Below are 111,549 nucleotides of genomic sequence, written 5' to 3' on the forward strand. Positions count from 1 at the left end.
AAAGAAGGGGTTCATCAGGTCGTTGATCACGACACCGACCATGTTGGACGACTGGCGCCGCAGCTCTCCGGCGCGGCGGTTGTAGACGTAGCCGAGCTGCGCTGCCGCTGCACGCACGCGCTCCGATGTCTCGGCCGGAATCAGGGGGCTGCCCTTGAGCACCAGCGACACCGTTGATTTGGAGACCTGGGCCGCAGCCGCCACGTCAAGGATGGTCACGGCGCGCACGGAAGGGGGCTTGTTCATCATGGTTCGGTGTTTTCCCTGGGTCGGCGCGATTGTGCTTGATCTTCTTTTGGAACGTTCCAATAATCAATTAGAACGTTCCAATAGAAATTATCAATACATGGAGGGAGATCATGAGCGAGGTCGGTTGGGGATTGATAGGGGCCAGCACCATTGCTGCCGATCACATGATCGGTGCCATCCGCGCGCAGCGCGGGCACACGGTGGCGGCGGTCGCCAGCCGCAGTGCAAAGCGCGCGGCGCAGTTTGCTGCCGGGCAGGGCATTGCCCGCGCCTACGACTCGGTGCCCGCCCTGCTGGCCGACCCGTCAGTCCAGGTGGTCTACGTCAGCTCCGACAACGAACTGCGCCACGCCCAGGTCCTTGCTGCGGCAGCGGCCGGCAAGCATGTTCTGTGCGAGAAGCCATTGGCGCTGACCGTGGAGCATGCGCTGGACATGGTGAGGGCATGCCGGGCCGCAGGCGTGGTGCTGGGCACCAACCACCACCTGCGCAACGCGGCAACGCACCGCAGGATGCGCGAGCTGGTGCGCGATGGCGCCGTGGGCCAGCCGCTGTTTGCGCGCGTCTTCCACGCCATCGAACTGCCGCCCTCTGTGCAGGGCTGGCGGCTGGAGCGGCCCGAGGCCGGTGGCGTGATCCTCGACATCGGCGTGCATGACGTGGATGCACTGCGCTTCATCCTGGGGGCTGAGCCGGTGGAGGCGGTGGCGCTGGAGCAGCAAGGACCGCTGTCTCGCAACGGCGTGGCGGACGGCGTGATGGCCGTGCTGCGGCTGGACAACGGCGTGCTGGCGCAACTGCATGCGGCATTCACCGTGGCGCATGCGGGAACCGGCATCGAGATCCATGGCACCTCGGGCTCGCTCATCGGGCGCGATGTGATGACGCAGCGGCCGGGCGGCGAGGTGCTGCTGCGCAATGGGGCCGGCGAGCAGGCCATTGCCGTGGAGCACCACGGTCTCTACGCGCATGGGGTGGCCGCGTTCTGCGCCGCGCTGCGTGGCGAAGGCCTGCCTGCCGCCACCGGCGAGGACGGCGTGCGCTCGCTGGCGGCGGCGGTGGCCATGGCCCAGGCCTGCCGCACGGGCCGGGCCGTGCCCATAGCCAATCCCCTGGCACGGGAACGGGGGGCAGCCGCATGAGCAAGCACATCACCGCCGCACAGGCTGCAGCCTTGCTGCGCGACGGCGACATCGTCAGCGTGAGCTCGTCCAGCGGGCTGGGCTGCCCCGACAAGGTGCTGGCCGCCATTGGCGAGCGCTTCGAACGCGAGGGTGCTCCGCGCAACCTGACCACGCTGCACCCGATTGCGGCCGGCGATATGTACGGCATCAAGGGAATGGACCATCTGGCCCGGCCCGGGCTGCTGTCGCGTGTCCTGGCCGGCTCGTATCCCAGCGGCCCGTCCTCGCTGCCCATGCCTGCGATCTGGCGCATGGTGGTGGACAACCAGATCCAGGCCTACAACATCCCCAGCGGCATCCTGTTCGATATGCACCGCGAGGCGGCTGCGCGGCGCCCGGGCGTGCTGACCCAGGCGGGCATGGGCACCTTTGTCGATCCCGCACAGCAGGGCTGCGCGATGAACGAGCCGGCCAGCCGCCATCCGGTAGTGCGCCTGCAGCATTTCGACGGGCGCGACTGGCTGTTCTTTCCCGCTGTGGCGCCCGACGTGACCGTCCTGCGCGCCACCACGGCCGATGAGCGCGGCAACCTGGGCTATGAGCACGAAGGCGCGCTGCTGGGTGCGCTGGAGCAGGCGATGGCCGCACGCAACAACGGCGGCATCGTCATCGCCCAGGTCAAGCGCATCGTCAGGGCCGGCCACCTGAGGCCGCACGATGTCCACGTCCCCTGCCATCTGGTGGACCATGTGGTGGTCGATGCCGATCAGTGGCAGACCACGCAGACGGTGTATGACCCGGCCATCAGCGGAGAGGTTGCGCAACCGCTGTCCGGCTTCGAGCCCCAGGCCTGGGGGCCCGAGAAGGTGATTGCGCGCCGCGCCGCCATGGAACTGGCGCACGGGCATGCCGCCAACCTGGGCTTTGGCATTGCGGCCAATGTGCCGCGCATCCTGCTCGAGGAGGGCCTGCATGGCGAGGTGACCTGGGTGATAGAGCAGGGCGCCGTCGGCGGCATGCCGCTGCTGGGCTTTGCCTTTGGCTGCGCGGCCAATGCCGATGCCATCGTGGCCTCGCCCCAGCAGTTCACCTATTTCCAGGGCGGGGGCTTCGATGTGACGCTGCTGTCCTTCCTGCAGGTGGATGGCGATGGCAGCGTCAATGTCTCGCGGCTGGGGGCCAGGCCCTATCTGACGGCCGGCTGCGGCGGCTTTGTGGATATCACGGCCCATGCGCGGCGCATCGTCTTCTGCGGACTTTTCACGGCCGGCGCCAGGCTGCGCGTGGGAGACGGGCGGCTGGACATCCTCGAGGAGGGCGGCACGCGCAAGTTCGTCGGCACGGCCGAGCACATCAGCTTCAGCGGCCTGGTCGGGCGCCAGCGCGGGCAGCGGGTGCGCTATGTGACCGAGCGCTGCGTCATCGACCTCGAAGACCAGGGCCTGGTCGTGCGCGAGATCGCGCCCGGCGTGGACCTGCAGCGCGATGTGCTGGAGCAGGCCGGCATGGCGCTGCAGGTGGCGCCCGACCTGCGGCGTATGGATGAGTGCCTGTTCCACGATGCGCCCTTTGGCCTGGCCCTGCAGGCCCGGGAGGTCCGCCGTGGCTGAGACCCTGGTTCAACTGGTGCGCCAGGGCCCCGTGGCCCAGGTCACGATAGACCGGCCCGCACGGCTGAACGCGCTGACCCCCTGCATGCTCGACGCACTGGAGCACATGGCGCGCGAGATCGAGGCCGATGGCGCCATCCGTGCCGTGGTGCTGACCGGCCGTGGCGACAGGGCCTTTTGCGCGGGCGCCGACATCCATGCCTGGGCCGCGCTGCAGCCGCTGGACATGTGGCGGCAGTGGGTGCGCCGTGGCCACCAGGTGTTCGACCGGTGGGCGCGGCTGCGCCAGCCCGTGATTGCGGCGCTCAACGGCCATGCGTTCGGCGGCGGGCTGGAGCTGGCCATCACCAGCGATGTGCGCATCGCCGTCGATACGGCCCAGTTCGCGCTGCCAGAGGCATCGATCGCCACCTGTCCCGGCTGGTCCGGCTCGCAGCGGCTGGTGCGGCTGATCGGCCCCGGCCACGCGAAGTACCTGGCCCTGGGCGGCGTGCGGCTGTCCGCCGATCAGGCGCTGGCCTGCGGGCTGGTGCATGAACGGGTGCCGGCCAGCGAACTGGGCCTGCGCGCTGCTGCGTTGGCCCACGACATGGCAGGCCAGGCGCCCGTGGCACTGCAGCTGACCAAGCAACTGATCAATGCCGCCGCCGGCGAAGACGCTCCCGCCGCACTGGAAGCCATGGCCGCAGCCCTGGCCGCGAGCACGGCCGATGCAGCCGAAGGCCTGCTCAGCTTCAAGGAAAAGCGCGTGCCGCGCTACCTGGGCCGCTGAATCTGCGCCGACCTGCCGACCTGCCGACCTGCCGACCTGCCGACCTGCCGATTCGCCGTTCCGCCCTTGCCCCCTGAACCACCCAAGGAGACCGCCACCATGACTGCCGCGAACCCGCCTCCAGCCCATGCAACTGCAGTGAATGCAGGGGCCACGGCCGGCCTCATCCACAGGCCCCCGTTCCATGGCCGGCTGCTCATCGATGGCGCCTGGGCCGATGCGGCCGACGGCGCGACGCTGGAACGCCGCTCCCCGGCCCACGGCACCGTGGCCAGCATCCATGCGCGGGCCGGCCGGGCCGATGCCGCGCGTGCCATTGCCGCAGCACGCCGCGCTGCGGACCACGGGCCCTGGCCCCGCATGAAGGGTGCGCAGCGCGCCAGCGTGCTGCGTGCCGTGGCCGAACGCCTGCTGGACCGCAGGCAGGAATTGGCGCGTATGGAGACGCTGGAGACCGGCAAGCCGCTGGCCCAGTCGCTGGACGAGGTGGGCGCGGCAGCCGACCTGTGGCACTACGCCGCCGCACTGGCGCGCAACCTGCATGGCGACAGCTATGACACGCTGGGCGAGCAGACGCTGGGTGTGGTGCTGCGCGAGCCGCTGGGCGTGGTCGGCATCGTCACGCCCTGGAACTTTCCCCTGCTCATCGTCAGCCAGAAGCTGCCCTTTGCGCTGGCCGCCGGCTGCACGGCCGTGGTCAAGCCGGCCGAGGAAACATCGGCCACCACGCTGATGCTGGGCGAGATCCTCATGAACGCCGGCCTGCCGCCCGGTGCCGTCAACATCCTGCCAGGCGGCGGTGGCGCTGTCGGCGAGGTCCTGGCCGCGCACCCGGACATCGACATGCTGTCCTTCACGGGCTCCACGGAAACAGGCCGGAAGGTGGCCGCAGCTTCGGCGCAGACGCTCAAGAAGCTGTCCCTGGAGCTGGGCGGCAAGAATCCCCAGATCGTCTTTGCCGACTGCGACTTCGAGGCGGCCGTCGATGCCACGGTGCTGGGCATGCACTTCAATGCCGGCCAGTGCTGCAACAGCGGCAGCCGCGTGCTGGTGCAGGCGGCCATCGCCGAGCGCTTCGTGGTCGCCGTGGCCGAGCGCGCTCGGCAGGTGCGCGTGGGCGATCCGCTGGACCAGGGCGTGCAGGTGGGCGCCATCACCACGCAGCGCCAGCTGGACGCCATCCTCACCCACATCGAGGCCGCGCGCCAGGCCGGCGCCCGCGTGGTGCTGGGCGGCGGCCGCATGGCGCGCCCGGGCCTGTATGTGGAGCCCACGGTGCTGGCCGGCGTGACGCCGGACATGGCCATTGCCAGGCAGGAGGTCTTCGGGCCCGTGCTCGCGGTGCTGGTCTTCGAGGACCTGGACGATGCCATCGACCTGGCCAACGCCACGCTCTACGGCCTGTCGGCCGCCGTCTGGAGCCGTGACTTCAGCACCTGCCTGGCGGCGGCGCGGCGCATCAAGGCCGGCACGGTATGGGTCAATACCTTCCTCGAAGGCCATGCCGAGCTGCCTTTCGGCGGCTACCGCCAAAGCGGCCTGGGCCGAGAGCTGGGCCGCCGTGCCGCCGAGGACTACACCCAGGCCAAGACCCTGCACATGCACCTGGGGGCGCGCAGCCACTGGTATCTGCCCATCCACGAAGGAGACACGGCATGAAGCGGCCACTGACTGCCATGGCGCTGGCCATGGCCCTTGCCACACCGCCGGCCGCCATGGCCGGGCAGAGCGTCGAGGTCCTGCACTGGTGGACCGCTGGCGGCGAGGCCGCCGCGCTGAACCTGCTCAAGAGCGGGCTGGAAAAGCAGGGCGTGCGCTGGAACGACATGCCCGTGGCCGGTGGCGGCGGCGAGGCGGCCATGACGGCGGTGCGCGCCCGCGTGACCTCGGGCAACCCGCCCACGGCGGTGCAGATGCTGGGCTTCGACATCCTGGACTGGGGCGGCCAGGGCGTGGTCGCCGACCTGGATGCCCTGGCCGCGCGCGAGGGCTGGGACAAGAGCGTGCCGCAGGAGGTGCAGAAATTCTCGCGCTACCAGGGCCGCTGGATCGCGGCGCCGGTCAACATCCATTCGACCAACTGGCTGTGGGCCAACCGGCAGGTGCTGGCCCAGGCGGGCGTGACGGCCGAGCCAGCGAGCTTTGACGAATTCATCGCGGCGGCGCGCAAGGTGCGCCAGGCCGGTTTCATCGCCATCGCCCATGGCGGCCAGCCCTGGCAGGAGGCCATCGTGTTCGACAGCGTGGCCCTGTCCACGGGCGGCGCCGACTACTACCGCAAGGCCTTCATCGAGCGCGATCCGGCCACCATCCGGTCGGCGACCACGCGCAAGGTATTCCAGCGCATGGCGCAGATCCGCAGCCTGGTGGACAAGGATTTTTCGGGGCGCGACTGGAACGTGGCCTCGGGCATGGTCATCGCCGGCAAGGCGGGCTTCCAGATCATGGGCGACTGGGCCAAGGGCGAGTTCCTCAACGCCGGCAAGCAGCCCGGCAAGGACTTTGCCTGCTACCGCTTCCCGGGCACCCAGGGCATGGTGGCCTTCAGTACCGACCAGTTCGTGATGTTCAGGCTGTCCGACGCGGGCAAGGCGGCCGCTCAGCGCAAGCTGGCGGCCGCCATCATGGAGCCGGCCTTTCAGTCGGCGTTCAATGTCGTCAAGGGTGCGGCGCCTGCGCGCCTGGACGTGGCGGATACGGCCTTCGACGAATGCGGCAAAAAGGCCATCCGCGACGTGGCCGAGGCCGATGGCCGGCGCAGCATGCTGGGCTCCATTGCGCTGGGCCATGCGACGGCCGCATCGGCCAAGAACGCCATCTATGACGTGGTCACGCGCCACTTCAACGGCCAGATCGACGATGCCAGGGCCGTGACCGAGCTGGCCTCGGCCCTGGCCGACTGATGGAGGACCCTGCCATGAAGGCCGGCTGGCTCCCCAGGCTGCTGCTCAGCCCCAGCGTGCTGCTCACGCTGGTGTGCGTGTACGGATGCATTCTGTTCACGGTCTATCTGTCGTTCACGGCATCGACCCTGCTGCCGCGCCATGAATGGGCCGGCACCGCTGCCTACACGCGGCTGCTGGGGCTGGAGAACTGGAAGATCTCGGCGAACAACCTCGCGGTGTTCGCCAGCCTCTACATCGCCATTGCCATGGCGCTGGGCCTGGTATTGGCCATCCTGATCGACCAGAAGATCCGCGCCGAGGCCGTGCTGCGCTCCATCTTCCTGTACCCCATGGCCCTGTCCTTCATCGTCACGGGAACGGCGTGGAAATGGCTGCTCGACCCCGGCGTGGGCCTGGAAAAATCCATGCACCTGCTGGGCTGGCAGGGTTTTGCGTTCGGCTGGATCAAGGACGGCGACATGGCCATCTACTGCGTGGTCATCGCCGCCGTGTGGCAGACCAGCGGCTTTGCCATGGCCCTGTTCCTGGCGGGCCTGCGCGGGGTGGACTCCGAGCAGATCCATGCGGCGCGGCTCGATGGCGCGCGCACCTGGCAGGTCTACTGGCGCATCGTCCTGCCGCAATTGGGGCCGGTTTTCGTATCGGCCTTCGTGATCCTGGCGCACATGGCCATCAAGTCCTATGACCTGGTGATTGCGCTGACCAATGGCGGGCCCGGCCGCTCGACCTGGCTGCCCTCGGTGTTCATGTACCAGTACTCGTTCACCCGCAACGAGATGGCCGTGGGCGCGGCCAGCTCGGTGCTGATGCTGCTGGCCGTGGGCGCCATCGTCCTGCCCTATCTCTGGGGCGCCATGCGCAGCGCAGGAGGTCGCCATGACTGAGCTGCGCACACCCTGGTCCGTGACACGGCGGCTTCAGCCCTGGCGCGTGCTGCTGTATGCGGCGCTGGTCCTGCTGGCGGCGGTCTTCCTGCTGCCGGTCTATGTGATGCTGGCCAATTCGTTCAAGCCGCTCGACGAGATCCGCAGCGGCCACCTGCTGGCGCTGCCCGGCCAGTGGACGCTGGCGCCCTGGCGCAGCGCCTGGAGCACGGCGCAGATCGGCGTGCAGGCCACGGGGCTGCGGCCGTTCTTCCTCAATTCCTTCCTGGTGGCCGTGCCATCCGTGCTGCTGTCCACGGCCCTGGGCGCGCTCAACGGCTGCATCCTGACCCAGTTCCGTTTCCGGGGGGCGGACCTGCTGTTCGGCGCCATCTTGCTGTCGGTCTTCATTCCATTCCAGATCGTGCTGATCCCCATGGCCAAGATGCTGGGGGCGCTGGGCCTGGCGGGCAGCCTCAAGGGCCTGGTCTTCGTCAACACGGTGTACGGCATAGGCTTCACCACGCTGTTCTTTCGCAACTACTACGCGGCCTTCCCGGCCGAGCTGGTGCGCTCGGCGCGCATGGATGGCGCGGGGTTCTTCGGGCTGCTGTGGCGCGTGCTGCTGCCCAACAGCCTGCCCATCGTCGTGGTGGCCGCGATATGGCAGTTCACCAGCATCTGGAACGAGTTCCTGTTCGGCGCCTCGTTCAGCGATTTCAGCTCCTACCCGCTGACCGTGGCGCTGAACAACCTGGTCAACAGCAGCACCGGCGTCAAGGAATACAACGTCCACTTCGCGGGGGCGTTCATTGCGGCCTTGCCGACGCTGGCCGTGTACCTGGTGTCGGGCCGGTTCTTCGTGCGCGGGCTGATGGCCGGCGCCGTCAAAGGCTGATGCCCAGCATCTTGCAGTGAGGCATTCCATGGCATTCCTTGATCTCGACCGCATCCACAAGCGCTTCGGCGCGGCCAGCATCCTGCAGGACATCAGCATTGCCGTGCAGGAGGGCGAATTCCTGGTCCTCGTCGGCCCGTCGGGCTGTGGCAAGAGCACGCTGATGAACATCATCGCGGGCCTGGAGCCGCCCAGCGGCGGCCGTCTGGCGCTGGGCGGCCGCGACATCACCCACGCGGCGCCGGCCGAGCGCGACATCTCCATGGTGTTCCAGTCGTATGCGCTGTACCCCAACATGACCGTGGCGGGCAACATCGGCTTTCCGCTGGAGATGCGCAAGGTGGACAAGTCGCGGCGCCTTGCGCGGGTGCAGGATGTGTCCAGGCTGCTGCAGATAGAGCACCTGCTGGGGCGCAAGCCGCGCCAGCTGTCGGGCGGCCAGCGCCAGCGCGTGGCCATAGGGCGGGCGCTGGCGCGCGAGCCGCAGCTCTACCTGTTCGACGAGCCGCTGTCCAACCTCGATGCCCAGCTGCGCGTGGACATGCGCGCCGAGATCAAGAAGCTGCATCAGCGCCTGGGCGCCACCATCATCTATGTCACGCACGACCAGATCGAGGCCATGACCCTGGCCACGCGCATCGCCGTCATGAAGGGCGGGGTGCTGCAGCAGCTGGGCACGCCGCAGCAGGTCTACAACCGGCCGGCCAACACCTTTGTGGCGGGCTTCATGGGGTCGCCGCGCATGAACCTGCTGCCTGCGCGCGTGGGTGAGTGGGCGGGTGAGGGGCAGGGCGGTCCCGTCCTCGATATCGGCGGCCAATCCCTGCCCCTGCCGCAGCCGCTGGCCACCGCGCTGCAGGGCCATGCGGGCCGCGAAGTCATTGCCGGCATACGTGCCGAGGCCGTGGGCCTGGCGCCCGAAGGCGTGCCGGCCGCCCCCGGCCAGGGCCTGGCCGAGGCCCGCGTCGAACTGCTGGAGCCCACCGGATCGGACACGCTGGCCCTGCTGGAGCTCGGTGGCCATGCGTTCACCGCGCGGCTGCCGCCCGATGCGCCGTTGCGCGCCGGGGACAGGGCACGCCTGCTGATCGACCTGTCTCGGCTGGTCTGCTTCGATGCCGCCACCCAGGCGCTGATCGCATGACCGCCATGGCGCACAACGGGCTGGACTGCGATGTGCTCATCATCGGCTCGGGCGTGGGCGGCTCGGCCGTGGCCCTGCAACTGGCGGGCAGCGGTGCGAACGTATGGGTGCTGGAGCGCGGCCCGGTGCTGCCGCGCGAGGCGCAGAACTGGGACATCGAGGCCGTCTTCGCCGAAAGACGCTACCAGACCGACGAGGTCTGGTACGCCAGCGGGCGGGCGTTTCGGCCCGGCATGTTCTATTTCGTGGGCGGGCACACCAAGTTCTACGGCACGGCCATGCTGCGCTTTCGGCAGCGCGATTTCGAGGCGGTGGAGCATGAGGAGGGCATCTCGCCCGCCTGGCCGCTGCGCTATGCCGATCTCGAACCCTGGTATGCCCTGGCCGAGCAGCTGTTCGGCGTGCGTGGCCAGGGCGGCACCGACCCCACGGAGCCGCCGCGCAGCACGGCCTATGCCCATCCCCCGGTGCCGCACGAGCCGCTGCTTTCGCGCATCGAGCAGCGCTTGCGTGCCCAGGGCCTGCGGCCGTTTCCCATGCCCTGCGCCATCGACCTGGGACCGGGCGGGCACTGCCGGCGCTGCGCCAATTGCGACGCTGTGCCCTGCATGGTGGGGGCCAAGGGCGATGCCGAAACCTGCCTGCTGCGGCCTGCGCTGGCGCACCGCAATGTGCGGCTGCATACCGGCGTGCGCGTTCAGCGCCTGCTCACCGATGCGGGCGGGCGGCGCGTCGTCGCGGCGGAGGTGGTGGACCGCGGCGTGGCGCGCCGCATCACGGCGGGGCTGTTCGTGCTCAGTGCCGGCGCCATCAACTCGGCGGCCCTGCTGCTGCGCTCGGCCAACGCGCGGCATCCGCGCGGTCTGGCCAATGGCAGCGACGTGGTGGGTCGCCACTACATGACGCACAACACCACGGCCCTGATGGCATGGCACCCGTTCAGGCGCAACCGCACGCGCTTTCCCAAGACGCTGGCACTGCACGACTTCTATTTTGGCGACGGCGCGGGCGGCCCGCCGCTGGGCAGCCTGCAACTGCTGGGAAAGATCCGCGAGCCCATGCTGCGTGCCGCCCTGCCGGGCAGCCCGAGGTGGCTGCGCAGCGCGCTGGCCGAGCGCAGTGTGGACTGGTACGCGCAAAGCGAGGACCTGCCCCACCCCAGCAGCCGCGTCACGTTGCGCGCAGACGGAGCCATCGACCTGCACTGGCACCGCACCAACCTGCGCGCCCACCAGCGTTGGGTGGCGCGCTGCGCCCAGATACTGCGCGGCACCGGCTACCCGCTGGTGCTGTCGCGCGGCTTCGGCACCGAGGTGATGTCGCACCAGTGCGGAACGGTGCGCCTTGGGAGTGATCCGGCCACCTCGGCGCTGGACCCGCAGTGCAAGGCCTGGGAGCTGGACAACCTGTATGTGGTCGATGCGGGATTCTTCCCGTCCTCGGCCGCAGTCAACCCCGCGCTGACCGTGGCTGCCCAGGCCCTGCGCGTGGGCAGTCACCTGCGTCACCACCTTCAGGAGCTGCTGCCATGAATCCGCAATCGACGGCACGGCGCCCCGTGGCCCTGGTCACCGGCGGCAGCCAGGGCATAGGCGCCGCCATTGCGCTGCAACTGGCGCACGACGGCTTTGACGTGGCCATCACCACGCTGCAGGACGATGGTGCCAGTGACGGCGCCAGCGTCGCGCAGATCCAGGCCTGCGGCGCGCGTGCGCTGCGTGTGCGCGGCGACCTGGCCGACGTGCACGACCACGCTCGTGTGCTCGATGCGGTCTGCACCTGGGGCGGTGTGCCGTCCTGCCTGGTCAACAACGCAGGCATGGGATCGCCGCGCCGCGGCGATCTGCTGGACATCCGCGCCGAGGACTTCGACCGGGTGATGGCCACCAACCTGCGCGGCAGCTTCTTTTTCACGCAGGCCGTGGCGCAGCGCATGCTGGCTGCGCCTTCGGGCGCTGCGCGGTCCATCGTCACCGTGTCCTCGGTCAGCGGCGAGATGGCGTCGGTGGAGCGCGGCGAGTATTGCCTGTCCAAGGCCGGCCTGGGCATGCTGACGCGCCTGTTCGCGCTGCGCCTGGCGGCGCACGGCATTGGCGTGTTCGAGCTGCGCCCCGGCATCGTCCGCACGGCCATGACGGCGGGTGCTGCCGATCGGTACGACGGCCTGATCGCTGCGGGCCTTGTGCCCATGGGCCGCTGGGGCCGGCCCGAGGACGTGGCGCAGGCCGCCAGCGCGCTGGCAAGCGGCAGGCTGGCGTTTGCGACGGGGTCGGTGCTGCATGTGGATGGCGCGCTCTCCATCGCGCGGCTGTGAGGAGGATGACCATGGACAGCTATGACTACATCATCACGGGCGCGGGCTCGGCCGGCTGCGTGCTGGCCAACCGGCTGAGCGCCGACCCCTCGGTGCGCGTGCTGCTGCTGGAGGCCGGGGGCTGGGACTCGCATCTTCTGTACCACTGGCCTGCGGGCTTTGCGCGCATGACCCGGGGCCGGGGCTCCTGGGGATGGCAGACCGTGCCGCAGCGGCATCTGAACCAGCGCGTGCTGCGCTACACGCAGGCCAAGGTCATCGGTGGCGGTTCGACCATCAACGCCCAGCTGTACACGCGCGGCGCGCCGGCAGACTATGACGACTGGGAGCGCCTGGGCGGCGCCACGGGCTGGTCCTGGCGCGACGTGCTGCCGTACTTCAAGCGTTCGGAGAACAACCAGCGCTTTGCCAACGAGTACCACGGCTACGGCGGCCCGCTGGGCGTGTCCTGCCCCGTCAGCCCGCTGCCCATCTGCGAGGCCTTCTTCCAGGCCGGCCAGGAAATGGGCATGCCCTTCAACCCCGACTTCAACGGTGCCGCGCAGCAGGGCCTGGGCTACTACCAGCTCACGCAGTGGAATGCGCGCCGTGCGTCGGCCGCCACGGGCTTCATCGATCCGGTGCGCATGCGCCGCCCCAATCTGACCGTCCAGCTGCAGACCCAGGCGCTGCGCGTGCTGGTGCAGGGCCGGCGCGCGGTTGGCGTGGAGGCGGTCTCGGGCACCAGCCGCACGCCTTTCAGCGTGCACGCCAGCCGCGAAGTCATCGTCTGCTCGGGCGCCATAGGCTCGCCCAGGCTGCTGATGCACTCCGGCATAGGCCCTGCCGACCATCTGCGCAGCGTGGGGCTGGCGCCTGTGCATGACCTCCCTGGTGTCGGCTCCAACCTGCAGGACCACCTGGACCTGTTCGTGATCGCCGAATGCACGGGCGACCATACCTACGACAAATACCAGCGCCCTTGGCACGCGGCCTGGGCGGGCCTGCAGTACCTGCTGCTCAAGAAAGGGCCGGCCGCCTCCAGCCTCTTCGAGACCGGGGGCTTCTGGTATGCCGACCCCGATGCGCTCGCGCGCTCGCCCGACATCCAGTTCCATCTGGGGCTGGGCTCGGGCCTAGAAGCCGGAATGACCGGGCTGGAGAACGCGGGCGTGACGCTGAACACGGCCTACCTGCGCCCCCGCTCGCGCGGCACGGTCCGGCTCGCGGATGCAGACCCGGCGTCGGCGCCATTGATCGATCCCAACTACTGGGCCGACCCCCATGACCGGGCCATGTCCATCAAGGGCCTGCGCCTTGCGCGCAAGCTGCTGTGCCAGCCAGCGCTGCGGCGCTACGTGCACGGCGAGGTATTGCCGGGCGGACATCGGGACAGCGATGCCGAACTGTCTGACTACGCCTGCGCCCATGCCAAGACCGACCACCATCCCGTGGGCACCTGCCGCATGGGCCCCGAGCACGACCCGTACAGCGTGGTGACGCCGCAACTGCAGCTCATCGGCATGGAGGGGCTGCGCGTGGCCGATGCGTCCGTGATGCCCTTCATCCCCTCGTGCAACACCAACGCTCCCACCATCATGGTGGCCGAGAAGGCTGCCGACCACATCCTCGGCCAACGGGCTTGAGGCAGGAGACCCCCATGCAGATCCTCCTTCCCCGAGGCGACGGCCGTCTCGTGCCACTGGCCATGAAGGCCAGTCCCATCGCTCCCGCGGGCCCGGCCCCTGCCTTCAACCGCAGCGTCTATGCAGCGGCCCATGTGGTGATCGACCCGTTGGCAACCACGCATCCCTGGGATGGCCCGCCTGCCATCGACTGGGAGGCAACGCTGGCCTTCCGCGAGCATCTGTACCGCCTGGGCTTCAAGGTCGCCGAAGCCATGGACACGGCCCAGCGCGGCATGGGCCTGGACTGGCCATCGTCACGCGAACTCATCCAGCGCAGCGCGCGCCATGCGCGGGCAGTGGGCGGCCAGCTGGCCTGCGGCGCGGGCACCGACCAGCTGGCGGCGCAACCCGGGGTCACGCTGGCACAGGTCGAGGGGGCCTACCGCGAGCAGATGGATGTGGTGCAGGCCGAAGGCTGCCCCGTGGTCCTCATGGCCAGCCGCGCCCTGGTCCAGGCCGCGCGCGGCCCGCAGGACTATCTGCAACTCTATGACCGGCTGCTGGACGCTGCCGACCAGCCCGTGGTGCTGCACTGGCTGGGCGAGATGTTCGACCCTGCGCTGCGCGGCTACTGGGGAAGTACGGACCTGGCGCAGGCCCTCGATACCGTCGCCGCGCTGATCGCAGCGAAGGCGCCCAAGGTCGAAGGCATCAAGGTATCGCTGCTCGATGCGCAATGGGAGAGGGCGCTGCGCCGCAGGCTGCCTGCGGGCGTGAAGATGTACACGGGTGACGATTTCCACTACGCCGAACTCATGGCCGGCGATGGGACGGCAGCCGGTGAGGGCGGCCACTCCCACGGCCTGCTGGGCATCTTCGACCCCATCGCCCCGGTGGCGGCCGTGGCGCTGGCCGAACTGGCCCAGGGCCGCAGCGGACGCTTCCGGGAACTGCTGGATCCCACGGTGGCGCTGTCGCGCGAGCTTTTTTGCGCGCCTACGCGGCATTACAAGGCAGGCATCGTGTTCCTGGCCTGGCTCAATGGCCACCAGAAGCACTTCTCCATGGCCGGCGGAATGCAGTCTGCACGCGGGGCCGCGCACTTTGCCAAGGTGTTCGAGCTGGCCGACGCCTGCGGTGCGCTGGCCGACCCGGAGCGGGCCAGCGCGCGCATGAAAAGCTATCTGTCGGTGGCCTGTGGCGTGGAGGCTTGAAGCAGGATTGCCCGGATCTTGCCCCGTCTTCCCCAGGCCGGCAGCTCACACCGCACTCACTCCACGCTCACACCAGGCTCACACCAGGCTCAGGGATTCATCGCATCCTGGCTGCAGCATCGGCTGCAGCCCGAGTATCAGATCAAGGTTCTGCACCGCCGCGCCGGCGGCGCCCTTGCCCAGGTTGTCGAACACGGCGGTCAGCAGTACCTGCTGCTCCTGCGGCTGTCCGAACACCGCCAGCCGCATCCGGTTGCTGCCATTGAGCGCGCGCGGATCGAGCCGCTGCGCATCGGCGTCCTCCTCCAGGGGTTGCAGCTCGATGCAGGGCTGGCCCTGGTACCGCGCATGCAGGGCAGTGTGCAGGCTGCGGGCGGTCACACCAGCGGGCAGCAGCCGCAGATGCAGGGCGATGGTCAGCACGATGCCTTGCCGGTAGTGGCCATAGGCCGGCACGAACACCGGCGCATGGGCCAGGCCGGCATGCTGCTGGATCTCGGGTACGTGCTTGTGGTGCAGACCCAGGCCATAGACCTGCAGGGGCACGGCAGTGGCGGCGGCAGCGCCCTCATGGTCCAGCAGCCCTGCGCGGCCCCGTCCCGAGTAGCCCGATACCGCGTGAATGGCCAGCGGGTAGTCGGGGGGCAGCAGGCCCGCGTCGATCAAGGGCCTGAGCAGTGCCAGAGCACCTGTCGGATAGCAGCCGGGATTGCTGACGCGCCGGGCATGGGCGATGCGTTCAGCCTGGCCTGCCTCCAGTTCCGGCAGGCCATAGACCCAGCCCGGCGCGGTGCGATGCGCAGAACTCGCATCGATCACGCGCACGCCGGGCCGGCGCACCAGCGCCACCGCCTCGCGCGCAGCCTCGTCCGGCAGGCACAGCAAGGCGATGTCGCAGTCGTTGAGCGCCTCGGCGCGGTGCGCCGTGCTTTTGCGCTGGTCGGCCGGCAGTTGCAGCAGGCGCAGGTCGGTCCGATCCGCCAGCCATTCGCGCACCTGCAGGCCGGTGGTGCCCTGGTCGCCATCGATGAAAACAAGAGAGGTCATGGGTTGCTCCGATTGGGTGTGGAGCGCATGGTGCAGCGCCTGCCGCATGCAGGCCAGTTGAATCTGACAAACTACGGATTCATGATTCCTGAATTGCTGGCAACCTGGGACACCGCACCATGCGCGAAATCAATCTGGACCGTCTGCGCACCCTGCTGACGGTGGCCGACCTGGGCTCGTTCGCCGCCGCCGCCAAGGTGCTGCACCTGGCGCCGCCCACGGTGACGCTGCATGTGGCGCAGCTCGAAGAGCGTCTGGGAACACGTCTATTGCACCGCGCACCAGCCGGCGTCACCGCCACATCGGCGGGCAGCCTGCTGATAGACAAGGCGCGCCAGCTCCTGGCCGAGGCCGACGATCTCCTGCAGACCGTGCAGCGCCAGATCGCCACGCGCGGGGGCCGCGTGCGCCTGGGCGCCTCCACCGGCGCACTCGCGCACCTCTTGCCCCAGGCACTGGAAACCCTGGCCGCCCGGCATCCCGAGATCGACGTGCAAGTGGCGGTGATGACCAGCGAGGAAGCCCTGGCGCGCCTGGCGGCCGGCAGCCTGGACATCGGCATCGTTGCCTTGCCGCAGCCCGTGCTGCGCGGGCTGCAGGTGCAGGCCTGGCGCCAGGACCCGGTGCTGGCCTTCATCCCGGCCGCCTGGAAGCCGCCGCGGCACATCACGCCCGCCTGGCTTGCGGCCCGCCCCCTGATCGCCAACGACCGTGGCACCCGGCTGTCGCGCCAGACCGCCGAATGGTTTGCCGCAGGCGGCGCCCGGCCGCAGGCACGCATCGAGCTGAACTACAACGACGCAATGAAGAGCCTGGTGGCAGCGGGCTACGGCGCCGCGCTGCTGCCCCACGAGGCCGGCGCACCGCAGCCTGACCCCCGCATCACCACGCGACCCCTGCGGCCAGCACTGTCAAGGGCGTTGGGCATCGCGCATCGCAAAAGGCCGGATGACGACGCGACGACGGTGACGATTGAGGTTTTGATGGGGATGCGGGGGCGTTGACTTTGCTGATTGATGCCTGATTGACAGCAGGAATCCATAGAGCCGATGAGCGGACTGGAATAAACCTCGGCTTCATCCCAGTCCGTTTCGGTGTCTTGTTGATGCGATGGCACCATCACCGGCTTGACACTACGCTGGAATGAAAACGCCTATCGCGTCAACATTTGTGCCGGAACGACCAAAGAATCCACCCGCTGCTTCAGCAGGAATGGGGCCGAAGGGTTTCCCTCCGTCGCCTCCGTAGGGGCCGTAGGACTTCTTGTTGGTGGTAATGGTCAGGGAATCAATTCGACTTCCGCTTCGCCCTTGTATCGTAACGATGTGCTCGTTGCTGCCAAACTCGATCACAGTTTCTTCGCCGCCACCGCCACCATGGCGTGCACCAGTGAGTTGTGTTCCGTCTGTCAGAAGCCATGTGGTTTGGATGGCATCGACTCTGGCTCCATGCCTGATCGAAATCCTCACAATTCGAACCACTTGGGTCAGATCATCGGAAAATTCGTCTCCACCCTGACCGCCGACTTGTTGACTTTTCTTGTAAGGCATATAAATCTCCGTTGTCAATCGCCCTTGGTTTTTTGGCTTCTACGGGGCGATGTTCATAGAAGCATAAGGCTCGAAAGCCAGAAGCTGGATTCAATGATTGGCCGAATGGCGACAATGGTCGTAGTGCGCTTCCAATGCAAATGAGGTGCGGGCGACAAGAGCACGCTCTGACGTTCATTGACCAAACGATCCCTCAGAAATGCGCGAAGTCAACACGATTTGATTTCTGGATCTCAATAGCGGTACATCCAGTTTTTCGCCCTGTCATTGCGATCGCCATGGCAATATTTGCCACTGCCATCATCAGAGGTCTTCAGGCCATTCATTGCTGGCGTTTCATTCTGTCACATTGAATAAGCGGCGTCCATCGGAAGTTGTCAATTCAATCATTGGATTGAGAATGGCTTCTTCTTTTCAATGGTGGTGGTGCATTCTGATCGCATCAAATAGCTGCTGTACACACATTGCTGCCATTGCTCTCATTGCACCCATTGCACCCATTGCAGCAATTGATGCCGGTGTGCGGTGGCAGTCTCGATAAAGCCGACAAGTTCGGACCACAGATGAGCAACCGCAAAGAGGCAAGTCCGCCATCGCGGCTCATGCACAGGCGCTGCCGACCCGAACCGGGCCTTCACCAGGTGCACCAAAGCAGGCCGCAGTGTCCAGGCTCCAGGCTCCCCGACATGATGGAAGTGCCGGGTTTCTTCAGACAGCCAGCGAGTCGGCAGGGGGCTTCGACCTGATATCAGGGACCTGCAGTTTTGCCGCTTGACCTTCAACTCAAGTTGAAGCTTAAGCTCCTTATCCTCTCATCACACAAGATGCTGCAAGGATCGATATGCAAACCATTTTGGGCGCCAATGGCCAGATCGCTGTGGAGCTGGCGCGCGAGCTCCACCGCAACTACACGCAAAACCTGCGCCTGGTCAGCCGCAAGCCGCGCAAGGTGAACGATACGGACGAGCTGGTGTCCGCCGACCTGATGAATTCCGCGCAAACCCTGGAGGCCGTGCGTGGCAGCGAGGTCGTGTACTTCACCGCTGGCCTGCCACCAGACACCGAGTTATGGGAGGGGCAATTTCCTGCCATGCTGCGCAACGCGCTCGATGCCACGCGGGCAGCGGGGGCCAAGTTTGTCTACTTCGACAACACCTACATGTACCCGCAAACCGCGCAGCGGCAGACCGAGGAAACCGCCTTTGCCCCGGTGGGCCGCAAGGGGCGCGTGCGCGCCTTGATGGCCGAGATGGTGCTGGCCGAGATGCAGCGCGGCGATATCCCCGTCGCCATTGCCCGCGCGCCAGAGTTCTACGGCCCCGGCAAAACCCAAAGCATCACCAACACCCTGGTGATCGGCCCGCTCAAGGCGGGCCAGAAGGCCAAAGTGCCGGTGCGTGACGACAAGCTGCGCACCCTGATCTGGACGCCCGATGCAAGCCGCGCCATGGCAGCCATTGGCAATGCGCAAGATGCGTATGGCCAGACCTGGCATCTGCCTTGCTGGGACGAGCGGCTGACCTATCAGGCCTTTGTGAACCTGGCGGCTGCAACCTTTGGGGTTGAGCCGCGCTACAAGGTACTGAGCCACCTGGCCATGGTGCTTGCTGGCTGGGTCTCCAAGCCCGTGCGCGAACTGCGTGAACTGCTGCCACGCTACGCGCACGACAATGTGTTTGATTCGTCCAAGTTCAAGCGCCGCTTTCCCGACTTTGCTGTCACCAGCTACGCACAGGGCCTCAAGCACATCGCGCAGGAGTCATCATGAGTACGCCACGTATCTTGCATGTCGTCACCAATGTCGCTCATTACGACGACCCTGCGCACGCCACAGGGCTGTGGCTGTCGGAGCTGACCCATGCCTGGGATGTGTTTGCTGCGCAAGGGTATCTGCAGCAACTGGTGAGCCCGCTGGGTGGCGCCGTACCGCTGGAGCCGCGCGCACTCCAATGGCCGCACTTCGATGCTTCGGCCAAAGCCTGGCTCGATGATCCCGCGCGCATGGCCCTGCTGGCGAACACTGCGGCACCTGCCGATATCGATGCGAACGATTTCGATGCCATCTACTTCACCGGAGGGCATGCGGTGATGTGGGATTTTCCCGATAGTGCGGGGCTGCAGCGCATCACACGCAGCATCTGGGAGCGAAGTGGCATCGTTGCATCGGTTTGCCACGGCTACTGCGGCCTGCTCAATACGCAGCTCAGCGACGGCTCTTTGCTGGTCGCGGGCAAACGGGTCACGGGTTTTTCATGGACGGAAGAAATCCTGGCCGGAGTGGCCCGGTCCATGCCCTACAACGCCGAGCAGGAGATGAAGATGCGCGGTGCGCGCTATCAGAAAGCCTTGCTGCCTTTTATGTCGTATGTGGTGGCCGATGGCCGCCTCATCACCGGGCAAAACCCGGGGTCGGCCAAAGCGACTGCAAAGCAGGTGGTGCAGGCTTTGGCAACGCGCTAGGGCCGCGTTCCAAACTGGTGCAGGCCTATGCCGCGCTTGCCCGCTTCTTGTGTCCGGTGCGCATGAGCTTGCTCATTTTTTCTTCGGCCGCTGCTTCAGAGGCCAGGGATTCGGATTGCTGGGCCAGTACATGGGAGAGCACGCGGCGTGCGTTGTCATGGCAATCCATGTTGTCTGGCCGCGCTTCAATATCGGACAACAAAGCCTGCAACTGCTTTTTGCTGGTTTGCAGCTTTTTCTCCATGGCCTTGATATCGGCAATTTTTTGGCGCAGCGCGCCTACGACGGCCTCATGGTCCCAGCCTTGCAGGCCGGGCGGCAAGAGTGCACGGATTTCATCCAGGCTGAAGCCCACCCCTTGCGCAATCGCAATCAGCTCCAGCATCTGCACCATCTCAGGCGGATAGCTGCGGTAGCCATTCGCGCCACGCTCAGCCGCTTGCAGCAGGCCGCTTTGCTCATAAAAACGAATGCGTGATGTGGACAGGCCTGTGCGTTTGCTCAGTTCGCCAATGTTCATACGTGACCTCGGCAGGGATGCCTTGACCTTCAATAAGACTTGAAGCTTATCGCATTCGCAAGCCCTTCGCTCCAGCGGCAATTTGCGGCGAGCGCAACGTGCAAGCGAGGCAACCTGACGCAGCTCGGTCAGCCGCTGACCAGCCTGCACGCCTGCTTTGACTGCCGTGGCTACCGTATCTGCCGGGTGTCATGGCCCCGTGGAAGCCGCCGCTTGCGCAATAGACCCCTGCGCGCGAACTGTATGGATGGACAGTAGAATTTCGGGCTCGATAGTTTCCACAAGGGAAGGGTCTGGACATGTCCGCAGAACTCGAACAAGAAGTCGTCTCAATCTTCGAAGACCGCCTTTGGCATCACAACGGCTGGGAGGCCCGCGTCATCAAGAATGAAGACGACGATGGCTGGGCCGTTGCCATGACCCAGGACGGCCAGGCGGAGCCAAGCCTGGTCGGCCCGTGGACCATGGGCCGCGACAAGAAAAATCCCAAGCCGCTGGACGTTTCCGCCTTCAACACGCTCGTGAAGACGGCGCACGAGGTGATGCGCCGGCATGAGCAGCATCTGGCAGCGCAGTTGCACAAGGATGTGCAGATCGTGGTGGGCGGGTCACGCGTGACCGTCTCTCTGGATATCGAGCCCGATGAAGACAATCCCAGCGCCACGCTCACCGCCACTGCCGCCGACGGCAGCGAGCTGGCCAAGGTGGGAGTCAGGCCGGACCATCAGCTCACCCGGACGTCTGCGCAAGCGTGGGCAGAGGCAGGCTACCCCCGTCCCAGCGAGGACTGAGCCGCGGGCAAGGCCGGGGAATCAGGGGGCTGTTTCACAGCTGCCTTCCAAGGCGGATATGCGGCTTTGCGGCTTTGCCACACGCTCTAGATGTGCAGCATGGCCAGCCCGCCCACGCCAAGGCCCAGCGCTGCCACGCCGAGCATGGCGTATTCCAGCCATTTCTTCTTGGTCAGCAGCGCGATGGCTGCAAGGGCAATGGCGACCTGCAGCGCGGTGGTGGCCTGCGCCCAGCGGTGATGCAGGTGCATCTGCATCTCTGACTTCTCGTCCCATTGCCGGGCCTCTGCTTCCAGGCGGTCGGCATCGCGCTTGATGTCGTCCTTTTCCTTTTCGTAGCGCTCCACCTTGGCCTGGTAGGCCGCCCGCCTGTCCTCCGTGGTCGCCAGATCACGCGCGAACTCGGACAGCGATTGCTTGGTGCTCTTGGCCTGGAAGAAGGCCCACTGGTTGGCCGCTTCGGTCTTCTTGATGGCTGCGTCGTTCTTGTACAGCCCGGCATTGGCCTGGGTGGCGCCGCCCATGTACGCGAAGATGGCGCCCACCGTGGCGATGACTGCCGTGCACATGGCGATCTGGTTGGTCAGGCTGCCGCCGCCGATGCCGTGGTGGGCGGTTTGGCCATGCTCGCCCTGGGCAGCATGTTCGAGTTCGTGATCGTGTGGGCCGTGGACGTGAAAGCCGCCGGAAGACATAGGTGCCAATTCCTTGATGCAATGGGGTGGCGCATTATGGGGCCGGCCTGGCGGCAATCCAGGGCTCCAGAATGTGCGGGGCGCATGGCCTGCTTGGAGGTCAGCGCCTTGGCTGACGGCCTGCAGATGGGGGAGTGGGATCAGGCGGCAGTCGCGCGGTGCGGCAGCGCTGCGAGCAGTATTTGACCTCGTCCCAATCACGTGCCCATTTTTTGCGCCATGTGAACGCAAGACCGCAGCACGCACACAGCTTGGAGGGCAGGTGGGGCTTCTTGTGCATGGCGCGGGCGTTCCTGCAGTTCAGCGCGTCAGCGTGGCCAGGGCGCGCCGGGCCAGCGCCCGTCCGCTGAGCCAGGCGCCTTCGACGCCTGCGCCGCACATCCAGTCGCCGCACAGGCCCAGGCCCGCAGGCGCGTCCCACCAGCAGCGGTTGACCAGGTGGGGTGCCGGCAGCGCATAGCGCCAGCGGTGGGCAGTGACGCGCAGGCCGCCTGGCAGAGAGTCGGACAGAGAGCCGGCCAGGGCCTCGAATGCCTGCAGCAGTTGCCCGGCCACGGATTCAGCGTCCGACTCGATGTGATCCTGGCTCCACCGTGCACTGGCATGCAGTACCCAGGTCTGCTGCCCTTGTTGCCCTTGCCGTCCTGGCTTGGCGCTGTCGCGTGCCACCCAGCACAGCGGGCCATCCGTGATTTCTGCCGCATCCCAGTCCAGCGGCAGGGGGGCGTCGGTGCGCAGCATGGCCACCCAGCAAGGCTGCATGCGTGCGCTGGCGGCCAGTGCCGCAGCATAGGGCGAGACCGGCTCCAGCAAGGCTGCCGCCTGCGGTGCAGGCACTGCCAGCACCAGGGCGCAGTATTCCGGCCCCATCTGCCCTTGTTCGGCACAGTGCACTGTCCAGCGGGCAGGCCCGTGCTGCAAATGCTGCACCGTGGCCTGCAGGTGCAGCCGTACGCCATGCCCCTGCTGTCCAAGCCGCTGGACAAGAAATGCTGCGGGAGAGGTCATGCGCGGCACGCCCACCCAGCGGTCGGGGCCTGCCTCTGCGGGCACCGCGTCTGTGCCCTGCAGGCGCACTGCGCGCGGACGCCAGGCGGCGACAACGCCGTGCTGCTCCCACTGGCGCACCTCCTGCACAAACTCCGGGTCCTGGGCTGCAAACGATGGGGCGCCGTGATCGCACTGCCACGCACCCTGCGGATCCTGCGCGCGCCGTGTGCTCATGCGCCCGGATGGGCCTCGGCTTTTCTCGAAGATATCCACGCGGCAGCCAGCCTCGGCCAGCAACTGTGCGCAGGCCAAACCCGCCATTCCTGCGCCGATCACCGCGACGGGGGGCAGGCTGTTCACAAGGCCTCCTGGCTGCGCGCTTCCTGGTTGCGCTCATGGCTGACCCAGATCAGCGCGCCGGTATCGACGCCCAGTTCCGCGGCCTTGGCGACGATGGATTGCAGGGTCTGCGGGGGCAGTTTCGGCTCCCTGGCCAGTATCCAGCAGTACTGCGTGTCCGGCCCGAGGACCAGCGCCCAGCGGTAGTCAGGGTCCAGGGCGGCCACATGGTAGCCGCCGTAGAACGGGCCGAAGAAGGAGACCTTGAGCGAAGCCGTGTCCGGCTTGCCCGTGAACAGGGCCTTGCCGACGGCGCGCTGCCACTGGCCCCGGGGCACGGAAAACCCCCGGTTCACCACCTTCACGCTGCCGTCTGCCTGCGGCGTGTACTCGGCGGTCACATCGGTCATGCCCCGCTCGAAACCATGGTCCAGCCGTGCCAGTTCATACCACAGGCCCTGGTAGCGCTGCAGGTCGAACGGTGAGACGGGCGTGACCGAGCCTGGCGGGCGCATGCTGGCGCAACCGCTGGCCAGCAGGCCGGCGCCAAGGGTCGCTGCCAGCAGGGTGCGCCGCCTGGCCATGAAGACGGGGCGGGGGGCGGGAAAGTTCATGCGTATGTCCTTGATGTTCTTGTCGTCTGCCGCCATCGGGCGACCAGCGGTTGCAGATCCCTGAGATGGCGCACCGGCGTGATGCCCGCGACAGGGCTGGAATAGAGCGCCGGGCATGCTCCACCGGCCCACAACTCGATGGCCGGCGGCAGGTGGCTGCGCAGCTCGCCCAGGCAAGCCTGCGCCATCGCTCCGTTGTGCGCGCTGCTGAAGCTCAGCCCCACGATGTCGGCGCGATGCGCCCGCGCGGCCTGTGCCACGTCGCCGATGGGCGTCTGGGTGCCCAGCGATACGCAGTTGCAGCCTTCCAGGGCCAGCAGGGCTTCGACCATGAGCAGCCCAAGTCCATGCATCTCCTGCGGCAGCGTGGTCAGCAACACCTTGGGCGCGGGCGGCGGGGAAGGCGGGACGAGCGAGGCGATCGCCTGCCTCAAGACGCCGGTGAGCACCTCGGTGTACAGGTGCTCTTCGAACACTTCAAAACGCCCCTGTGCCCAGAATTCGCCGACCGCCGTGGTCAGCGGGGCCACGAGCGTGGTCACGAAACCGGCCAGGCCCATGCGCGACTGGGCCAGGCTCAGGCAATGCCTGAGCTGGGCGGGATCATGTGCGGCAATGGCGTTGAGCATGGGTGCGAAGCGTTCAGAGTCTGCTGCATTCTCTGAATTTGTCCTGGACAAATCCATGGCTGGCGAGGTGTCGGCGCGGGCCAGCAGCGCCTGCAGGCCGTCCAGGTCCACCCCCATCAGCTTGCTGGGGCGCAGCCCCGTATCCATGAGCCGCCGGATCAGGGTCAGTTGTCGAACCTGGTCTGCCGGGTAGCGGCGATCGCCTGCCGAATCCCGTTCAGGCCTTGGAAAGCCGTAGCGTCTTTCCCAGACACGCAGGGTGTCCTTGGCAAGTCCGGTCTCGCGTTCGACGGCCGAGATGGGCAGCCCGGGGCCAGGCGCCAAAGGCAGGGGGTCAGAAAGTGGCGTCATTGATCTGAAGGGAACAAAACGTCCGGCCATGGCCGGGATGTTTTGAGGGATTTTCTGAATTGTCTAGGACAAAAATATGTTTTGTCCAATATATTACATAGAGAAACAAAGCGCGGGCCCGCTGGCCGCCACCCGGCAGGCCGCTGGCGCGATTGCTTTGTAGATCCCGGCCAGGAGATGACTGCCCCAGGCGCAGGCGAGGCTTGACATCGTGATCGCCGCGCCCGTGTGCAGTCTTTCCGGCCACGCAGTCCGTACCGATGATCATCATGAATTTGTCCAACTGGCCACTGGCCCGCCGTCTCGCAGCTGCCTTCGCATGCGTCATCGCCATTTTTCTTCTTGTCATCGCGCTGGCCGTGAGCAGCCAGGCCCGGCTCAAGGAGGCCCAGCAATGGAACGAGCACACCTTCAAGGTGATGTCCCAGGGACAGCGCATGCTCACGGGCATGGTCAACATGGAGACGGCCTCGCGGGGCTATCTCCTGTCGGGCGACTCCCGTTTTCTGGCCCCCTGGGATGAAGGACTCAAGGAGTTCGAGGCCTCCTGGCAGGAGGCCGTACGCCTGACCGAGGACAACCCCGCACAGCAGCGCCGGCTCGACGGAATCCGGCTGCGCCACCGTGAATTCGTGCAGGCGGTGCAGCCGCTGCAGGCGCTGCGGCGGCAAGTTCAGGATGGCACGGCGACGGTCGAGGATCTGGTTCGCGAGTTCTCCCTGGGGCGCGAGAAGGCGGCCATGGATGGGCTGCGCGCACTGCAGGCGGACCTGGTGCGGGAGGAGGAGGGGCTCATGGCCGAGCGCCTGACGCGCACCGAGTCGCTGGCGGCAATGACGCTGGCGTTCGAGCTGGGGGGCGCGCTGGTGGCCGTCGTGCTGGCCGCCTTGCTGGGCACCTGGGTCACGCGCTCCATCACCGGCCCCATCGGCCGGGCCATCCAGGTGGCACGCGCGGTGGCCTGCGGGGATCTGACGCAGCGGGTGGAGGCCACCACCCACGATGAAGTGGGGACCCTGCTGCGCAGCCTCGGCGAGATGAGTGATGCGCTATCGCAGGTCGTGGCCGTCGTGCGCAGCGGCAGCGAATCCGTGGCAAGTGCAAGCACGCAGATTGCCCAGGGCAACACCGACCTGTCCTCGCGAACCGAGAGCCAGGCCAGCGCGCTTGAACAGACGGCGGCCTCCATGGAGCAGCTCGGAGCGACCGTGACCCAGAACGCGGATGGCGCGGGCAAGGCCAACGCGCTCGCGCAGCAGGCCAGCGGCGTGGCCGGGCAGGCGGGCGAGGTGGTCACCCAGGTCGTGGACACGATGAAGGGCATCAGTGAAAGTTCGCGCCGCATCGCCGACATCATCAACGTCATTGACGGCATCGCGTTCCAGACCAACATCCTGGCGCTGAACGCTGCGGTGGAGGCTGCGCGTGCCGGTGAACAGGGCCGCGGCTTCGCTGTGGTGGCCTCCGAGGTCCGCAGCCTGGCCGGCCGCAGCGCGGCGGCGGCCAAGGAGATCAAGGCCCTGATCTCCGACAGCGTCGAGCGGGTCGAGCAGGGCTCTGTGCTGGCCGACCGCGCGGGGGGCACCATGGCTGAAGTGGTGATGAGCATACGCAGCGTCACCGACCTCATGGGCGAGATCAGCGCGGCTTCTGCCGAACAACGCAGCGGCGTGGCACAAGTGGGTGAGGCGGTCACGCAGATGGACCAGGCGACGCAGCAAAACGCGGCCCTGGTGGAGGAAATGGCGGCGGCAGCCACGAGCCTGCGCCAGCAGGCGCATGACCTTGTGCAGTCCGTGAGCGTTTTTCGCCTGGGGCCCCAGACGCAGGGTTGAGGCAGGGATGGCGCAGGGTGTGATGCACCTGGTGAAGACGCGGTGCGGGACTTTGGGAGAGCGGGCCTCTCTACAGGCGCCGGAGCATCAGCCGCTGCTGCCGTCCTGCCCGGGCACCGGCCGGCGTTCAAACAGTTGCGCCATGGCCCGGGAGGGCCGGAGCCCGCAGATCGCGCCATCCGGTTTTCCGAACGGAGCCTGCATTTCATTGTTCGGATTTCCGTTCCACCTTATGCATAAAAGTAAGGTCGATATAGGCGAATCAAGCAGTTAGCGCGTGGCGCAGGTGCCGGATGCGGCTGGCACGGTCTGTGCACTGTCAGGCGCAGGCCACGTGCGTCGTGGTTGTGTGTGCAGGGAGACAAGCCCGTCTTCGCAATGGCATCCGGCAGAGGCCCGGGGGCTGCGGCGGACCGGGCTCGCTTGCAAGACCGAAATACGTCCAACGAAAAAATCCGCATGAAATTCAATCGCTTGACCACCATGGTGCTCGTGGCCATGGTCCTCGGCGTGCTGGTGGGCTATGCCTGCAACAGCTACGCGCCCACGCCCGAGGCCGCCAAGGAAATCGCCAGCTACTTCGGCATCCTCACCGATGTCTTCCTGCGCATGATCAAGATGATCATCGCGCCCCTGGTGTTCGCCACCCTGGTGTCGGGCCTGGCCAACATGGGCGACGCCAAGGCCGTGGGCCGCATCGGCGGCCGCGCGCTGGGCTGGTTCATCGTGGCCTCGTTCTGCTCGCTGGCCATCGGCCTGATCTATGCGAACGTGCTGCAGCCCGGCCATGGCCTGAGCGTGGCCCTGCCGTCGTCGGCCGAAGGGCTGAACCTCAAGACCTCGGCGCTGAACCTCAAGGACTTCATCGCCCACGTGTTCCCCAAGAACATCTTCGAGGCCATGGCGACCAACGAGGTGCTGCAGATCCTGGTGTTCGCGCTGTTCTTCGGCATTGCGCTGGGCAACCTGCACAACCAGGCCGCGCGTTCCATGGTGGGCCTGATGGACGAAGTGGTCCACATCATGCTCAAGGTCACCGACTACGTGATGCGCTTCGCCCCCGTGGGCGTGTTCGGCGCCGTGGCCGGCACCATCACCATCCATGGCCTGGGCATGCTGTCGGTGTTCGGCAAGTTCATGCTGTGCTTCTACCTGGCCCTGGCCACGCTGTGGGTGCTGCTGATCGTGGCCGGCTACGTCGTGCTGGGCCGTGACATCTTCCGCCTGCTGAACCTGATCCGCGGCCCGCTGCTGGTGGGCTTTTCCACGGCCAGCAGCGAATCGACCTATCCCAAGCTGATGGAGCAGCTGGAGAAGTTCGGCATCAAGCCGCGCATCATCGGCTTCGTGCTGCCGCTGGGCTACTCGTTCAATCTCGATGGCTCCATGGTCTACACCACCTTCCTGGCCATCTTCATCGCCCAGGCCTACGGCATCGACATGACGCTGACGGCCCAGATCACCATGCTGCTGGTGCTGATGGTCTCCAGCAAGGGCATTGCCGGCGTGCCGCGCGCCTCGCTGGTGGTGGTGGCCGCCGTGCTGCCCATGTTCGGCCTGCCCGAGGCCGGCATCCTGCTGATCCTGGGCATCGACCATTTCCTGGACATGGGCCGCACGCTGACCAATGTGCTGGGCAATGCCATTGCCACGGCCGTGGTGGCCAAGTGGGAAGGCGCGGTCGATCCGAATGCCACCACGGACGACGACGAGTCGCTGCTGCCCATGGAGCACTCCCAGGAAGGGCGGCCCGCTGTCTCGGCCTGAGGCCCAGGCGGCGCTGGGGGGCACTGATAACATTGGTGCCTTCACCATGCCCGCCCGCCGCCCCCTGCGCCAGCTCATCCTGCTTTTGCTGTGGCTTGCCCTGAGCGGGCTGAGCGGCTGGGGTGCGTACCTGATGGCGCAGCGGCTGGGCATCGCCGATCTGCGTGCCACGGGCATGCACCGGCTGGAGTTGTACGGCGCCAGCCTGCAGCGCGAGATCGGCAAGTACGCCTTCCTGCCCGACGTGCTGGCACTGGAAGGCAATGTGCAAAGGCTGCTGGCCGAGCCCGGCGACGAGCAGCTCACCAACCGCGTCAACGCCTACCTGGAGCAGCTCAACGACCGCGCGGGCACGCTGACAGCCTACCTGGTCGATGCGCGCGGCCACGTCGTGGCATCCAGCAACTGGCGGCGCTCCGACAGCTACCTGGGCGAGGACCTGAGCTTTCGCCCCTACTACCGCACGGCCATGGCCACGGGCAGCGCGCGCTTCTTCGGCATTGGCACCACGCGCGGCGAGCCCGGCTACTACCTGGCCTCCACCCTGGGCGACGACACCCACACGCTGGGCGTGGCCGTGGTCAAGGTCAGCCTGGACCAGCTGGAGCAATCGTGGTCCACGGTGGAGGCGCCCGTGCTGGTGGGCGACGAGAACGGCGTCGTCATCCTGGGCACGGTCTCCGACTGGAAATTCACCACCTTGCGCACGCTGGACGAGGGCACGCGCGCCGCCTTCGACCACACGCGCCAGTACAACCGCCGCGCGCTGGAGCCGCTGGGCCTGCAGGTGCTGCGCGACCTGGGCCAGGGCGCGCGCCTGGTGCGCATTGCCCGCCATGGCGAGGAATCGCCAGGCTCGGTCTACCCGGTCAGCGGCCGCTTCCTGGCCCAGTCGCGCCAGCTGCCGGGCACGCCCTGGACGATCACCGTGCTCTCGCACCTGGAGCAGGTCGACCAGCTGGCCCAGAGCCGCGCGCTGGCCGCGGCCGTGGGCGCGGCCTTTGTGCTGCTGCTGGCCATGATGGTCAACGAGCGCCGCCGCCACCTGCGCGACCGGCTGGCCGCGCGCGAGGCGCTGCAGGCCGCGCACGACGAGCTCGAGCGCAAGGTGGAGCAGCGCACGGCCGACCTGTCGGCCGCCAACGAGGCGCTGCAGGCCGAGGTGGCCGAGCGCACCCACGCCGAGGCCACGCTGCGCGCCGCCCAGGACGAACTGGTGCAGGCCGGCAAGCTGGCCGTGATAGGCCAGCTGTCCACGGGCGTGGCCCATGAACTCAACCAGCCGCTGACGGCGCTGCGCACCCTGGCCGGCAACAGCCAGCGCTTTCTGGAGCGCGGCGATACCGAAACCACGCGCGTGAACCTGGAGCGCATGGCGCAGCTGGCCGACCGCATGGGCCGCATCACCGGCCAGCTGCGCAACTTTGCGCGCAAGTCCAGCGGCGCCAGCCAGGCCGTGCCGCTGGCGCGTGCCCTGGACAATGCGCTGGCCGTGCTGGAGTCGCGCGTGGCCGAGACCGGCGCCCGCATCCTGCGCGATGACGGCGTGCCCGAGGCCGTGGCCTGGTGCGACCGCAACCGCATCGAGCAGGTGCTGATCAACCTGATCAACAACTCCCTGGACGCCATGCGCGGCCAGCCCGCGCCCTGCCTGGAGCTGGCCTGCGCCGTGGCCGATGGCCGCGCCCAGGTCACCGTGCGCGACCACGGGCCGGGCCTGAGCGAAGCGGCGCAGGCCCATCTGTTCCAGCCGTTTTTCACCACCAAGGAAGAGGGCGTGGGCCTGGGCCTGGGGCTGGCGCTGTCGGCCGGCATCGTGCGTGAATGCGGCGGCACGCTGACGGGCAGCAACCATCCGGGCGGCGGCGCCGTCTTCACGCTGAGCCTGGCCCTGGCTCCCTCCACACCCTCTGCCGACACACCATGACCGACGCCCTCAAAGTCCTGATCATCGAGGATGACCCCGACATCGTGCTCGGCTGCGAGCAGGCGCTGCAGCTCGAAGGCATCGCCTGTGAAAGCGTGGGCAGCGCCGAGCAGGCGCGCCGGCGCCTGTCGCGCGACTTCGCGGGCATCGTGGTCAGCGACATCCGGCTGCCGCGCATGGACGGCATGGCCTTCCTGCGCGAGCTGGTGGCCATGGATGCCGAGCTGCCCGTGGTGCTGATCACCGGCCACGGCGACATCTCCATGGCCGTGCAGGCCATGAAGGACGGTGCCCAGGACTTCATCCAGAAACCCTTCGCCCCCGAAACCCTGGTCGGCGCCGTGCGCCGCGCCCTGGAGCGCCGCCGCCTGGTGCTGGAGGTGCGCGCGCTGCGCCAGCAACTGCAGCAGCGCGACAGCCTGGAGCACCGGCTGATAGGGCGCGCGCCCAACATGCGCCAGCTGCGCCAGATGCTCACGGGGCTGGCGCAAAGCGCGGCCGATGTGCTGATCCAGGGCGAGACCGGCACGGGCAAGGAACTGGTGGCGCGCTGCCTGCACGAAGCCAGCGCGCGGCGCGATGGCAATTTCGTGGCCGTCAACTGCGGCGGCCTGCCCGACACGCTGTTCGACAGCGAAATGTTCGGCAGCGAGGCCGGCGCCTATACCGGCGCGGGCAAGAAGCGCATCGGCAAGCTGGAGCACGCCAGCGGCGGCACGCTGTTCCTGGACGAGATCGAGAGCATGCCCGTGCCCATGCAGATCAAGCTGCTGCGCGTGCTGCAGGAACGCGTGCTGGAGCGCCTGGGCTCCAATACCCTGATCCCCATCGACTGCCGTGTGATCGCGGCCACCAAGGTGGATTTGCTCGAACTCAGCAGGCAGGGCCTGTTCCGCGCCGACCTCTACTACCGCCTGAACGTGGCCACCGTCTCGTTGCCGCCGCTGCGCGAGCGGCGCGAGGACGTGCCGCTGCTGTTCGAGCATTTCGCGCTGCAGGGCGCGGCGCGCCACCAGCGGCCCGTGCCCGAGCTGACCACCGCGCGCGTGCAGCAGTTGCTGGGCTATGACTGGCCCGGCAACGTGCGCGAGCTGCGCAACGTGGCCGAGCGCACGGTGCTGGGCATCGAGGCCGGCTCGCCCCCCTTCGGCCAGCCGGCCGGCACCACCGCGCAGGACACCGCGCCCCGGCCGCTGTCCGCCACCGTCGAGGCCTTCGAGCGCGCCCTCATCGCCGACGCCCTGCGCCGCCACGGCGGCAGCCTGGCACGCACGGCCGAAGCCCTGGGCAGCCCCAAGACCACGCTGCACGACAAGATCCGCAAGTACGGGCTGGATGGGTAGGCACCCTCAACCCTGCTCCCCGAACTCCACGCTTTCGCGCGTCCAGTGCCGTGCCTGCTCGCTCAGGCTCAGTCCCAGGCCGGGGCGGGTGGGCACGAGCATGCGGCCATTGGCGATTTCCAGGCGTTCGTTGAACAGCGGCTCCAGCCAGTCGAAGTGTTCCACCCAGGGCTCGTTGGCGCAGGTGGCGGCCAGGTGCACGTGCAGCTCCATGGCGAAGTGGGGCGCCAGGCTCAGGTGGGCCAGTTCGGCCTGGGCCGCGATCTGCAGGAAGGGCGTGATGCCGCCCACGCGCGGCGCGTCGGGCATGAGGAAGTCGGCGCTGCGGTGGCGTATGAGATCGCCGTGCTCGGCGGCGCTGGTCAGCATCTCGCCGGTGGCGATCGGCGTGTCGAAGCGCGCGGCCAGCGCGGCATGGCCTTCGTGGTCGTAGGCGTCCAGCGGCTCCTCGATCCAGACCAGGTTGAATTCCTCGAAGACACGGCACATGCGCTGGGCCGTGGGGCGGTCCCATTGCTGGTTGGCATCGACCATGATGGGCGCGTCATCGCCCAGGTGGGCGCGCATGGCCTCCACGCGCCGTATGTCCAGCGCGCAGTCGGGCTGGCCCACCTTGAGCTTGATGCCGCCAATGCCGCGCTCCAGCGAGGCGCTGGCGTTGCGCTTGAGCTCATCGAGCGGCGTGTGCAGAAAGCCGCCCGAGGTGTTGTAGCAGCGCACGGATTCGCGCTGCGAGCCCAGCAGCTTGGACAGCGACAGGCCCGCGCGGCGCGCCTTGATGTCGTACAGCGCCACGTCGACGGCCGCGATGGCCTGCACGGCCAGCCCGCTGCGGCCCACGGAGGCGCCGGCCCAGCACATGCGCGTCCACAGCCGTGCGATGTCGCTGGGGTCTTCGCCCAGCAGGGTGGGCGCGATCTCGCTGGCATGGGCGAACTGGCCGGGGCCGCCTGCGCGCTTGGCGTAGCTCAGGCCCAGGCCCCGGTGGCCGTCGCGGGTCTGGATCTCGGCGAACAGCATGGCTACCTCGGTCATGGGCTTTTGGCGGCCCGTGAGCACCTTGGCATCGCTGATGGGCCGGGCCAGGGGGAGGTAGCAGGACGACAGGCGTATCCACTGGATGCGGTCCTGGCTGGTGGTTTCGGAGAGCGCGGAAGAGGTCATGGCTGCGGGAGTGCGGTGGTTGGAAAAAGGACAGGGGCAGGCATCAGTCGATGCTGATCTTTCCGGCCTCGATGACCGACTTCCAGCGCGCGTATTCCTGGCGCTGGAACTCGGCGAACTGCTGGGGCGTGCCGGCCACCATCTCGTAGCCGATGGAGACGAACTGCTCGCGCACCCGGGGATCGTTGAGCGCCTCGACAAAGGCCGCATGCGCCTTGTCGCGCAGCGCAGGCGGCAGGCCCTTGGGCGCGACGATGGCCTGCCAGGAGGCGACCTCCACGTTCTTCACCCCGGCCTCGGCCAGCGTGGGCAGGTCCGGCAGCACGGGCGAGCGGCGCGGGCTGGTCACGGCCAGGGCGCGCATCTTGCCGGCCCGGATGTGCTGGATCACGGCATTGATGTTCTGGAACGAGGCATCGACCTGGCCGCCGATCAGGTCGGCATGGGCGGGCGCGCCACCCTTGTAGGGGATGTGCACGCCCTGGGTGCCCGTTTGCTGCCAGAACAGTTCGGCCGTCAGGTGGTCGCTGGAGCCGTGGCCGGCCGAGGCAAAGCTCATCTTGCCCGGATGGGCCTTGAGGTGGGCGACCACGTCGGCCACGCTGTTGTGCCGCGAGGCGGCAGGCACGACCAGCACGTTGGGCGACTGCACGGCCACGGTGATCAGGTCGAAGTCCTTGAGCGCGTCGTAGGGCAGGTTCTTGATCAGGTGGGGCACGATGACCAGCGGGCCCAGCGAGGTGACGAGAAAGGTCTGCCCGTCCGCCGCCGCGCGCTGCACGAAGGCTGCGCCGATGGTGCCCGTGGCGCCGGCCTTGTTTTCCACCACGAAGGACTGCCTGAGCTTGTCGCCCAGCCTGGGCGCCACGGCGCGCGCGACCTGGTCGGTGGAGCCGCCGGCGGGGAAGGGCACGACCAGGGTGACCGGCCTGTCGGGCCAGGCCTGGGCCGACGCAGAAAAGGCAGCGAGTGCGGCCAGGGCCAGCGCCATGGCACGAAGAATGTGATTCATCTTGTCTCCTGATTTGTGAATGACATCGTTGTCATTTCCGGGGAAATGAAAAAGCGCCGATGCCATTTTGTAGATGCAAGGATTTGCGCTTTCAGCAAAATGATATCGTTGTCATTTTGGCTGTCAATCACGATTTCTGCGATGCAGGGCAGGCTTGGCGCCCGTGCGTGGAGGGCGGTCTGCTATCTTCAGGCCCGTCCCCGATACCAGCCCGCGATCGCGCTTGCCCATGAACACACCCACACCACCCAGGCCCGCCACGCTGCACGACGTGGCCGAGGCGGCCGGCGTCTCGCTGATCACGGCCTCGCGCGCACTGGGCAATCCTTCCATCGTTTCGGAGAAGACGCGCGAGCGCGTGCGCCAGGCCGTGGAGGCCACGGGCTACATCCCCAACCTGCTGGCCGGCGGGCTCAAGTCCCGCCGCAGCCGCATGGTGGCCGGCGTGGTGCCCGCGCTGTCGGTGTCGCAGTTCCTGCCCACGGTGCAGTCATTGACGGCCACGCTGGCGCAGGAGGGCTATCAGCTGCTGCTGGGCCAGACCTTCTACGACGAGCAGCGCGAGGAGGAGGTGCTCAACGCCATGATCGGGCGCCAGCCCGACGGCATTGTGATGATGGGCCTGGTGCAGTCCGGCAAGGCGCGCGAGCGGCTGCGCAGGACCGGCATTCCCGTGGTGGAAACCTGGGACTTCAGCGACCGGCCGCTGGACATGGTGGTGGGCTTTTCCCACCTGAAGGTGGGCAGCGCGCTGGCCGGCTATTTCCTTTCGCGCGGCCTGCAGCGCGTGGGCATGGCCACGGGCAGCGACCACCGGGCCCAGCAGCGGCGCGAGGGCTTTCTTGCAGCCTGGGGCCGCGAGGTGCCCACGGTCACCGTGTCCGCGCCCGGCAGCCTGGAGCTGGGCCGGCAGGCGCTGGGCCAGTTGCTGGCGCAGCAGCCTGATCTGCAGGCCGTGGTCTGCAGCTCGGACATGCTGGCCCACGGCATTTTGGTGGAAGCCCAGGCGCGCGGCCTGCGCGTGCCCGTGGATCTGGCCGTCTCGGGCTTCGGCAATGCCGATTTCGCGGCCCATCTGCTGCCGTCGCTGACCACCGTGCATGTGGACGGGCCGGGCATAGGCCGCCTGGCCGCCGAACTCGTGCTGGCACGCTGCAAGGGCCACAGTGCCGGGCGCTCGGCGTTCGACCTGGGGTTCGAGCTGATCGAGCGGGATTCGACCCGCCGAGCTTAGAGGGTCAGCACACGGCAGCTGCCTGGCGCTCGGTCGCCAGCCCGAACAGGCTGCCCAGCGCGTGCTGGATTTCATCAGGCGCCAGCTGCCTGGTCTCGGTGCCGCTGGCCGTGATGGTCTTGAGCGCGTCGCCCACCAGGATCATGCGGCCGGCCGGCTGGTGCAGCACCACCACCCGCTTTTGCACGAAGATGGCGTCCGGGTGCGTGGAGTTCAGGTAGTTGGCAGGGGCGAAATCCACCCATTCCTGGGGCGACAGGTTGAAGGCGTACTGGTTGGCCCATTCACCGTCCACGCGGGCCTGCAGCAGGTACTCGCCCTGGTCGTCCAGGCTCAGGCGGAAGGTGTCGCCGTCCTGGCGGACCTCGGTGTCCAGCACGTCCAGGGCCATGGGGGCGCGTATGCCGTAGCTGCCAAAGCCCAGGTCGCACAGCCAGCGCCGTCCCTCGACCTCGGCCACCAGGGCCATGTGGGTGCGGGGGCGGCGTGCCGGATAGAACATGGGCCGCGCCGCCACAAAGCGGTAGGCAATGCCCAGGGCCTGCAGCGCCATGGCGAACAGGCCGTTCACCTCGTAGCAGTAGCCGCCCCGGGCGCCGCCGAGGATCTTGCCCGCAATGTCTTCGGGCACCAGAGAGACGATCTTGCCGGCCTGCACGTCCAGGTTCTCGAAAGGCACGGAAAAAAGCTGCTGGCGCATCAGCGCATGCAGGGTGGCGGCATCTGCCTGGGCGGAGTCCCCGGCACTGAAGCCGATGCGGCGGAAATAGGCCTGGAGATCGAAATTGCTGGCTTGCATGGGTTTCCTCGGGTTGCTTGATGGCTGCAACGATAAATCCGGGCAGCCAATGCCTGTATAAGCAGAATCCAAGAAAACTGACCTGTACAGATTGGCATGCCCACCAACAACGAACCCTTGCCCCACTACCGCCGCATTGCCCAGGCCCTGCGCCAGACGCTGGCCTGCGGCGCACTGCGCCCCGGCGACAGGCTGATCTCCGCCCGCAGCCTGGCCGAGCGCGAACAGGTCAGCCTGCCCACCGCATTGGAGGCACTGCGCTGCCTGGAGGCCGAGGGCCTGATCGTCGCGCGTCCGCGCTCGGGCTACTTTGTGCGGCAGGCAACCGGCGGCGCGGCGCTGCAGGCATCCCGCCCGTCGTCGCGCCCCGTGCCCGTGACCCTGTCGGCCCTGGCGCGCTCGCTGTTCAGCAGTCCCGACACGCGCCTGATCCCGCTGGGTGCGGCATTGCCCGATCCGGCCTGGCTGCCCACGGCCCGGCTGCAGCGCGCGCTGCAGACCGCCGGGCGCCGCCTGGACGCGCACGGGCAGACCTACAGCATGCCGCCGGGCCGCGCCGACCTGCGCGGCCAGATCGCGGCCCGGGCTGCGCAATGGGGTGCGCGCTTCGGCCCCGACGACCTGGTCCTGACGGCAGGCGCGACCCAGGCCGTGCGGCTGGCCCTGCGCGCCGTGTGCAAGCCCGGCGATGTCGTGGCCGTAGAGCGGCCCGCCTATTTCGGCAGCCTGCTGCTGCTGGAGGACCTGGGCCTGAAGGCGTTGGAGATTGCCACCGATCCCCGCGAAGGCCTGCTGCTGGAGCCGCTGGCCGAGGCCATTGCCCGCCACCGGCCGGCTGCCGTGCTGGCATCGCCCACCGTGCAGAACCCGCTGGGCGCCAGCATGCCGGTGGAGCGCAAGCAGGCCCTGCTGGCGCTGCTGGAGCGGGCAGGCATTCCCTTGATCGAAGACGATGTCTATGGCGACCTTGCAGGCGACGGACAGCGCCCGCCGGCCTGCAAGGCCTTCGACGGCAGCGGCAACGTGCTGTATTGCGGCTCGGTGTCCAAGACCCTGGCGCCGGGCTGGCGCGTGGGCTGGATTGCGGCGGGTCGCTTCCATGCCCAGGTGCTGCAGGTGCGCCTGGCGGGCGACTGGGCCGGTGCGCCGCTGCTGGAGGCCGCCGTGAGCGAGGTGCTGGCCAGCGGCGACTACGACCGGCACCTGCGCCGTCTCAAGTCCCGCGTGCAGGCCGGGGTGCAGGCCGTCACGGCCAGGGTCGAGGCCAGCTTTCCGCCCGGCACCCGCGTCTCGGCCCCGCGCGCGGGCTTTCTGCTGTGGGTGGAACTGCCGCGCCAGGTCAATGCACTGGAGGTGCACCGCCGCGCGCTGGAGCTGGGCATTGGCGTCAGCCCCGGCCCGCTGTTCTCATCGCGCTCGGACCTGCCCAACCACCTGCGCCTGAACTGCGCCAACGAGCCCACGCCGCGCCTGCTGGGGGCCGTGGGGCAGGTGGGGGAGATATGCCGGGGTTTGGTCGAGGGTGCTGCTGCGCGGCAGGGGGCACAGGTCGGCCAGCCTACTTCTTCTCGCGCGGCACGCGCCCCATGAGGAAGAACTCGGGATTGGGCTGCATGCCGGCAAAGCTGGCCATGCGGTTGGACAGGCCGAAGAAGGCGGTGATCGCGGCGATGTCCCAGATGTCCTCGTCGTCGAAGCCATGGGCGTGCAGCGCCTCGAAGTCGGCCTCGCAGATTTCATGGCTGCGTTCGCAGACCTTCATGGCGAAGTCCAGCATGGCGCGCTGGCGGGCGCTGATGTCGGCCTTGCGGTAGTTGACCGCCACCTGGTCGGCCACGTAGGGCTGCTTTTCGTAGATGCGCAGGATGGCGCCGTGGGCCACCACGCAGTACAGGCACTGGTTGGCCGCGCTGGTGGTGGTGACGATCATCTCGCGCTCGCCCTTGGTCAGGCTGCCTTCTTCCTTGAGCATGAGGGCATCGTGGTAGGCGAAGAAGGCACGCCACTCGGCAGGGCGGCGCGCAAAGGCCAGGAAGACGTTGGGGATGAAACCGGCCTTTTCCTGCACTTCAAGGATGCGGGTGCGGATGTCCTCGGGCAGGCTGGACAGTTCGGGCTGGGGGTAGCGGGCGGTGGCCATGTGTCTTGTCTCCTGGGTGTGGTGGTTGTCGTTGCGGTCCATGTTCGCATGGCCTGCGCTGCGCGGGGTGAACGCGCATGACAGCCTGCCTGCCGCCGAGGTTGCAGATTGCGCCCGGGCTCAGGCGGGCGCCATCTCCGGCTCAGGCCGTTGTGCAAACCAGTCGCCCAGAAAGCCGGTGAGCGCGCGGATCCGGGCCGACATCTCGCTGCGCGTGGCGTGCACCAGGTAGATGTCGGCCGCAGGCAGCTGCCATTGGGGCAGGACCTCACGCAGGGCGCCTGCGGCCAGCGGCGCGGCCACGTCCCACAGCGAGCGCTGCAGGATGCCGTGGCCGTCCAGTGCCCAGGTCAGGGCTGCAGCGCCATCGTTGGTGCTCATCACGCCGTTGACCTTGATGTTGTGCTCGCTCAGGCCCTGGCGCGTGCGGCGGCTCAGGCGCCAGCTGCCATAGGTTTCGTCGCTCTCGCGGATCACGATGCAGCGGTGGGCCTGCAGGTCCGCAGGCTGGCGTGGCTCGCCATGGGCGTTGAGGTAGGAGGGCGCGGCGCACAGCACGCGGCGGTTGGGCAGCAGCAGGCGGGCGGTGAGGCCGGAGTCGGGCAGGGCGCCAAAGCGCACCACGGCGTCAAAGCCCTGCTCGACCAGGTTGACGGGCCTGTCCGTCAGGTGCAGCTGCACTTGCACCTCGGGATAGGCGCGCGCAAAGGCCGACAGCGCGGGCGCCAGCCGCTGGCGGCCAAAGCCCAGCGTGCAGGCGATGGACAGCGGGCCGCGCGCCGTGGCGCGCGTGCCCGAGATGCTGCGCTCCAGCGCCTCCAGGTCGGCCAGGATGCGCGCACCGTCCAGCAGGTAGGCTTCGCCCTCGGGCGTCAGGTGGATGCGCCGTGTCGTGCGCTGCAGCAGGCGCACGCCCAGGCGCCGCTCCAGCAAGGACAGGCGGCGGCTGACGGCGGGCGGCGTCACGCCCATCTGCTGGGCCGCAGCGGCCAGGCTGCCTTCGCGGATCAGCAGCGAGAAGAAACGCAGGTCGGAAAAGCCGTCCATGGTGGATGCGGTGGATGGTTGATTCGTAAATTGAACTGATGGATCAATGCAATATTTTGCTATTTATGCAGCCTGGTTTACTGATTAGCATGGCAGGCTGACAGTCATGAACAACGTAGAAGGAATCTCCGGGATGCACACAGATCCATGGATGCCGGGCCTGCGCCAGCAGCGCATCACGGTCGATGACGGGGTGGAGATCAACGCCTGGGTGGGCGGCCAGGGGCCGGCCCTGCTGCTGGTGCACGGCCACCCGCAGACCAGCGCCATCTGGCACCGCGTCGCGCCCCGGCTGGCGCAGCAGTTCACCGTGGTGCTGGCCGACCTGCGCGGCTATGGCGACTCCTCGCGCCCCGCCGGCGACCCCGAGCATGTGAACTACAGCAAGCGCACCATGGCCCGCGACCTGCTGCGGCTGATGGCGCGGCTGGGCCATGAGCATTTCAGCGTGCTGGCGCATGACCGGGGCGCGCGCGTGGCGCACCGGCTGGCCATGGACTATCCCGCCAGCGTGCAGCGCCTGGTGCTGCTGGACATTGCGCCCACGCTGGCCATGTACGAGCAGACCGGCGAGGCCTTTGCGCGCGCCTACTGGCACTGGTTCTTCCTGATCCAGCCCGCGCCGCTGCCCGAGCGCCTGATCGAGGCCGACCCCGCCGCCTATGTGCGCGAGATCATGGGCCGGCGCAGCGCCGGCCTGGCGCCCTTCGATCCCCGGGCGCTGGCCGAGTACCAGCGCTGCCTGGCGCTGCCGGGCAGCGCGCACGGCATGTGCGAGGACTACCGCGCCTCGGCCGGCATCGACCTGAATCATGACCGCGAGGACCGCCGGCTGGGGCGCAGGCTGTCCATGCCGCTGCTGGTGCTCTGGGGCGAGGAGGGCGTGGTGCACCGCTGCTTCGATCCGCTGCGCGAGTGGCAGCTCGTGGCCGACGATGTGCGCGGCTGGCCGCTGGCCTGCGGGCACTACATTGCCGAGGAGGCGCCCGATGCACTGCTGGACGCGGCCCTGCCATTTCTGTTGCAGGCCGGGTGAGTGCGGTCATTGCTGGCTTTCGGGACTGCATTCAGGCAAGCCGACAAAAAAGGGCAAAGAGGGCAAAGGTGCATTCGCACCATATCTGGGGAGACATAGCGTTCTCCATGGATTCAATTGGTATGCCAATCGTGTCCGGAAAAGGTAAGCAATTGAAAAAACCGCATGCCTGCTGCCCGCATGCAATGCCCAGGTCCCAATCCTTGAAAGCCGCTGGAGACAAGGCCTGGCAAGGGCTGGGCAACGCCTTGCGCCCATAGGGAACCACCGCACAAGGTGCAGGCGGGCCAATGCGCGGCCCATTGCCGATGCATGGTGAAACGCCGAACTGATACAGTCGCGCGGCCCGCCCGAGGGGGAGGGTCTTATTCATCACGGGATATTCACAATGAGCAACAAGAAAACCGCAGTGGCTGCTGCCGTGGCATTGGCCGTCGTGGCCTATGGAGGAACCACCTGGTATACGGGCCAAAGGGCCGAGTCCGGCTACAAGGATGCCGTGGCCGAATTGCGCAAGGTGCTGGGCGAGAAGGCCGTCGTGACCGACGAATACCACAAGGGATTCCTGTCGTCCCAGGCCAAGCTGGTGCTGCAGTGGCCTGCGGCTGGCGAGGCCGATGCGCCCGCCGCTGCAGACGCCGGCGCAGAAGCCGCCCCCAAGCCCGTGCGCCTGGTGGTGGACACCACGGTGCGCCACGGCCCGCTGGCCGGTGGCCGCCTGGCGGCAGCGGTGTCGGAGACGCGCTTTGCGCTCGACGGCCTGGACGAAAAGAGCCGCCAGACCCTGGCCAAGGCTGTCGCTCCCACGCTGACCAGCGTGCACCACTTCACGGGCGGCCAGGATGTGCGCCTGCTGCTGCCTGCAGGCGAGATGGGCGACAACGAAGTCACCATGCGCTGGCAGGAAATGGTGCTGGACACGGCCCTGGGCGGTGGCAGCGTCAAGGGCACCTGGCGCTGGCCCGAGGTGGCCCTGCTGGGCCTGCCCAGCCGCGACAAGTCCATGGGCGTGGAAGAGGAAGAGGGCGAGGAGGAGGAGGAATCCGACAACGACGAGGCCATCGCCGCCCAGCCGGCCGCAGCGCCGGTGGAGCGCACCAGCATCGTGCTCACGGGCCTGGAAAGCAGCTTCGAGAACAAGGTCATCGACGGCCTGTGGGGCCTGGGCCCCGGCAAGGCCAGCGTGCGCATCGCCCGCTTCGGCATGAGCAGCACGCCCGCCGAAGGCGGCGAGGCCAAGACGCTGCTGGACCTCAAGAACGTGGACGGCAGCTCGGTCATCGAGTCCGACAAGACCACGCTGGGCATGACCACCCAGGTCAAGGGCACGGGCCGTATCGGCCCCATCGATTTCGAGTCCGTGGGCTACGAGGAAAAGATCCAGCGCCTGGACATCGAGGCGCTGCGCGGCTTCCAGCGCGTCATGGTCGAGGGCTATCGCAAGGAGGGCCTGGCCAAGGCACTGGAATCGCTGGAAGAGCAGGGCATGGGCGTGCTGATGCAGAACGCCCCGCGCCTGGTGGCGGCCCTGCCGGCCTACTCCATGAAGCTGCAGGCCACCTACCAGGGCCAGACCGGCCACCTGGAGTACGGCGCCGAAGTGCAAAGCGCGCCCACGCAGGAGCAGGTCGCCCAGGCCGGCTGGATGCCGGCGCTGCTCAAGACCTCGGCACTGCAGGCCAATGCCAGCCTGCCCAAGGCCTGGCTGGAGCCGCTGATCAAGGCATCGGGCAAGCCCGATGTCTCGGCCGAGGATGTGGAAGGCATGCTGGGCATGGCCCAGGCCACGGGCTATGCCCGCCTGGAAGGCGACAAGCTGGTCAGCGCGCTCAAGATGCAGGCCGGCCAGGTCACGCTCAACGGCAAGCCCATCGCCCTGCCCATGGGCGCGCTGCAGTAAGCGGCCTTCCACCTTCCGGGCGTCGCCCCGGAAGGGGTTCTCAGGGATGCCACTGGCTGGCGCGCACCACAGGGGCCTGTGTGCTGGCGCTGCCCGCCAGCGCATAGGACAGCTGGTTGGCCGCCGCCACCACCGTCTGCGCCATGGCTTCCAGCCGGGCCTCGGGCAGGCGCGATGCCGGCCCCGAGATGCACACCGATCCCATCAGCCGCCAGTGCATGCCGAACACCGGCGCCGACACCGTGGCCACGCCCTGTTCGCGCTCGCCGATGGACCAGTGGTAGCCGCGCTGGCGGATCTGTTCGTACACCGGCCCTGGCTCGCCTGAAAACGCCAGGATCACGCGCCCTGGCGAGCCCTGGTCCAGCGGCAGCCCCTCGCCCATGCGCGCATGGTGGCGCAGGGCCTGCGGCCCTTCCACGCGCACGAGGCAGGTGCGCACATTGCCTTCGCGCACATAGAAGGCCGCGCTCTCGCCGCTGGCCTGCGTGAGCGCGCGCAGCGCGGGCTCCAGCACGTTCTGCACATCGAAGCCCGCCTGGTAGCGCGCACCCAGCCAGCCAGCGGCCGGGCCCAGGCGCCAGTCCCCATCGTCCCTTTGCACCATGAAGCCCGACTGCGCCAGCGTGCGCGCCAGCCGCAGCACCGTGGTCTTGTGCAGCGCGCAGCGCCGGCTCAGTTCCGCCAGGGACAGGTGCGACTCCCCGAGGGCGAAGGCGCCAAGCAGCTGCAAGGCACGCGTGACGGCGATGACGCCGCCGTCCTTGGCCGCGCTGGCCTTGTCATCGGGTGGCTGCGCCGGGGAAGGGGTGCTGGGGGGCTTGTTCATGGTGCAAGGCATGCAATTGGTTGCGCTGTATGAAACGGCATTGTATGGGTTGAAACGTTTTCATAAAGTTCGTCCCACGCACCGCAGCCATGCGGGCGTTGGACACAACAAACGGAGACAAACCGCCATGCCGATTCCCTCGCTTTCGCGTTGCCTCAACGCACGCCTTCTTGCCGTCCTGGTCGGCGTTGCCGCCATCGTGCCCATGGGCGCTGCCCAGGCCCAGGACGCCTATCCCCGCAAGCCCATCCGCCTGGTCGTGCCGTTTCCGCCCGGTGGCGGCACGGACATGATCGCGCGCACCGTGGCCCAGCGGCTGGCGGACCACAACAAGTGGACCGTGGTGGTGGACAACCGGCCCGGCGCCGGCGGCAACCTGGGCGTGGACGCCGTGGCCAAGGCCGCGCCGGACGGCCATACCCTGGTCATGGGCCAGACCAGCAACCTGGCCATCAACCCCTCGCTGTACGCCAGGCTGCCCTATGACCCGCTGAAGGATCTGGTGCCCGTGGCGCTGGTGGCTTCCGCGCCCATCGTCATGGCCGCGCCGGCCAACTCGCCCTACAAGACCTTTGCCGACCTGGTCAAGGCCGCCAAGGCCAAGCCCGACGGCCTCACGCTGGGCTACCCGGGCAACGGCACGGTGGCGCACCTGGCCGGCGAACTGGCCGAGAACGCGGCCGGCATCAAGCTGCGCCATGTGCCCTACAAGGGCGCAGCACAGGCCATGACCGACCTGGTGGGCGGGCAGATCGATTTCTACATGTCCGCCGTGCCCACGCTGCTGGGCCAGGTGCGCAACGGCAAGCTGCGCGCAGTGATGGTCACCTCGCTCAAGCGCTCCGCCCAGCTGCCGCAGACGCCCACGCTGGCCGAGTCCGGCTACCAGGATTTCGAGGCCGTCACCTGGTTCGGGGTGCTGGCGCCGGCCGGGACGCCCCAGGCCATCGTGCAGCAGCTGAACAAGGCCATCAACGATGCGCTGCTGGTGCCCGAGGTGGCCGAGAAGCTGCGCTCCGAAGGCGGCGAGGTGCTGGGCGGCTCGTCCGAGAAGTTCGCCGCGCTGCTGCGCGCCGAGGTGCCGCGCTGGGCACGCATCGTCAAGGACTCGGGCGCCAGCCTGGACTGAGCCCGGGGCAGGGGCGCCAGCCCTTTCGCTTCCTTCTCGCTCCCACCTCCCTTCCTTTCCTCCATCGAGATCTCGCCATGGACTGCGACAGCCTTGCCGTGCCCGTCCGTTTCTCGCAGGGCAGCGCCCGGCCCCGTGCCGTGCTGCCCCCGGATGCCTGCGACTGCCATGTGCATGTCTATGACGGCCGCTACCCGGCAACCCCGGGCGCGCGGCTGCTGCCGCCCGACGCCTCGGCCGGCGACTACCGCGCGCTGCAGCGGCGCCTGGGCACCTCGCGCTGCGTGCTGGTCACGCCGTCCACCTACGGCAGCGACAACCGCTGCATGTTGGACGGGCTGGCCGCCCTCGGCCCGCAGGCGCGGGGCGTGGCCGTGATCGATGGCAGCGAAAGCGATGACCAGCTGCAGCGCCTGCACGGCCTGGGCGTGCGCGGCGTGCGGCTGAACCTGTCGCTGGGCGTGACGGGCACGGCCGAGCTGCTGGTGCCGCTGGCCCGCCGCATCGCGCCGCTGGGCTGGCATCTGCAACTGCTGATGGCGCCGGACCTGCTGGCGTCGCTGGCCGGCGTGCTGCGGCAATTGCCGGTGCCGCTGGTGTTCGACCACTTCGGCCGCATTGCCCCCGAGCAGGCGGGGCGCCATGCGGGCCATGCGCTGCTGCTGGAGCTGCTGGAGGGCGGCAGGGCCTGGGTCAAGTTGTCCGGCGGCTACATCGTCAGCGCGCTGCAGTCGGTCGAAGACCCGGCGCTGGACGCCCTGGCCGCCAGCTATCTGCGCTGCGCGCCCGAGCGTGTGCTCTGGGGCAGCGACTGGCCGCATGTCAGCGCCTCGGCAGGCATGCAGCCCCTGCCTGATGACGCCCGCCAGATCGACCGCCTGGCCGACTGGACCGCCCATGCCGGCGGTGCCGCCACGCTGCGGCGCGTGCTGGTGGACAACCCCCGGGCGCTGTACGGCTTCGAGACCGCAGCGCCGCCATTGCATTGCACACAAGCAGGAGACAAACCATGAACACCTTCCATCCCACGCGCCGCACCCTGCTGGCCGCAGGGGGCGCCGCCCTGCTGGGGCCGCTGTGCAGCGCCGCCGTCCACGCGCAGCCCGCATGGCCGGCAGGCAAGCTCATCACCTGGGTCGTGCCCTATCCGCCCGGCGGCAGCACCGATGTGCTGGGCCGCCAGGTGGCACTGCACCTGGGCAAGGCCCTGGGCAGCACCGTGATCGTGGACAACCGCGCGGGCGCCACGGGCACCATCGGCGCGGCCTACGTGGCCAAGGCGGCGCCGGACGGCCACACGCTGCTGGGCACCTCCATCGGTCCGCAGGCGATCGCGCCCCACCTCATGGGCAAGCTGCCCTATGACCCGATTGCGGGCTTCGAGCCCGTCATCACCATAGGCACCATTCCCCATTTGCTGGTGGTGGGCGCGGCCCAGCCCTTCCAGTCGGTGGCCGATCTGCTGGCCGCCGCCAAGGCGCAGCCGGGCCAGCTGGCCTTTGCCTCGGGCGGCAGCGGAACCATCTTGCAGATGCAGGGCGAGCTGCTGCAAAGAAAGGGCGGCGTGCGCTTCATCCATGCGCCCTACAAGGGCGACACGCCCGCGCTGCAGGACACGCTGGCGGGGCAGGTGCAGTTCATGTTCGCCCCCGTGGCCGCCGCGCTGCCCCATGTGCAGGGCGGCAAGCTGCGCGCGCTGGCCGTGACCTCGGCGGCGCGCCTGAAGGCCCTGCCTGACGTGCCCACCATGGCCGAGGCCGGCATCGGCGACTTCGTGGTCGAGCAGTGGCAGGCCGTCTTTGCGCCGGCCAGGACGCCGGCCGCCATCGTGCAGCGGCTGAACCAGGAGATCGGCCAGGCGCTCAGGGACCCGGCCGTCGTGGCACTGGCCGAGCGGCTGGGCGTGACCCTGGTCGGCGGCACGCCACGGCAATTGGGCGAGCTGCAGAAATCCGACTCCGCCAAGTGGGCCCAACTCATCCGCGAGGCCGGTATCAAGGCCGACTGACGCGCGCACATCTTTCTGTTTTCCTTCACCTCATCTCACTGGACCATCATGAGCCAACTCCCAGAAATCATCCGTGACATAGAGCGCGTGGACGCCCAAGTCGTGCAGCGCGCAGCCGGCTTTCAGGCCGCCATCCTGGCCGACGTGGCGGGCCGCCGCGGCACCATGCATTCGCGCGTGGCGCCCGTGCACCAGGGCATGAAAGTGGCCGGCCCGGCCTTCACCGTCGAGGTGCGTCCCGGCGACAACCTCATGATCCACGCCGCCATCGCGCTGGCCCGGCCCGGCGACGTGCTGGTCATCGACGGCAAGGGCGACCAGACCGCCGCGCTGATGGGCACGCTGATGCTCAGCGCCTGCAAGAAGCTGGGCCTGGCCGGCGTCATCGTGGACGGCGCCATCCGCGACCGCCTGGAGCTGCTGGAGCTGGACTTCCCCGTGTTCAGCGCAGGCTTCAATCCCGCAGGCCCGACCAAGTTCGTGCCGGGCCGCATCAACCACGCCATCTGCGCTGGTGGCACGACGGTTCACCCGGGCGACCTGGTGGTGGGCGATGCCGATGGCGTGGTCGTCATCGAGCGCGCCAAGGCACCCGCCATGCTGGAGCTGGCCGTGAAGAAGGTGGCCGACGAGGCCGCCCGCATCGAGGCCATTGCGCGCGGCGACACGGCATCGAAGTGGCTGCCCGCGGCCCTGCGCGCGGCCGGCGTGCTCAAGGAAGGGGAATCGCTGTGAGCACCATCATCGTCACCGGCGCCGATCTGGCGCCACAGGCCCTGGACCTGCTGGCCCGGCACGACATCGTCTATGCGGGCAAGACGCCCACCGAAGAGGACCTGGTCGCGCTGTGCCGCGCCCATGATCCCGTGGCCATCATCGTGCGCTACGGCAAGGTGGGCGCGGCCGTGATGGACGCGGCGCCCTCGCTGCGCGTGATCTCCAAGCACGGCAGCGGCACGGACACCATCGACAAGGCGGCCGCCGCCGAACGCGGCATTGCCGTGGTGGCTGCGGCTGGCGCCAACGCGGCGGCCGTGGCCGAGCAGGCACTCGCGCTGCTGCTGGCCTGCGCCAAGTCGGTGGTGGCGCTGGATGCCCGCATGCACGCAGGCCACTGGGACAAGGCCACGCACAAGAGCCTGGAGCTGGGCGGGCGCACCGTGGGCCTGGTGGGGCTGGGCGCCATCGGGCTGCGCTTTGCGCGCATGGCCGATGCGCTGGGCATGCGCGTGATCGGCTTCGATCCCTTCGCAAAGAACCTGCCCGCCTACGTGCAGCCCGTGGACCTGGAAACCATCTGGCGCGAGTCCGACGCGATTTCGCTGCACTGCCCGCTGACCGAGGAAAACCGGGGCATGCTCGGCGCCTCCACGCTGGCGGCCTGCAGGCGCGGTGTGATCGTGGTCAACACCGCACGCGGCGGCCTGATCGACGAGGCCGCGCTGCTGGCCGCCGTGCGCTCGGGCCAGGTGGCGGCCGCAGGGCTGGACAGCTTTGCGGTGGAGCCCATGGTGGCCGGCCACCCGTTCCAGGGCGAAAGGAACTTCGTGCTCAGCCCCCATATCGGCGGCGTGACCGGCGATGCCTACGTGAACATGGGCGTGGGCGCGGCCCGCAATGTGCTGGAGGTGCTGGCCCGCGTGCCTGCGGTGGCCGGCGCCTGAGCCAGGGCAGGGGCGCCGTGTGCGCCCTTGGCCCATGCATGTGCATGCATGTGATTTGAGGAGACAAGCGATGTCGAGGAATTTCCAAGAGGTCCGCCGCCTGGCCTTGCGCGGCGGCCTGCTGGCCGCCGTGGGGCTGGCCGTGCTGGGCGCCCAGCCCGCGCTGGCGCAGAAGGACTATCCGGCCAAGCCCGTGCGGCTGGTCGTGGGCTTTGCGGCGGGCGGCCCCACCGACGTGGTGGCGCGCGCCTTTGCCGACCATGCGGGCAAGGCGCTGGGCCAGCCCTTCGTGGTGGACAACAAGCCCGGGGCCAACACCATACTGGCCGCGCAGGCCGTGGCTGGCGCGCCGGCCGATGGCTATACGCTGCTGTTCGGCGCCACCAACCACAGCATGATCCCGGCGCTGTACCAGGGCCGCGTGAAGTTCGAGGTGGTGCGCTCGTTCCGGCCGCTGTGCACGGTGGCCAGCAGCCCCACGGTGCTGGTCGTGGGGCCGGGCATGCCGGCGCGCAACCTGCAGGATTACATGGACCAGGCACGCAGCCGGCCCGGCAGCGTCACGGCCGGCACGGCGGGCATGGGCAGTTCGGGCCATTTCGCCACCGAGATGTTTGCGCGGGCCAAGGGCCTGAAGCTCAACCACGTGCCCTACAAGGGCGCGGCGCCCGTGGTCACGGATCTCATGGGCGGCCAGCTCGACAGCTCCTTCGCCACGCTGGGCTCGGTGCTGCCCCAGGTGCGCAGCGGCAAGCTCACGGCGCTGGCCGTGGCTTCGCCCAGACGCGCGTCCCTGCTGCCCCAGGTGCCCACCTTTGCCGAAGCGGGTGGCGGCGACTACTCGGCCGATGTCTGGTACGGCGTGCTCGCGCCGGCCGGCATTCCCGACGGCGCGGCCCAGGCGCTGGAGCGCGTGGCCGTGGAGTTTGCCAAGAGTGCATCGGCCGCGGACAAGCTGCACGGCCTGGGCATGGATGCCGAGTCCAGCTGCGGCAGCGCCTTCGCGCAGCGCGTGGCCAGCGAAGCGGCCTCCTATGCGCAGATCGCCCGCGAACTGAACCTGAAGGCGGATTGATTCGGCCGCCGCCCCCTCTAAAAAATGTGGAGACAAGCCATGAAATTCCTTGCCAGAACCCTGATCGCGGCCTGCGCCCTGGCCGCCGCCGTGGCCCAGGCCGCCTTTCCCGAGCGTCCCATCACCCTGGTCGTGCCCTATGCGCCCGGCGGCGGCGCCGACGCGGCCGCGCGCCTGCTGGCCACGCGCATGGGCGCGCGGCTGGGCACCAGCATCATCGTGGACAACCGGCCCGGCGCCAGCGGCACCATTGGCGCCAGCCAGGTGGCCAAGGCGCGCGCCGACGGGTACACGGTGCTCTACGACGCCACGCCGTTTTCCATCAACCCGCATCTGTTTGCCAAGCTGCCCTATGCGCGCAGCGCGCTGCAGCCGCTGTCGCTGGTGCTGCTCATGCCCAATGTGGTCGTGGTCAAGGCCGACTCGCCCGTGCGCAGCGTGGCCGACCTGGCGGCCAGGGCCAAGGCGCAGCCGGGCAAGATCAACTTCGCCTCGGGCGGCAGCGGCACGGTGCAGCGCCTGGCGGCCGAGCTGTTCCGCCAGCGGCTGGAGCTGGACATGGTCCATGTGCCCTACAAGAGCGGCGGGCCGGCCATTGCCGATGTGATGGGCGGGCAGGTGGACTTCATGTTCGGCACCATGGCGGCCACCTATCCGCTGGTCACGGGCGGCAAGCTGCGCGCCCTGGCCGTGGCGGCGCCCCAGCGCTCGGCGCGCCTGCCCGATGTGCCCACCGTGTCCGAGACCGTGATTCCCGGCTACGAGGCCTATGAGTGGAACGGCATCTTCCTGCCCACGGGCACGCCCGAGCCCGTGGCCGCGCGCCTGCACCAGGCGCTGTCCGAGGTGCTGCAGGAAGCCGAGGTGCGCCAGCGCCTGAGCGACCTGGGCGCCCAGCCCATGGCATCGACGCCGGCCGAGTTCGCCGCCTTCCTCCAGAAGGAAGACGCCAAGTGGGGCGAGGTGGTGCGCAAGGGCGCCATCGTGCTGGACTGAGCGCATGGGCATGACCGACATCGCCATGGCCGTGCCGCACTCGGCCGGCACGAGCAGGCCTGCGCGCACGCTGCCGCCCCTGGCTTGCGACAGCCACATGCACATCTTCGATGCGCGCTTTGCGCCGTCGCCGCACTGGCCGCGCACGCCTCCGCAGGCCGACGTGGCCATGTACCGTCAACTGCAGCAGCGCCTGGGCACCTCGCGCGCCGTGGTGGTCACGCCCTCGACCTATGGCACGGACAACGCCTGCACGCTGGATGCGCTGGAGCGCCTGGGCGATGATGCGCGCGGCGTGGCCGTGGTCGCCCACGATGTGGCCGATGCCGAGCTGGACCGGCTGGCCGCGCACCGTGTCTGCGGGCTGCGCGTGAACTTTGTCTCGCCGCAGTCCTGGGGCGAGACCACGGCCCACATGCTGGTCACGCTGGCGCACCGGGTCGCACGGCTGGGTTGGCATGTGCAGGTCTTCATGCAGCCCGAACAGCTGGTGGCGCTGGAGCCCGTGCTGGGCGCGCTGCCCGTGCCCCTGGTCGTGGACCACCTGGGTCGCATCGACCCGGCCGCGGGCATGCAGGGCGTGGAGGGCGCGGCCCATGCCGCGCTGCGCCGGCTGCTCGATGGCGGCAATACCTGGGTCAAGCTCTCCGGCGCCTATATGCGTTCATCGGTGGGCGGCCCCTCCTATGCCGACACGCTGCCGCTGGGCCGCGACCTGGTGCGCGCCGCACCCGAGCGCCTGGTCTGGGGCAGCGACTGGCCGCACACCACCGAGGCGCCGGGCTCCGTCGACGATGCCGATCTGGTCGATCTGCTGCAGGCCTGGGCGGGCACGGACGAGGCCATGGACCGCATCCTGGTCGACAATCCAGCGCGCCTGTACGGTTTCAGCGCCATCCCCTGAAATCCCGAGAAAGACAAGCACCATGTTCCTGCTGCAAGCCCCCCAGGTCTGCGAACTCGAATCGTTCACCGCCATGCCCGACGCCCTGCGCCGCCCCGAGCGCAGCGACTGGGCCGATGCCAACCGGGGCGGCGCCGTCACCGACTCCTTCCTCGAGGGGCCGGTGTTCGACGGCGCCGGCAACCTGTACGTGGCCGACATTCCCTGGGGCCGCGTCTTCCGCATCGATCCGCAAGGCGCCTGGACCCTGGTGGCCGAGTACGACGGCGAGCCCAACGGCATGAAGTTCCTTGACGAGCGCACGCTGCTGATCACCGACTACAAGAACGGCCTGATGTGCCTGGAGGTGGCCACGGGGCGCGTCAGCCCCTATCTGCAGCGGCGCAACAGCGAGCGCTTCAAGGGCGTGAACGATCTGGTCTTCGATGCCGAAGGCAACCTCTACTTCACCGACCAGGGCCAGAGCGGCCTGCACGATCCCAGCGGCCGCCTGTACCGCCTGCGGCCGGACGGCCGGCTGGACCTGCTGCTGGCCAACGTGCCCAGCCCCAACGGCGTGGCGCTGTCGCCCGATGGCCGCGTGCTCTACCTGGCCGTGACGCGCGGCAACTGCGTCTGGCGCGTGCCCCTGCTGCCCGATGGCAGCGTGGCCAAGGTGGGGCAGTTCTTCACCTCCTACGGCCCCAGCGGTCCCGATGGGCTGGCCGTGGATGACCAGGGCCGGCTGCTGGTGGCCAACCCGGGCCTGGGCCTGGTGTGGGTGCTCAACCATCGGGCCGAGCCCGTGCAGGTGCTGCGTGGCGTGCCGGGAAGCTCGCTCACCAACCTGGCCTTTGGCGGCGCGGACCGCCGCACGCTGTATGTGACGGACTCCACGCACGGGCGCATTCTGCGTGCCCGGCTGGAGGCGCCGGGGCTGGCGCTGCACGGCTTGAGCAAGGGCTGAGGCGGCCGTCGCGACCTTCTCAGCCGTCTCGGCAGTCTCAGTCGTCGCAACCGTTCCTCAGGGCCTGGCCGGCATGTCCAGGATCTCCCGGGCTTCCTGCAGCAGGCCTATCCACAGCTGCTCCTGCTGTATGCCGGCCTTGAGCACCAGATGCTGCAGCCGCCGCTCGCGCGTGGGCGGCTTGTCCAGGAAGTCGCGCTGCTCCAGGCGCTGGTAGACGTCCAGCTGCGCCTGGTGCAGTGCCAGCAGCCGTTGCACTTCGTCCTGCAGTCCGCAGGGTCCCACCACCGCCTCGGCACGCAGGCGCACCATCCATTCCTCGCGCAGCGGCTTGGGGTCTTCCTGCTCGGCCACCCAGCGCTTGAGCTCCTTGCGGCCCGTGGGCAGGATGCGGTACTGGCGCTTGCGGCCCCGGCCGGATTCGGCGGGCAGGGCCTCGATCCATTGCGCCTCCTCCAGTCGTGCGAGTTCGCGGTAGATCTGCTGGTGCGTGGCGTTCCAGAAGTAGCCGATGGAGCGGTCGAAGCGCTCGGCAAGTTCCGAGCCCGAGCAGGGGTGCTCGACCAAGGCGGTGAGAAGGGCGTGTGGCAGGGACATCGGCAACAAAGGGACTGGCGCTGGGCGCCATCTTACGGGCCTGCATGGAGGCGCGGCCAAGCGCTGCAGTCATTTCTGCAATTTTTTGCGCAACCAGTTGCATAAATAAAGGAGGCTGACTACATTCATGCAATCAGTTGCATAAAAAAGCGAGACAGGCATGACCCACTACCCCCACCTGAATGCCGAACTGGACCTGGGCTTCACCACGCTCAGAAACCGCGTGCTCATGGGCTCCATGCACGTGGGCCTGGAAGAGGCGCCCAACGGCTTCGAGCGCATGGCCGCCTTCTACGCCGAGCGCGCGCGCGGCGAGGTGGGCTTGATCGTCACGGGCGGCATCGCCCCCAATGAGCGCGGCCGGCCCATGAAGGGCGGCGCCATGATGGTCAACGAACACGAGGCGGACCAGCACCGCATCGTCACGCAGGCCGTCCATGCCGAGGGCGGCAAGATCGCCATGCAGATCCTGCACTTCGGCCGCTACGCCTACCAGCCCGGGCTGGTGGCGCCCAGCGCGCTGCAGGCGCCCATCAACCCCTTCGTGCCGCATGCGCTGACGGGCGACGAGGTGGAGCAGACCATCGAGGACTTCGTGCGCTGCGCAGCCCTGGCCCGGCATGCGGGCTACGACGGCGTGGAGATCATGGGCTCCGAGGGCTATCTGATCAACGAGTTCATCGCCGCACGCACCAACCACCGCGATGACGAATGGGGCGGCAGCTACGCGGGCCGCATGCGCTTTGCGGTGGAGATCGTGCGGCGCACGCGCCAGCGTGTGGGGCGGGACTTCATCATCATCTACCGCCTGTCCATGCTGGACCTGGTGGAGGGCGGCTCCACGCTGGAGGAAGTGATCGCGCTGGCCCAGGCCATCGAGGCCGCGGGCGCCACGCTGCTGAACACGGGCATAGGCTGGCACGAGGCGCGCATCCCCACCATCGCCACCAAGGTGCCGCGCGCCGCCTATGCCTGGGTCACGCAGCGCGTGATGGGGCAGGTGGGCATCCCGCTGATCACCTCCAACCGCATCAACACGCCCGAAGTGGCCGAGCGCCTGCTGGCCGAGGGCTATGCCGACATGGTCTCCATGGCCCGGCCGCTGCTGGCCGATGGCGACTTCGTGCGCAAGGCGCGCCAGGGCCGTGCCGACGAGATCAACACCTGCATTGCCTGCAACCAGGCCTGCCTGGACCATACCTTTGGCGGCAAGATCACCTCCTGCCTGGTCAACCCGCGCGCCTGCCACGAGACCGAGCTGGTGATTGCGCCCGCGCCCGCCGCCAAGCGCATCGCTGTGGTGGGTGCCGGCCCGGCGGGCCTGAGCTTTGCCGTCACCGCCGCGCAGCGCGGCCATGCGGTGACGCTGTTCGATGCGGCCAGCGAGATCGGCGGGCAGTTCAACATTGCCAAGAAGGTGCCTGGCAAGGAGGAGTTCCACGAGACGCTGCGCTACTTCCGCCGCCAGCTGGAGCTGGGCGGCGTGGCGCTGCGACTGGGCCACCGCGTGGAGGCAGCCCAGCTCATCGAGGGCGGCTATGACGAGATCGTGCTGGCCACGGGCATACGGCCGCGCGTTCCCGCCATCGACGGCGTGGACCATCCCAAGGTGCTCGGCTACCTGGACGTGCTGCAGGGCGACAGGCCCGTGGGCGAGCGCGTGGCCATCATCGGCGCGGGCGGCATCGGCTTCGATGTGGCCGAGTACCTGACCCATGCCGGCGACAGCGGCGCCGTGGCGCCCCGCAAGTTCTATGCGGAGTGGGGCATAGACACGGACTACGCCCAGGCCGGCGGCCTGGCGCAGCCGCAGGCCCAGCCCTCGCCGCGCCGCGTGCACCTGCTGCAGCGCAAGTCCACCAAGGTGGGCGACCAACTGGGCAAGACCACGGGCTGGATACACCGCACCTCGCTGAAGGCACGCAGCGTGGCCATGGGCTCGGGCGTGGCCTATGAGCGCATCGACGACGCCGGGCTGCACATCACCGTGGACGGCCAGCCGCAACTGCTGGAGGTGGACAACGTCGTGCTCTGCGCGGGCCAGGAGCCGCAGCGCGAGCTGCATGCGGCCCTGAGCGCGGCGGGCTGCAGCGTGCACCTGATCGGCGGCGCCGACGTGGCGGCCGAACTCGACGCCAAGCGCGCCATCGTGCAAGGCACCACGCTGGCGGCCAGCCTTTGAGGGCGCCGCCCGATTCCGTTTTCCACCTCAACCACCAGGAGACAAGCATGTCCCAGCCCCCGAAGAACGCCCATCCCGCAGTCGCCCGCTCCCTGGAGCTGTGGCATCGCATGGTTGCCGCCAGCGACCTGGGCGAGCTGCACACCATCGTCCATCCCGATGCGGTGTTCCGCTCGCCCATGGCCAACACGCCCTATGCCTCGGCAGCCGCGCTGATGCTGGCGCTGTCCACCGTGGTCCAGGTCTTCGAGAACTTCACCTACCACCGCCAGATGGCCAGCGATGACGGCCTGGACGTGGTGCTGGAGTTCAGCGCCAGCGTGGGTGGCAAGAACCTCAAGGGAATCGACTTCATCCGCTTCGACGAGCAGGGGCTGATCCGGGAATTCGAGGTCATGGTGCGCCCCATGAGCGGCCTGCAGGCCCTGGGCACGGAGATGGGCAAGCGGCTGGGCGACAAGCTTCCCGCCTTCAAGGCCGTGGCCTGAGGGCAGGGCGTGCCATGAAAAACGCCCCCGAAGTTTCGGGGGCGTTTTGCCGTGGGCGTCAGCCGGTCAGAGCGTGCCGGCCTTCTGGCGGGCGATGGCATCGGCCACGCCCTTGCCGTAGGCCGGGTCGGCCTGGGTGCAGTGCGCTATGTGCTTTTGCACGATGTGCTCGGACACACCGGCGATGTTGCGCGCCGTGTTCTCGAACAGGCGCTGCTGCGCATCGGGCGTGAGCAGGCGGAACAGGTCGCCGGGCTGGGTGAAGTAGTCGGCATCGTCCTCGCGGTAGTTCCAGCGGTCGGCCGCGCCGTTGAGGGCCAGCGGCGGCTCGGCGAAGGCCGGCTGCTCCTGCCACTCGCCCTTGGTGTTGGGCTCGTAGGCGATGGTGCCGCCGTAGTTGCCGTCCACGCGCATGGCGCCGTCCCGGTGGTAGGCGTGGTAGGGGCAGCGCGGCGCGTTCACGGGGATCTGGTGGTGGTTCACGCCCAGGCGGTAGCGCGCGGCATCGCCATACGAGAACAGGCGCGACTGCAGCATGCGGTCGGGCGAGGGGCCGATGCCCGGCACCAGGTTGGCCGGCGTGAACGAGGCCTGCTCCACATCGGCGTGGTAGTTGCGCGGGTTGCGGTTGAGCTCCATCACGCCCACTTCGATCAGCGGGTAGTCCTTCTTGCTCCAGACCTTGGTCAGGTCGAAGGGGTGGAAGCGGTAGGTCTCGGCTTCATGCTCGGGCATGATCTGCACGCACAGCTTCCAGCGCGGGAACTCGCCGCGGTCGATGGCCTCGAGCAGGTCGCGCTGGCTGCTTTCACGGTCGGAGGCGACGACGGAGGCCGCCTCGGAATCGGTGAAGTTCTCGATGCCCTGCTGGCAGACCCAGTGGAACTTGACCCAGTGGCGCTCGTTGCTGGCGTTGATGAAGCTGTAGGTATGCGAGCCGAAGCCATGCATGTGGCGGTAGCCGCGCGGAATGCCCCGGTCGCTCATGACGATGGTGATCTGGTGCAGCGCCTCGGGCAGGCCGGTCCAGAAGTCCCAGTTGTTCTCGGGCGAGCGCAGGTTGGTGTAGGGGTCGCGCTTGACGGCCTTGTTCAGGTCCGGGAACTTGAGCGGGTCGCGGAAGAAGAACACCGGCGTGTTGTTGCCCACCAGGTCCCAGTTGCCTTCCTCGGTATAGAGCTTGACGGCGAAGCCGCGGATATCGCGCTCGGCGTCGGCCGCGCCGCGCTCGCCGGCCACGGTGGAAAAGCGCGCGAACACTTCGGTCTGCTTGCCGATGTCGGAGAACACCTTGGCGCGGGTGTAGCGCGTGATGTCACCCGTCACGGTGAAGGTGCCGAAGGCGCCCGAGCCCTTGGCGTGCATGCGGCGCTCGGGAATCACTTCGCGGTTGAAGTGGGCCATTTTTTCCAGATGCCACAGGTCCTGCAGCAGCATCGGGCCACGCGGGCCGGCCGTGAGCGAGTCCTGGTTGTTGGCAACCGGGGCACCTGCGGCGGTGGTGAGCTTGTGGGTCATGGTCTCTCCTTGATCGAGGGGTGGTAGCGGCGCCGGCTTGCACGCAGGCAGCGCGGCGCTTGGAAAATCAATAGCTGCGTGCTATCGAATTGCTTTTATTGTTGTTTCGTTCTATGGATGCGGCAAGGCTTTGGCGATTGGCAAATCTCAACTGCGCCATAGCCAAAAAATTTCACCGCACCCCGCCTGCGTCGTGCCGGGCATGCTTTTTGCCAAGGCATTGTGTTGCGCGGGCGGATACGGCCCGTGTAGGCCGTCGCCCTGTCAGCCAGAGACCAGCTTGTGGACCAGATCGGCGGCCGTGGAGGCGCCGTACTTGCGCATCAGCCGTGCGCGGTAGATCTCCACCGTGCGGTGGCTGATGGCCAGGGCACGGCCGATTTCCTTGGAGGTCAGGCCTTCCAGCAGGCGGGCGGCCACCTCGCGCTCGCGCCCCGTGAGTTCGGCCTTGACGGGGCGCTGGGCGCTGAGGTCCTCGAAGCTCCAGATGCCCGAGGCATGCGGGTCGCTGCGGTCCAGCGTGCGGCCCGTGACATGGCACCAGAACGTTTCGCCGTTGGCGCGCTTCATGATGCGGTTGTCCGAATAAAAGCCCCTTGCATTGAGAATGGGCGCGATGCGCGCGCCCAGCCGCTCATACTCGTCGGCGCTGGGGTAGAGGATCTGGAAGGTCTGGCCGATCAGCACCTCGCGCGAGGCCTCGAACATCTCGCAGACCTGGCGATTGCAGTCGATCATGGTGCGGTTGCGCGAGATCACGAGACCGACGGGGGCGGCCTCGAACGCCAGCCTGTAATCTATATCCATGGGCAAATCTTTACGAAAAACTACCTATGCAAGTACGTAGTATCGTAGCGCATCCAATCTGAAGGAGACATGTGTGAAAAAGCTCTACCCCTCTGCGGAGCAGGCGCTCCAGGGCGTCGTGGCCGACGGGCAATTGCTGGCTGTGGGAGGCTTCGGCCTGTGCGGCATTCCCGAGGCCCTGATCGACGCGCTGCGTGACAGCGGCGTCAAGGGCCTGACGGTGATTTCCAACAACGCGGGCGTGGACGGCTTCGGCCTGGGCAAGCTGCTGGAGACGCGCCAGATCAAGAAGATGATCTCGTCGTATGTGGGCGAGAACAAGGAGTTCGAGCGCCAGTACCTGGCCGGCGAGCTGGAGCTGGAATTCACGCCCCAGGGCACGCTGGCCGAGAAGCTGCGCGCAGGCGGCGCCGGCATTCCCGCCTTCTTCACCAAGACCGGCGTGGGCACCATGGTGGCCGAGGGCAAGGAGCTGCGCGAGTTCGACGGCGAGACCTATGTGATGGAGCGCTCGCTCGTGCCCGATGTCTCCCTGGTCAAGGCCCACCGTGCCGACAAGAGCGGCAACCTGCAGTTCCGCCTGACGGCGCGCAACTTCAACCCTGCCGCCGCCACGGCCGGCAAGGTCTGCATCGTGGAAGTGGAGGAGGTGGTCGAGGTCGGCGAGATCGCACCGGACGACATCCACCTGCCCGGCATCTACGTGCACCGCATCGTGCACAACCCGAACCCCGAAAAGCGCATCGAAAAGCGCACCATCACAGAAAAACAAGGAGCCTGACCATGCCGTGGACCCAAGACCAGATGGCCGCCCGCGCGGCCCAAGAACTCGAAGACGGCTTCTACGTCAACCTGGGCATCGGCATTCCCACCCTGGTGGCCAACCACACGGGTGACAAGGAAGTGTGGCTGCAGTCCGAGAACGGCATGCTGGGCATCGGCCCCTTCCCGACCGAGGATGCCGTGGACGCCGACCTGATCAACGCCGGCAAGCAGACCGTGACGACGATTGCCGGCTCGTCCATCTTCGGCAGCGACCAGTCGTTCGCCATGATCCGCGGCGGCAAGATCAACCTGTCCATCCTGGGCGCCATGCAGGTGTCCGAGAAGGGCGACCTGGCCAACTGGATGATCCCCGGCAAGATGGTCAAGGGCATGGGCGGCGCCATGGACCTGGTGGCGGGCGTCAAGCGCGTCATCGTGCTCATGGAGCATGTGGCAAAGAAGAAGGACGGCACGACCGACCTCAAAATTCTTCCCGCCTGCACTCTGCCTTTGACCGGCGTGGGCGTGGTGGACCGTATCATCACCGACCTGGGAGTGATGGACGTGACGCCGCAGGGCCTGAAGCTCGTGGAACTGGCCCCCGAAGTGAGCTTCGAGGACATCCAGTCCAAGACCGGCGTGACGCTGATTCGCTGATGTTGCTGTGCAGTGCCTGCCTGGTGCAGGCCTGCGCGACGAGAGCCCGCCTTGCGCGGGCTCTTTTGCTTATATTTCAGATTTCGAGCCAATGGGAGCCTCTATGACGGATGTCGCGGCCGTGCGCAATCCACCGACAGCGCAGGGATGGAAGGACGAGGGCGTGCATTTCCTGCGCGCCGTCACCGACATGGCCGAGCATTGCAACGTGGTGACCGGCGAGCCCATCTTCAACGACAAGGGTGTCAAGCTCGTGGACAAGGGCGCGCGCATCGACAGCAACATGTACGAGCGCCTGGTCAAGCACAAGCTGCGCGACCCCATCGACAAGCACCTGGGCGTGGACAACCGCGTGGACGTGCTGGCCATCGAGGCCCAGGCCATGGTGCAATGCGAGACCGTGGACCTGATGCGCCGCCTGGTGCAGTCGCTGGGCGGCACGGACCGGCTGCTGGCGCCGCTGCGCCTGATGGTGCTGCCGCCGCAGATCGCCTTCAAGCTCACGGTCATGCGCGAGCAGCGGCCCGAGCTGTTCGCCCACAGCCTGCAGATGATGCTGGTGGCCGTCTACCTGGCGCTGCAAAGCGAATGGAGCGAGCGTGAATGCGGCCCGCTGGCCACGGCGGCCCTGCTGCACGACGTGGGCATGCTCTACATGGACCCGGCCTGGACCGACCCCAACTACCGGCTCACGGGCGCCGAGCGCAAGCACCTGGTGGCGCACTCGGTCACGGGCATGCTCATCATGCGGGGCGCGGGCGCGTATTCGCAGGACGTGGAAATGGCCGTGCTCGAGCACCACGAGCGCATGGACGGCACGGGCTATCCGCGCGGCGTGCATGGCGAAGCCATCTCCAAAATGGGCCGTATCCTGTTGCTGGCCGAGGTGGTCTCGGCCTTCTTCGACAAATTCCAGGACCTGCCCGGCCAGCGCCTGTCGCTGATGCTGCGCATGAACCACCGCCGCTATCCGGCCGATCTGGTCGGCATCCTGCTGCCGCTGCTGTACGACGAGATCTCGCCGGGCACGCCGCTGCCGCCGCTGCAGGCCGAGGTCACGCACAGCGTGGCAGCGCTGTCGGCCGCCTTCCAGATGTGGGACACGTTCAGCCAGGCCTTTCCCGAGCGCTGGCAGGCCATGCCCGACCACCAGGCGGCCGTCTACATCGACTCCAGCATCGGCAGCCTGCAAAAGCAGCTGGCCGAGGCCGGCCTGCACCCGAACCAGCAGACCGACCTGCTGGCCTACCTCAAGGACGACGTGCAGGGCATGAGCGAGCTGGCCCTGCTCAGCCGCGAGGCCCTGTGGCAGCTGCAGGCCATTGTCAACGCCTGCCTGCGCCGCTGGCCCGCCATCAACGCCCGCACCCACGCCGTGGACACGGCGGTCGCGCAATGGTGCGAAGCCTGCATGCAGATCGACGCCACGCCGCCGCCGGGTGGGGCAGCAGGAACAACTGCGCATTGAGGCAGCCGGGCTTGCCCGGCTTTTTTACGGCCGTGGAGCTGTGGGGAAATCAAGGGTGCTGTATATTTGTACAGTATCTTGAGAATTCCCCATGACCACGACAGACGCCTTTCAACCTGCGCAGTCCGCCTCCCTGGCGGGCGCGGCGCGTGTGCTGCCTCAGTTGCAGGGCGTGTGGCGTGGCGATGGCTGGCAGCAGGCGCTGCAGCAGCGCGTCCAGCCTTCGGGCCATGCGCTGCTGGATGCGCAATTGCCGGGCGGGGGCTGGCCGCTGGGCGCCATGGTCGAGCTGCTGCAGCCCGCCCATGGCCATGCCGAATGGCCGCTGCTGCTGCCGGGCCTGGCGGCCCTGATGCAGCGCAGCGCGGGCCAGGTGGTGCTGGTGGCGCCGCCTTGCAGGCCTTTTGCTCCGGGACTGGAAGCGGCGGGCGTGGCGGCGCACCGGCTGTGCTGCGTGGAGGCCGACACCCACCCGGACACCCACCCCGGCGCCCACCCGGCAGGCGATGGGGCAGGGCTGGCCTGGGTCTGTGAGCAGGCACTGCGCTGCCGCGACGTGCTGGCCGTGCTGGCCTGGCTGCCGGCCGGTCTGCCCATGGCCACGCTGCGCCGGCTGCAATGGGCGGCCGCTGCGCAGGGGCGCATTCTGTGGCTGTGGCGCGAGGCCTCGGCCTCCCTGCAGACGGTGGCCTCGCCTGCGCCGCTGCGGCTGCGCGTGGAGACCGAGCTGGGGGTGCCGGGCGAAGGCGGTACGCCAGCCTGCCTGCGCGTGCAGTTGCTCAAGCGCCGGGGGCCTGCGCTGGAGCATCCCTTGAAACTGCCGCTGCACCACTGGGCCTGGCAGGACGTGCTGCAGGCCCAGGCCCTGCGGCGCACCCGGCAGGCGGGCGAGGCGCAGCGCTGGCTTCATGGACACGGGCAACTGCTGCCCGCCGAGGCGCCCGCCCTGCAGGCGGCAGCGCACACCCTGGGATGAGATGCCATGGCACAGCCGAACCAAGCACTGCACTGGATTGCCTGGCCGCTGCATGCCGCGCAGGGCGATGGCCAGGGCAACGGCGACAGTGATGGCAAAGGCAGTGCCTGCGCGCAGCAGGCCTGGTGGGCCCTGCGCTGGACGCCGCGCGTGGCCGTCTGGCAGGGCGCAGGGCAGGCCGTGGCGCTGATGGAGGTGGGCAGCGTGGAGCGCCTGTGGGGCGGCCGCCAGTCCATGCTGCTGGGCCTGCTGCGCGCTCTGCGTGAACAGCAGCCTGACACAGGGCAGGCAGGCAGCCCGCAGATGCCGGTCTGGGCCCGGGCCGCCACGGCCTGGCAGGCGCTGGCCCGGCTGCGCTGGCGCATGCAGGGCACGGATTCGCGCCAGCCCTGGCCGCCTGCCGATGACCTTCCGATCTGGACCCTGCCCGCGCTCGAACCCCATGCGCCGGCCCTGGAGCGCATGGGCTGCCGCCGCTGGGGCGAGCTGCGCGCCCTGCCGCGCGCGGGCCTGGCGCGGCGCATCGGGCTGCCGGCCCTGCTGGCGCTGGACCAGGCCTATGGCAGCAGCCCCCATGCGCTGGACTGGCTGGAGCTGCCCGAACACTTTGCATTGCGCGCCGACCTGGGCTATCCGGCCAGCGACGCCCAGGCCCTGCTGCAGGCCGCCCGGCCCCTGCTGCGCGCGCTGCAGGCCTGGCTGCAGGCCCGCCACCAGGGCGTGCTGGGCCTGCAACTGCGCTGGCACCACGATCTGCGGCGCGTGGACGGCACGCAGCTGCCGGCCTGGGAAGCGCTGGACATCCGCACGGCCCGGCCCGCCCAGGCGCTGGAGCACATGGAGCGCCTGCTGCGCGAACGCCTGGCCCGTACGCCCTGGCGCGCGCCTGCGGACATGCTGGAGCTGGTGGCGCTGGACACCGCGCCTTTCGCGGCCGATGCCGGCAGTTGCCTGCCACCGGCCGCGCCCGGTCCGGCGCCGCTGGGCGAGGCGGCAGGCGCGACAGACGTGGCCAGCGGCATGGCCTGGCATGAATGGGTGGAGCGCGTCTCGGCCCGCCGTGGCGCGCAGGGCGTGCGGGTGGCGCAGCTGCAATCGGACCACCGGCCCGAGGCCATGCAGCGCTGGACCCCGGCCTGCGAGGCCCTGCAGACCCCGCAGGCACCGCGGCGGCCCGCGCACGCGCGCAAGGCGGCCAACCCCTGGCAGGGCCTGCTGCCGCCCTGGCTGCTTGATCCGCCCCAGCCCCTGCTCCTGCAGGGCAGCCGCCCTTGCTGGCAGGGGCCGCTGCAATTGCTGGCCGGCCCCTATCGGCTGGAGGCCGGCTGGTGGGGGGAGCCGCAGGCCGATGCGGCGCTGGCCGTGCGTGACTATTTCGTGGCCAGCAACGCGGCTGTCGGCCATGTCTGGATCTACCGCGAGCGCGCGCCTGCATCGGAGCGGCTGCCAGGCATGCCGGCCCTGCTGTCGCCCGCCGCCTGGTTTGCGCAAGGCATCTATGGCTGAACAGGACATCCTGCTGGAGCCGCCGCCCCCGCAGCTGCAGCGGCTGCAGCCCCCGCCCCAGGCCACCGGGCCGGTGTCCGGCATGGCATCGGGCCCGGGCCTGCCCGGCTATGCGGAGCTGCACTGCCTGTCGAACTTCAGCTTTCTGCGCGGCGCCTCTTCGCCGGCCCAACTGGTGCAGCGCACCAAGGCCCTGGGCTACCAGGCGCTGGCCCTGACCGACGAATGCTCGGTGGCCGGCGCTGTGCGGGCCTTCGAGGCCGCGCGCGACTGCGAGATGGCCCTGATCCATGGCAGCGAATTTGCCTGGGGCCCGCTGCGCGTGGTGGCGCTGGCGCGCGATCTGAACGGCTGGGGCAACCTCTGCGAATTCATCAGCGCAGCGCGCGCCCGTGCCGACAAGGGCCGGTACCTGGTCGATGCCGACAGCCCCTGGCATCTGCTGCGTGAAGGCTGCGAATGCATCGTCCTGCCACAGCGTGCGCTGCTTCCAGCCGGCGATGTGCCCGCCATCGCCCAGGCCGTGCAGGCCGCCGTGGCGCAGCTGGGGCCGGGCTGCTGGCTGGGCGTGGAGCTGCTGCTGGCGCCCGACGACAGCCTGTGGCTGCAAAGCCTGCAGGACGTGGCAGGGTTACTGGGCCTGTCCTGCGTGGCATGCGGCGACGTGCACATGCATGCGCGCTCGCGCAAGCCGCTGCAGGACCTGGTGACGGCGCTGCGCCTGGGCTGCACCGTGGCCGAATGCGGCTTCGAGCTGCATCCCAATGCCGAGCGGCATCTGCGCTCGCGCTTGCGGCTGGGCGGCATCTATCCGCGCGCCATGCTGGATGCAACCCTGCAGATTGCCGCGCGCTGCGATTTCAAGCTCAGTGAGATCAGCTACCACTATCCGCAGGAAAGCGTGCTGCCCGGCATGGACGCGCGCCAGACCCTGGCCTGGCATACCTGGCAGGGAGCGGCGGGGCGCTATCCGCAAGGCATTCCCGAATCGGTCGCCAAGCAATTGAAGGATGAGCTGGAGCTGATCGCCGAATGCCGCTACGAGATGTACTTTCTCACCGTGCACGACATCGTGCGCTATGCGCGCAGCGAAGGCATCCTGTGCCAGGGGCGCGGTTCGGCCGCGAACTCGGCCGTCTGCTATTGCCTGGGCATCACGGCCGTGGATCCGAACAAGACCACGCTGCTGATGGCGCGCTTCATCAGCCGCGAGCGCAGCGAGCCCCCAGATATCGACGTGGACTTCGAGCACGCGCGGCGCGAGACCGTCATCCAGTACATCTACGAAAAATACGGCCGCGGCCGTGCGGCGCTGACGGCCGTGGTCAGCTGCTGGCGCACGCGCGGCGCGCTGCGCGATGCGGGCAAGGCCCTGGGCGTGGATGCGGTGCTGATCGACGCCATGGCCCGGCAGCACCACTGGTTCAGCGATGCCGAGGACCAGGCGGCCGAGCCGGAGCCCGAACCCGATGACCCCGCCCTGGGCTGGGTGCGCTCCAAGCTGCTGCGCCTGGCCCGGCTGCGCGAGCGGCTGGGCGACGACTGCCCGCAACTGTCGCCCCAGCGTGCGCGGCTGTGGCTGGAGCTGGCCTTGCAGCTGCGCGACAGCCCGCGCCACCTGAGCCAGCATGTGGGCGGATTTGTGCTGACCGACGGGCCGCTGACGCGGCTGGTGCCCGTGGAGCCGGCCGCCATGGAGGGCCGCTCGGTCATCCAGTGGGACAAGGACGATCTGGACACCATGAAGCTGCTCAAGGTCGATGTGCTGGCCCTGGGCATGCTCACCGTGCTGCGCGGCAGCCTGCACGCGCGCGCCGCGCTGCGCGGCCCGCGCTGGGAGCTGGCCGACATTCCCAAGGACGACCCGGCCACCTACGACATGATCTGCCGCGCCGACACCGTGGGTACCTTCCAGATCGAGAGCCGGGCGCAGATGAGCATGCTGCCCCGGCTGCGGCCGCGCGTGTTCTACGACCTGGTGGTCGAGGTCGCCATCGTGCGGCCCGGCCCCATACAGGGCGGCATGGTCCATCCCTATCTGCAGGCGCGCGAGCGCAGGGACCAGGAAGGGGAACTGGTGTTGGAGAAGCCCGAACTCAAGCAGGCGCTGGAGCGCACGCTGGGCGTGCCCATTTTCCAGGAGCAGGTCATGCAAATCGCCATGATCGCGGCGAATTTCTCGGCGGGGGAGGCCGACGAACTGCGCCGCTCCATGGCCGCCTGGCGGCGCAAGGGCGGCATACACCATTTCGAGCGCAAGCTGATCGAGGGCATGCTGGCCAAGGGCTATAGCCCGGAATTCGCCCACGCCATCGTCCGCCAGATCCAGGGCTTCGGTGAATACGGCTTCCCAGAAAGCCATGCCTACAGCTTCGCCATGCTGGCCTATGCCAGCGCCTGGCTCAAGCGCCATGAGCCGGCCTGTTTCCTCATGGCCTTGCTCAATGCCCAGCCCATGGGCTTCTACACCCCCTCGCAACTGATCCAGGATGCGCGCCGCCACGGCGTGCGCGTGCTGCCCGTCGATGTGCGCCACAGCGACTGGGACTGCACGCTGGAGGCGCCGCACGAGCGCATTGCCGGCGTCGAGCTGCCGCAGCCGGCCGTGCGCCTGGGGCTGTGCATGGTGGCGCAGCTGCCAAAGACTTCGGGCGAGCGCGTGGCCCAGGTCCGCGCGCAGGCACCGTTCAGGAGCACCGAGGACCTGGCCCTGCGCGCCCGGCTGCAGCGCGCCGAGCTGCAGGCCCTGGCGGCGGCCGATGCGCTGCAGGGCCTGTCAGGCCACCGCCGCCAGCAGATGTGGGATGCGGCGGCCCTGCAGGTGCAGCCCCCGCTGTTCGCGGGCGTGCCCGTGCACGAGGCGCCCGTGCAACTGGCCGCCGCGCCCGAGGGCGAGGAAATCCTGTTCGACTACGCGGCCACGGGCCTGAGCCTGCGCCGCCACCCGCTGGCCCTGCTGCGTGACCGCCTGCGCCGCCACGGGCTTCGCACGGCGCTGGAGCTGCGCGACACGCTGGCGGGCATGCGCGTGCGGGCCTGCGGCATCGTCACCGTGCGCCAGCGCCCGCCCACGGCCAAGGGCACGGTCTTCATCACGCTGGAGGACGAGACGGGCACGGTCAACCTGGTGGTCTGGCCCGATACCGTCACGCGCTGGGGCGAGCCCTTGCTGGGCGCGCGGCTGCTGGCGGTCGAGGGCATCTGGCAAAGCAGCTCTGACTGGGGCGGCGGCAAGGACTGCGGCGAGTCAGTGCCTGCAGAGCAGGCCAGCCAGGAGGTGCCCGCCGTGCGCCATCTCATCGTGCACCGCGCCCGCGACATGAGCCGCTGGCTGGGCCGCCTGGGCGGCGCCGGCGTGGCGAGCCGCAATTTCCACTGAGGGCTGTTGCCGTTGCTGCGGCTGCCGAAGCAGGCTCAGGCCATGCGGGCGTCGGCGCGGATGTCGGGCATCTGGTCGATACGCTTGCCGAACCAGCCTATGCGCTCGGTCTGGCGCACGTCCAGCCTGGGCACGTAGGGCTTGATGTCGAGCACGGGCGTGCCGTCCAGCATGTCGTTGCCCAGGAAATGCAGCAGCAGTCCTTCGCGCCGCACCAGACGCACGATGGACAGGCCCAGCCGGTTGGGCCGCGCGGGGGCGCGTGTGGCGAACACGCCGTGGCTGCGGTCGTCCATGAAGGGCACGACTTCCAGCTTTTCCACGGCCTGGTGCAGGTGGGTGATGAGGATCAGGTAGTCAAAGCCTTCGATGTCGCGCAGCCCGGCCTCGAACTCGGGCAGCAGCTCCACGCGGCCTGCCTCGTCGGCCGCGCCTGCCGTCTGTATGGGCATGCCCACCGGATCGGTGAAGCGGCTGCGCACATGGCCGATGGGGCGGCAGCCTATGCCTTGCGCGGCGGCATCGCTCATGCGCTGGCGGTGCCCTGGGGATTGAGCAGGCGCGTCAGCGCTGCGATATCGGCCGCAGCCGCCATGCGCGACGTGGTTTCTATGGAGCGGTAATGCCTGACGATGGCCTCGCCCGTGGCCGTGAGCGAGGCGCCGCCGCCATGGGCGCCGCCTGCGCTGGTGTTGACGGCCGGCGTCTGCAGCGCGCGGTTCATCTCGTCCACGAGCACCCAGGCGCGCCGGTACGACATGCCCAGCGAGCGGGCTGCGGCCGAGATGGAGCCCGCCTCGGCGATGGATTCGAGCAACTGCACCTTGCCGGGTCCGATGGCAATGGTGCTGTCGTTGTATACGCGCAGGCGGAACTGGACTTTGGAGGACATGGGAGAAGGGCTGGGCACGGCAAAAGCGGGTTAACGGCGAAGGTTAAGCGAAATCAACGGTCTGCGCCGCGATGGGGCTAAGGGGAAATACGCAATGCATGGCCTGCTACAGCGGGGCGGGTCATATGCGCTGTGCGCCGCCGCCGTTCGCAACGGCTGTGGCCCTCATGGTACTGATGGCTCGCACGGTCGGCGTTGCCACTCTTGCCAGACTGCACGCTGGCCCAAGCCCCGGCTCACATAGGCGCGCGGTGATCATGGTCTTGCTGGCCAGCGCCTGGGGACGGCCGTTCGTGGCGTTCCCAGGGCGCGCTGCAGCTGAAGGCCGGGCAGGCCTTCCTACTTCTTGCCGGCGTCTGCCAGCAGGCGCTGGCATTGCGCATCTTCCTCGGCAGCCGGCACCGTCAGCGGCACCAGGGCCAGGGCGGCGGGTGCCACCACGGCGGCGGCCACGGCCGCGCCCGCACGCAGCAGCAGCGGGCCGGGCTCCACGCCCACCTTGGGGTTGGCGAAGCTGCCGCGCACATACAGGGGCGTGCGCAGCGAGAAGAACTTCCACTTCAGCGATTCGGGCTTGATGTGCAGATCCATGGTCTCCTGCGCCAGGCTGATCTGGCCTGTGGCCTCCACGATCGCCTCCGGCGTCGCCAACTTGACGTTGCGCGTGCGTGCCAGGCCGTTCTGCACGGACAGGTCGGCCACGGCGCAGTTGAGCTGGACTTCCTTGTCGGCACCGAACAGCTTGGTCACCACCACGCTGCCCAGGTTGAGCGCGGCCAGGTCCAGCAGTTGCTTGCTGAAGCGCCCGTCGCGCACATACAGGCGCATGTCGCCGGAGCTGGTGCCCAGCCATTCGGCCATGGACTGGCCTCGGCCCTGCAGGGCGATGGCGCCATCCATGCTGCCCAGGCTTTTCTTCATCAATTCGATCTCGGGGAACAGGGCCGACAGCTGCAGCCCCTGGACCTTGCCCTGGAGGTTGGCCTTGGGCGGCTTGGCGCCGCTGTCCACCATGGCCTGCAGGTCCAGCTTGCCCTTGGCCATGCCGAAGCGCAGCGGCGCCAGGCGCAGCACACCGTTGTCCATGACGGCATGTACGCTGAAGTTCTCGATGGGCAGGGCCTGGGGACGCTCGATGCGGTCACTCTGGAAGTGCACATCCATATCCATGGCATTCCACTTGCTCGTGTCGAAGCGCTGCGTGGGCAGGGTCTTGCCGCTGGCCGCCTGCCGGCTTTTCTGGTCCTGCCTGGTGGACGGTGCTCCTACCACCGGCCCCAGGTCGGCCAGGCGCAGCTTGCGCGAGGCCAGCTCGCCGCTGAGCTTGGGCCGGGGCTTGCCGGATGCGTAATGCAGCGAGCCGCGCAGATCGCTCTGGCCCACGCGGCCCTCGAAGTTTTCGTAGTCCCACTCGGCGCGGCCGGGCTGCAGGCTGCCGACCAGATGGCCGTTGGTGTCGAAGGGCGGTGTACGCGGCAGCAGCAGGCCGGTCAGTGGGAACAGGTCGGCCATGCTGGAGCCGCGCAGGTGCACCTGCAGGTCCATGCCCTTGAGTGCCCTGGGATTGTCGAGAATGCCCTCGGCCCGTGCGCGCAGGCTGCCCGCATGGGCCCACAGCTTGACCGGAAAGCGTGCCTGCTCGCTTTGCAGGTCCAGCACGGGGCCGATGAGGCCCTGGGCCTCGACCGTGGCCTTGGCGATGCGGCCGGTCAGGCCGACGCGCATGCCATACGGAAAGTCTGGACTGGGCGGCCGTACAAGGCTGTCCAGGCGTGCGCGCACTGCCATCTGGCGCACGCCATCGCTCCAGCCCACCAGGCCGCCGCGCAGGCTCAATTGCGTCACTTGGAAGCGCCAGCGCGGACCGGTGGACTCGGGGCGCTTGAAAGTCCAGTTGTTGCTGCCGTCCTTGCGCCGTGCAAAGACCAGGTCAGGCCCTTCGAGCTGCAGATGGTCCAGCAGCACGTGCCGGCCCAGCAGCGGCCACAGCCGCAGGCTGGCCGTGGCGCGGGCTGCCGTGGCCATGGTGGCGGCGTCGCGCGGGGGAGGGGCCATTTTTTCGTCGGCCAGGACGATGCTGTCGCTGTCGATACTGGGCGCGGAAGGGCTGGCCTGCGAGTCCTTGTCCTTGCCTTCGTCCTTGCCCTTGTCCTTCGCCTTTCCCCTGGGCTGTTCCTTGGCTTTCTCCTCGGGCAGGCGGCCCTTGTTCAACTGGTCGGGCGGCGCAGGCAGGGCAGGCAGCTCGCCACTGCCCTTGGCCGGCTCCTGCTCCACCTGCCAGCCTTCGGGCTGGCCCAGCGTCAGCTGCTCGGCCTGGACGGTGACGCCAGGAATCCAGTGACGCCAGCCCTGGTCCAGCGGCTGGGGCCAGTTCCATTGCACCCGCAGGTCGCCTTCAATCGCGAAATGCCGGCCGGTGCTTTCACTGACCCGCTCATTGATCCAGGGCTTGGCGCGGTTCCAGTCATAGGTGGCAATCAGGACCACGACCAGCGCCAGCAGCAGCACCAGGGCCGAGACCATCCACACGAGGATGCGCAGCCAGCGGCGGCGCGGCGGGCGGGGTGTGGGCTTGGAGGCCGGCGTGGGGGAGCTGTCGGTCGCTGTGTCGGTCATGGCGCAGGGGGCCGCTAAATGGAGTTCGGTCCATCCTAGCGCCGCAAAACCGCTTGCCAAGGTCCGGGACGCGCTGGCGGGCAGCCGGCAGGCCCGCATACAGGAGATTGGCCTACAGCGCGGCCTGCCGCGGCAAAAGCGCTGTCATCACCGTGTCTCCTGGCCCTGGCGCAGCCGGGTGGATGCCAGGGCGGCCACCACCAGCAGGCCCGCCATGATGAACAGGCCGTTGCGCGTGCTGCCCGTGGCCTGTTCGATCATCCCCATCACGGTGGGGCCGATGAAGCCGCCCACCAGTCCGCAGGTATTGACCAGGGCAATGCCGCCCGCCAGCCCCGCGCCCGCCAGCCGCGAGGCCGGGAACAGGAAGACGACGGACTGCACCACGAAGAACATCAGCGCCGTGAGGCTGAAGCCCAGCAGCCCCAGCGCGGGCGAGGCCTTGCCCGCCAGCGCCGCCAGCAGCAGGCCTGCAGCCATGGTGCCCAGGCCCGCCAGCAGCATGCGCCGGCAGCGCTGCGGGTGGGTGGCAAAGCGCGGCAGCCAGGCCGCACCGATGGCCGCTGCGATCCAGGGCACGGAGTTGAGCGTGCCGATCTGCAGCGGCGAGAGCTGGCCGTAGGTGCCGATGATGCCCGGCAAGAAGAAGATCACCGTGTAGATGCTGATCTGGTGGCAGAAGTAGACGAGGATGGCCAGCCAGATCTGGCGGTCGCGCAGGCAGTCCCTGAGCGAGTGGCCCACCTGGCCGGCGCTGGCCTGCTGGTCCTGCTCGGCCTGCAGGCGTTGCAGTACCTCGCGCGATTCGGCGGCCGTCAGCCAGGGCGCGCTGGCCGGGCCGTCGGGCAGCTTCTTCCAGACCACCCAGGCCAGGGCCACGGCGGGCAGGCCCTCGATCACGAACATCCACTGCCAGCCGTGCCAGCCCAGGAAACCGTCCATCTGCAGCAGCGCGCCGCCCACGGGGCCGCTGAGGATGTTGGCAATGCACACGCCCAGCAGGAAGTAGCCGATGGCGCGGGCCCGTTCCTCGCGGCCGAACCAGTAGGTCAGGTACAGCATCACGCCGGGGAACAGCCCCGCCTCGGCCGCGCCCAGCAGCACGCGCATCACGTAGAACGAGGTCTCTCCGGTGATGAAGGCCATGCCGGCCGACAGCAGGCCCCAGGTCACCATGATGCGGGTGATCCAGAACCGCGCGCCCACCCTGTGCATGATCAGGTTGCTGGGCACTTCCAGCAGGGCGTAGCTCAGGAAGAACAGCCCCGCGCCCAGGCCGTAGGCGGCCGCCGAGATGCCCAGGTCCACCTCGATGTGCGACTTGGCCAGCGCAATGTTGGTGCGGTCAATGAAGCTGATCACATAGGACAGCACCAGCAGCGGCATCAGCCTGCGGAAGATGCGGGCGTTGAGCGCCGCGCTGGCACTGCTGGCCGCATTGCCAGGAACTGGCGGCGGCGCATGGACGGAATGGCTGGACATGGTGCTTGTCTCCTTCAAGGCTTGGGGGGGCGTGGGGCGGAACTTCCAGGGGCCGGCCCGGCCTGCTGCAGCAGGCTCTGGTGCTATGTGCTGGATGGGGGAAAGGGGGCTCAGAAGGCCACGTTGGCCGCACCCTTGAGGCCCAGCATCCGGCGCGCCTCGTCAGGCGTGGCGACGTCGACATTCAGGGCCTCGAGCACGGTGCGGATGCGGCGCACCTGCTCGGCGCTGGAGGTGGCCAGCTGGCCCGGGCCTATCCACAGAGAGTCTTCCAGCCCCACGCGCACATGCGAGCCCATGGCCGCGCCCATGGTGGCCAGCGGCAGCTGGTTGCGCCCGGCGCCCAGGATGGACCACTGGTAGTTGCGGCCCAGCAGGCGGTCGGCCGTGCGGCGCATGTGCATCAGGTCCTCCGGGTGGCCGCCGATGCCGCCCAGGATGCCGAACACCGACTGCACGAACACGGGCCCCTGCACCAGACCCCGGTCCACGAAATGCGCCAGGTTGTGCAGGTGGCTGATGTCGTAGCACTCGAACTCGAAGCGCGTGCCCTGGGCCTGGCCCAGCCGCAGGATGCCTTCGATATCGGCAAAGGTGTTCTTGAAGACCAGGTTGCGGCTGTTTTCCAGGTGCTCGCGCTCCCAGCCGTGCTCCAGGTTCGGGAAGCGCTCCAGCATGGGGAACAGGCCGAAGTTCATCGAGCCCATGTTCAGCGAGGCCAGCTCGGGCTGGAACTCGGTCACGGGCCGCATGCGCTCTGGCACCGTCATGTGCGGACTGCCGCCCGTGGTGATGTTGATGATGGCATCGCTCTCGGCACGGATCGCCTTGAGAAAGGGGCGGAACAGCTCAGGGTCCTGCGAAGGGCGCCCGTCGCGGGGATCACGGGCATGCAGGTGCACGATGGCGGCGCCGGCCTCGGCGGCATCGATGGCTGCGCGCGCAATCTGCTCGGCCGTCACGGGCAGGTGGGGCGACATGCTGGGCGTGTGGATGGCGCCCGTGGGCGCGCAGGTGATGATGGCTTTGGTGCGGGTGGCCATGGAAGGTCCTTGCGAACGGTGAATAGTCGAGAGGAATAGAGGGGGGGAGAGGAGGAGAGGGCGCTCAGCTCAGCGCCTGGGTCAGGCCATCGACGGCCAGCTCCTGGCCCGTGACATGGCCGGCCAGCGGGCTGGCGGCAAACACGGCCATGTTGGCAATGTCGCGCGCCGTGGCCATGCGGCCCAGCGCGGCCTGGTGCGTGTAGCTGCGCGTGACGTCTTCCAGCGGCAGGCCGCGCGCCTGCGCCTTGGCGGCAATCACATCGCGGATGCGCGGGCCGTCCACGGCGCCCGGCAGGATGGCGTTCACCCGGATGCCGTCGGCGCCCAGCTCCAGCGCCAGCGACTTGGTCAGGCCGATCACCGCCCACTTGGACGCCGAATAGGCCGAGCGGCCCGGCATGCCCAGGTGGCCTGCCGCCGAAGACAGGTTGACGATGGCCGCCTGCCGGCCCTCGCGTGCCGATTGCCGAAGCCGGGGCACGGCCAGCCGCGTGCACAGGAAGGCGCCGGTGATGTTCACATCCAGCGTGCGCTGCCAGTCGGCCAGCTCCAGCGTCTCCACCGCGCCCGTGGGGCCGGCCACCCCGGCGTTGTTGACGAGGATGTCCAGGCCGCCCAACTCGTTGTCCACGGCCTTGAACAGGGCCTGCACCTGCAAGGCATCCGACACATCGGCAAGACGGCCGCTGGCGCCGGGCAGGGCGGCAGCCAGCGCATCCAGGCTGGCCTGGGCCACGTCACAGACCATGACGCGCGCGCCGGCCTCGGCAAAGGCGCGGCTGATTTCCAGGCCGATTCCGGCGGCGCCCGCCGTCACCAGGACGCGCTGGCCGGCCAGAAGATCGTTTTTCCACATGCGGGGACTCCTTGGGAACTCAAACAAAGGTGAAAGGGATTCGGGTTGGGTTTGGATTTTGTATCTGTGATCACAGATCAAATATGGTAAATACCCTATGAGGCATGACAGCGGCGGCGCCGCGCTACCATCGCCGCCATGGCCATCAACGAACTAGTCACCCCACTCAAACGGCAGACCCTCAGCAGCGATGTCTATGCACAGCTCAGGGAATTGCTGATCACGGGCCAGATGATTCCGGGCGAGCAGATCTCGCTGCGCACCACGGCCAGCGCGCTGGGCGTCAGCGTCATGCCCGTGCGCGAGGCCGTGCACCGGCTGGTGGCCGAGCAGGCGCTGGAACTCACGCCCAACCGCGCGCTGCGCGTGCCCTTGATGACGGAAAGCGCCTTCCGCGAGATCACCCGCATCCGCGTCAACCTCGAAGGCCTGGCCACGGAGCAGGCGGCCCGGCAACTGCCGGCCGCCGGGCTGGAACGCATCGCCGCACTGCAGGACCGCTTTGCGGCCGAGATGGCCAGTGCCTCGCCGGACGGCGCGCGGCTCATCGCCTTCAACAAGGATTTCCACTTCGCCGTCTACAGCGCGGCCGGCATGCCCATGCTGCTGCAGATGATCGAGGCGCTGTGGCTGCGCATAGGCCCCATCCTCAACCACGACATGCGCTCGGGCTCGCGCCGCGTGAGCGAACAGGTGGCGGTCGGCCACCATGCGCGCCTGGTCGAGGCGCTGCGGCGCGGCGATGCGCCCGCCGCCAAGGAGGCGCTGCGCGGCGACATCGAAAGCGCGGCCGACTACATTGTTTCGGCGGGCGTGCTGGTGACGGCGGACAGCGGGTTGAACGGCGTGAGTGGACTGAGCGGGCCAGCCTCGCCAGGTGAAGAAAGCCGGTGAGCTGCAGAGGAATGAAGTAAGGAAGTAAGATTTCCGTGTTTTCTCTGATTTGCAGGAGCCGGCCATGCTTGCCAAATTGACGTCGAAGAACCAGATCACCCTGCCCAAGGCCGTGGTGTCCGAAGTGGAGGCCACCGAGTATTTCGAGGTGGCCGTGGAAAACGGCCGCATCGTGCTCACGCCCGTGCACCTGCAGCGCGTCCAGCGCGCACAGGCCGTCCGCGACAAGCTGCAGCAGATGGGCATCACCGAAGAGGATGTGCAGGAGGCGACCTCCTGGGCGCGCAAATGATGCGTGTCGTCCTGGACACCAACGTCGTGCTCTCGGCATTGCTGTTCACGTCGGGCCGTCTTGCGTGGATACGCCGGGCCTGGCAGCACCAGCAGTTGAAGCCCCTGGTCTGCAGGGAAACGGCCAGCGAACTGCTGCGTGTGCTCGCCTACCCGAAGTTCAAGCTGTCAACGGCCGAGCAACAGGCCTTGCTGGAGGATTTCCTGCCCTGGGCCGATGTCGTCACACTGCCGCAGCCCTGGCCTGCATTGCCGTTGTGCCGGGACGACAAGGACCAGGTGTTCCTGGTGCTGGCGCATGTGGGCCGGGCCCGGGCGCTCATCGCGGGTGATGGCGATCTTCTGGCACTGCGCGACGAGTTTCCCGGCCTGATCGTGACGCCCGGTGAATGGGCTGCGCGGCAGGCGCTCTGAGGGCTGAAACACATGCACAACGCCCACGACCCCAAGGTTCTTCCCATACGCGACGGCGTCAGCCCCAGCTGCGTGGTGCTGCCCAGCCAGGGCGGCGGGTTGCTGATCGATTTTCTGGCCGAGCGCCTGCCGGCCGTGGCGCGCGAGGACTGGCTGCGGCGCATGGCGCAGGAAGAAGTGGTGGACGAGCACGGCCGTGCCGCCCATGCAGGCACGGCGTTTGCGCCGGGCCTGCGCTACTACTACTACCGCGAGCTGCAGGCCGAGCCGCCCATCCCCTTCGAGGCCGAGGTCATCCACCGCGACGCGCATCTGCTGGTGGCCGACAAGCCGCATTTCCTGCCCGTGGTGCCGGCCGGCAGGTACCTGCAGCAGACGCTGCTGGTGCGGCTCAAGCGCGAGTTCGACCTGCCCGAGCTGTCGCCCATCCACCGCATCGACCGCGACACGGCGGGGCTGGTGGTGTTTTCGGTGCAGCGCGCCACGCGCGGCATCTACCAGGCGCTGTTCCGCGACCGCGCCATACACAAAACCTACGAGGCCGTGGCCCCCTGGCGCGAGGACGTGGTTTTCCCGCGCACGCATGAAAGCCGCATGGAGGAAAGCGGCCATTTCTTTCGCATGCACGAGGTGGCCGGCACGCCCAACACCCGCACCCACATGCAGGTGCTGGAGCAGCGCGGCCCCTGGGCGCGCTACCGGCTGGAGCCCGAAAGCGGCAAGCGCCACCAGCTGCGCGTGCACATGGCCGCCCTGGGCCTGCCGCTGTGGGGCGACGGCTTCTATCCCGAAGTGCATGACTTGCCCGAGGGCGACTACTCGCGCCCACTGCAGCTGCTGGCGCGCAGCCTGGCCTTCACCGATCCTCTGGACGGCCAGTCGCGGCGCTTTGACAGCCGCCGCCAGCTGCTGCCGCTGACCGACCTGTAGAGGCTTTCCACTGCCGGAAACCGTTGGTTTTTTGCCCATGGCCCCGCCATGGGATAGGCCGGTTGCGGACATTTAACGGACAACTTTGTCCGATAATTGTCCGCATGACTTCCAAAAGACCCAGTGCCGATATCCGCCGCGCCCAGCTGCTGGACGCGGCCGATGCCGTGTTTTCCGAGCATGGCGTGACCGCGCCGCTGGACCTGGTGGTCGAGCGCGCCGAGGTCGGCCGCGCCACGCTGTACCGGCAGTTTCCTGACCGGCGTGCGCTGATGCTGGCGCTGCTGGAGCGTTCGCTGGACAGCATGCGCAGCGCGGCCGAAGCCATGGCCGAGGACGACGATGCCTTCTACAAGCTGCTGTCGCGCCTGGCCGAGCGCATTGCGGTCTCGGCCCCCATCACCGATTACTGGCGCACCGTGGAGCGCGGCGACGAGGTCATCGCCCAGGCCCGCGTTGCCATGTGGCAGATCTTTCGGCCGGCCATGGACCGGGCCGTGGCCTGTGGCCATTGCCGCCAGCCGCTGACGCAGGCCGAGCTGTCCCTGGTCTTCGGCATGCTGGGCGCCTCGCTGCGCGGCGAGACGCCGCAGCAGCGCCGCACCCTGGCGCGCAAGGCGCTGCAGATCGTCTGGCAAGGCCTGAAGGCCTGACATGGCCACCACACCCACTCCACCGGGGCCCGTGCTGCCCCCGTCGCCCCCCGTCGTCTACCTCAAGCCCCCGCCGGACTGGGAAGAGCATGAAAAGCCCAGCCTGCCGGGCTCGCCGTCCATGCCGCTGCACCAGCCGGCCGTGCGCGCCGCCTATGGCCTGATCGCCGTGCTGGTGGCGCTGACGGGTGGCCTGGGCAATGCACTGTTCACGGCCAACCTGCCCACCATCCAGGGGCAGATGGGGCTGACGTCTTCCGAGGCCGCCTGGCTGACAGGCGCCTACGTCATGCTCAACATGACGGCCAACCTGCTGGTCTACAAGTTCCGCCAGCAGTTCGGCATGCGGCTGTTCGCCGAGATCGGCCTGGGCCTGTATGCGCTGCTGACGCTGCTGCACCTGGTGCTGGGCAGCTACACCAGCCTGCTCATGCTGCGCGCGGCCAGCGGCCTGGCGGGCGCCACCTGCAGCACGCTGGGCACGCTCTACATGCTGCAGGCCGCGCCGCGCAAGCATGTGCTCAAGATGCTGGTGATCGGCGTGGGGCTGGGGCAGATCGCCACGCCGCTGGCCTGGATCCTGTCGCCGGGCCTGCTGTTCAACAGCGAGTGGCACAACCTCTATCTGTTTGAGGCCGGCCTGGCCCTGATCTCGTTCGCGGGCGTGGTGGTGCTCAAGCTGCCGCCGGGCGTGCATATCCGCAGCTTCGAGCGGCTGGACTTCCTGACCTTCTTCCTCATGGTGCCCGGCGTGGGCCTGCTGATCTCCGTGCTGGTGCAGGGCTACAACCACTGGTGGCTGGACACGCCCTGGCTGGCCTGGATGCTGATCGGCTCCATCGTCCTGCTGAGCGTGGCGCTCTACATCGAGCACCACCGCCGCAACCCCATGCTGCAGACGCGCTGGTTCGTGCTGGCGCCCACGGTGCGCTTCGTGATCGGTGCGCTGCTGCTGCGCTTTCTGACCACCGAGCAGACCTATGGCGTGATCGGCATGCAGCGCATGCTGGGCATGACGGTGGACCAGATGCAGCCGCTGTTCATCGTCATCCTGCTGGGCACCATCGCAGGCATTGCCGTGTCGGCGCTGACCTTCGGGCTGGAGAACATGGGCAAGCAGATCGTGGGCTCCATCGTGCTGTTCGCGCTGGCGGCCTGGCTGGACCACAGCCGCACCAGCCTGGCCCGGCCCGAGGACTTCTTCGGCAGCCAGTTCCTCATGGCCGTGGGCGCGGGCCTGTTCATGGGGCCGCTGATGCTGATCGGCGTGGTGCAGGGCCTGAAGTTCGGCGCGCACTACATGCTGACGGCCATCGTCACCATCTCCATGACGCAGGCCATGGGCGCGCTCATGGGCTCGGCCCTGCTGAGCACCTATCAGATGCACCGCGAGCAGGTGTATTCGGCCGCCATCGTGGCCGACGTCGATCCCACCGACCCCATCGTGGCCGACCGCCTGCGCCTGCAGCAGCAAAGCCTGGCCCGCGTCATCGCCGACCCGGCCCTGCGTGCGGCCCAGGGCACGGCCCAGCTGGCGCAGGCCGCACGCCGCGAGGCCAATGTGCGCGCCTACAACGACGTGTTCGCCCTCACGGCCGGCGTGGCCGTGCTCTACCTGCTGTGGATGCTGGCCCTGGCCGGCCGCGCACGCCAGCGCGCCTTCGTGGAGCGCATGCGCGCCGCCGCTGCCGATGCCTCGGCCATGCGCGGCACCGATGCCGCCGCGCCGCAGGACGCGCCGGGCCAGCCGCCTACCCAACCCGTCGCCCGCGCCTGAAACCGTTCGCCCAGAGAAAAGACAACAACATGAGTGACTCCGAAAATTCCAATGGCGGCACGGCCGCCTCTGCCTCGCCTGCGCCGGCTCCCGCTGCGGCGCCATCGCCATCGCCATCGCCATTGCCATCGCCATCGCCCAAGCTCATCAAGCCCTCGCTGCGCAGCGTGCTGGTGATGCTGGTGGTCGCACTGGCAGGCGTGCTGCTGGTGCTGCGTGCCTGGAACCTGTTCCCCTTCGCGGGCACCGTGGTCAGCACCGACAACGCCTATGTGCGCGGCGCCGTCACCGTGCTCGCGCCCCAGGTCAGCGGCTATGTGACCGAGGTGCTGGTGCAGGACTACGAGAACGTCAAGGCCGGCCAGCCCCTGGTGCGCATTGACGCCCGCACCTACGAAGCCGCCCAGGCCCAGGCGCAGGCCCAGCTGGCCAATGCCCGCGCACAGCTGGCCAATGCCGACCAGACCCAGGCCCAGAACCGCGCCACGCTGGGCGCCAGCCGCGCCGGCCTGGCGGCGGCGCAGGCCGAATCCGACCGCGCCGCAGCCGAGCTGCAGCGCGTGCAGGCGCTGTCCGAGCGCGGCTCCGTCTCGCTCAACGAGCGCGACAAGGTGCGTGCCACCGCGCGCCTGGCGGCCACCAACGTGGCCAAGGCCCAGGCCGACATCGAGATCAACGCCCAGAAGATCAAGGCGACGACGGTGAACCGCGCCTCGCTCGAAGCCCAGGTCCAGATGGCCGAGGCGCAGTTGCGCCAGGCCCAGATCAACCTGGACAACACCGTGGTGCACGCGCCCGGCGATGGCCAGGTCAGCGAAGTCGGCGTGCGCCGGGGCCAGTACGTCACGGCCGGCTCCCAGCTCATGTACGTGGTGCCGCACACGCTGTGGGTGGTGGCCAACTTCAAGGAGACCCAGACCGCCCGGGTGCGCATAGGCCAGGCTGTGCGCTTCAGCGTCGATGCGCTGGGCGGCGCCCACCTCACGGGCCGCGTGCTGGAGATCGCGCCGGCCACGGGCTCGGAATTCAGCGTGCTCAAGGCCGACAACGCCACGGGCAACTTCACCAAGGTCGTGCAGCGCCTGCCGGTCAAGATTGCAATCGATCCCGACCAGGAGCTGGCCGCGCGGCTGCGCGCGGGCATGTCGGTGGTGGTGCGGCTGGATACGGCGCAGCCTGAGCCCCAACCCGCACGGCAACCCGCACAGCAACCCGCACGGCAGCCCGCACCCCAACCGGAGGCCCGCCCATGACCGCCCGCGCACTGGCCATGGCCATCGCCTGCGCCGCCGCGCTGGCCGGCTGCAGCGTGCCGCCGCTGAGCACCGCGCCTGAAGCGGCCCGGCCCGCCATGCCCGCCCAGTGGAGCGGGGCAGGGCAGGAGCCTGCCGCCGCCGTCCAGGCATCGTGGTGGCAGGCCTTTGGCGATCCGCTGCTCACGCGCTGGATGGAACTGGCCCAGTCCCGCAACAACGATGTGCTGCTGGCCCTGTCGCGCGTGGATGAGGCGCGGGCCAACCTGGATGTGGCAGGCGCTGCGGGCCTGCCCCAGCTCTCGGCCACGGCCGGCGCCTCCACGGGCCGCAGCCTGGGCGCGCGGGGCCTGGCGCACACGCGCTCGGTTCAGCCCGGCCTGCAGGCCAGCTGGGAGCCTGATCTGTGGGGCCGCATCGCCCATCTGGAAAAGGCCGCCGCCCTGCGCCTGCAGGCCAGCGAGGCCGACCGCGACGCCGTGGCCCTGGCCGTGGCGGCCACCACGGCCCAGGCCTATGTGGGCCTGCGCTCGCTGCAATCGCAGCTGCAAGTGGCCCAGGCCACGGCCCGCTCGCGCGAACAGGCCCTGCGCCTGGCCGACGAGCAGGCGCGCGTCGGCTACACCTCGCAGCTGCAGCTCACCCAGGCCCAGGCCGAGCTGCAGGGCGTGCAGCAGGCCGTGGAGCAGCTGGAGCTGTCGCTGGCGCGCCAGCGCACGGCGCTCCTGCTGCTGGCCGGCGGCGAGGGTGACGAGCAGGCCGCCGCGCTCATGGCAACAACCGACGGCCAGTCCGCTGCGCTGGGCGCACCGCCGCCTGCGCCGGCCGCCGGCCTGCCTTCGGCCTTGCTGCAGCGCCGCCCCGACATTGCACGGGCGCAGCTGCAGCTGGCGGCCGCCGACGAAAGCCTGGCCGTGCAGCGCACCGCCTTCCTGCCCCAGGTCTCGCTGACGGCCAGCGCCGGCAGCCTGCTGGTCAATGCCCTGCAATACCACCCGGCCACGGTCTGGGCCCTGGGCGGCAGCGTGCTGGCGCCGCTGTTCACGGGCGGGCGGCTGCAGGGCCAGTTCGACGCCGTGACCGCCCAGCGCGACCAGGCCGCCTATGCCTATCGGGGCGTGGTGATCAAGGCCCTGGCCGATGTGGAAAACGCCCTGGTCGGCACCCGGCGCCTGCAGTCGCAGTGGCAGCACGCCAGCGAGCGCGAGGCGGTGCTGCAGCGCTCCCTGGGCTTTGCCAAGGACCGCTACGAGGCCGGCTACGCCAGCTACCTGGAAGAGCTGGACGCCCAGCGCAATCTCTACCAGGCCCAGCAGGAAGTCATACGCCTGCGCCAGAGCCAGCTGGAAAACGCCATTGCGCTGTACCAGGCGCTGGGCGGCGGCTGGCAGGCCGACGCTGCACCAGTCGCTGCACCTGTCGCTGCACCTGTCGCCAGCCCCGCCCGCTGATCAGACCTTCTCGATGCGCGCAGGCAGCCCCTGGCGCACCGCGGCGCCGGACACCCAGTCCACCCACACGTTTTTGCAGCCGGGCCGCGTGGGATCGGCAAAGCCCAGGTCGTTGAGGTTCACGCCATTGGCATGCTCGGCGTTCACCGGCATGGGCTGGCCGTCGATGCTGTGGCGGCCCGCGCCCAGCTCGCGGTGGCCGTAGCCGTGCTCGATGGCCACGGTCCCCGGCATCACGCCGTCGCGCACCATGGCCACGGCCGTCACCGCGCCGCCCGGCGTGCGGATGCGCACCGTGTCGCCGTTGGCGATGCCCAGCCGCTCGGCGTCATCGCGGTGCAGGGACACCGGGTTGTGCGGATGCACCTGGCGCAGCCGCGAGACGGCAATCGACATGGAACTCATCAGGTTGGACTTGTACGAGGTCAGCAGCAGCGGCCATTGCTGCTCGCCGAAATGCGTGCGCATGGCGCTGCCGTCGGCCAGCCGCGCCGGATACCAGGTGGGGCAGCCGCTGTAGCGCTCGCCCGTCATGGCGTGGCGCATGCGGGCCAGCTCCTCGCTCCACACTTGCAGGGCAGGCGCGTGGGCCTTGCGGGTGTGGCCGTCCTTCCAGGCGTCCTCGATGCGGTCGAAGCGCCCGCCGCGCGTCAGCAGCATGGCCACCTGGCGCCATTCATCGTCCTTCAGGCGCTGGCGCAGCGCGGGCACCAGCCTGTCCACGCCGGTGATGGCGATGTCGTCATCGCTGGCCGCCGGCACGGGCTTGCCGCCTGCCCAGGCCACGTTGGCCAGGGCGTGGATGTAGAAGTCCTCGGCCGAGCGCAGCGCATGGGGCTGGCCCTGGGCGTCCTTGATGGCGGCCTCGCCAAAGCCCGGCAGGCCCAGCCGTTCTGCCACGGCGAAGAGAAAGCTCTCCACATTCACGGGCTGGCCGCCGGCCGTGCGCGCCACGGCGGGCTGCACCACGGGCCAGCGCACGGTGGAGCTTTTGGCCACCACGTCGGCCCAGGGCGCCGAGATGCCCCAGCTCTCGTAGGTCACGGTATCGGGCACGATGAAATCGGCCAGCGCGCTGGTCTCGTTGATGAAGGGGTCGATGGAGACGATCAGCGGCAGCTTCTTCGGGTCCTTGAGATCGTCCACCAGCGCATTGCGAAAGCCCGCAATGCCGTAGACGGGGTTGCTCATGTGGTTGATCCAGGCCTTGGCGCGATAGGGGTAGCCGGCCAGCGCGCTGGCCAGCATCTCGCTGGACAGGCCGCCCACGGCCGGGTACCACGGGGCCTGGGCGGCGGGGTAGTCCTTCGCGCCCTCGGGCTGGCCCTCGCGCTTGCGCTGGAATTCCGCGCTTTTCTCGTAGGGCTGGCGGTGGCGTGACAGCGCCAGGCCGCGCGGCTTGACCTTGCCGTCGAAGTTGGCGAAGTCGTAGCGCGGGCCCGGGCCGAAGGGGCCGAACGGGCCGGCATCCAGCACCAGGCCGCCCTGCACGTTGAGGTTGCCCACCAGGGTGTTGAGCATGCTGATGGCGTAGGCGGTGTAGAAGCCCGCGCCGCTCATGGTGCCGCCATGCGCATCGGCCACGGCGCGCTTGCCATGGCTGGTGAACTCGCGCGCCAGCGCCTCGATCTCGCCGCGCGCCACGCCGCACAGCGCCGCGTATTCGTCCAGTGTCTTGAGGCTGGCCTGCTCATGCAGCTTGGCCAGCGAGGAGCAGACCGACAGCTCGGGGGCCTGGTCCGCGCCTTCTGCCTTCAGGCCGGGCACGGCCACGCGGGTGCGCACCATCAGCTGTGCAGGCTCGGCCTGGGTGTGCGGCGCCAGGCGGCCATCGGCACGCTGCACCACGAACACATCCTGGGCCGGCTTGCCGTCTTCGGCTGGCGCGGGCAGGGCCCAGCCCAGGTCGGCGCCGCGCAGAAAGCTGCCGTGGCGCGGGTGGCCGGGCTCGTTGACCAGCAGGTGCGTGGCATTGCTCCAGGACGCCTCGCCCGCCGCCTGCATGGCGGCCGGGCCGGGCTGGGCGAGAAAGCCCGTGTCATGGCGCGCCTCGTCCAGGATGACGCGGATCAGCGCCATGGCCAGGGCCAGGTCGCTGGCCGGCTTGACGGCCAGCCAGCGGTTGCCGCTGCCCGCAGCCAGGCTGGACGAGGTCGGCAGCACGGGCGAGACCACCACGTAGCGGAACCGGTTGTCCTCGCGCGAGCGGGCCTCGGCCAGTTCGCGGCCCTGGCGCTGGAAGGGGTTGCCGGACTGTGCGGGCGCCGCGCCGATGAACAGGCCGAAGCTGGCATGGCTCCAGTCCGGCTTGCCGTGCGGCATGCCGGGCAGATCGCCCAGGGCCGCTGCCGCACCCACGCGAAAACTCTGGCCGCAGTAGGCGCCGTGGTTGCTGACGTTCACGGTGCCGAAGGACGGCCCCGCAAAGCGGCGCAGCAGCTGGGCGCGGCCTTCGTTGGAGGCGTCGGTCACCAGCAACTGGTTGGAGCGCGGGCCGAACTCGGGGTTGTCGGCGTCCAGCGGCGTCCTGGTGTCCCAGATGGCGCGCAGGCCATCGACCTGGCCTTCGCCGAACAGATCGCCGCCCTCGCAGACTTCCTGCACCAGCTGCTCGAAGGAAATGCTCTGCCAGCGGCCGCTGCCGCGCGGGCCCACGCGCTTGAGCGGGGTGAGCACGCGGTGCGGTGCACTCTGGTGCTCCAGCATGGACGAGCCGCGCGCGCAGGACGTGGCCCGGCCCTCCAGGCCCAGCTCCTTGCCCAGCTTGGCGTAGACCTCGCGCACGGGTTCTTCCATGGCGGCCGGGCGCGTGGTGGCCAGCGGGTGGTAGGGGTTGCCTGCCACGCGCAGGATGCGGTTGCTGGCGGTATCGACACGCACGCGCACGCCGCACTGCGTCCAGCAGCCCAGGCAGCTGGACGGGCTGACCACCTGGCCGGGCTGGGTGGCGAGCGCGCCCGTGGCCGGGTCGATGCGGAACTCCGGCGTCAGCGAATTGCCGCGCGTGGCGCTGGCCGTGGGCGTGCCCGAGCTGCCTGTCACCAGGCCCTTGGCGCCACGTGCCAGCGTCTCGCCGTAGCCGGCCGCAAAGGCGGCCAGCCCACCGGCGGTGAGTCCGCCGCGCAGCAGCAGGCGGCGGCGTGTGGCCTCGGCATCCAGGGAATCTTCGGGAGCTTGGGGGAGTTTCTTCTTGTCGGTCATGAAAGGCTTTCTGTGGCGCGGCCGGCCGGTGGCGGGCCGCGCTCCGTGAATGGGTGAGGGGTCGTCAGGGCGGCGGTGTCAGAGGGCGCGGGCCGCGGCCGAGCGCGCGGGAAACAGCTCCAGCGCCCAGGTGGCCAGCGTCACCAGTGCAATGCACAGGCCGGCCACGCCCAGCATGCCCAGCAGGCCGTCGCCGCCCAGCGGCATGTGGTAGATGTACAGGCCCGCGCCGTACTTGGGCACGCCTTGCACGCCCATGAACAGCGCCCAGCGGAAGGCCCAGGCCGCGGCGGCCAGGCCCAGCCCCAGGGCCAGCGTGTAGCGCGGGCAGGCCATGCGCTGCCCACCCCGCACCAGGGCCCACAGCAAGGCGGCACCGGCCACGGCCGAGCCCAGCATGCTCAGGCGCCAGACCGGAAACTGCTGCCACAGCTGCAGCGCCGCCTGGAAGGAGCGGCCCTGGCCCAGCCAGCCGGCAACGGCCCAGATCGCCACCATGGCCAGCAGGCACAGCGCCAGCGCCAGGCCCAGCACGCGCAGGGCCTGCAGGGCGCCGGCATCGGGGCGGTGGCGGGCGGGCAGAAAGCGCGCCGTCACCAGCATGCAGCCCACCGTGGCCAGCCAGCCCGTGAGTGCCAGGTTCAGCGGCACCCACAGCGTGTTCCACAGCGGGCGCGAGCGCACGGCCATCAGCTCGGCGCCGGTATAGGCGGTGATGGTCAGCGCCGACACGGCCAGCAGCGGCGCCAGCCAGCGCAGCCACTGCGGCCGGCCCAGCCACCAGGCCAGCACGAAGGCCAGCGCCAGTCCCACGAAGGCCGGCAGCAGCAGGGCGCCCACCGACATCCACGACCACGGCGTGAAGTGCGCATAGAAATGCCAGAAGCGCGCAGGCTGGTGCAGGTCGGCCAGCAGCGACACGGGCGCCGCGATGGCGCTGACGGCCAGCACCAGCACGGCGGCCGGCAGCAGGCGCGCCATGGCGCTGGCGCGCGGCGCCCAGGCGCAGGCGGCGGCCAGCAGGGCGGCGCCCGTGGCAATGCCGGCCAGGAAGAAGTACTGCACGGCCCAGGGCAGCCAGGCCGATTCGTAGGCGGGGGTCAGGAGTTCGACGATGTGCATGGGGTGCTCCTTGCGTTCAGTGGGAAGTGACCAGCCGCACGCTGGCCTGCCCGTCCACGCCGTCGACGAAGGCGTCGGGCAATCCCAGGTAGTACACATGCGGGTCCGTGCCCATGGCGGGCTTGAGCACCTTGAGGTCCTTGGCGTGCTCGCGCATGCGCTGGCGGATCTCGCTGCCCTCGTCGTTGAGGTCGCCGATCACGCGGGCGCCGCCCACGCAGCTTTCCACGCAGGCCGGCAGCAGGCCGGCCTCCAGGCGGTGCTCGCAGAAGGTGCACTTGTCGGCGGTCTGCGTCTCGTGGTTGATGAAGCGCGCGTCATAGGGGCAGGCCTGCACGCAGTAGCCGCAGCCCACGCAGCGCTCGTTGTCCACCAGCACGATGCCGTCGCTGCGCTGGAAGGTGGCCTGCACCGGGCAGACCGGCACGCAGGGCGGGTTGTCGCAGTGGTTGCACAGGCGCGGCAGGTTGAGCATGGCCGGCGGCAGGTCCTCGTTGCCCGCGTGCTGCACCTCGTACTGCAGCACCGTGGTGCGGAACTGGCCCAGCGGCGGCAGGTTCTCCATGGAGCAGCTCACCGTGCAGGCCTGGCAGCCTATGCAGCGGCGCAGGTCCACCAGCATGCCGTAGCGCTTGCCGGCCTCGCCGGGGCGGCGCGGTGGCTGGAAACCCGGGGTGCCGGGCGCGGCCGCCGCTACGGGCAGGGCCACGGCCGCCATGGCAGCGGCCAGCAGGTCCTGCAGGAAGCCGCGCTTGCCGGCGGCGGGCTGCGCATGGGAGACGGTGCGGGCGGGGATGTCCTGGGAGGAGGGCTTGCAGCTGCAGTCGTTGCAGCCGCTGCCGGCGCGGGATGTTTTTGGCATGGCCTGTCTTTCATCGTCCTGCGGCCACGGAGGGTGGTCGCTCAAACTCAACAAAGCATTAAAAATATGCTTTTTATATTGAATTTAATATATGAAATTCAGGGCCTTGGCGGCTTGATGTGAGTCAAGCAATGGGCTTGCAAAGCGCCACCGACTGCCTGCCATGGACAGGCGCCCAAGGCAGTCCATAGCGTGTGGCGCAGGGATTAAGACGGGGTTAACAGGGTGACTGCATTCCTCGGGAATGCGGGGCGCGTATCGGAAATCACCCTCTTGTTTCCGTGCGCGGCCCCGGTCTACGCTGCTTGTGTCGCCACTGCCAAGGAGTTCTCCATGAACCATGCCCTGAACAGCCTTGCTTCGGAACTGGACCTTGCCGCCGAAGCCGGCGAGCACCTGAGGCTGCAATTCACACAGGCCTGCGTGGACCGCATCGCGCACCTGCTGGAAGACCCGGACGTCATCCGCTGCGCACAAGGCCTTCGCCGCTACCTGGACGGCCAGATCGACAGGCAGGAGCTGGACCGCCTGGCCCGCGAGGCCGCCAGCCTGGCCAACCACCATCAGGGATCACGCTCCCTCGACGGCTGCGGCCATGCCGCCGTGTCCGCCACCTATGCCACGGCCCACGGCCTGGCGGGCCGGGCGCTGCAGGCGGCCGACTATGCGGCCTATGCCATGGTCTATGGCGAGGGCGGCCACGGCGCCGTCACGGACCGCGAGTCCTTCGAGCCTGAATACCAATGGCAGGCGCGCTGCCTGGCCTCGCTGGCGCAGGCCGCTCAGCAGCGCACGTAGCACCAGGCCGACTGCTGCAGCAGGGCCAGTGACTCGATGCCGCCCTGCGGCAGCACGCGCATGCCGGCAGGCGCCTCGCGGCCCAGCTTCCTGAGCGTGTTCGGGCAGACCAGCGCATGGGCCAGGGCCTTTGCATCCAGATGCTGCGGCGTGCCCGGCGCTGCGTCCAGCAGCGCCTCGACGGCCGGGCCGTTGATGACGATGCGGACTTCGGCACCGGGCCGGTCCTGGCGCAGGTTGGCCAGATTGCTGCGTGCACGGGCCAGGGCGCCGGGTGTGGGCGCATGCAGCACGATGCGCAGCGGCGGCGCATCCGGCCGGACGGGGAACAGGTCGCTCCAGTCGCTGGAGGCGGTGGAAGCGGTGGAAGCGGCGGGAGAACGGCTTGTGCTCATGGTCGTCCTCGTCATTTCCTGCCACGCGGCCCCATGACCTCTTCCAGCAGGCCCGGCGGCAGGCCGGTGCGTACCTGCACCACTCCCTTGTCATCCTTCCAGACCAGGGCCGGCGTGGCACGCAGGCCCCAGGTGGACATCAGCGAGGCATGGTTGGCCAGCACCTGCCGCGTGGCCTGCGGCACCGGGGCCAGCGGCGTGGCGCCCGCGCCTTCTGCGCTGGCGCGGCCGGCCTTGGCATAGGCACGTGCGTGCTCGGCCAGGGCCTGCTCTGGCTGGCGCGCGGTCAGCATGGCGGCGGCCTTGCCCTCGCTGCTGGGCTTGAGGATGCCCACCAGAATGTGGCGCAACTGCACCTGGCCGCTCTCCACCCAGGGCCGGGCATCGTTCCACAGCTGGTTGCAATAGGGGCAGTTGGGGTCGGTGAACACATAGACCGTGCGCGGCGCGTCGGCGCGGCCATCCGGGATGGACTGGGCGCGCTGCACATCGCTCCACAGCTGCTCGCCCATGGGCTTTTGCACGGCGGCCTGCAGGGCCTGGGCGTTCACGTCGCGGCCCTGGGCGTCGATGACCGTGCCCAGCACCCAGTGCTTGCCGTCAGGCATGCGGTAGATGGGCACGGGCTGGCGGTCGCGGTAGGCGGCCCAGGCCTTGAGTCCGCCCACGGCCGGCAGCGGTCCCACCAGGGTCAGTCCCTGCTGGGCCAGGAAATCCTCCGATGGCAGCTCGGACGCCGCAGCCGGCAGGGCCAAGGCTGCCGACAGGGCCAGGGCTCCTGCCAGTGCAGGCAGGGGGAACAGGGGGGAAGCGCTCATGAACATTCCTTCAGATGCTGGGCCAGGCTGGCGCGCGACAGCTCGCCCATGCGCATGCCGCACAGCCGGCCGTCGGCGCCATAGAAATAGGTGGAAGGCAGGCCCCGCTGGCGCCAGTGCCGGCCGGCCTGCTGCTGCGGGTCGAACAGCACCTGGGCCAGCGGCAGCGGGGCCGTCGCCTGCTCGCGCCGCAGGTAGCCCATCACGGCCTCTGCCGTCTCGCCCTGGTTGATCCAGATGAAACGCACATCGGGCCGCTGCTGCTGGGCCTGGGCCAGCACCGGCATCTCGCGCCGGCAGGGCGGGCACCAGGTGGCCCAGAGGTTGATCACCATGGGCCTGCCATCGGCCTGCTGCAACTGCTGCAGAGAGACCGGCTGCGCCTGTCCGTTGACCAGGGTGAAGGCCGGCAGGGCCGGTGCATCTGCGGAGGGCAGCGCCTGCAGCAGGCTGCCCAGCACCAGCAGGGCCGCCCCCGCGCCCAGCGCCAGCCCTGTGGCGCGGCGCAGCACCGGGGAGCGGCGGCTGCGCCACAGCATGTACAGCAGCGCGGCCAGCAGGCCGGCCCAGAGGTTCCATCCCCCGTCGCGGATATCGATGATGCGGCCTGCGAAGGCCGGCATCCCGCCCCAATCCCAGGGAGCAGGCGCGTACTCTGCCCACCACTGCGCGACATAGGCCAGGCGCGCCGCCAGCAGGCCGGCCAGGGTGCTTTGCCACAGCAGCGCATCCACGGCCTGGCCCGTGCGCCTTTCATTCCTGCGCGCCAGCCACTGCGCCAGCAGCCAGGCCAGCATGGCCACCACCACGCCCACCGGCAGGACCAGCGGCCCCAGCGCCAGGCTGGCGGGCAGGTGCAGCCAGGCGCCCAGCGCCGATAGCGCTGACGGCCCGCCAGGCTCTGCCGCTCCGGCAAGAACAGGCGAAGGCGCCAGCAGCAGGCCGGCAAGCAAGGGCAGGAAGGACGAAAGAAGAGGGGATGACCGGAGATGCATGGAAGGGAGTTTCAGCCATGCGGGCTGACAGGCCGTGGATGCTGGCAGCGGGGAATTAACGGGGGGTTAACGGCCTGATGGCCTCACGGCCTCACCTGGCTTGCCGGGCGGCAGCGCCACCTCTTGCGCTCGCAAGAAAATCCACCTCATGGATCGAGTGTCAGAACTTATTCCAGAGTGCTGCAAATGCACCGAAAGAAATGGCAATGAAGAGGGATGCCTTGAAAACCAGCTTGTTTTTCGATGAAGTCGATGGCTTCACTATCTTGTATTTGGAAACGAGCATGACGACGACAAGGGTTAGCACACACACGACGATAAGCCGTGTCTGAAGTTCGTTCATTGCATATCCTTCCATCAAGCGGAATACGGGGTCGCGAGCGATGCGAATCCGTGAGGGCAAGGCTTGGATTGTGCATTGGTAATTGCGCGAATTTCCGCTGTGGATGACAAGGAAAATTCCGAAATATTTCAGGATATTTCCGAGGTGACATAGGACTTGTCCTGAAGTTCCTGCGTAATTCAGACTTGGTGATTCTTTGCCTGTTGATGGCCCCAATCTGCTTTGCTTCCAGTCCCAATCAATCCCATGGCCGCAGACAGCAGCAAGGCCGCAGCGGCCAAGCCGCCAGACAGCCAGAGCGTGGCGTGCAGCCCCCAGCCATCGACCAGTTGGCCGCCTGCCCATGAGCCCAGCGCAATACCGATGTTGAAGACGCCAACGTACAGCGCCGTGGCAATTTCCACGGCGCGTGGCGCAGCCTGCATCATCCAGGTCATCAGGCCCACCGATACGCCGCCGTAGGCCAGGCCCCAGACCAGCAGCACGGCGCCACCACCGGTTGGCGAGTCGCCCACGGACAGGAACAGCACAGGCGCCAGCAGCAGGCCCAGGGCGATCGCCGCCAGACTCGGCACCGTGCGGCGCGCCGCGATGATGCCCGCCAGGAAGTTGCCCACAATGCCCGCGATGCCGTAAGCCAGCAGCAGCGCGCTCATCCATTGCGCATCGAACCCGGACACCGTCAGCAGCAGCGGGCGCACGAAGGTGAAGGACATGAAATGCCCGGCCACCAGCAGCAGCGTCAGTGCCAGCCCGGCCTGCAGCCTGCGGTTGGCCAGCTGATGACTGAATTGGCGCAGGCTGGCCGAGCCTGTGGCAGGCAGGGCGGGGAGAACGGCCATGTGCAGCGCCAGCACCAGTGCGCTGAAGCCTGCCATGCCACCGAATGCCCAGCGCCATCCCGCGAAATCGCCGATCAGCGCGCCCAGCGGCACGCCCAGCACCGAGGCCGCCGCCACGCCGCCAAAGATGATGGAGGTTGCCAGGCCCATCGACGCCTGGGGTACCAGCCGTGCCGCCAGCCCGCCCGCGATTGCCCAGATGCCGCCCATGCAAAAGCCCACCAGGACGCGCGCGGCCAGCAGCCAGATCAGCGACGGCGCCAGCGCCGAGGCCAGGTTGGCCAGCACGAGCAGGGCCAGCAGTCCGCACAGGATGCGGCGCCGGTCCATGCCGCCCGCCGCCATCACCACCAGCGGCGCGAACAGCGCGGCCAGCAGCGCCGGCAGCGAGATCATCAGGCCGGCCCTGCCCATGGAGGTGCCCAGGCTGCCAGCAATGGATGTGAGCAGGCCGACCGGCAGCATTTCCGTGGTCACCACGGAAAAGGTGGCCAGGCCCACGGCGGACACGGCCAGCCACGGGCGGCGCGCGGCGGGTTCGGGCCGCGTGGAGGAAGACGAATTCATGGTCTAGATCCCTTCAAACAGGTGGGGGGGTGTTGCACCGCCGTCGCGGGACAGAGAAAATACATACGCTGCGTATGAATAGAATCCTATATACATACGCATCGTATGTAAATAATCATGCACGCCGTATGTAAGGAGATTGGCCATGGTCCGCCGCACCCGCGCCGAGATGGAAGAAACCCGCGCCACGCTGCTGGCGACGGCCCGCAAGGCCTTTGGAGAGCAGGGCTACGCCGATGCCTCCATGGACGATCTCACCGCGCAGGTGGGCCTGACGCGGGGCGCGCTGTACCACCATTTCGGCGACAAGCAGGGCCTGCTGGCGGCCGTGGTCGAGCAGATCGATGCCGAGGTGGATGAACGCCTGAAGGCCATCACCGCCCATGCCCGGGATCCCTGGCAGGGCTTTCGCAGCCGCTGCCGGGCCTACCTGGAAATGGCGCTGGAGCCTGAAATCCAGCGCATCGTGCTGCGCGATGCGCGCGCGGCTTTGGGCGGAGCGCTGCCGCAATCGCAGCGCCACTGCATTGCGTCCATGCAGGCACTGATTGCGGACCTCATGGCGCAGGGCATCGTGGCCCGGGCCGATCCGCAGGCGCTGGCATCGCTGATCTACGGCAGCCTGGCCGAAGCGGCTTTCTGGATTGCCGAGGGCGAGGACGCCGACCTGCGGCTGGAGCGCGGCGCGGCGGCGCTGGACCTGCTGCTGGGCGGGCTGCTGGCCCGGCCCTGAGCAGGCCGCCTGGCTGCATTCTTGTGCACCCGCCTGCGAAATTCGGCACGCCGCCGCGCCAGCGCGGCAAATCTGCGATGCTCAGTCGCTTTTCGTTCCCGACTTGGATACAGACGGCGGGGCCTGGCGCCAGGCCCTGCGGACAACAACATGCATGTTCTCTTGGTGGAAGACAACGCGCTGGTGGCCAGCGGCGTGCGGGCCGGCCTGCAGCTGCAGGGCTTTGGCGTGGATACCGTGGCCTCGGCCGGGCAGGCGGATGCGGCCATCCGTTCCTCGCATTTCGATGCCTGCGTGCTGGACCTGGGCCTGCCGGACGAGGATGGCCTCTCGCTGCTGGCGCGCTGGCGCGGCCAGGGCCTGCAGGTGCCCGTGCTGGTGCTGACGGCGCGCGATGCTGTGTCACAGCGCATCGAAGGCCTGCAGACCGGCGCCGACGATTACCTGGTCAAGCCCTTTGACCTGCACGAACTGGCGGCGCGCCTGCATGCGCTGCTGCGCCGCGCGGCCGGCCGCAGCGTGGACTGGATCGAGCTGGGCGAGGTGCGCATCAACCCCGCTGCCGGCCATATCCAGCGCCAGGGCCGCACCGTGGAGCTGTCGCGCCGCGAGTGGTCGCTGCTGCGCGCGCTGCTGCAGTCGCCGGGCCGCATCCTGAGTACCGAGCAACTGCGCGACAGCCTCTACGGCTACAGCCAGGACGTGGAGAGCAATGCCGTCAACGTGCATGTGCACCACCTGCGCCGCAAGCTGGGCCATGAACTGGTGGAGACGGTGCGCGGCGAGGGCTACCGCCTGGGCCTGCACCCATGATGCGCAGCCTGCGCGTGCGCCTGCTGGCATGTCTGTGCCTGGCGCTGTGCACGCTGTGGGGCGGGGTGGCGGCCTGGATGTTCTCGGACATGCGCAACGAGCTGCGCACCGTGCTGGATGACCGGCTGATCGCCTCGGCGCGCATGGTGGCCGGCATCGTCCACCAGTTCCGGCCTGCCCGGGAGCTGCCGCAGGACTGGAGCCCTATGCTCAACGTGATCGCGCGCGACGGCGTGGCCTGCGAGGTCAGCCTGGTGCGCGGCGAGGTCCAGCCCGTGCGGCCCGAATCGGCCCTGCCGCAGGTGCTGGCCAAGACCGAGGGCAGCCCCGTGTTCCCGCAGAGCATGCCGCTGGGCTTCTCGACCATCATCAAGGGGGGCAAGCCCTGGCGCACCTATGTGCTGGAGGACCACGGCGTGCGCATCGCCACGGCCGACCGCATCGATGTGCGCGAGGGCCTGATCCACGGCTTTGCCTACACCATCGTCCTGCCCTTCGTGCTGGCGCTGCTGGCCAGCATGGGGCTGATGTGGTGGGCCGTGACCCAGGGCCTCAGGCCGCTGGAGGCCCTGCGGCGCGAGCTGGCGCACCGCCCGCCCGGCGACGATTCGCCCGTGGCCCAGGGCCTGCAGACGCGCGAGCTGGCGCCGCTGGTGCAGACGCTCAACCAGTTGCTGCACCGCGTGCGCGCGGCCATCGACCGCGAGCGCCGCTGGAGCGACGACGCGGCCCATGAGTTGCGCACGCCGCTGACGGCCATCAAGACCCATGTGCAGGTGGCTCAGATGGCGCTGGCGGCGCCCGGCATGCCTGCCGGCCTTCTGGCCGCGCCGCCTGGTTCCATGGCGCGCGATTCGCTGGCACAGGCGGGCGAGGGCGTGGAGCACCTGCAGCACACGCTGGAGCAGTTGCTGCTGCTGGCGCGGCTGGAGCAGCATGAACCGGGCGCCGCCAATGCGCTGGCCTGCGGCGATGCGCCTGCCGATGCGCTGCAGGCGCTGGACAAGGCCTGGCAACTGGCGGTGAATGCCGTGAGCGCCGGAGCACCGGCGCCGGCGCAGCGCCAATGGTTGGACACGCACCAGCAGCCCGGCAACGGCGCCTGGCCGCTGGCCATCTCCGAGCCCCTGCTGGTCTCGGCCCTGCGCAATCTGCTGGAAAACGCCCTGCGCCATGCGCCGCAGCATGCCGTGGAACTGGCCGTGCGCCCCATTGGCGCCATGCCGGGCAAGACGCAGCAGCCGGGCTCAGGCTATGTGGAGTTCACCGTGGCCGACCATGGCCCGGGGCTCAGCGCCGAGGAATGCGAAGAGGCCACGCGCCGCTTCTGGCGCAAGCGTCCCCAGGAGCATGGCAGCGGCCTGGGCCTGCCCATCGTGCAGCGCATCGCCGAATGCGCAGGCGGCTGCCTGCTGCTGCAGCCGCGCAGCCTGTGGCGGCCCGAAGAAGGCGATGCGAGCGGGCTGGTCGCACGCCTTTATCTGCCGTTGGCGGCGGGCGCCGGCGCACTGGTGCCGACGCACTGACGAGAGCGCACCGACGCCGGCGCATTAACGCCGACTTAATCTGCGCTGCGTATCGTGCCGACCTGGCTGGCCAGCCGCGCAGGCATTGCGCCGTGCGGGGGCAGCCGCAGGTATCCAGAACTGACCCTGTCCGCCGCTGCCGCGCACCTGCCGGCGCCCACGCATGGCAGGGCAACAGCCTCTTCCCACGATGAACCGCATGAACAAACAGACCCTGTCCCGGTCGTGCATCGCCATTGCTGTCGGCATCTGCATGCCGATGGGCGGCGCCTGGGCACAAGACACCTCCGCTGCGCAGGCGGCAGTGCAAGGCAACGCTGCCGCTGGCCAGAAGATCGCCCAGGCGGGCACGCCCCAGGGCGCGGCGGCCTGTGCCACCTGCCACGGCGCCAAGGGCGAGGGCATGGCGGGCTTTCCGGCCCTGGCCGGCCAGCACGCCGGCTATCTGGCGCGCCAGCTGCAGCACCTGGCCGACGGCAGCCGGCAGGCGCCCGTGATGGCGCCCATGGCCAAGGCCCTGTCGGCCCAGGACCGTGCCGACGTCTCGGCCTACTACGCCAGCCTGCCGCTTCCCATCCAGCCCGTGCGCGGCCCGCTGCCCAAGGGCAAGGACGATGACGGCGCCTGGCTGGTCGAGCGTGGCCGCTGGGCCGACGGCATTCCTGCCTGCGCCCAGTGCCATGGCCCTGGCGGCGTGGGCGTGGGAGCGGACTTCCCCGCCATCGGCCACCTGACGGCCGACTACATGCAAAGCCAGGTCGCCGCCTGGAACAAGGGCCAGCGCGAGGCCGGCCCCCTGGGCCTGATGGGCAAGATCGCCCGCAAGCTCACGCCCGAAGACATCCAGGCGGTGGCGTCCTACTACGCCCGCCTGCATGGCGCGGGCACAGCCACCGCAGCCACGGCCTCCGCGCCGGCCAAACCCTGATGGACCGGGAGCCGATCATGTCCGACACACCACGCAATCCCGCCCCCGGCAGTTCCAACACCGCCGAATACATCGTCGTTGCCTGCCTGTTCGCCGGTCTGGCGGGCACACTCGCCTATGGCATGTACGTCAGCCGTCCTGCCCGGCCCGACGTGCCGGTCAACGTGGCCGCCGCACCCGCCGCACCCGCTGCTGTCCCCGCAAAGCCCGATGCCCAGCCCGTTCAGGGGGCTGCCGACGGCGCAGCCTTCACGCCGCCCGGTGCCCGCGACATTCCGGACACCCCCATGGGCGAGTGGATCCGCCGTGGCGAGGCCATCTTCCTGCGCACGCCGGCCAACGCCGTGGGCTTTTCGGGCAACACCCTCAACTGCGTGAACTGCCACCTGGACGCAGGCCGGCTCAAGGGCGCCGCACCCATGTGGGGTGCCTACCCGCTGTACCCGGCCTACCGCAAGAAGACCAACCACGTGGACACCTTCGCCGAGCGCGTGCGCGGCTGCTTCATGTACAGCATGAACGGCAAGGCCCCCGACGACGGCCACGACATCCTCGTGGCGCTGGAGGCCTATGCCTACTGGATGGCGCAGAAGGCGCCCACGGGCGAGAAGCTGCCCGGCGCGGGCTTCACCAAGGTGGGCAAGGCCGCGCAGGAGCCCAGCTTCGAGCGCGGCGCCAAGGTGTACGAGGCCAAGTGCGCCCTGTGCCACGGCCCCCAGGGCCAGGGCCAGGAAGTAGGCGGTGTAACCGTGTTCCCGCCGCTGTGGGGCAAGCAGTCCTACAACTGGGGCGCGGGCACGCACGAAGTGGACAAGGCCGCCAGCTTCATCAAGGGCAACATGCCCTACGGCAACCCCACGCTGGATGACCAGGAGGCCTGGGACGTGGCCACCTACATCAACAGCATGGAGCGCCCCCAGGACCCGCGCTTCACCGGCAACGTGGCCGACACGCGCAAGCAGTTCCACGACAACCCGTACTCGCTGTACGGCACCGAGGTCAACGGGCGGCTGCTCAAGGGTCTTTGAGCGGATCGGACAGGCAACGGCAGGCCGGGCGCAGGCCTGCGTTGCTGCAAGGGACAGGGCGCTGACAGCCGCCCTGCAAGCGCATCTGCGCCGGTGCGGCCTTTGCACCAGACGGCGTACGGTCATCGGTTTGACGGCCGGCATTTCATGATTTAATAAGAATCATTCTCACTGATTTGCCGACGCATCCGGCTTGCACCGCAGCACACCGCCTTGCCGGCAAGCCCGGCCCGTGCCGCACGCGGCCATGCGCACAGGCCTTCGCGCGACCGCCGCGCGATGCTCAGGTTTGCCGAGGAAACCATGACCCAGACCTTGGACGACATTCAGCAGCTGGCGCACGAGCACCAAGTGCTGCTGCGTGGCTACGGCCACGCCCAGTTGCGCAGCAGCGAGCTGCTGTGCCTTCAAGCCCAGGAAATAGAGAGGCTGCAAAGGCTGGTGATCCGCCAGCGCGCGGCCTTGATGGCCAAGGAAACCCAGCTGCTGTGGGCGCGCGAGGAGCGCGAGGCGCTGGAGAAGGCCATTCCCGGCCTCTCGCGCCGCGTCACGCTGGCGCGGCGCGTGGAGTCGCTGCTGGTGCGCGTGCAGGACCTGTTGCGCGAGCGCGCACGCTGGCAGCGCCAATCGGCCGCGCCCCTGGCGCAGCCCGCCGTGCCTGCAGCGGGCGCGCATGCGCGGGAGCCCGAACAGGACGCCGAGGCCTTCGAGGCCAGCCTGCGCGAGGCCGACCTGGTGATCTGCCAGACCGGCTGCCTGAGCCACGGCGAGTACTGGCGCGTGCAGGACCATTGCCAGCGCACGGGCAAGACCTGCGTGCTGGTGGAGCAGCCCGATGCGCTGCGCATCGTCCGCATACACCGGGGCGCCGACGGCGGCGACAACCCCGCCATGACGCTGAGCCACGGAGACACGACCGCATGACACGCAGCAAGATGCCCCTGAGCCCGGGTGGCGAACCCGAACTGCGCAGCGTGGGCCTGAAGGCCACGCTGCCGCGCATGCAGGTGCTGGAAATCTTCAGGCAGAGCGCATCGCGCCACCTGCATGCCGAGGACGTGTTCCGCCTGCTGGCCGAGCGGCGTGCCGAAGTGGGCCTGGCCACCATCTACCGCGTGCTGTCCCAGCTGGAGGCGGCGGGCCTGCTGCTGCGCCAGACCTTTGAAAGCGGCAAGGCCGTCTTCGAGCTCAACGAGGGCCCGCACCATGACCACCTGATCTGCCTGCAGTGCGGACGCGTGGATGAATTCAGCAACGACCACATCGAGGCACTGCAGCACCAGGTGGCCCAGGCCCACGGCTACCGCCTGGCCGACCACCGCCTGGCCCTGTACGGCCATTGCAGCGCGTGCTCGCAGCTGCCACCCGAATCACCGGCACAGCCCGAGCAGGCAAGACAGCCTGCGCTGCAGGACAACGAATGAGCACCAACGACAGATCCCTGACCCCCGAGCAGCGCGCCGCCCTGGACCTGCTGATGTCGCGCCAGTCGCGCTGGCCGCTGCAGGACCCGGCGCCGGGCGCAGACGTGATCGACACCGTCATCGATGCTGCACTGCGCGCCCCCGACCACGGGCAGCTGCGGCCCTGGCGCTTCGTGCTGGTGCAGGGCGATGCGCGCCATGCGCTGGGCGAGGTGTTCGTGCAGGCCGCCAGGGCGCGCGACCCGCAGGCCGACGCCGAGCGATTCCGCGCCAAGGCCTTGTCCGCCCCGCTGATCATTGCGCTGGGCGTGCACCTGCAGCCCGAGCACAAGGTGCCAGAGAGCGAGCAACTGCTGGCCGGTGGCGCTGCCGCCATGAACATGCTCAACGCCCTGCACATCCTGGGCTTTGGCGGCTTCTGGGCCAGCGGCGCCAACAGCCACGATGCGCGCGTGCGCGAGGCCCTGGGATTCGAGCCCCATGACCGGCTCGTCGGCCTGCTGTATGTGGGCACGCCCGTCTCGGCCGGCCGCGAAGCCCTGCGGCCGCCGCGCAACCGCTTTGTGCGCGAATGGCAGCCCGGGCAAGACCTGGTGCAAGGCCTGGCCCTGGCCCTGTCTTCCAGCGCGGACGACGAAGGCTGATCCTGCTTCCTTGAAGCAAAGATGCCCGGCTTGACCGGGCATCTTTCGTTGCGGCTGCGCAATCGGCCTAAGCCGCCGTCTCGACCGACTTCAGCTGGTAGATGGCATAGAAGTGCACGCCAAAGGTCCAGCGGAATGCCGGCCCCAACAGCGAGTAGGGCGGGCCGTAGCCTTCCATCACCTGGTGCGCGGCCACCAGCTGCAGGCGGGGATGGGCTTGCGCCAGATCGGCCTCGCGGCGCAGGCCCCAATGGAACTGGGCCTGGGTGAGCCGGACCGAAGGGTGCTGGCTTGCGCGCCCGGCCGCCAGCCAGCACATGGCGTCGAACACCAGCTCCGAGCCCGGCGGGCTGCGTTGCGCAAACGTGGTCCACAGCGCCTGCATCTGCTCTGGCTGCAGGTACATGGAAACGCCCTCGGCCATCATGAACACCGCAGGCCCGGACCTGTCGGCCGGCAGTCCCAGCCGCTGCCACCAGTCGGCATCGGCCAGGTCGAATTCGCGGATCTCCTGGCGCTCCGATTGCCGGGGCAGCAGCTGCCTGCGCAGCGCGGTCACCGGTCCCAGGTCCGCATCCGTCATGTGCATCTGCCCGTTGTCCAGCCATTGGAAATAGTCGCTGAGGCCGCAGCCCAGGTTCACCACATGGCCCTGCGGCTGGCGCTGCAAGAAGTCCTGCGCCAGCGCGCGAAAGCAGTGCGTGCGCGCCAGCACGCCGTAGATGCTCTGCCGGTCCTGCAGCCACCGGCTGCCGTCGTCGCCCAGCTGGGTCAGGGTGTCCAAGGCGTGGGCGTCACTGACGGCCATGCCGGGAAACAGCCGCTCGCCCAGGGCGCGGGCGGCCAGTGGAATGCGCAAGGTCTCGCTGACATCGGACAGTTTTTCCTGGCGTGGCGAGGAGGGCTGCGCGTCGGGCAAGGCCGTTGCGGCCGTCGGGGCAAGAGATTCGGGCATGGCGGGCTCCTGTGCGTTGCCGGCCGGGGCGGGCGGCATCCACCTTCCATGAATTGCTTCAAGGGCTGATACCCATATTAGGGCCTGTTCGCACGAATGCAGGCAACCCGAAGGGAAGCTGCCTGCCATCAATCCTTGTTCACCTTGTGGTCCTCGCCCTTGGCCTGTTCCATGGCCTCGGGCTCCAGCTCCTCGGCGGAGCGGTTGAGGTGGATGAAGGCACCCCAGCCCAGCAGCAGGACACCCACGGCGCTGACCAGGGCGGCGGGATAGAGCAGGTGGGCCGGCTCTTCCTGCGTCTTGAAGGCAGCGACCAGGGCTTCGACGGCCAGGGCCACGACCAGCACCACCAGAAAGCGCGAGAGAAACCGGCGCACGCGCGTGGGGCCGCTGATATGGGCCTCGCGTATGACCTCCTCTTCGGTGATGGTCTGGGCGATCTGCAGCGCGACCACGCCCGAGGCCAGAATGCCCAGCGCCTCGACGATGCGCAGCCCCGAATCGCCATCCACGCCATGCGCCATGGCGTTCCAGCCCTTGAGGCCTGCAATCCACAGCAGGGCGATGGCCGCCAGCGAAAACAGCAGGGCGATGAGCGCGTGCACGACGGTGAAAAGGGTATGGAGTGCTTTCATGGCAAAGGGCGGAGAGTGGGCCGTGGCGCATGTTTCCACGGCGCCGGCGCGCCGCTTGTAGGAAACGGCGAACAGCCGTGGACAGTGGCAGGCAGCGGTGGGCAGGCGCGGTGCCTGCCCGCGGGTGCGGCGCATGGATAAAATCCCCGGACCATGTCCAGATGGTTCATCGTGGCTTTTTCCCTGCACTTCGTCGTCAGCGTGGCCTTGTCCACGCTGGGGCTTGTGCCATGGCGGGCCCTGCCGGGGGCCGCTTGCGAGCCGGCCGGCGCCGCCTGCGCCAGCGTGCAGCGCACGGCAGCGCCGCTGGTGGACACGGCCTCCCTGCTCGATGACTTCGACCATGCGCTGATGGACGATCAGCAGGACCTCCCCGATGTCATGCATGCCGTCGATAGCGTGGATGCCCCCCGGCTGCAGGCCGATCGCCATGTCGCCAGCAGCCTTCGCGAAGGACCGTGGCGCAGCCTGGCCCCGCCCGAACGGCCTCCCCGGGCGGCCTGATCCCCTTTGCGACCTGCCGGGGCCGTTGGCTCCTCCGGGTCGGCGCATGCGGCATCCACGCCGTTCGCCGGGTCCTGTCCGGCATGCCCCGTCTGCGGGGCTGGCCTATCGCTTCCAATCTCTCCGGACCCAGCGCAGCATGGGCCCTTTTTGCCGCAGCGGCGGCTCCCGGTTCCCAGAACAAGCATCATGGAAATTGCCATTCTTTTTGCGCTGATCCTGCTCAATGGCGTCTTCGCCATGTCCGAGATCGCGCTGGTGACGGCGCGCAAGGCTCGCCTGCAAAAACTCATAGACGAGGGGGACGCCGGCGCCGCCGCAGCCGCCCAGCTGGGGGCCGACCCCACGCGTTTCCTGTCCACCATCCAGATCGGCATCACCTCCATCGGCGTGCTCAACGGTATCGTCGGCGAGGCCGCGCTGGCCGCTCCCCTGGCCGAGTGGCTGCAGCGCATGGGCGTGCCCGCGCCCTATGGCGGCTACACGGCCACGGCGCTGGTGGTGGTGCTGATCACCTATTTCTCCATCGTCGTCGGCGAGCTGGTGCCCAAGCGCATCGGCCAGACCTATCCCGAGACCTTTGCGCGCCTGATCGCACGCCCAGTCAACTGGCTGGCCCATCTGACCAAGCCCTTCGTGGTGCTGCTGTCCGTGTCCACCCATGCGCTGCTGCGCCTGCTGGGCGTCAAGGAAAACAGCGGCAGCGCCGTCACGGAGGAAGAGATCCACGCCATGCTGGCCGAAGGCACGACGGCCGGCGTCATCGAATCGCACGAGCACACCATGGTGCGCAACGTGTTCCGCCTTGACGACCGCCAGATCGGCTCGCTGATGGTGCCGCGCAGCGACGTGGTCTGCCTGGATGCCGATGCGCCGTTCGAGGACAACCTGCGCGTGATCGAGCAGTCCGACCACGCGCGCTTTCCCGTGGTGCGCGGCGGCATGGACTCCATCATCGGCGTGCTCAACGCGCGCCAGTGGCTGTCGCGCGCGCTGCAGGGCAAGGATCAGGGCCTGACCGACCAGCCCATGCAGACCGCGCTCTATGTGCCCGAGACCATCACCGGCATGGAGCTGCTGGAGAGCTTTCGGCTGTCCGACGTGCACATGGCCTTCGTGATCGACGAGTACGGCGAGGTCCAGGGCATCGTCACCCTGCAGGACCTGGTGGAGGCCATCACGGGCGAATTCCAGCCCCGCGATCCGCGCAACTCCTGGGCGCTGCAGCGCGAGGACGGAAGCTGGCTGCTGGACGGCCACATCCCCGTGCCCGAGCTCAAGGACCGGCTGGAGCTGGCCACCGTGCCCGAGGAAGAGCGCGGCCGCTACCACACGCTGGCCGGCATGGTCATGCTGCTCACGGGCCGGCTGCCGCGTGTCACCGACACCGTGCAATGGGAAGGCTGGCGCTTCGAGGTGGTGGACATGGACGGCAAGGCCATCGACAAGGTGCTGGCCATGCGCGTTGACGTGTCGCTGCAGGTGCCCGGCGACGAAGACGCAGGAGCAGCCCATGCACCGCGTTGAACGACGGGCCCCGCGCTGCGCCTGGAAACTGCTGGCATGCGCGGCGGCCGTGGTCTTCATGGCCGCCTGCCTGGACGGCGTGCAGGGCTACCCGCAGCAGCAGGCGCCCATCATCAGCCCCTACGACATGACGCAGGAGCAGCGGCTTGCCGAAATGAACGCCATGGGCGCGGCCGGCCATGCCGACCACCGCTGGACCTACGAACTTCGCCCCGGCTGCGTGCTGCGCGTGGACCTGGACGGCCCGCAAGGCCCGCGCCCTTCCCTCGATATCGCCCTGCTGGGCAGCGTGGTGGCCGTCACGTCCCAGCGTGAACGCGGCAGTTTCCGCGTGGAGCTGCAGTCCGGCGACGGCCTGCAGTCGGCACGGTCCCTGGTGCTGGAAAGCACCAAATGGGCCGACGCCAGCTGGACCCAGCTGCTGCTGCGCCTGATGCAAAAGGGTTGCATGGAAATGCAGGGCCGCCCGCACGGCAGGACTGCCAGCCGGCACTGAGAGGCAGCGCACAACGGCACGGATCGGCATGCATCGGCAGGGACCGGCAGGCCAGGCAAGCGCGGCTTGCCCGGTCCCGCAAATGTGAGGGGCGGAAACGACAAGCGGCACCGAAGTGCCGCCGGGTAGGGCGCGGGGCGCAGGGTCCCGGGCCAGGGCAGATCGCCGGCTTACTTGGCCAGCGTCAGCGTGCCCTTCATCAGCGCGGCGTGGCCGGGGAAGGAGCAAAAGTAGCTGTAGGCCTCGCCCGCCTTCAGGGCGGCGGTGGAGAAGGTCACGGAGTCGGTCTCGCCGCCGCCGATCACCTTGGTGTGGGCGATCACGCGGGCGTCCTTGTCCTTAACGAAGTCCTTGGCGGCGCCGGCGGCGATGCCGTCATTGGCCACGGGCTGCAGGTCGGCCGTCTTGCTCAGTACCCAGTTGTGGCCCATGGCCGTCTTGGGCAGCTTGCCCACGTGCTTGAGCTTGACCGTGAACTGCTTGCAGCTGGCGGGCACGCTGATGGTGGGCTTGTTGAACTGCATGGCGTCATTGCCTTCGATCTCGACGGCGCAGTCGGCGGCCAGCACAGGTGCGGCGACGGCAGTCATTGCGAGGGCCAAGAGGACGGGTTTCCATTGCATTGCCATTGTTTTCTCCTTGAAAAGCGGGTGAGGTGGCTGGCATCCGGTGGCCATGGACCGGCAGGCGGTCTGTCGCCATGGATGCTTTGTATGGCTGCCTCCAGCATAGACAGGATGGGGGAGGGCGGGTTGATTTGAATCAAGTCAAAACAGTTCGAAGACCTGCGCTCCAAGCATGCGGTATGGCGTCACGCCGGCAGGGTATGCGCGGTGGCTGTCGCCGGGAATCACTTGCCGTCCGTCGTCTTTTGGCGACGGGCAACCCCACAGCTCGCATGCCTCTACTCACCTCAGTCACATTTGGGTACGATTGCGGCACATAGAGGGGGTTTATGAGAGTGATGGTTTTCATAGGCGCTGTCATTGGCGCCATCTTTCTGCTGACGGCGTTCTTCGTCGACAGCTCCCAGCAACAGACGGCGCTGGCGGGCATGGCCTGTGCCAGCGTCCTCATTCCGTACGTGCTGTTCAGGTTGCACTCGATCGCCGTCGAGCAGGACAAGCTCGATCAGATCCTGCAGCTGATGCGAAAGTCCGGCAGCCAGCCCGAAGGGGTGGCTCCGGGCGGCGAGGGGTCCCGTGAGCCGGGTGGTCCTTCGGCGCCCAGGTCCTGGATGTCCTGAGGCGCGGGCCGGCAGCCAAGGCAGGTCCGGCAGGCCAGGCAGGTCTGGCAGGCCTCAGGCGAACTGCACGACCACGCGCCGGTTGGTGCGGCTTTTCTTCTCGATCTTGGTGACGGCCACCGTGCCGATCTCGGCCGTGCTGCGCACATGCGTGCCGCCGCAGGGCTGGCGGTCCAGGCCGGGGATGTCGATGATGCGGATCGTCGCCGTGCCGCCCGGGGGCGCGGCGCCTGCGGTGCGTACCAGGTCGGGCTGGGCGGCCAATTGCTCGGGCGTGATGCGATCCACGTTCACGGCATGGCTGGCGGCGATCAGGGCGTTCAGGCGCTCCGTCAGATCGGCCTTGTCCAGCGTGGATTCAGGCAGGTCGAAATCCAGGCGTGCCGAGTCCGGCGAGATGCTGCAGCCCGTCACGGGCACGGGCACCAGCACGCCCAGCAGGTGCAGGCAGGTGTGCAGGCGCATCAGACGGTGGCGCCTGTCCCAGTCGATGGCTACCTGCACGCGCTCGCCGACCTGGGGCGGCGCATCGGTCTGCAGCACATGCAGGATGCGCTGGCGGTCATCGGCATAGACGGTGTCGATGACCGCCAGGCTGCGTCCGTCGGCCAGGATCAGCGTGCCGGTGTCTCCGGCCTGGCCGCCGCTGCGGGCATAGCAGACCGTGGCATCCAGCTCGATGCCTTCGGGGCTGACCGCGATCACGGTGGCTTCGCAGCGGTCCAGGTAGGCGTCGTCGTCAAAGAGCTTGTGCGTCTGGGACAGGGGCATGGGCATGGGGTGTCTCCGGGGTCATGTCGCGGTCCATGGTATCGGCGGCATGGCGGGGCCGGGCAGTACGCCTGGGCGAAAAGTCCCCAGTACAGTCCATGGCCGGCAGCGGTGGCAGTCGGCTGCTTGACAGCCTGTCAAGTGCCCGGGTCCGCGACCTGACAAGATCGGCGCCCGCGCCGCGCGCGTGCCGCTGAACAATGGCGCATTCCTTGCCGACGGCGCTACAGATTTTTCCGAAGCTGACGACATACGCAGGGCATGAATCTGTGAGTTTTCCGAGGAACTGTCCGAATGGATCAAGAACCTTTGCGTCCATCCCGTGCAGGCTCCACCCCCGTCTCCATCCCGGCAGGCCCCGGTTTGCGGCTGCCCACATTGTTCATCTCCTCATCTTTATGAGCACTACCGATCTTCACGCAGCTTCCCTGAGCGATCTCTATGACCGGCTGGACGAAGGCCTCAGCGAAGAGGCCTTTGCCGCCGAACTTGATGCCCGGCTTCATGACGGGCGGGCCGATGAGGTGCAGGTTTTCCTGCGTGATTGCGAGGAGCGCTGCCTTTACATGCTGGGGCGCCTGAACAGCAGCGAATCGCCCTGGACACATGACGGTGAGCGCTGGCTGGCCCTGGCACGGCTCACGGTGCCGCGCGGCCATGCGCCGGCAGGGCTCAGCGAGAAGCTGACCAATGCCAAGGTGGCCGCCGAAGTGCGCGTGATGGCCGAGCAATGGCTGGCCCATGCCCGCAGCGCGGATCTGCCGGTCTTCAAAGGCATAGGCATGGTGCTGGGCAACCTGGTGCCCTGGCTCTGCTATCCAGGCATGCCATACGAGGAAGTGACGGCTACGCTGGACTGGACGCTGGCCCTGCGCAAGGAAGGGGAGTACAAGCCCGACACCGAGTACCACGCGCCCTGGAAGCGGCTGATCGCCCAGCTGAACGATGCCGACCTGCAGCGCTACGCCGCCGTGGGCGGCAAGCTGTTCGCCGATGTGATAGTGCACTACCGCGAAGAGCGCCAACCCAAGCAGCCCAAGGGGCAGGGCTGGAAGTCCTGGATGGGCTTCTTTGCCGCGCATCCCGAGCTGTATGACCAGACCTACATAGGCGAACCGGACCTGATAGAGCAGCGCTGGGCCAGCGCAGATGCCCCACGGCGTGAGGAACTGGCGGGCACCCTGATGGGCCAATTGGGCCATGCCCAGGGCGGGGAGCGTACCCGTGCGCTGCAGCTGCTGGACCGCCTGGTGGCCGAGGATCCCGCGCCCTTTGCCAGGCAGCTGCGTGAGAACGGCGGCTATCGGATCAGCCTGGCGCTGGCCATGCATGTCATGAAGCAGGACGATGCCGCCTTGCTGCCCCTGCTGCTGCCGGCCATTGCCCAGCACTGCGACCGCGAGGACGAGCTGCGCCGCTACCGCAGCGCGATCCGCGAACTGGTGACCCGCCGACCGACCGATCTGGCCGAGGTGCCTGTCAAGGACCTGGTCAATGTGCTGCCCGCGTTCGACACCGCCAGCCTGAAGGCCACGCTGCCCAACCTGACCCCGCTCATCGCAGGCAGCAGCGCCAAGGGCCTGCGCGCCGCCATGGCCGGCCTGGCCGCCCATATTCCGCTGGCCAGCTTGGTGGATGCCGGCTGGCTGAACAAGCCGCCCAAGAACCTGCTGTTGACCTGCCGCGACGTGCTGCTGGCCCACCCCGACCCCGCCGTCGGTCCCTTGCTGGCGCAGTTGCTGGCGGGCGGCAAGCTGGATGCGGCCTCGGCCAGCAGCGTGCAGCAGCGGCTGAACCAATTGGGCCTGACCGGGCAGGGCGCCTCGGCATCGGAAGAAAGCCAGGCGGATGCCGCATCGCCAGCGTCTGCCGCTGGCGGCGTGGACCTGGAAGCCCAGCTCGCCTCCATCAAGCGCCTGAGCGCGGCCATCAAGCCCTTCGACACGCCCGAGCTGCTGGCGCTGTGCGCGCCGCTGTCCGAGCACGCGGCCCGCGTGCTGCTGCACGTATCCGCCATTGCCGAAGGCGGCCTGCCGCCGCTGGCCCACGAGCTGCTGGCGCGCATTCCGGCCGACAACCGTGCCCGCCTGGCGCTGGCCCTGGTGCAGCAATGGATTGCTTGCGAGGGCGAGCCCAAGCAGCGCTGGGCGCTCAGGCTGCTGCCCGGCCATGCCGATGACCGCGTGGTCGATGCGCTGGTGGCCGCCGTCCAGGCCTGGAACCGCCCGCGCCTGCAGCGCGCGGCCGCCGCTGTCGAGCATCTGGGCGAGGTGGACAGCCTCTACGCTCTGCTGCGCGTGCAGGAGATCTCCGAATCGCGCTCGCTCAAGGACCAGGTGCAGCGCACGGCGCGCAGCGCCCTGCGCGCTGCCGCTGCCCGCCGCAAGATGAGCGTGCCCGAGCTCTTCGACGAGCTGACCCCCGACTTCGGCCTGGGCCAGGGCCTGACGGTCACGGTCGGGCCGCACAGCTACCGCGTGGAGCTGCAGGGCGATCTGAGCCTGCGCGTCATCAACGACAAAAACAAGGCCAGCAAGACCATTCCTGCGGTCAAGGACGAGGCGCTCAAGCCCGAATGGGAGGCGGCCACCGCGCAGCTCAAGACCCTGGCCACCAGCCTCAAGACCGTGGTCAAGCAGCAGGCGCCGCGCATGCTGGCGGCCCTGGTCAGCGGCAAGCGCTGGCCATTGGATCGCTGGCAGCGGCTGTTCGTGGCCCACCCGCTGCTGCGCATCGTGGGGCGCAGCCTGATCTGGCGCGCAGAGGATGCGCCGGGCCTGGCGCGCACCAGCTTCCGCCTGGCCGAGGATTTCTCGCTGGTCGATGTGGAGGATGAAACCGTGGCCCTGCCGGCAGGCTGCAGCATCAGCCTCTGGCACCCGGCCACGGCCCAGCCCGGCGAGCGCGAGGCCTGGCAGGCCTACATGGCCGACTATGAGCTGGAGCCCCTGGTCGACCAGCTGGGCGCCTGCGCCGAGCAGCCAGCGCCCGGCCAGTTCAAGAACGGCATGCTGCTGCCGCCCGCGCCGATCACGCTGGCGCAGGAGCAGCTCGGCGCCATGCTCAAGAAGTTCGGCTACCGGCCCGGCCCCGTGGGCGATGGCCCCAGCATCAACGAGCATGTGTGGCGCCTGCCCGCGCTGGAGCTGAGCCTGGAGCTGTCGCACGGCTATTTCCCGCCCTACCTGGACCTGGGCCTGCCCGTGGCCGTGGAAGGCCTGCGCGTGCACGACCTGAGCAAGGGTTACGGGGCCAGCGCCGACCCGGCGCGGCTGCCCAAGCCGCTGCTGGCCACGCTGCAAGGCCAGTGGCTGGCCCTGGCGGCCAAGGCGGCTGCCTGAGCCCTTGTCTTTGTGAACCTTTGCTCCCTTGAAACGTTGGCCGGCCGATCGCCCATCACCGAAGACTCCACAGACCATGAGCAACAACGAGACAGCAGCGCTTCCCCTGCAGGCTTTGTACGAACTGCACACGGCCGCGCCGGCCGGGCGCGAGGGCATGCCGGCCTTTGCCGCCGAACTGGCAAAGCGCCTGGCCCAGGGGCGCGATGCCGAGGTGGCGGACTTCCTGCGCGACAGCAGCAGCCTGTGCCAGGAGCGGTTGCGCCAGCTGCCCGGCGAGCATGCGCCCTGGCAGCGTGACCACGCGCTGTGGCTGGCGCTGGCGCGCATCAGCCTTCCGCTGGGACAGTTCTATGGGGGCAACCCGGGCGTGCCCCGGCGCAGTGCCGAGCTGACCGCAGAGCTGACGGCACTGGCCCGCGCCTGGCTGGATGACTGGGGCAGCCGCACCCACCAGCCCTGGAGACTGCGCGATGGCTACGACCTCGTGCTCAGGCAGGTGCTCGGCGTGCTGGGCCATGAAGGCATGTCCAGTGCCGATATCACCGGCCTGCTGCGCTGGGCGCGGGAACTGAGCGCACAGGCCGGCATTGCGCCCGGCGCGCAGTACTACTGCCAGTGGCAGCACCTGCTGCACCAGCTGCCCGAGCCCGAACTGCTGGCCATGGCCATCGAGGACGGCGGCGGCCAGCTCAGCCGCGACATCGTCCAACGCCAGCTGCCGCTGCAGCGCACGCGGCCTGCAGCGCAGCGCTGGGCGCTGTGGCGGGATTTTTTTGCGCAATTCCCCGCCGTGCTTGACCAGCTGCGCCTGCCCGAGCCCGTGCTGATCGCATCGCGCTGGGAGACGGCCGATGCCGCGCGCCGCGACCTGCTGGCCCAGGACCTGTTCAAGGCCTGGTGCTTTGCCTCGGACGATGACTGGCCGCATGACCGTGCCCTGGTGGAGCGCATGCTGCAGACCGACGCTGCGCCCCTGGCCGCCTGGTTCAAGCAACTGGGCCACCTGGCGATCAATCCCGCCGTGGCGCAGCGGCTGTGGGAAGCCCGGTGGCCGGCCCTGCTGCCGCTGCTATTGCCGGCCTGCGCAGACGGCTGCAAGCACGAATCCGACCGCGCCGGCTACGCCCCGGTGGCCGAAACCTTGCTGGCCGATCGCCCTGGCGACCTGGCCCGGCTGGCCGCCGGCCCGCTCACGCACCTGCTGCCCGCGCTGCGCGTGGACACGCTGCAGCGGCTGCTGCCGCAACTGGGCAAGGCCGCCTCCGGCAGTGCCTCCAAGGGTTTGCGTGCGGCGCTGGCACGGGCGCTGTCTGCCTTGCCCGTGGATGCGCCCCAGGCCGCAGGCTGGCTGGCCAAGCCCAACAAGAACCTGGTGCTGGCCTACCGCGATGTGCTGGTGGCCCATCCTGATCCGGCGTCTGGCAGCCTGCTGTCGGCACTGCTGTCCGGTGGATTGCTGGACGTGGCCGAGCAAGGCCCGGTGCAGGCGCGACTGAAGGATCTGGGTGCCGCAGCCCCGGTTGCGGACGCAGCCGGGTCACCTGGCGGCGAGGCCATGCCAGCGGGCAGCGATGCCGGCTCCCTGGCAGAGCTTGAAGCCCAGGCCGCCAGCCTGCAGCGCCTGTCGCCCGCCATTGCCGCGCTGGACCAGCCGGCGCTGCTGGACCTGCTCGCGCCCCTGTCGGCCCAGGCCGCGCGCGCGCTGCTGCACCTGGCGGCCACCAGCCCGCAGGAGCTGCCTGCGCTGGCCCACCAGCTGCTGGCCCAGGCCGGCGCGGAGAACCGTGCGCGGTTGGCCCTGGCTCTGGTCCAGCACTGGGTGGCTGCCGATGGCGCGCCCGAATCGCGCTGGGTGCTCAAGCTGCTGCCCGGCGCGGCGGACGACCGCATCGTCGATGTGCTGTCCTCGGCCGCCCTGGCCTGGCACAAGACGCGCAAGGAGCGCGCCGTGGTCGCGCTGCAGCAGCTGGGCCGGCTCGACACGGTCTATGCCCTGTCCTGCGTGCAGGCCCTGGCCACCGGCAAGACCCTCAAGCCCAGCGTGCTGGCCGCCGCGCAGGCCGTGCTGGCCGAGGCCGCCACGCGGCGCGGCATGGCGCTGGCCGACCTCGGCGACGAGCTGACCCCGGACTTCGACCTGGGCCGGGGCGTGCAATTGCAGGTGGGCGCGCAGACCTATGACGTGCTGCTGCAGGGCGACCTGTCGCTGCGCCTGCGCACGCCGGCCGGCAAGCTGGTGCGCAGCCTGCCGGCCCTGGACGACGAGGGCCTGCGCACGGAGTGGTATGCGGCCGCCGCGCGGCTCAAGACGCTGTCCAAGGGCATCAAGGCCGTGCTGCAGCAGCAGGCGCCGCGCCTGCAGTCCTGCCTGATGCTGGGCCGGCACTGGCCGCTGGCCACCTGGCGCCGCCTCTTCCTGGAACACCCGCTGCTGCGCGTGGTGGCACAGGGCCTGGTCTGGCGGGTGGAGCCCGCGGCCGGCCAGCCGTTCAGCCTGCGCATTGCCGAGGACCTGTCCCTGGTCGATGCCGAGAGCGACGCGGTGCAACTGCCGGCCGAGGGCCGCATCGCCCTGTGGCACCCCGCGCAGGCCACCGAGCAGGAGCGTGCGCAGTGGCGCGAATGCCTGGCCGACTACGGCCTCAAGGCCCTGGTCGAGCAGGTCGATGCGCCCGCCGACCTGCCGCTGTCCAGCCAGTGGCAGCAGGAACTGCTGCAGCCCCTGGCACCGATACGGCTCACGCAGCAGGCGCTGGACGGCCTGGCAGGGCCATGGCGCTTTCATGCCGGCTCCGTGTGCGATGGCCCCGGCATCTACCTGCACCTGCGGGACTTTGCCGTGCAGCACTGGCGCGTGGAACTGCTGCACAGCGCGGCCATGCCGTACTACGAGCCCGGCCATGAGATCGACATCGAAGGCTTTGCCCTGCGCGACATGGCCGCCGACCGCCTGCTGCCCCCGGCCGAATGGCCGCTGCCGCTGCAGGCATCGCTGTGCGGCATGCTCCAGGCCCTGGCCTCGCGCGCTGCGGGCGCGGCTGCAGCCCAGGTTTGACTCCCTCCAGAACCCCTGAATCCATGAACTCTTCGACCCTAGAACACACCGACCAGGCCACGCTGGAGGAACTGAGCGCCTCGCTGCCACCCGCCGAACTGGTCCAGGTGCTGGCCAGCCGCATGCGCGCGGGCCGGCATGACGAAGTGGGCGCCTTCACGCGCAAGGCCTTCGACGACTATTCCAACCCCATCCGCGCCCTGGGCAACTTCGATCTGCCCTGGACCCATGACCATGACCTGTGGCTGGCCTTCGCGCGGCAGACCATCCCCTTCGGGTGCAGGATCGACGGCAGCCTGGACGGCGACATTCCACGCCATAGCCCCGAGCTTGCGGCCGAGTTCGAGCAGATGGCGCGCGCCAGCCTGGCCCGTCCACCTGCGCCGGACGGCGACAACGACTACCGTGAAATCCGCATCCTGGACATGTTCGGCTGGCTCTGGTACCCGGGCATCAGCCGTGAACGGGTGATGCAGCTGCTGGACTGGGCCGCAGAGCTGAACGTCCAGTCCGGTGGCGGGTATGACAGAGCCGACTGGAAGTTGCTGCTGGGCAGCCTGGACGACCAGGACCTGATGGAGCTGGCCGAGCGCGGTGGCGCGCTCTATGCCGACATCCGCGATGTCTACATGAAGCGGCACAGCGACGTTCCGCACCCGCAGCGCTGCGCGCCCTGGTACGACTTCTACCGCCGCCATCCCGACTGGTTCGACGACAAGCCCATCAACGAAGACGCGGGCCTGATCGCGCTGCGCTGGGACCTGGGCGCCGACGCCCAGCGGCGCCTGGAACTGGTCAACCTGCTGCTGGGCAGGGCGGACCATGAGCCGGCCGACTACTTCATCCCCATTTTCGACCGCCTGGTGCGGGAGGATGCCGCGCCCTTCGTCGCCTGGATCGAAGGATGGCAGCCCAAGTACCACTTCGATGCGGTGGTCGCCCAGCAGATCTGGAAGGCACGCTACCCGGAGCTTTTGCCCCATCTGCTGCGCTGCATATTGCAGAAATCGCGGATCGAGCCCTTCATCGGCCTGCTCAACCAGATGCTGACCGAGCAGCCCGACTATCTGCGCGAGATTCCCACCGTGCGCCTGGCCCCGCTGCTGGCGCAGCTGGACCCGGCCATGCTGCATGCCCGGCTGCCCCTGCTGGGCGAACTGCTGGCGGCCAGCAGCTCGCGGGCGCTGCGCGAAGCGGTGGCGCGCTTCATGCAGGGACTGGATGCGCAGGCCGTAGGCGCTGTCTTCGAGTCCAACGCCTGGCTGCAGCGGCGCGAGAAGGCGATGCAGCTGGCCTGCCGCGACATCCTGCTGGTCCACCCCGATCCCGGGGTCGCGCCGCTGCTGCAGGCGCTGCTGCGCACGGGCCTGGACCTGGGCTCCGAAAGCATGGTCGAGGGCCGGCTGCTGGCCCTGGGTGTGCCAGTGCCGGGTGCTTTGACCGTGGCGCAGGGGGAGGGGGGCAGGGTGCCGCTTGACGCACTGGAGGCCCGCGTGGCGCGCTTCAAGCGCTTTTCCAGCAGCATCAAGGCCTATGACCAGCCAGAGACCCTGGCCCTGTTCGCGCCGCTGTCCGGGCATGCGGCCCGCATCGTGCTGCATCTGGTGGCCACGGCCGAGGAAGAGCTGCCGCCGCTG

102 protein-coding genes (2 of these 102 running past the window's edge) are annotated in these 111,549 nt (G+C 68.7%); 65 read left to right on the forward strand and 37 right to left on the reverse strand.

Features of this window, described 5'->3' with window-relative positions:
* Positions 1–249: the beginning of a LacI family DNA-binding transcriptional regulator gene (locus AC5I49_RS11810; RefSeq protein WP_016446309.1), read on the reverse strand. The gene continues 768 nt to the left of window position 1, outside the view; the window shows 249 of its 1,017 coding nt (coding positions 1–249); the start codon lies at positions 247–249; its stop codon lies off the left edge, out of view.
* Positions 250–359: 110 nt separating this feature from the next.
* On the opposite strand from AC5I49_RS11810, the gene AC5I49_RS11815 reads away from it, so the two are divergent.
* From AC5I49_RS11815 to AC5I49_RS11870, 12 genes are all read left to right on the forward strand, one after another.
* Positions 360–1,391: a Gfo/Idh/MocA family protein gene (locus AC5I49_RS11815; RefSeq protein ID WP_392450608.1), complete on the forward strand. Its 1,032-nt coding sequence runs from the start codon at positions 360–362 to the stop codon at positions 1,389–1,391.
* Positions 1,388–2,983 carry an acyl CoA:acetate/3-ketoacid CoA transferase gene (locus AC5I49_RS11820; protein WP_495789382.1) on the forward strand — a complete coding sequence of 532 codons (1,596 nt, stop codon included), beginning with the start codon at positions 1,388–1,390 and terminating at the stop codon, positions 2,981–2,983. Before AC5I49_RS11815 ends, AC5I49_RS11820 begins: the two co-directional genes overlap by 4 nt.
* Positions 2,976–3,755: an enoyl-CoA hydratase/isomerase family protein gene (locus AC5I49_RS11825; RefSeq protein WP_043791169.1), complete on the forward strand. Its 780-nt coding sequence runs from the start codon at positions 2,976–2,978 to the stop codon at positions 3,753–3,755. The genes AC5I49_RS11820 and AC5I49_RS11825 overlap by 8 nt, the downstream gene beginning before the upstream one ends.
* A gap of 99 nt (positions 3,756–3,854) precedes the next feature.
* On the forward strand, positions 3,855–5,414 hold the full coding sequence (locus AC5I49_RS11830) for an aldehyde dehydrogenase family protein (protein WP_495789383.1): 1,560 nt from the start codon (positions 3,855–3,857) through the stop codon (positions 5,412–5,414).
* Entirely contained in the window at positions 5,411–6,658 is a 1,248-nt protein-coding gene (locus tag AC5I49_RS11835) for an ABC transporter substrate-binding protein (RefSeq protein ID WP_277849859.1), read from the forward strand. The genes AC5I49_RS11830 and AC5I49_RS11835 overlap by 4 nt, the downstream gene beginning before the upstream one ends.
* 14 nt (positions 6,659–6,672) lie before the next feature.
* Positions 6,673–7,545, forward strand: coding sequence for a carbohydrate ABC transporter permease (locus tag AC5I49_RS11840; protein WP_082001472.1), 873 nt, complete (start codon positions 6,673–6,675; stop codon positions 7,543–7,545).
* A complete protein-coding gene (locus AC5I49_RS11845; protein WP_016446302.1) occupies positions 7,538–8,422 on the forward strand; it encodes a carbohydrate ABC transporter permease in 885 nt (294 codons plus the stop codon). The genes AC5I49_RS11840 and AC5I49_RS11845 overlap by 8 nt, the downstream gene beginning before the upstream one ends.
* Before the next feature lie 28 nt (positions 8,423–8,450).
* Positions 8,451–9,566 carry an ABC transporter ATP-binding protein gene (locus AC5I49_RS11850; protein ID WP_495789384.1) on the forward strand — a complete coding sequence of 372 codons (1,116 nt, stop codon included), beginning with the start codon at positions 8,451–8,453 and terminating at the stop codon, positions 9,564–9,566.
* Positions 9,563–11,098, forward strand: a complete 1,536-nt coding sequence (locus tag AC5I49_RS11855; RefSeq protein ID WP_495789385.1) for a GMC oxidoreductase — start codon at positions 9,563–9,565, stop codon at positions 11,096–11,098. Before AC5I49_RS11850 ends, AC5I49_RS11855 begins: the two co-directional genes overlap by 4 nt.
* Positions 11,095–11,880, forward strand: a complete 786-nt coding sequence (locus AC5I49_RS11860; RefSeq protein WP_495789386.1) for a 3-ketoacyl-ACP reductase — start codon at positions 11,095–11,097, stop codon at positions 11,878–11,880. The genes AC5I49_RS11855 and AC5I49_RS11860 overlap by 4 nt, the downstream gene beginning before the upstream one ends.
* Positions 11,881–11,891: 11 nt before the next feature.
* Positions 11,892–13,505 (forward strand): GMC family oxidoreductase, encoded by a 1,614-nt coding sequence (locus AC5I49_RS11865; RefSeq protein WP_495789387.1) that lies wholly within the window; start codon positions 11,892–11,894, stop codon positions 13,503–13,505.
* Positions 13,506–13,519: 14 nt separating this feature from the next.
* Positions 13,520–14,701 (forward strand): dihydrodipicolinate synthase family protein, encoded by a 1,182-nt coding sequence (locus AC5I49_RS11870; RefSeq protein WP_495789388.1) that lies wholly within the window; start codon positions 13,520–13,522, stop codon positions 14,699–14,701.
* A 78-nt stretch (positions 14,702–14,779) separates the two neighbouring features.
* Here AC5I49_RS11870 and argC read toward each other — a convergent pair whose 3' ends face one another.
* Positions 14,780–15,748 carry an N-acetyl-gamma-glutamyl-phosphate reductase gene (gene argC / locus AC5I49_RS11875; RefSeq protein ID WP_495789389.1) on the reverse strand — a complete coding sequence of 323 codons (969 nt, stop codon included), beginning with the start codon at positions 15,746–15,748 and terminating at the stop codon, positions 14,780–14,782.
* 119 nt (positions 15,749–15,867) lie between these two features.
* Here argC and AC5I49_RS11880 point away from each other — a divergent pair, with 119 nt between their 5' ends.
* Positions 15,868–16,752 carry a LysR family transcriptional regulator gene (locus AC5I49_RS11880; protein WP_017407463.1) on the forward strand — a complete coding sequence of 295 codons (885 nt, stop codon included), beginning with the start codon at positions 15,868–15,870 and terminating at the stop codon, positions 16,750–16,752.
* Between the two features lie 129 nt (positions 16,753–16,881).
* Here the strand turns inward: AC5I49_RS11880 and AC5I49_RS11885 are convergent, their stop codons facing one another.
* Positions 16,882–17,298 (reverse strand): jacalin-like lectin, encoded by a 417-nt coding sequence (locus AC5I49_RS11885; protein ID WP_074922946.1) that lies wholly within the window; start codon positions 17,296–17,298, stop codon positions 16,882–16,884.
* A gap of 841 nt (positions 17,299–18,139) precedes the next feature.
* Here AC5I49_RS11885 and AC5I49_RS11890 point away from each other — a divergent pair.
* Positions 18,140–19,066: an NAD-dependent epimerase/dehydratase family protein gene (locus tag AC5I49_RS11890; protein WP_495789390.1), complete on the forward strand. Its 927-nt coding sequence runs from the start codon at positions 18,140–18,142 to the stop codon at positions 19,064–19,066.
* The gene (locus AC5I49_RS11895) at positions 19,063–19,758 is read left to right on the forward strand and encodes a type 1 glutamine amidotransferase domain-containing protein (RefSeq protein WP_495789391.1); all 696 of its coding nucleotides are present in this window, start codon (positions 19,063–19,065) and stop codon (positions 19,756–19,758) included. The genes AC5I49_RS11890 and AC5I49_RS11895 overlap by 4 nt, the downstream gene beginning before the upstream one ends.
* A 25-nt stretch (positions 19,759–19,783) precedes the next feature.
* Here AC5I49_RS11895 and AC5I49_RS11900 read toward each other — a convergent pair whose 3' ends face one another.
* On the reverse strand, positions 19,784–20,278 hold the full coding sequence (locus tag AC5I49_RS11900; protein ID WP_279495137.1) for a MerR family transcriptional regulator: 495 nt from the start codon (positions 20,276–20,278) through the stop codon (positions 19,784–19,786).
* 299 nt (positions 20,279–20,577) lie between these two features.
* On the opposite strand from AC5I49_RS11900, the gene AC5I49_RS11905 reads away from it, so the two are divergent.
* Positions 20,578–21,069 (forward strand): hypothetical protein, encoded by a 492-nt coding sequence (locus AC5I49_RS11905; RefSeq protein WP_016446290.1) that lies wholly within the window; start codon positions 20,578–20,580, stop codon positions 21,067–21,069.
* An 86-nt stretch (positions 21,070–21,155) separates the two neighbouring features.
* On the opposite strand, the gene AC5I49_RS11910 is transcribed toward AC5I49_RS11905, so the two are convergent.
* From AC5I49_RS11910 to AC5I49_RS11935, 6 genes are all read right to left on the reverse strand, one after another.
* Entirely contained in the window at positions 21,156–21,764 is a 609-nt protein-coding gene (locus tag AC5I49_RS11910; RefSeq protein WP_012206105.1) for a DUF4337 domain-containing protein, read from the reverse strand.
* Between the two features lie 100 nt (positions 21,765–21,864).
* On the reverse strand, positions 21,865–22,044 hold the full coding sequence (locus tag AC5I49_RS11915) for a DUF2256 domain-containing protein (protein WP_013801983.1): 180 nt from the start codon (positions 22,042–22,044) through the stop codon (positions 21,865–21,867).
* A gap of 20 nt (positions 22,045–22,064) precedes the next feature.
* Positions 22,065–23,114 carry an NAD(P)/FAD-dependent oxidoreductase gene (locus tag AC5I49_RS11920; protein ID WP_126311515.1) on the reverse strand — a complete coding sequence of 350 codons (1,050 nt, stop codon included), beginning with the start codon at positions 23,112–23,114 and terminating at the stop codon, positions 22,065–22,067.
* Positions 23,111–23,743 (reverse strand): lipocalin family protein, encoded by a 633-nt coding sequence (locus tag AC5I49_RS11925; protein WP_495789392.1) that lies wholly within the window; start codon positions 23,741–23,743, stop codon positions 23,111–23,113. Before AC5I49_RS11925 ends, AC5I49_RS11920 begins: the two co-directional genes overlap by 4 nt.
* On the reverse strand, positions 23,704–24,687 hold the full coding sequence (locus AC5I49_RS11930) for a MerR family transcriptional regulator (protein WP_495789393.1): 984 nt from the start codon (positions 24,685–24,687) through the stop codon (positions 23,704–23,706). Before AC5I49_RS11930 ends, AC5I49_RS11925 begins: the two co-directional genes overlap by 40 nt.
* Positions 24,671–24,958: a hypothetical protein gene (locus AC5I49_RS11935; protein WP_495789394.1), complete on the reverse strand. Its 288-nt coding sequence runs from the start codon at positions 24,956–24,958 to the stop codon at positions 24,671–24,673. The genes AC5I49_RS11930 and AC5I49_RS11935 overlap by 17 nt, the downstream gene beginning before the upstream one ends.
* Here AC5I49_RS11935 and AC5I49_RS11940 point away from each other — a divergent pair.
* The 4 genes from AC5I49_RS11940 (at position 24,948) to AC5I49_RS11955 (ending at position 31,559) form a co-directional block, all read left to right on the forward strand.
* Complete coding sequence (locus AC5I49_RS11940; protein WP_495789395.1) at positions 24,948–26,522, forward strand: methyl-accepting chemotaxis protein; 1,575 nt, start codon at positions 24,948–24,950, stop codon at positions 26,520–26,522. The genes AC5I49_RS11935 and AC5I49_RS11940 overlap by 11 nt on opposite strands.
* 459 nt (positions 26,523–26,981) lie before the next feature.
* The gene (locus tag AC5I49_RS11945) at positions 26,982–28,289 is read left to right on the forward strand and encodes a dicarboxylate/amino acid:cation symporter (protein WP_016446285.1); all 1,308 of its coding nucleotides are present in this window, start codon (positions 26,982–26,984) and stop codon (positions 28,287–28,289) included.
* Positions 28,290–28,335: 46 nt separating this feature from the next.
* A complete protein-coding gene (locus AC5I49_RS11950) occupies positions 28,336–30,216 on the forward strand; it encodes a sensor histidine kinase (RefSeq protein WP_016451540.1) in 1,881 nt (626 codons plus the stop codon).
* A complete protein-coding gene (locus AC5I49_RS11955; RefSeq protein ID WP_046988154.1) occupies positions 30,213–31,559 on the forward strand; it encodes a sigma-54-dependent transcriptional regulator in 1,347 nt (448 codons plus the stop codon). Before AC5I49_RS11950 ends, AC5I49_RS11955 begins: the two co-directional genes overlap by 4 nt.
* Before the next feature lie 6 nt (positions 31,560–31,565).
* On the opposite strand, the gene AC5I49_RS11960 is transcribed toward AC5I49_RS11955, so the two are convergent.
* Positions 31,566–32,723, reverse strand: coding sequence for an L-talarate/galactarate dehydratase (locus AC5I49_RS11960; RefSeq protein ID WP_495789396.1), 1,158 nt, complete (start codon positions 32,721–32,723; stop codon positions 31,566–31,568).
* 43 nt (positions 32,724–32,766) lie between these two features.
* Positions 32,767–33,735 carry a Bug family tripartite tricarboxylate transporter substrate binding protein gene (locus AC5I49_RS11965; protein WP_495789397.1) on the reverse strand — a complete coding sequence of 323 codons (969 nt, stop codon included), beginning with the start codon at positions 33,733–33,735 and terminating at the stop codon, positions 32,767–32,769.
* A gap of 229 nt (positions 33,736–33,964) precedes the next feature.
* Here AC5I49_RS11965 and AC5I49_RS11970 point away from each other — a divergent pair, with 229 nt between their 5' ends.
* The gene (locus AC5I49_RS11970; protein WP_046239660.1) at positions 33,965–34,969 is read left to right on the forward strand and encodes a LacI family DNA-binding transcriptional regulator; all 1,005 of its coding nucleotides are present in this window, start codon (positions 33,965–33,967) and stop codon (positions 34,967–34,969) included.
* Positions 34,970–34,973: 4 nt separating this feature from the next.
* Here the strand turns inward: AC5I49_RS11970 and AC5I49_RS11975 are convergent, their stop codons facing one another.
* Positions 34,974–35,768, reverse strand: a complete 795-nt coding sequence (locus AC5I49_RS11975; protein WP_252651983.1) for an arylamine N-acetyltransferase family protein — start codon at positions 35,766–35,768, stop codon at positions 34,974–34,976.
* 96 nt (positions 35,769–35,864) lie between these two features.
* Here AC5I49_RS11975 and AC5I49_RS11980 point away from each other — a divergent pair, with 96 nt between their 5' ends.
* Positions 35,865–37,358 carry an aminotransferase-like domain-containing protein gene (locus AC5I49_RS11980; RefSeq protein ID WP_495789398.1) on the forward strand — a complete coding sequence of 498 codons (1,494 nt, stop codon included), beginning with the start codon at positions 35,865–35,867 and terminating at the stop codon, positions 37,356–37,358.
* Here the strand turns inward: AC5I49_RS11980 and AC5I49_RS11985 are convergent.
* On the reverse strand, positions 37,327–37,908 hold the full coding sequence (locus AC5I49_RS11985; RefSeq protein ID WP_026061994.1) for a peroxidase-related enzyme: 582 nt from the start codon (positions 37,906–37,908) through the stop codon (positions 37,327–37,329). The genes AC5I49_RS11980 and AC5I49_RS11985 overlap by 32 nt on opposite strands.
* Before the next feature lie 120 nt (positions 37,909–38,028).
* Positions 38,029–38,955, reverse strand: coding sequence for a LysR family transcriptional regulator (locus AC5I49_RS11990; RefSeq protein ID WP_244388090.1), 927 nt, complete (start codon positions 38,953–38,955; stop codon positions 38,029–38,031).
* Positions 38,956–39,088: 133 nt separating this feature from the next.
* Here AC5I49_RS11990 and AC5I49_RS11995 point away from each other — a divergent pair, with 133 nt between their 5' ends.
* A complete protein-coding gene (locus AC5I49_RS11995; protein WP_495789399.1) occupies positions 39,089–39,991 on the forward strand; it encodes an alpha/beta fold hydrolase in 903 nt (300 codons plus the stop codon).
* Between the two features lie 388 nt (positions 39,992–40,379).
* Positions 40,380–41,891, forward strand: a complete 1,512-nt coding sequence (locus AC5I49_RS12000; protein WP_070080457.1) for a YdgA family protein — start codon at positions 40,380–40,382, stop codon at positions 41,889–41,891.
* A 40-nt stretch (positions 41,892–41,931) separates the two neighbouring features.
* Here AC5I49_RS12000 and AC5I49_RS12005 read toward each other — a convergent pair whose 3' ends face one another.
* Positions 41,932–42,720 (reverse strand): IclR family transcriptional regulator, encoded by a 789-nt coding sequence (locus AC5I49_RS12005; protein ID WP_016451548.1) that lies wholly within the window; start codon positions 42,718–42,720, stop codon positions 41,932–41,934.
* Between the two features lie 127 nt (positions 42,721–42,847).
* Here AC5I49_RS12005 and AC5I49_RS12010 point away from each other — a divergent pair, with 127 nt between their 5' ends.
* From AC5I49_RS12010 to AC5I49_RS12050, 9 genes are all read left to right on the forward strand, one after another.
* Positions 42,848–43,849, forward strand: coding sequence for a Bug family tripartite tricarboxylate transporter substrate binding protein (locus AC5I49_RS12010; RefSeq protein ID WP_012206083.1), 1,002 nt, complete (start codon positions 42,848–42,850; stop codon positions 43,847–43,849).
* Positions 43,850–43,926: 77 nt separating this feature from the next.
* Positions 43,927–44,862 carry an amidohydrolase family protein gene (locus AC5I49_RS12015; protein WP_046987105.1) on the forward strand — a complete coding sequence of 312 codons (936 nt, stop codon included), beginning with the start codon at positions 43,927–43,929 and terminating at the stop codon, positions 44,860–44,862.
* Positions 44,859–45,857 (forward strand): Bug family tripartite tricarboxylate transporter substrate binding protein, encoded by a 999-nt coding sequence (locus AC5I49_RS12020; protein ID WP_016446269.1) that lies wholly within the window; start codon positions 44,859–44,861, stop codon positions 45,855–45,857. The genes AC5I49_RS12015 and AC5I49_RS12020 overlap by 4 nt, the downstream gene beginning before the upstream one ends.
* Before the next feature lie 48 nt (positions 45,858–45,905).
* Complete coding sequence (locus tag AC5I49_RS12025) at positions 45,906–46,592, forward strand: RraA family protein (RefSeq protein WP_016451551.1); 687 nt, start codon at positions 45,906–45,908, stop codon at positions 46,590–46,592.
* Positions 46,589–47,521, forward strand: a complete 933-nt coding sequence (locus AC5I49_RS12030; RefSeq protein WP_016446267.1) for an NAD(P)-dependent oxidoreductase — start codon at positions 46,589–46,591, stop codon at positions 47,519–47,521. Before AC5I49_RS12025 ends, AC5I49_RS12030 begins: the two co-directional genes overlap by 4 nt.
* Before the next feature lie 70 nt (positions 47,522–47,591).
* Positions 47,592–48,596: a Bug family tripartite tricarboxylate transporter substrate binding protein gene (locus AC5I49_RS12035; protein WP_495789400.1), complete on the forward strand. Its 1,005-nt coding sequence runs from the start codon at positions 47,592–47,594 to the stop codon at positions 48,594–48,596.
* A 39-nt stretch (positions 48,597–48,635) separates the two neighbouring features.
* Positions 48,636–49,592, forward strand: a complete 957-nt coding sequence (locus tag AC5I49_RS12040; protein WP_016446265.1) for a tripartite tricarboxylate transporter substrate binding protein — start codon at positions 48,636–48,638, stop codon at positions 49,590–49,592.
* A gap of 4 nt (positions 49,593–49,596) precedes the next feature.
* Positions 49,597–50,496, forward strand: coding sequence for an amidohydrolase family protein (locus tag AC5I49_RS12045; RefSeq protein ID WP_495789401.1), 900 nt, complete (start codon positions 49,597–49,599; stop codon positions 50,494–50,496).
* A gap of 22 nt (positions 50,497–50,518) precedes the next feature.
* Positions 50,519–51,442 carry an SMP-30/gluconolactonase/LRE family protein gene (locus tag AC5I49_RS12050; RefSeq protein WP_495789402.1) on the forward strand — a complete coding sequence of 308 codons (924 nt, stop codon included), beginning with the start codon at positions 50,519–50,521 and terminating at the stop codon, positions 51,440–51,442.
* 57 nt (positions 51,443–51,499) lie between these two features.
* Here the strand turns inward: AC5I49_RS12050 and AC5I49_RS12055 are convergent, their stop codons facing one another.
* Positions 51,500–52,039: a PadR family transcriptional regulator gene (locus tag AC5I49_RS12055; RefSeq protein ID WP_016446262.1), complete on the reverse strand. Its 540-nt coding sequence runs from the start codon at positions 52,037–52,039 to the stop codon at positions 51,500–51,502.
* A gap of 160 nt (positions 52,040–52,199) precedes the next feature.
* Between AC5I49_RS12055 and AC5I49_RS12060 the strand changes: the two genes are divergently transcribed.
* Both AC5I49_RS12060 and AC5I49_RS12065 read left to right on the forward strand, forming a co-directional pair.
* Complete coding sequence (locus tag AC5I49_RS12060; protein ID WP_495789403.1) at positions 52,200–54,221, forward strand: 2,4-dienoyl-CoA reductase FMN-binding domain-containing protein; 2,022 nt, start codon at positions 52,200–52,202, stop codon at positions 54,219–54,221.
* A 47-nt stretch (positions 54,222–54,268) separates the two neighbouring features.
* Positions 54,269–54,709: a nuclear transport factor 2 family protein gene (locus AC5I49_RS12065; protein ID WP_016446260.1), complete on the forward strand. Its 441-nt coding sequence runs from the start codon at positions 54,269–54,271 to the stop codon at positions 54,707–54,709.
* Between the two features lie 66 nt (positions 54,710–54,775).
* Here the strand turns inward: AC5I49_RS12065 and AC5I49_RS12070 are convergent, their stop codons facing one another.
* Entirely contained in the window at positions 54,776–56,227 is a 1,452-nt protein-coding gene (locus AC5I49_RS12070; RefSeq protein ID WP_016446259.1) for a catalase, read from the reverse strand.
* A gap of 264 nt (positions 56,228–56,491) precedes the next feature.
* A complete protein-coding gene (locus AC5I49_RS12075) occupies positions 56,492–57,034 on the reverse strand; it encodes a PAS and helix-turn-helix domain-containing protein (protein WP_016446258.1) in 543 nt (180 codons plus the stop codon).
* 73 nt (positions 57,035–57,107) lie between these two features.
* Between AC5I49_RS12075 and AC5I49_RS12080 the strand changes: the two genes are divergently transcribed.
* From AC5I49_RS12080 to dnaE, 6 genes are all read left to right on the forward strand, one after another.
* Positions 57,108–57,815: a CoA transferase subunit A gene (locus AC5I49_RS12080; RefSeq protein WP_016446257.1), complete on the forward strand. Its 708-nt coding sequence runs from the start codon at positions 57,108–57,110 to the stop codon at positions 57,813–57,815.
* Positions 57,816–57,817: 2 nt separating this feature from the next.
* Positions 57,818–58,456, forward strand: a complete 639-nt coding sequence (locus tag AC5I49_RS12085) for a 3-oxoacid CoA-transferase subunit B (protein ID WP_012206068.1) — start codon at positions 57,818–57,820, stop codon at positions 58,454–58,456.
* A 103-nt stretch (positions 58,457–58,559) separates the two neighbouring features.
* Positions 58,560–59,924, forward strand: a complete 1,365-nt coding sequence (locus AC5I49_RS12090; protein ID WP_016451584.1) for an HD-GYP domain-containing protein — start codon at positions 58,560–58,562, stop codon at positions 59,922–59,924.
* Positions 59,925–60,015: 91 nt separating this feature from the next.
* Positions 60,016–60,900 carry a translesion DNA synthesis-associated protein ImuA gene (imuA, locus tag AC5I49_RS12095; RefSeq protein ID WP_495789404.1) on the forward strand — a complete coding sequence of 295 codons (885 nt, stop codon included), beginning with the start codon at positions 60,016–60,018 and terminating at the stop codon, positions 60,898–60,900.
* Positions 60,901–60,906: 6 nt separating this feature from the next.
* Positions 60,907–62,406, forward strand: coding sequence for a Y-family DNA polymerase (locus AC5I49_RS12100; RefSeq protein ID WP_495789405.1), 1,500 nt, complete (start codon positions 60,907–60,909; stop codon positions 62,404–62,406).
* On the forward strand, positions 62,399–65,785 hold the full coding sequence (dnaE, locus tag AC5I49_RS12105; protein WP_495789406.1) for a DNA polymerase III subunit alpha: 3,387 nt from the start codon (positions 62,399–62,401) through the stop codon (positions 65,783–65,785). Before AC5I49_RS12100 ends, dnaE begins: the two co-directional genes overlap by 8 nt.
* 35 nt (positions 65,786–65,820) lie before the next feature.
* Here the strand turns inward: dnaE and tsaA are convergent, their stop codons facing one another.
* From tsaA to AC5I49_RS12135, 6 genes are all read right to left on the reverse strand, one after another.
* Positions 65,821–66,315 (reverse strand): tRNA (N6-threonylcarbamoyladenosine(37)-N6)-methyltransferase TrmO, encoded by a 495-nt coding sequence (gene tsaA, locus AC5I49_RS12110; RefSeq protein ID WP_046241890.1) that lies wholly within the window; start codon positions 66,313–66,315, stop codon positions 65,821–65,823.
* A complete protein-coding gene (locus AC5I49_RS12115; protein ID WP_016446251.1) occupies positions 66,312–66,677 on the reverse strand; it encodes a winged helix-turn-helix domain-containing protein in 366 nt (121 codons plus the stop codon). The genes tsaA and AC5I49_RS12115 overlap by 4 nt, the downstream gene beginning before the upstream one ends.
* Before the next feature lie 339 nt (positions 66,678–67,016).
* Positions 67,017–69,293, reverse strand: coding sequence for an AsmA family protein (locus tag AC5I49_RS12120; protein ID WP_495789407.1), 2,277 nt, complete (start codon positions 69,291–69,293; stop codon positions 67,017–67,019).
* 147 nt (positions 69,294–69,440) lie between these two features.
* Positions 69,441–70,775: an MFS transporter gene (locus tag AC5I49_RS12125; protein WP_495789408.1), complete on the reverse strand. Its 1,335-nt coding sequence runs from the start codon at positions 70,773–70,775 to the stop codon at positions 69,441–69,443.
* A 110-nt stretch (positions 70,776–70,885) separates the two neighbouring features.
* Entirely contained in the window at positions 70,886–71,818 is a 933-nt protein-coding gene (kce, locus tag AC5I49_RS12130; protein ID WP_495789409.1) for a 3,5-dioxohexanoate:acetyl-CoA acetone transferase, read from the reverse strand.
* A 64-nt stretch (positions 71,819–71,882) separates the two neighbouring features.
* Complete coding sequence (locus tag AC5I49_RS12135) at positions 71,883–72,677, reverse strand: SDR family oxidoreductase (protein WP_047327423.1); 795 nt, start codon at positions 72,675–72,677, stop codon at positions 71,883–71,885.
* Positions 72,678–72,815: 138 nt separating this feature from the next.
* Here AC5I49_RS12135 and AC5I49_RS12140 point away from each other — a divergent pair, with 138 nt between their 5' ends.
* From AC5I49_RS12140 to AC5I49_RS12175, 8 genes are all read left to right on the forward strand, one after another.
* Entirely contained in the window at positions 72,816–73,571 is a 756-nt protein-coding gene (locus AC5I49_RS12140; RefSeq protein WP_017403845.1) for a GntR family transcriptional regulator, read from the forward strand.
* 64 nt (positions 73,572–73,635) lie between these two features.
* The gene (locus AC5I49_RS12145) at positions 73,636–73,863 is read left to right on the forward strand and encodes an AbrB/MazE/SpoVT family DNA-binding domain-containing protein (protein WP_016446243.1); all 228 of its coding nucleotides are present in this window, start codon (positions 73,636–73,638) and stop codon (positions 73,861–73,863) included.
* Positions 73,860–74,276 carry a putative toxin-antitoxin system toxin component, PIN family gene (locus AC5I49_RS12150; protein ID WP_495789410.1) on the forward strand — a complete coding sequence of 139 codons (417 nt, stop codon included), beginning with the start codon at positions 73,860–73,862 and terminating at the stop codon, positions 74,274–74,276. Before AC5I49_RS12145 ends, AC5I49_RS12150 begins: the two co-directional genes overlap by 4 nt.
* Positions 74,277–74,288: 12 nt before the next feature.
* Complete coding sequence (locus tag AC5I49_RS12155; protein ID WP_495789411.1) at positions 74,289–75,206, forward strand: pseudouridine synthase; 918 nt, start codon at positions 74,289–74,291, stop codon at positions 75,204–75,206.
* 104 nt (positions 75,207–75,310) lie between these two features.
* Entirely contained in the window at positions 75,311–75,859 is a 549-nt protein-coding gene (locus AC5I49_RS12160; protein ID WP_016446240.1) for a TetR/AcrR family transcriptional regulator, read from the forward strand.
* Position 75,860: 1 nt separating this feature from the next.
* Positions 75,861–77,636 carry an MFS transporter gene (locus AC5I49_RS12165; protein ID WP_034366017.1) on the forward strand — a complete coding sequence of 592 codons (1,776 nt, stop codon included), beginning with the start codon at positions 75,861–75,863 and terminating at the stop codon, positions 77,634–77,636.
* Positions 77,637–77,665: 29 nt separating this feature from the next.
* Complete coding sequence (locus AC5I49_RS12170) at positions 77,666–78,889, forward strand: HlyD family secretion protein (RefSeq protein ID WP_495789412.1); 1,224 nt, start codon at positions 77,666–77,668, stop codon at positions 78,887–78,889.
* Positions 78,886–80,340 carry an efflux transporter outer membrane subunit gene (locus tag AC5I49_RS12175; protein WP_495789413.1) on the forward strand — a complete coding sequence of 485 codons (1,455 nt, stop codon included), beginning with the start codon at positions 78,886–78,888 and terminating at the stop codon, positions 80,338–80,340. Before AC5I49_RS12170 ends, AC5I49_RS12175 begins: the two co-directional genes overlap by 4 nt.
* Here AC5I49_RS12175 and AC5I49_RS12180 read toward each other — a convergent pair whose 3' ends face one another.
* From AC5I49_RS12180 to dsrO, 3 genes are all read right to left on the reverse strand, one after another.
* Positions 80,341–83,541 carry a tetrathionate reductase subunit A gene (locus AC5I49_RS12180; RefSeq protein ID WP_495789414.1) on the reverse strand — a complete coding sequence of 1,067 codons (3,201 nt, stop codon included), beginning with the start codon at positions 83,539–83,541 and terminating at the stop codon, positions 80,341–80,343. It lies immediately after the preceding gene.
* A 78-nt stretch (positions 83,542–83,619) separates the two neighbouring features.
* Positions 83,620–84,663: an NrfD/PsrC family molybdoenzyme membrane anchor subunit gene (gene nrfD / locus AC5I49_RS12185; RefSeq protein WP_495789415.1), complete on the reverse strand. Its 1,044-nt coding sequence runs from the start codon at positions 84,661–84,663 to the stop codon at positions 83,620–83,622.
* Positions 84,664–84,679: 16 nt separating this feature from the next.
* Positions 84,680–85,525, reverse strand: coding sequence for a sulfate reduction electron transfer complex DsrMKJOP subunit DsrO (gene dsrO, locus AC5I49_RS12190; RefSeq protein WP_495789416.1), 846 nt, complete (start codon positions 85,523–85,525; stop codon positions 84,680–84,682).
* Positions 85,526–85,858: 333 nt separating this feature from the next.
* Between dsrO and AC5I49_RS12195 the strand changes: the two genes are divergently transcribed.
* A complete protein-coding gene (locus tag AC5I49_RS12195) occupies positions 85,859–86,323 on the forward strand; it encodes a hypothetical protein (RefSeq protein ID WP_012206046.1) in 465 nt (154 codons plus the stop codon).
* Here the strand turns inward: AC5I49_RS12195 and AC5I49_RS12200 are convergent.
* The 5 genes from AC5I49_RS12200 to AC5I49_RS12220 all read right to left on the reverse strand — a co-directional run bounded on the left by AC5I49_RS12200 (position 86,308) and on the right by AC5I49_RS12220 (position 90,283).
* Positions 86,308–86,718: a DsrE family protein gene (locus tag AC5I49_RS12200; protein ID WP_017403856.1), complete on the reverse strand. Its 411-nt coding sequence runs from the start codon at positions 86,716–86,718 to the stop codon at positions 86,308–86,310. The two genes, AC5I49_RS12195 and AC5I49_RS12200, sit on opposite strands and share 16 nt — an antisense overlap.
* An 11-nt stretch (positions 86,719–86,729) precedes the next feature.
* Complete coding sequence (gene dsbG / locus AC5I49_RS12205) at positions 86,730–87,536, reverse strand: thiol:disulfide interchange protein DsbG (protein ID WP_495789417.1); 807 nt, start codon at positions 87,534–87,536, stop codon at positions 86,730–86,732.
* Positions 87,533–88,531, reverse strand: coding sequence for a TlpA family protein disulfide reductase (locus AC5I49_RS12210; RefSeq protein ID WP_495789418.1), 999 nt, complete (start codon positions 88,529–88,531; stop codon positions 87,533–87,535). Before AC5I49_RS12210 ends, dsbG begins: the two co-directional genes overlap by 4 nt.
* A gap of 160 nt (positions 88,532–88,691) precedes the next feature.
* Positions 88,692–88,874: a hypothetical protein gene (locus AC5I49_RS12215; RefSeq protein ID WP_034366011.1), complete on the reverse strand. Its 183-nt coding sequence runs from the start codon at positions 88,872–88,874 to the stop codon at positions 88,692–88,694.
* 179 nt (positions 88,875–89,053) lie between these two features.
* Positions 89,054–90,283 (reverse strand): MFS transporter, encoded by a 1,230-nt coding sequence (locus AC5I49_RS12220; protein ID WP_495789419.1) that lies wholly within the window; start codon positions 90,281–90,283, stop codon positions 89,054–89,056.
* Between the two features lie 145 nt (positions 90,284–90,428).
* Here AC5I49_RS12220 and AC5I49_RS12225 point away from each other — a divergent pair, with 145 nt between their 5' ends.
* From AC5I49_RS12225 to AC5I49_RS12260, 8 genes are all read left to right on the forward strand, one after another.
* On the forward strand, positions 90,429–91,016 hold the full coding sequence (locus AC5I49_RS12225) for a TetR/AcrR family transcriptional regulator (protein ID WP_016446229.1): 588 nt from the start codon (positions 90,429–90,431) through the stop codon (positions 91,014–91,016).
* Positions 91,017–91,166: 150 nt separating this feature from the next.
* A complete protein-coding gene (locus AC5I49_RS12230; protein WP_012206042.1) occupies positions 91,167–91,829 on the forward strand; it encodes a response regulator in 663 nt (220 codons plus the stop codon).
* The gene (locus tag AC5I49_RS12235) at positions 91,826–93,355 is read left to right on the forward strand and encodes an ATP-binding protein (protein ID WP_495789420.1); all 1,530 of its coding nucleotides are present in this window, start codon (positions 91,826–91,828) and stop codon (positions 93,353–93,355) included. The genes AC5I49_RS12230 and AC5I49_RS12235 overlap by 4 nt, the downstream gene beginning before the upstream one ends.
* A 190-nt stretch (positions 93,356–93,545) precedes the next feature.
* A complete protein-coding gene (locus AC5I49_RS12240) occupies positions 93,546–94,283 on the forward strand; it encodes a c-type cytochrome (protein WP_016446227.1) in 738 nt (245 codons plus the stop codon).
* A gap of 17 nt (positions 94,284–94,300) precedes the next feature.
* Positions 94,301–95,311, forward strand: a complete 1,011-nt coding sequence (locus tag AC5I49_RS12245) for a c-type cytochrome (protein WP_026061998.1) — start codon at positions 94,301–94,303, stop codon at positions 95,309–95,311.
* Positions 95,312–95,614: 303 nt separating this feature from the next.
* Entirely contained in the window at positions 95,615–96,235 is a 621-nt protein-coding gene (locus AC5I49_RS12250) for a DUF2325 domain-containing protein (RefSeq protein ID WP_016446225.1), read from the forward strand.
* Positions 96,232–96,735 (forward strand): ferric iron uptake transcriptional regulator, encoded by a 504-nt coding sequence (fur, locus tag AC5I49_RS12255; protein ID WP_047327410.1) that lies wholly within the window; start codon positions 96,232–96,234, stop codon positions 96,733–96,735. The genes AC5I49_RS12250 and fur overlap by 4 nt, the downstream gene beginning before the upstream one ends.
* Complete coding sequence (locus AC5I49_RS12260; protein ID WP_046240884.1) at positions 96,732–97,379, forward strand: nitroreductase family protein; 648 nt, start codon at positions 96,732–96,734, stop codon at positions 97,377–97,379. Before fur ends, AC5I49_RS12260 begins: the two co-directional genes overlap by 4 nt.
* Before the next feature lie 67 nt (positions 97,380–97,446).
* Here AC5I49_RS12260 and AC5I49_RS12265 read toward each other — a convergent pair whose 3' ends face one another.
* Positions 97,447–98,334 carry a class I SAM-dependent methyltransferase gene (locus tag AC5I49_RS12265; RefSeq protein ID WP_495789421.1) on the reverse strand — a complete coding sequence of 296 codons (888 nt, stop codon included), beginning with the start codon at positions 98,332–98,334 and terminating at the stop codon, positions 97,447–97,449.
* Between the two features lie 128 nt (positions 98,335–98,462).
* Positions 98,463–98,969: a hypothetical protein gene (locus tag AC5I49_RS12270; RefSeq protein WP_026061999.1), complete on the reverse strand. Its 507-nt coding sequence runs from the start codon at positions 98,967–98,969 to the stop codon at positions 98,463–98,465.
* 153 nt (positions 98,970–99,122) lie between these two features.
* Between AC5I49_RS12270 and AC5I49_RS12275 the strand changes: the two genes are divergently transcribed.
* The 3 genes from AC5I49_RS12275 (at position 99,123) to AC5I49_RS12285 (ending at position 101,496) form a co-directional block, all read left to right on the forward strand.
* Positions 99,123–99,473 carry a hypothetical protein gene (locus AC5I49_RS12275; RefSeq protein WP_495789422.1) on the forward strand — a complete coding sequence of 117 codons (351 nt, stop codon included), beginning with the start codon at positions 99,123–99,125 and terminating at the stop codon, positions 99,471–99,473.
* A gap of 189 nt (positions 99,474–99,662) precedes the next feature.
* A complete protein-coding gene (locus AC5I49_RS12280) occupies positions 99,663–101,000 on the forward strand; it encodes a hemolysin family protein (RefSeq protein WP_017403868.1) in 1,338 nt (445 codons plus the stop codon).
* The gene (locus AC5I49_RS12285) at positions 100,987–101,496 is read left to right on the forward strand and encodes a hypothetical protein (RefSeq protein WP_016451614.1); all 510 of its coding nucleotides are present in this window, start codon (positions 100,987–100,989) and stop codon (positions 101,494–101,496) included. The genes AC5I49_RS12280 and AC5I49_RS12285 overlap by 14 nt, the downstream gene beginning before the upstream one ends.
* A 170-nt stretch (positions 101,497–101,666) precedes the next feature.
* On the opposite strand, the gene azu is transcribed toward AC5I49_RS12285, so the two are convergent.
* Positions 101,667–102,125 (reverse strand): azurin, encoded by a 459-nt coding sequence (gene azu / locus AC5I49_RS12290; protein ID WP_495789423.1) that lies wholly within the window; start codon positions 102,123–102,125, stop codon positions 101,667–101,669.
* Between the two features lie 335 nt (positions 102,126–102,460).
* On the opposite strand from azu, the gene AC5I49_RS12295 reads away from it, so the two are divergent.
* Positions 102,461–102,742, forward strand: coding sequence for a hypothetical protein (locus AC5I49_RS12295; RefSeq protein WP_227468558.1), 282 nt, complete (start codon positions 102,461–102,463; stop codon positions 102,740–102,742).
* A gap of 54 nt (positions 102,743–102,796) precedes the next feature.
* Here the strand turns inward: AC5I49_RS12295 and AC5I49_RS12300 are convergent, their stop codons facing one another.
* The gene (locus AC5I49_RS12300; RefSeq protein ID WP_016451616.1) at positions 102,797–103,519 is read right to left on the reverse strand and encodes an alanyl-tRNA editing protein; all 723 of its coding nucleotides are present in this window, start codon (positions 103,517–103,519) and stop codon (positions 102,797–102,799) included.
* 392 nt (positions 103,520–103,911) lie between these two features.
* Between AC5I49_RS12300 and AC5I49_RS12305 the strand changes: the two genes are divergently transcribed.
* The 3 genes from AC5I49_RS12305 to AC5I49_RS12315 all read left to right on the forward strand — a co-directional run.
* Positions 103,912–106,854, forward strand: coding sequence for a DUF4132 domain-containing protein (locus tag AC5I49_RS12305; protein ID WP_495789424.1), 2,943 nt, complete (start codon positions 103,912–103,914; stop codon positions 106,852–106,854).
* 76 nt (positions 106,855–106,930) lie between these two features.
* Entirely contained in the window at positions 106,931–109,912 is a 2,982-nt protein-coding gene (locus AC5I49_RS12310) for a DUF4132 domain-containing protein (protein ID WP_495789425.1), read from the forward strand.
* Between the two features lie 23 nt (positions 109,913–109,935).
* A protein-coding gene (locus AC5I49_RS12315; protein ID WP_495789426.1) for a DUF4132 domain-containing protein crosses the window boundary here: on the forward strand, positions 109,936–111,549 show its 5' portion. 1,314 nt of this gene lie beyond the right edge of the window; 1,614 of the gene's 2,928 nt are visible here — the first part of the coding sequence; its start codon is at positions 109,936–109,938; the stop codon falls past the right edge of the window.

This window comes from Delftia sp. (assembly GCF_059499305.1).

Excerpts from the sequence above, each read along its gene's own strand:
- AC5I49_RS12165 (WP_034366017.1), top strand. The coding sequence starts at position 75,861 with ATGGCCACCACACCCACTCCACCGGGGCCCGTGCTGCCCCCGTCGCCC.
- AC5I49_RS12275 (WP_495789422.1), top strand. The coding sequence starts at position 99,123 with ATGTCCAGATGGTTCATCGTGGCTTTTTCCCTGCACTTCGTCGTCAGC.
- AC5I49_RS12245 (WP_026061998.1), top strand. The coding sequence starts at position 94,301 with ATGTCCGACACACCACGCAATCCCGCCCCCGGCAGTTCCAACACCGCC.
- AC5I49_RS12230 (WP_012206042.1), top strand. The coding sequence starts at position 91,167 with ATGCATGTTCTCTTGGTGGAAGACAACGCGCTGGTGGCCAGCGGCGTG.
- AC5I49_RS12035 (WP_495789400.1), top strand. The coding sequence starts at position 47,592 with ATGTCGAGGAATTTCCAAGAGGTCCGCCGCCTGGCCTTGCGCGGCGGC.
- AC5I49_RS12075 (WP_016446258.1), bottom strand. The coding sequence starts at position 57,034 with ATGGATATAGATTACAGGCTGGCGTTCGAGGCCGCCCCCGTCGGTCTC.
- tsaA (WP_046241890.1), bottom strand. The coding sequence starts at position 66,315 with ATGAGCGATGCCGCCGCGCAAGGCATAGGCTGCCGCCCCATCGGCCAT.
- AC5I49_RS12135 (WP_047327423.1), bottom strand. The coding sequence starts at position 72,677 with ATGTGGAAAAACGATCTTCTGGCCGGCCAGCGCGTCCTGGTGACGGCG.
- AC5I49_RS11925 (WP_495789392.1), bottom strand. The coding sequence starts at position 23,743 with ATGGCGGCAGACGACAAGAACATCAAGGACATACGCATGAACTTTCCC.
- AC5I49_RS11915 (WP_013801983.1), bottom strand. The coding sequence starts at position 22,044 with ATGCACAAGAAGCCCCACCTGCCCTCCAAGCTGTGTGCGTGCTGCGGT.
- AC5I49_RS12155 (WP_495789411.1), top strand. The coding sequence starts at position 74,289 with ATGCACAACGCCCACGACCCCAAGGTTCTTCCCATACGCGACGGCGTC.
- AC5I49_RS12115 (WP_016446251.1), bottom strand. The coding sequence starts at position 66,677 with ATGTCCTCCAAAGTCCAGTTCCGCCTGCGCGTATACAACGACAGCACC.
- AC5I49_RS12180 (WP_495789414.1), bottom strand. The coding sequence starts at position 83,541 with ATGACCGACAAGAAGAAACTCCCCCAAGCTCCCGAAGATTCCCTGGAT.
- AC5I49_RS11890 (WP_495789390.1), top strand. The coding sequence starts at position 18,140 with ATGCAAACCATTTTGGGCGCCAATGGCCAGATCGCTGTGGAGCTGGCG.
- AC5I49_RS12215 (WP_034366011.1), bottom strand. The coding sequence starts at position 88,874 with ATGAACGAACTTCAGACACGGCTTATCGTCGTGTGTGTGCTAACCCTT.
- AC5I49_RS12175 (WP_495789413.1), top strand. The coding sequence starts at position 78,886 with ATGACCGCCCGCGCACTGGCCATGGCCATCGCCTGCGCCGCCGCGCTG.
- AC5I49_RS12050 (WP_495789402.1), top strand. The coding sequence starts at position 50,519 with ATGTTCCTGCTGCAAGCCCCCCAGGTCTGCGAACTCGAATCGTTCACC.
- AC5I49_RS11970 (WP_046239660.1), top strand. The coding sequence starts at position 33,965 with ATGAACACACCCACACCACCCAGGCCCGCCACGCTGCACGACGTGGCC.
- AC5I49_RS12005 (WP_016451548.1), bottom strand. The coding sequence starts at position 42,720 with ATGAACAAGCCCCCCAGCACCCCTTCCCCGGCGCAGCCACCCGATGAC.
- AC5I49_RS12160 (WP_016446240.1), top strand. The coding sequence starts at position 75,311 with ATGACTTCCAAAAGACCCAGTGCCGATATCCGCCGCGCCCAGCTGCTG.
- imuA (WP_495789404.1), top strand. The coding sequence starts at position 60,016 with ATGACCACGACAGACGCCTTTCAACCTGCGCAGTCCGCCTCCCTGGCG.
- AC5I49_RS12225 (WP_016446229.1), top strand. The coding sequence starts at position 90,429 with ATGGTCCGCCGCACCCGCGCCGAGATGGAAGAAACCCGCGCCACGCTG.
- AC5I49_RS11950 (WP_016451540.1), top strand. The coding sequence starts at position 28,336 with ATGCCCGCCCGCCGCCCCCTGCGCCAGCTCATCCTGCTTTTGCTGTGG.
- AC5I49_RS12250 (WP_016446225.1), top strand. The coding sequence starts at position 95,615 with ATGACCCAGACCTTGGACGACATTCAGCAGCTGGCGCACGAGCACCAA.
- AC5I49_RS12145 (WP_016446243.1), top strand. The coding sequence starts at position 73,636 with ATGCTTGCCAAATTGACGTCGAAGAACCAGATCACCCTGCCCAAGGCC.
- azu (WP_495789423.1), bottom strand. The coding sequence starts at position 102,125 with ATGGCAATGCAATGGAAACCCGTCCTCTTGGCCCTCGCAATGACTGCC.
- AC5I49_RS12040 (WP_016446265.1), top strand. The coding sequence starts at position 48,636 with ATGAAATTCCTTGCCAGAACCCTGATCGCGGCCTGCGCCCTGGCCGCC.
- dsrO (WP_495789416.1), bottom strand. The coding sequence starts at position 85,525 with ATGCCAAAAACATCCCGCGCCGGCAGCGGCTGCAACGACTGCAGCTGC.
- AC5I49_RS11880 (WP_017407463.1), top strand. The coding sequence starts at position 15,868 with ATGCGCGAAATCAATCTGGACCGTCTGCGCACCCTGCTGACGGTGGCC.
- dnaE (WP_495789406.1), top strand. The coding sequence starts at position 62,399 with ATGGCTGAACAGGACATCCTGCTGGAGCCGCCGCCCCCGCAGCTGCAG.
- AC5I49_RS11955 (WP_046988154.1), top strand. The coding sequence starts at position 30,213 with ATGACCGACGCCCTCAAAGTCCTGATCATCGAGGATGACCCCGACATC.
- AC5I49_RS11935 (WP_495789394.1), bottom strand. The coding sequence starts at position 24,958 with ATGATGATCATCGGTACGGACTGCGTGGCCGGAAAGACTGCACACGGG.
- AC5I49_RS12125 (WP_495789408.1), bottom strand. The coding sequence starts at position 70,775 with ATGTCCAGCCATTCCGTCCATGCGCCGCCGCCAGTTCCTGGCAATGCG.
- AC5I49_RS12100 (WP_495789405.1), top strand. The coding sequence starts at position 60,907 with ATGGCACAGCCGAACCAAGCACTGCACTGGATTGCCTGGCCGCTGCAT.
- AC5I49_RS12280 (WP_017403868.1), top strand. The coding sequence starts at position 99,663 with ATGGAAATTGCCATTCTTTTTGCGCTGATCCTGCTCAATGGCGTCTTC.
- AC5I49_RS11900 (WP_279495137.1), bottom strand. The coding sequence starts at position 20,278 with ATGAACATTGGCGAACTGAGCAAACGCACAGGCCTGTCCACATCACGC.
- AC5I49_RS11885 (WP_074922946.1), bottom strand. The coding sequence starts at position 17,298 with ATGCCTTACAAGAAAAGTCAACAAGTCGGCGGTCAGGGTGGAGACGAA.
- AC5I49_RS12055 (WP_016446262.1), bottom strand. The coding sequence starts at position 52,039 with ATGTCCCTGCCACACGCCCTTCTCACCGCCTTGGTCGAGCACCCCTGC.
- AC5I49_RS11830 (WP_495789383.1), top strand. The coding sequence starts at position 3,855 with ATGACTGCCGCGAACCCGCCTCCAGCCCATGCAACTGCAGTGAATGCA.
- AC5I49_RS12235 (WP_495789420.1), top strand. The coding sequence starts at position 91,826 with ATGATGCGCAGCCTGCGCGTGCGCCTGCTGGCATGTCTGTGCCTGGCG.
- argC (WP_495789389.1), bottom strand. The coding sequence starts at position 15,748 with ATGACCTCTCTTGTTTTCATCGATGGCGACCAGGGCACCACCGGCCTG.
- AC5I49_RS11865 (WP_495789387.1), top strand. The coding sequence starts at position 11,892 with ATGGACAGCTATGACTACATCATCACGGGCGCGGGCTCGGCCGGCTGC.
- AC5I49_RS12065 (WP_016446260.1), top strand. The coding sequence starts at position 54,269 with ATGTCCCAGCCCCCGAAGAACGCCCATCCCGCAGTCGCCCGCTCCCTG.
- AC5I49_RS11870 (WP_495789388.1), top strand. The coding sequence starts at position 13,520 with ATGCAGATCCTCCTTCCCCGAGGCGACGGCCGTCTCGTGCCACTGGCC.
- AC5I49_RS11960 (WP_495789396.1), bottom strand. The coding sequence starts at position 32,723 with ATGACCTCTTCCGCGCTCTCCGAAACCACCAGCCAGGACCGCATCCAG.
- AC5I49_RS12195 (WP_012206046.1), top strand. The coding sequence starts at position 85,859 with ATGAACCATGCCCTGAACAGCCTTGCTTCGGAACTGGACCTTGCCGCC.
- AC5I49_RS12210 (WP_495789418.1), bottom strand. The coding sequence starts at position 88,531 with ATGCATCTCCGGTCATCCCCTCTTCTTTCGTCCTTCCTGCCCTTGCTT.
- kce (WP_495789409.1), bottom strand. The coding sequence starts at position 71,818 with ATGGCCACCCGCACCAAAGCCATCATCACCTGCGCGCCCACGGGCGCC.
- AC5I49_RS11990 (WP_244388090.1), bottom strand. The coding sequence starts at position 38,955 with ATGGACGGCTTTTCCGACCTGCGTTTCTTCTCGCTGCTGATCCGCGAA.
- AC5I49_RS12120 (WP_495789407.1), bottom strand. The coding sequence starts at position 69,293 with ATGACCGACACAGCGACCGACAGCTCCCCCACGCCGGCCTCCAAGCCC.
- AC5I49_RS11840 (WP_082001472.1), top strand. The coding sequence starts at position 6,673 with ATGAAGGCCGGCTGGCTCCCCAGGCTGCTGCTCAGCCCCAGCGTGCTG.
- AC5I49_RS12200 (WP_017403856.1), bottom strand. The coding sequence starts at position 86,718 with ATGAGCACAAGCCGTTCTCCCGCCGCTTCCACCGCTTCCACCGCCTCC.
- AC5I49_RS12015 (WP_046987105.1), top strand. The coding sequence starts at position 43,927 with ATGGACTGCGACAGCCTTGCCGTGCCCGTCCGTTTCTCGCAGGGCAGC.
- AC5I49_RS12070 (WP_016446259.1), bottom strand. The coding sequence starts at position 56,227 with ATGACCCACAAGCTCACCACCGCCGCAGGTGCCCCGGTTGCCAACAAC.
- AC5I49_RS11910 (WP_012206105.1), bottom strand. The coding sequence starts at position 21,764 with ATGTCTTCCGGCGGCTTTCACGTCCACGGCCCACACGATCACGAACTC.
- AC5I49_RS11860 (WP_495789386.1), top strand. The coding sequence starts at position 11,095 with ATGAATCCGCAATCGACGGCACGGCGCCCCGTGGCCCTGGTCACCGGC.
- AC5I49_RS12295 (WP_227468558.1), top strand. The coding sequence starts at position 102,461 with ATGGTTTTCATAGGCGCTGTCATTGGCGCCATCTTTCTGCTGACGGCG.
- AC5I49_RS12285 (WP_016451614.1), top strand. The coding sequence starts at position 100,987 with ATGCACCGCGTTGAACGACGGGCCCCGCGCTGCGCCTGGAAACTGCTG.
- AC5I49_RS11945 (WP_016446285.1), top strand. The coding sequence starts at position 26,982 with ATGAAATTCAATCGCTTGACCACCATGGTGCTCGTGGCCATGGTCCTC.
- AC5I49_RS11845 (WP_016446302.1), top strand. The coding sequence starts at position 7,538 with ATGACTGAGCTGCGCACACCCTGGTCCGTGACACGGCGGCTTCAGCCC.
- AC5I49_RS12140 (WP_017403845.1), top strand. The coding sequence starts at position 72,816 with ATGGCCATCAACGAACTAGTCACCCCACTCAAACGGCAGACCCTCAGC.
- AC5I49_RS12240 (WP_016446227.1), top strand. The coding sequence starts at position 93,546 with ATGAACCGCATGAACAAACAGACCCTGTCCCGGTCGTGCATCGCCATT.
- AC5I49_RS11815 (WP_392450608.1), top strand. The coding sequence starts at position 360 with ATGAGCGAGGTCGGTTGGGGATTGATAGGGGCCAGCACCATTGCTGCC.
- AC5I49_RS11905 (WP_016446290.1), top strand. The coding sequence starts at position 20,578 with ATGTCCGCAGAACTCGAACAAGAAGTCGTCTCAATCTTCGAAGACCGC.
- AC5I49_RS11985 (WP_026061994.1), bottom strand. The coding sequence starts at position 37,908 with ATGGCCACCGCCCGCTACCCCCAGCCCGAACTGTCCAGCCTGCCCGAG.
- AC5I49_RS12045 (WP_495789401.1), top strand. The coding sequence starts at position 49,597 with ATGGGCATGACCGACATCGCCATGGCCGTGCCGCACTCGGCCGGCACG.
- AC5I49_RS12090 (WP_016451584.1), top strand. The coding sequence starts at position 58,560 with ATGACGGATGTCGCGGCCGTGCGCAATCCACCGACAGCGCAGGGATGG.
- AC5I49_RS12310 (WP_495789425.1), top strand. The coding sequence starts at position 106,931 with ATGAGCAACAACGAGACAGCAGCGCTTCCCCTGCAGGCTTTGTACGAA.
- AC5I49_RS12220 (WP_495789419.1), bottom strand. The coding sequence starts at position 90,283 with ATGAATTCGTCTTCCTCCACGCGGCCCGAACCCGCCGCGCGCCGCCCG.
- AC5I49_RS12170 (WP_495789412.1), top strand. The coding sequence starts at position 77,666 with ATGAGTGACTCCGAAAATTCCAATGGCGGCACGGCCGCCTCTGCCTCG.
- AC5I49_RS11980 (WP_495789398.1), top strand. The coding sequence starts at position 35,865 with ATGCCCACCAACAACGAACCCTTGCCCCACTACCGCCGCATTGCCCAG.
- AC5I49_RS12270 (WP_026061999.1), bottom strand. The coding sequence starts at position 98,969 with ATGAAAGCACTCCATACCCTTTTCACCGTCGTGCACGCGCTCATCGCC.
- AC5I49_RS11975 (WP_252651983.1), bottom strand. The coding sequence starts at position 35,768 with ATGCAAGCCAGCAATTTCGATCTCCAGGCCTATTTCCGCCGCATCGGC.
- AC5I49_RS12150 (WP_495789410.1), top strand. The coding sequence starts at position 73,860 with ATGATGCGTGTCGTCCTGGACACCAACGTCGTGCTCTCGGCATTGCTG.
- AC5I49_RS11965 (WP_495789397.1), bottom strand. The coding sequence starts at position 33,735 with ATGAATCACATTCTTCGTGCCATGGCGCTGGCCCTGGCCGCACTCGCT.
- AC5I49_RS12300 (WP_016451616.1), bottom strand. The coding sequence starts at position 103,519 with ATGCCCATGCCCCTGTCCCAGACGCACAAGCTCTTTGACGACGACGCC.
- dsbG (WP_495789417.1), bottom strand. The coding sequence starts at position 87,536 with ATGAGCGCTTCCCCCCTGTTCCCCCTGCCTGCACTGGCAGGAGCCCTG.
- AC5I49_RS12260 (WP_046240884.1), top strand. The coding sequence starts at position 96,732 with ATGAGCACCAACGACAGATCCCTGACCCCCGAGCAGCGCGCCGCCCTG.
- AC5I49_RS11855 (WP_495789385.1), top strand. The coding sequence starts at position 9,563 with ATGACCGCCATGGCGCACAACGGGCTGGACTGCGATGTGCTCATCATC.
- AC5I49_RS12010 (WP_012206083.1), top strand. The coding sequence starts at position 42,848 with ATGCCGATTCCCTCGCTTTCGCGTTGCCTCAACGCACGCCTTCTTGCC.
- AC5I49_RS11940 (WP_495789395.1), top strand. The coding sequence starts at position 24,948 with ATGATCATCATGAATTTGTCCAACTGGCCACTGGCCCGCCGTCTCGCA.
- AC5I49_RS11930 (WP_495789393.1), bottom strand. The coding sequence starts at position 24,687 with ATGACGCCACTTTCTGACCCCCTGCCTTTGGCGCCTGGCCCCGGGCTG.
- AC5I49_RS12305 (WP_495789424.1), top strand. The coding sequence starts at position 103,912 with ATGAGCACTACCGATCTTCACGCAGCTTCCCTGAGCGATCTCTATGAC.
- AC5I49_RS11835 (WP_277849859.1), top strand. The coding sequence starts at position 5,411 with ATGAAGCGGCCACTGACTGCCATGGCGCTGGCCATGGCCCTTGCCACA.
- AC5I49_RS11895 (WP_495789391.1), top strand. The coding sequence starts at position 19,063 with ATGAGTACGCCACGTATCTTGCATGTCGTCACCAATGTCGCTCATTAC.
- AC5I49_RS12085 (WP_012206068.1), top strand. The coding sequence starts at position 57,818 with ATGCCGTGGACCCAAGACCAGATGGCCGCCCGCGCGGCCCAAGAACTC.
- fur (WP_047327410.1), top strand. The coding sequence starts at position 96,232 with ATGACACGCAGCAAGATGCCCCTGAGCCCGGGTGGCGAACCCGAACTG.
- AC5I49_RS12020 (WP_016446269.1), top strand. The coding sequence starts at position 44,859 with ATGAACACCTTCCATCCCACGCGCCGCACCCTGCTGGCCGCAGGGGGC.
- AC5I49_RS12025 (WP_016451551.1), top strand. The coding sequence starts at position 45,906 with ATGAGCCAACTCCCAGAAATCATCCGTGACATAGAGCGCGTGGACGCC.
- nrfD (WP_495789415.1), bottom strand. The coding sequence starts at position 84,663 with ATGCACATCGTCGAACTCCTGACCCCCGCCTACGAATCGGCCTGGCTG.
- AC5I49_RS11995 (WP_495789399.1), top strand. The coding sequence starts at position 39,089 with ATGCACACAGATCCATGGATGCCGGGCCTGCGCCAGCAGCGCATCACG.
- AC5I49_RS12000 (WP_070080457.1), top strand. The coding sequence starts at position 40,380 with ATGAGCAACAAGAAAACCGCAGTGGCTGCTGCCGTGGCATTGGCCGTC.
- AC5I49_RS11850 (WP_495789384.1), top strand. The coding sequence starts at position 8,451 with ATGGCATTCCTTGATCTCGACCGCATCCACAAGCGCTTCGGCGCGGCC.
- AC5I49_RS12060 (WP_495789403.1), top strand. The coding sequence starts at position 52,200 with ATGACCCACTACCCCCACCTGAATGCCGAACTGGACCTGGGCTTCACC.
- AC5I49_RS11820 (WP_495789382.1), top strand. The coding sequence starts at position 1,388 with ATGAGCAAGCACATCACCGCCGCACAGGCTGCAGCCTTGCTGCGCGAC.
- AC5I49_RS12265 (WP_495789421.1), bottom strand. The coding sequence starts at position 98,334 with ATGCCCGAATCTCTTGCCCCGACGGCCGCAACGGCCTTGCCCGACGCG.